This is a genomic window from Paenibacillus sp. LT-B23 (assembly GCF_059417685.1).
Genome location: NZ_JBSQBM010000020.1, coordinates 1 through 115,343, shown reverse-complemented (window position 1 = coordinate 115,343; position 115,343 = coordinate 1). Strand labels below are relative to the sequence as shown.

110 protein-coding genes and 4 pseudogenes (1 of these 114 running past the window's edge) are annotated in these 115,343 nt (G+C 42.8%); 96 read left to right on the top strand and 18 right to left on the bottom strand.

All coding sequences use genetic code 11. From position 1 onward, the window contains the following. A protein-coding gene (locus tag ACWXW9_RS22280; protein WP_494931219.1) for an MFS transporter crosses the window boundary here: on the bottom strand, positions 1-367 show its 5' portion. Its footprint begins 815 nt before the window's first position; 367 of the gene's 1,182 nt are visible here — the first part of the coding sequence; the start codon lies at positions 365-367; its stop codon lies off the left edge, out of view. Positions 368-705: 338 nt separating this feature from the next. Here ACWXW9_RS22280 and gdhA point away from each other — a divergent pair, with 338 nt between their 5' ends. The 5 genes and pseudogenes from gdhA to ACWXW9_RS22255 all read left to right on the top strand — a co-directional run bounded on the left by gdhA (position 706) and on the right by ACWXW9_RS22255 (position 4,132). Then, complete coding sequence (gene gdhA, locus ACWXW9_RS22275; protein WP_494931218.1) at positions 706-2,082, top strand: NADP-specific glutamate dehydrogenase; 1,377 nt, start codon at positions 706-708, stop codon at positions 2,080-2,082. A gap of 341 nt (positions 2,083-2,423) precedes the next feature. After that, the gene (locus tag ACWXW9_RS22270; RefSeq protein ID WP_494931234.1) at positions 2,424-2,816 is read left to right on the top strand and encodes a MarR family winged helix-turn-helix transcriptional regulator; all 393 of its coding nucleotides are present in this window, start codon (positions 2,424-2,426) and stop codon (positions 2,814-2,816) included. Positions 2,817-2,860: 44 nt separating this feature from the next. Beyond that, complete coding sequence (gene dmpI / locus ACWXW9_RS22265) at positions 2,861-3,043, top strand: 4-oxalocrotonate tautomerase DmpI (RefSeq protein ID WP_494931217.1); 183 nt, start codon at positions 2,861-2,863, stop codon at positions 3,041-3,043. Between the two features lie 6 nt (positions 3,044-3,049). Next, positions 3,050-3,226: pseudogene (locus tag ACWXW9_RS22260) on the top strand (transposase); the annotation flags it as partial. A gap of 252 nt (positions 3,227-3,478) precedes the next feature. Beyond that, positions 3,479-4,132 carry a nitroreductase family protein gene (locus ACWXW9_RS22255; RefSeq protein WP_494931216.1) on the top strand — a complete coding sequence of 218 codons (654 nt, stop codon included), beginning with the start codon at positions 3,479-3,481 and terminating at the stop codon, positions 4,130-4,132. Between the two features lie 133 nt (positions 4,133-4,265). Here ACWXW9_RS22255 and ACWXW9_RS22250 read toward each other — a convergent pair whose 3' ends face one another. The 3 genes from ACWXW9_RS22250 to ACWXW9_RS22240 form a co-directional block, all read right to left on the bottom strand. Beyond that, positions 4,266-5,408 carry a VanZ family protein gene (locus ACWXW9_RS22250; RefSeq protein ID WP_494931215.1) on the bottom strand — a complete coding sequence of 381 codons (1,143 nt, stop codon included), beginning with the start codon at positions 5,406-5,408 and terminating at the stop codon, positions 4,266-4,268. A 7-nt stretch (positions 5,409-5,415) separates the two neighbouring features. Further along, positions 5,416-6,759 carry an amino acid permease gene (locus tag ACWXW9_RS22245; protein WP_494931214.1) on the bottom strand — a complete coding sequence of 448 codons (1,344 nt, stop codon included), beginning with the start codon at positions 6,757-6,759 and terminating at the stop codon, positions 5,416-5,418. Between the two features lie 310 nt (positions 6,760-7,069). Next, positions 7,070-8,341: a VWA domain-containing protein gene (locus tag ACWXW9_RS22240; protein ID WP_494931213.1), complete on the bottom strand. Its 1,272-nt coding sequence runs from the start codon at positions 8,339-8,341 to the stop codon at positions 7,070-7,072. A 182-nt stretch (positions 8,342-8,523) separates the two neighbouring features. Between ACWXW9_RS22240 and ACWXW9_RS22235 the strand changes: the two genes are divergently transcribed. After that, on the top strand, positions 8,524-10,521 hold the full coding sequence (locus tag ACWXW9_RS22235) for an ABC transporter substrate-binding protein (protein WP_494931212.1): 1,998 nt from the start codon (positions 8,524-8,526) through the stop codon (positions 10,519-10,521). Between the two features lie 119 nt (positions 10,522-10,640). Here the strand turns inward: ACWXW9_RS22235 and ACWXW9_RS22230 are convergent, their stop codons facing one another. Then, positions 10,641-11,693: a 2,3-butanediol dehydrogenase gene (locus ACWXW9_RS22230; RefSeq protein WP_494931211.1), complete on the bottom strand. Its 1,053-nt coding sequence runs from the start codon at positions 11,691-11,693 to the stop codon at positions 10,641-10,643. Positions 11,694-12,033: 340 nt separating this feature from the next. Between ACWXW9_RS22230 and ACWXW9_RS22225 the strand changes: the two genes are divergently transcribed. Together ACWXW9_RS22225 and ACWXW9_RS22220 are read left to right on the top strand one after the other, a co-directional pair. Beyond that, a complete protein-coding gene (locus ACWXW9_RS22225) occupies positions 12,034-13,071 on the top strand; it encodes a LacI family DNA-binding transcriptional regulator (RefSeq protein WP_494931210.1) in 1,038 nt (345 codons plus the stop codon). A gap of 122 nt (positions 13,072-13,193) precedes the next feature. Then, the gene (locus tag ACWXW9_RS22220; protein WP_494931209.1) at positions 13,194-13,844 is read left to right on the top strand and encodes a hypothetical protein; all 651 of its coding nucleotides are present in this window, start codon (positions 13,194-13,196) and stop codon (positions 13,842-13,844) included. Between the two features lie 159 nt (positions 13,845-14,003). Here the strand turns inward: ACWXW9_RS22220 and ACWXW9_RS22215 are convergent, their stop codons facing one another. After that, entirely contained in the window at positions 14,004-14,933 is a 930-nt protein-coding gene (locus ACWXW9_RS22215; RefSeq protein WP_494931233.1) for an AraC family transcriptional regulator, read from the bottom strand. Positions 14,934-15,132: 199 nt separating this feature from the next. On the opposite strand from ACWXW9_RS22215, the gene ACWXW9_RS22210 reads away from it, so the two are divergent. The 4 genes from ACWXW9_RS22210 (at position 15,133) to ACWXW9_RS22195 (ending at position 17,932) form a co-directional block, all read left to right on the top strand. Then, on the top strand, positions 15,133-15,411 hold the full coding sequence (locus ACWXW9_RS22210) for an Atu4866 domain-containing protein (RefSeq protein ID WP_494931208.1): 279 nt from the start codon (positions 15,133-15,135) through the stop codon (positions 15,409-15,411). 39 nt (positions 15,412-15,450) lie between these two features. Beyond that, on the top strand, positions 15,451-16,188 hold the full coding sequence (locus ACWXW9_RS22205) for an SDR family oxidoreductase (protein WP_494931207.1): 738 nt from the start codon (positions 15,451-15,453) through the stop codon (positions 16,186-16,188). A gap of 222 nt (positions 16,189-16,410) precedes the next feature. Then, positions 16,411-16,689: an ArsR/SmtB family transcription factor gene (locus ACWXW9_RS22200; RefSeq protein WP_494931206.1), complete on the top strand. Its 279-nt coding sequence runs from the start codon at positions 16,411-16,413 to the stop codon at positions 16,687-16,689. A 70-nt stretch (positions 16,690-16,759) separates the two neighbouring features. Continuing rightward, positions 16,760-17,932 (top strand): MFS transporter, encoded by a 1,173-nt coding sequence (locus ACWXW9_RS22195; RefSeq protein ID WP_494931205.1) that lies wholly within the window; start codon positions 16,760-16,762, stop codon positions 17,930-17,932. A 331-nt stretch (positions 17,933-18,263) separates the two neighbouring features. Here the strand turns inward: ACWXW9_RS22195 and ACWXW9_RS22190 are convergent, their stop codons facing one another. Next, positions 18,264-18,443, bottom strand: a complete 180-nt coding sequence (locus ACWXW9_RS22190; protein WP_494931204.1) for a hypothetical protein — start codon at positions 18,441-18,443, stop codon at positions 18,264-18,266. Positions 18,444-18,558: 115 nt separating this feature from the next. On the opposite strand from ACWXW9_RS22190, the gene ACWXW9_RS22185 reads away from it, so the two are divergent. Both ACWXW9_RS22185 and ACWXW9_RS22180 read left to right on the top strand, forming a co-directional pair. Beyond that, positions 18,559-18,741, top strand: coding sequence for an SDR family oxidoreductase (locus tag ACWXW9_RS22185; RefSeq protein ID WP_494931203.1), 183 nt, complete (start codon positions 18,559-18,561; stop codon positions 18,739-18,741). A 45-nt stretch (positions 18,742-18,786) separates the two neighbouring features. Then, entirely contained in the window at positions 18,787-18,993 is a 207-nt protein-coding gene (locus ACWXW9_RS22180) for a hypothetical protein (protein WP_494931202.1), read from the top strand. A gap of 172 nt (positions 18,994-19,165) precedes the next feature. On the opposite strand, the gene ACWXW9_RS22175 is transcribed toward ACWXW9_RS22180, so the two are convergent. Beyond that, positions 19,166-19,750 (bottom strand): TetR/AcrR family transcriptional regulator, encoded by a 585-nt coding sequence (locus tag ACWXW9_RS22175; protein ID WP_494931201.1) that lies wholly within the window; start codon positions 19,748-19,750, stop codon positions 19,166-19,168. 530 nt (positions 19,751-20,280) lie between these two features. Here ACWXW9_RS22175 and ACWXW9_RS22170 point away from each other — a divergent pair. From ACWXW9_RS22170 to ACWXW9_RS22150, 5 genes are all read left to right on the top strand, one after another. Next, positions 20,281-21,027: a DUF169 domain-containing protein gene (locus ACWXW9_RS22170; RefSeq protein ID WP_494931200.1), complete on the top strand. Its 747-nt coding sequence runs from the start codon at positions 20,281-20,283 to the stop codon at positions 21,025-21,027. 283 nt (positions 21,028-21,310) lie between these two features. Further along, positions 21,311-22,078, top strand: a complete 768-nt coding sequence (locus ACWXW9_RS22165) for an isocitrate lyase/PEP mutase family protein (protein ID WP_494931199.1) — start codon at positions 21,311-21,313, stop codon at positions 22,076-22,078. Between the two features lie 32 nt (positions 22,079-22,110). Further along, positions 22,111-22,668 (top strand): bifunctional transcriptional activator/DNA repair enzyme AdaA, encoded by a 558-nt coding sequence (locus ACWXW9_RS22160; protein WP_494931198.1) that lies wholly within the window; start codon positions 22,111-22,113, stop codon positions 22,666-22,668. A 45-nt stretch (positions 22,669-22,713) separates the two neighbouring features. Then, complete coding sequence (locus ACWXW9_RS22155; RefSeq protein ID WP_494931197.1) at positions 22,714-23,232, top strand: methylated-DNA--[protein]-cysteine S-methyltransferase; 519 nt, start codon at positions 22,714-22,716, stop codon at positions 23,230-23,232. Positions 23,233-23,328: 96 nt separating this feature from the next. Then, positions 23,329-25,425: a stalk domain-containing protein gene (locus tag ACWXW9_RS22150; protein ID WP_494931196.1), complete on the top strand. Its 2,097-nt coding sequence runs from the start codon at positions 23,329-23,331 to the stop codon at positions 25,423-25,425. Between the two features lie 87 nt (positions 25,426-25,512). Here ACWXW9_RS22150 and ACWXW9_RS22145 read toward each other — a convergent pair whose 3' ends face one another. Continuing rightward, entirely contained in the window at positions 25,513-26,070 is a 558-nt protein-coding gene (locus ACWXW9_RS22145) for a YdhK family protein (RefSeq protein ID WP_494931195.1), read from the bottom strand. A 345-nt stretch (positions 26,071-26,415) separates the two neighbouring features. Here ACWXW9_RS22145 and ACWXW9_RS22140 point away from each other — a divergent pair, with 345 nt between their 5' ends. The 8 genes from ACWXW9_RS22140 (at position 26,416) to ACWXW9_RS22105 (ending at position 35,354) form a co-directional block, all read left to right on the top strand. Continuing rightward, entirely contained in the window at positions 26,416-27,255 is an 840-nt protein-coding gene (locus ACWXW9_RS22140) for a MetQ/NlpA family ABC transporter substrate-binding protein (protein ID WP_494931194.1), read from the top strand. A 70-nt stretch (positions 27,256-27,325) separates the two neighbouring features. Then, positions 27,326-28,501: an aminotransferase class I/II-fold pyridoxal phosphate-dependent enzyme gene (locus tag ACWXW9_RS22135; RefSeq protein WP_494931193.1), complete on the top strand. Its 1,176-nt coding sequence runs from the start codon at positions 27,326-27,328 to the stop codon at positions 28,499-28,501. 42 nt (positions 28,502-28,543) lie between these two features. Continuing rightward, on the top strand, positions 28,544-29,254 hold the full coding sequence (locus tag ACWXW9_RS22130) for a 5'-methylthioadenosine/adenosylhomocysteine nucleosidase (protein ID WP_494931192.1): 711 nt from the start codon (positions 28,544-28,546) through the stop codon (positions 29,252-29,254). A gap of 235 nt (positions 29,255-29,489) precedes the next feature. Next, a complete protein-coding gene (gene licT, locus ACWXW9_RS22125; RefSeq protein ID WP_494931191.1) occupies positions 29,490-30,326 on the top strand; it encodes a BglG family transcription antiterminator LicT in 837 nt (278 codons plus the stop codon). Positions 30,327-30,464: 138 nt separating this feature from the next. Next, positions 30,465-32,333 carry a beta-glucoside-specific PTS transporter subunit IIABC gene (locus ACWXW9_RS22120; protein ID WP_494931190.1) on the top strand — a complete coding sequence of 623 codons (1,869 nt, stop codon included), beginning with the start codon at positions 30,465-30,467 and terminating at the stop codon, positions 32,331-32,333. 16 nt (positions 32,334-32,349) lie between these two features. Further along, a complete protein-coding gene (locus ACWXW9_RS22115) occupies positions 32,350-33,768 on the top strand; it encodes a glycoside hydrolase family 1 protein (RefSeq protein WP_494931189.1) in 1,419 nt (472 codons plus the stop codon). After that, positions 33,765-34,412, top strand: a complete 648-nt coding sequence (locus ACWXW9_RS22110) for a YczE/YyaS/YitT family protein (RefSeq protein ID WP_494931188.1) — start codon at positions 33,765-33,767, stop codon at positions 34,410-34,412. The genes ACWXW9_RS22115 and ACWXW9_RS22110 overlap by 4 nt, the downstream gene beginning before the upstream one ends. A 144-nt stretch (positions 34,413-34,556) precedes the next feature. Continuing rightward, the gene (locus tag ACWXW9_RS22105; RefSeq protein WP_494931187.1) at positions 34,557-35,354 is read left to right on the top strand and encodes a hypothetical protein; all 798 of its coding nucleotides are present in this window, start codon (positions 34,557-34,559) and stop codon (positions 35,352-35,354) included. A gap of 29 nt (positions 35,355-35,383) precedes the next feature. Here the strand turns inward: ACWXW9_RS22105 and ACWXW9_RS22100 are convergent, their stop codons facing one another. Further along, entirely contained in the window at positions 35,384-35,806 is a 423-nt protein-coding gene (locus ACWXW9_RS22100; protein ID WP_494931186.1) for a hypothetical protein, read from the bottom strand. Positions 35,807-35,976: 170 nt separating this feature from the next. On the opposite strand from ACWXW9_RS22100, the gene ACWXW9_RS22095 reads away from it, so the two are divergent. The 23 genes from ACWXW9_RS22095 (at position 35,977) to ACWXW9_RS21985 (ending at position 61,502) form a co-directional block, all read left to right on the top strand. Continuing rightward, positions 35,977-36,765, top strand: coding sequence for a YwiC-like family protein (locus ACWXW9_RS22095; RefSeq protein WP_494931185.1), 789 nt, complete (start codon positions 35,977-35,979; stop codon positions 36,763-36,765). Positions 36,766-36,780: 15 nt separating this feature from the next. Beyond that, entirely contained in the window at positions 36,781-37,887 is a 1,107-nt protein-coding gene (locus tag ACWXW9_RS22090) for a TIGR04053 family radical SAM/SPASM domain-containing protein (protein ID WP_494931184.1), read from the top strand. Further along, positions 37,880-39,301, top strand: a complete 1,422-nt coding sequence (gene hemG, locus ACWXW9_RS22085; protein ID WP_494931183.1) for a protoporphyrinogen oxidase — start codon at positions 37,880-37,882, stop codon at positions 39,299-39,301. Before ACWXW9_RS22090 ends, hemG begins: the two co-directional genes overlap by 8 nt. Positions 39,302-39,410: 109 nt before the next feature. Then, positions 39,411-40,130, top strand: a complete 720-nt coding sequence (gene ric, locus ACWXW9_RS22080) for an iron-sulfur cluster repair di-iron protein (RefSeq protein ID WP_494931232.1) — start codon at positions 39,411-39,413, stop codon at positions 40,128-40,130. 30 nt (positions 40,131-40,160) lie between these two features. Then, complete coding sequence (gene modA, locus ACWXW9_RS22075) at positions 40,161-41,012, top strand: molybdate ABC transporter substrate-binding protein (RefSeq protein WP_494931182.1); 852 nt, start codon at positions 40,161-40,163, stop codon at positions 41,010-41,012. Next, a complete protein-coding gene (gene modB, locus ACWXW9_RS22070; RefSeq protein WP_494931181.1) occupies positions 41,009-41,686 on the top strand; it encodes a molybdate ABC transporter permease subunit in 678 nt (225 codons plus the stop codon). The genes modA and modB overlap by 4 nt, the downstream gene beginning before the upstream one ends. 198 nt (positions 41,687-41,884) lie before the next feature. Continuing rightward, positions 41,885-45,559: a nitrate reductase subunit alpha gene (locus ACWXW9_RS22065; RefSeq protein ID WP_494931180.1), complete on the top strand. Its 3,675-nt coding sequence runs from the start codon at positions 41,885-41,887 to the stop codon at positions 45,557-45,559. Beyond that, a complete protein-coding gene (gene narH / locus ACWXW9_RS22060) occupies positions 45,549-47,126 on the top strand; it encodes a nitrate reductase subunit beta (RefSeq protein ID WP_494931179.1) in 1,578 nt (525 codons plus the stop codon). The genes ACWXW9_RS22065 and narH overlap by 11 nt, the downstream gene beginning before the upstream one ends. Beyond that, on the top strand, positions 47,119-47,685 hold the full coding sequence (narJ, locus tag ACWXW9_RS22055; RefSeq protein ID WP_494931231.1) for a nitrate reductase molybdenum cofactor assembly chaperone: 567 nt from the start codon (positions 47,119-47,121) through the stop codon (positions 47,683-47,685). Before narH ends, narJ begins: the two co-directional genes overlap by 8 nt. Further along, the gene (gene narI, locus ACWXW9_RS22050) at positions 47,685-48,368 is read left to right on the top strand and encodes a respiratory nitrate reductase subunit gamma (RefSeq protein ID WP_082067264.1); all 684 of its coding nucleotides are present in this window, start codon (positions 47,685-47,687) and stop codon (positions 48,366-48,368) included. Before narJ ends, narI begins: the two co-directional genes overlap by 1 nt. Before the next feature lie 45 nt (positions 48,369-48,413). Further along, a complete protein-coding gene (locus ACWXW9_RS22045) occupies positions 48,414-48,866 on the top strand; it encodes a GAF domain-containing protein (protein WP_431087601.1) in 453 nt (150 codons plus the stop codon). Between the two features lies 1 nt (position 48,867). Beyond that, positions 48,868-49,932: a PAS domain-containing sensor histidine kinase gene (locus ACWXW9_RS22040; protein WP_494931178.1), complete on the top strand. Its 1,065-nt coding sequence runs from the start codon at positions 48,868-48,870 to the stop codon at positions 49,930-49,932. 7 nt (positions 49,933-49,939) lie between these two features. Beyond that, the gene (locus ACWXW9_RS22035) at positions 49,940-50,587 is read left to right on the top strand and encodes a response regulator transcription factor (protein ID WP_023989699.1); all 648 of its coding nucleotides are present in this window, start codon (positions 49,940-49,942) and stop codon (positions 50,585-50,587) included. A 22-nt stretch (positions 50,588-50,609) separates the two neighbouring features. Beyond that, positions 50,610-51,137 carry a hemerythrin domain-containing protein gene (locus ACWXW9_RS22030; protein WP_494931177.1) on the top strand — a complete coding sequence of 176 codons (528 nt, stop codon included), beginning with the start codon at positions 50,610-50,612 and terminating at the stop codon, positions 51,135-51,137. Positions 51,138-51,304: 167 nt separating this feature from the next. Beyond that, positions 51,305-52,459 (top strand): MFS transporter, encoded by a 1,155-nt coding sequence (locus ACWXW9_RS22025; RefSeq protein WP_494931176.1) that lies wholly within the window; start codon positions 51,305-51,307, stop codon positions 52,457-52,459. Beyond that, positions 52,452-53,471 (top strand): ThiF family adenylyltransferase, encoded by a 1,020-nt coding sequence (locus tag ACWXW9_RS22020; protein WP_494931175.1) that lies wholly within the window; start codon positions 52,452-52,454, stop codon positions 53,469-53,471. The genes ACWXW9_RS22025 and ACWXW9_RS22020 overlap by 8 nt, the downstream gene beginning before the upstream one ends. 85 nt (positions 53,472-53,556) lie before the next feature. Then, positions 53,557-54,000: a molybdenum cofactor biosynthesis protein MoaE gene (locus ACWXW9_RS22015; RefSeq protein ID WP_494931174.1), complete on the top strand. Its 444-nt coding sequence runs from the start codon at positions 53,557-53,559 to the stop codon at positions 53,998-54,000. Next, positions 53,993-54,226 carry a MoaD/ThiS family protein gene (locus tag ACWXW9_RS22010; protein WP_354453976.1) on the top strand — a complete coding sequence of 78 codons (234 nt, stop codon included), beginning with the start codon at positions 53,993-53,995 and terminating at the stop codon, positions 54,224-54,226. Before ACWXW9_RS22015 ends, ACWXW9_RS22010 begins: the two co-directional genes overlap by 8 nt. 39 nt (positions 54,227-54,265) lie before the next feature. Then, on the top strand, positions 54,266-55,282 hold the full coding sequence (gene moaA / locus ACWXW9_RS22005) for a GTP 3',8-cyclase MoaA (protein WP_494931173.1): 1,017 nt from the start codon (positions 54,266-54,268) through the stop codon (positions 55,280-55,282). Between the two features lie 582 nt (positions 55,283-55,864). Continuing rightward, positions 55,865-56,701: a BglG family transcription antiterminator LicT gene (gene licT / locus ACWXW9_RS22000; RefSeq protein WP_494931172.1), complete on the top strand. Its 837-nt coding sequence runs from the start codon at positions 55,865-55,867 to the stop codon at positions 56,699-56,701. 201 nt (positions 56,702-56,902) lie between these two features. Further along, positions 56,903-58,816: a beta-glucoside-specific PTS transporter subunit IIABC gene (locus ACWXW9_RS21995; RefSeq protein WP_494931171.1), complete on the top strand. Its 1,914-nt coding sequence runs from the start codon at positions 56,903-56,905 to the stop codon at positions 58,814-58,816. 114 nt (positions 58,817-58,930) lie between these two features. Next, positions 58,931-60,388 carry a glycoside hydrolase family 1 protein gene (locus tag ACWXW9_RS21990; protein ID WP_494931170.1) on the top strand — a complete coding sequence of 486 codons (1,458 nt, stop codon included), beginning with the start codon at positions 58,931-58,933 and terminating at the stop codon, positions 60,386-60,388. A 277-nt stretch (positions 60,389-60,665) separates the two neighbouring features. Then, the gene (locus ACWXW9_RS21985; protein WP_494931169.1) at positions 60,666-61,502 is read left to right on the top strand and encodes a methyl-accepting chemotaxis protein; all 837 of its coding nucleotides are present in this window, start codon (positions 60,666-60,668) and stop codon (positions 61,500-61,502) included. Positions 61,503-61,585: 83 nt separating this feature from the next. Here the strand turns inward: ACWXW9_RS21985 and ACWXW9_RS21980 are convergent, their stop codons facing one another. Then, complete coding sequence (locus ACWXW9_RS21980) at positions 61,586-62,083, bottom strand: nuclear transport factor 2 family protein (RefSeq protein WP_494931168.1); 498 nt, start codon at positions 62,081-62,083, stop codon at positions 61,586-61,588. Positions 62,084-62,303: 220 nt separating this feature from the next. Here ACWXW9_RS21980 and ACWXW9_RS21975 point away from each other — a divergent pair, with 220 nt between their 5' ends. From ACWXW9_RS21975 to ACWXW9_RS21890, 18 genes and pseudogenes are all read left to right on the top strand, one after another. Continuing rightward, positions 62,304-62,855 (top strand): TetR/AcrR family transcriptional regulator C-terminal domain-containing protein, encoded by a 552-nt coding sequence (locus ACWXW9_RS21975; protein ID WP_494931167.1) that lies wholly within the window; start codon positions 62,304-62,306, stop codon positions 62,853-62,855. Between the two features lie 42 nt (positions 62,856-62,897). Then, positions 62,898-63,116, top strand: coding sequence for a hypothetical protein (locus tag ACWXW9_RS21970; RefSeq protein WP_494931166.1), 219 nt, complete (start codon positions 62,898-62,900; stop codon positions 63,114-63,116). 222 nt (positions 63,117-63,338) lie between these two features. Further along, a pseudogene (locus tag ACWXW9_RS21965) lies at positions 63,339-63,932 on the top strand (alpha/beta fold hydrolase); the annotation flags it as partial. Between the two features lie 201 nt (positions 63,933-64,133). Continuing rightward, entirely contained in the window at positions 64,134-64,529 is a 396-nt protein-coding gene (locus ACWXW9_RS21960; protein WP_494931165.1) for a hypothetical protein, read from the top strand. Positions 64,530-64,879: 350 nt separating this feature from the next. Continuing rightward, on the top strand, positions 64,880-65,890 hold the full coding sequence (locus ACWXW9_RS21955) for an ABC transporter permease (protein WP_483873096.1): 1,011 nt from the start codon (positions 64,880-64,882) through the stop codon (positions 65,888-65,890). 35 nt (positions 65,891-65,925) lie between these two features. Then, positions 65,926-66,834: an ABC transporter permease gene (locus tag ACWXW9_RS21950; protein WP_494931164.1), complete on the top strand. Its 909-nt coding sequence runs from the start codon at positions 65,926-65,928 to the stop codon at positions 66,832-66,834. Between the two features lie 33 nt (positions 66,835-66,867). After that, positions 66,868-68,460, top strand: coding sequence for an ABC transporter substrate-binding protein (locus ACWXW9_RS21945; protein WP_494931163.1), 1,593 nt, complete (start codon positions 66,868-66,870; stop codon positions 68,458-68,460). A 105-nt stretch (positions 68,461-68,565) separates the two neighbouring features. After that, a complete protein-coding gene (locus tag ACWXW9_RS21940; protein ID WP_494931162.1) occupies positions 68,566-69,837 on the top strand; it encodes a M20 family metallopeptidase in 1,272 nt (423 codons plus the stop codon). Positions 69,838-69,851: 14 nt separating this feature from the next. Continuing rightward, complete coding sequence (locus tag ACWXW9_RS21935) at positions 69,852-70,787, top strand: DUF1177 domain-containing protein (protein ID WP_494931161.1); 936 nt, start codon at positions 69,852-69,854, stop codon at positions 70,785-70,787. A gap of 59 nt (positions 70,788-70,846) precedes the next feature. Further along, positions 70,847-71,836, top strand: a complete 990-nt coding sequence (locus tag ACWXW9_RS21930) for an ABC transporter ATP-binding protein (protein ID WP_494931160.1) — start codon at positions 70,847-70,849, stop codon at positions 71,834-71,836. Beyond that, positions 71,820-72,821 (top strand): ABC transporter ATP-binding protein, encoded by a 1,002-nt coding sequence (locus tag ACWXW9_RS21925; RefSeq protein ID WP_494931159.1) that lies wholly within the window; start codon positions 71,820-71,822, stop codon positions 72,819-72,821. Before ACWXW9_RS21930 ends, ACWXW9_RS21925 begins: the two co-directional genes overlap by 17 nt. Positions 72,822-73,089: 268 nt before the next feature. Next, a complete protein-coding gene (locus tag ACWXW9_RS21920) occupies positions 73,090-75,867 on the top strand; it encodes a family 78 glycoside hydrolase catalytic domain (RefSeq protein WP_494931158.1) in 2,778 nt (925 codons plus the stop codon). A gap of 28 nt (positions 75,868-75,895) precedes the next feature. Then, entirely contained in the window at positions 75,896-77,092 is a 1,197-nt protein-coding gene (locus ACWXW9_RS21915; RefSeq protein ID WP_494931230.1) for an MFS transporter, read from the top strand. An 86-nt stretch (positions 77,093-77,178) separates the two neighbouring features. Continuing rightward, positions 77,179-78,177 carry an AraC family transcriptional regulator gene (locus tag ACWXW9_RS21910; protein WP_494931157.1) on the top strand — a complete coding sequence of 333 codons (999 nt, stop codon included), beginning with the start codon at positions 77,179-77,181 and terminating at the stop codon, positions 78,175-78,177. Positions 78,178-78,345: 168 nt separating this feature from the next. Next, positions 78,346-79,353 carry a phosphotransferase gene (locus ACWXW9_RS21905; RefSeq protein ID WP_494931156.1) on the top strand — a complete coding sequence of 336 codons (1,008 nt, stop codon included), beginning with the start codon at positions 78,346-78,348 and terminating at the stop codon, positions 79,351-79,353. Between the two features lie 28 nt (positions 79,354-79,381). Next, positions 79,382-79,900 carry a hypothetical protein gene (locus ACWXW9_RS21900; protein WP_494931155.1) on the top strand — a complete coding sequence of 173 codons (519 nt, stop codon included), beginning with the start codon at positions 79,382-79,384 and terminating at the stop codon, positions 79,898-79,900. A gap of 34 nt (positions 79,901-79,934) precedes the next feature. Then, a complete protein-coding gene (locus ACWXW9_RS21895; RefSeq protein ID WP_494931229.1) occupies positions 79,935-80,594 on the top strand; it encodes a DUF2625 domain-containing protein in 660 nt (219 codons plus the stop codon). Between the two features lie 89 nt (positions 80,595-80,683). After that, a complete protein-coding gene (locus ACWXW9_RS21890; RefSeq protein ID WP_494931228.1) occupies positions 80,684-81,223 on the top strand; it encodes an SMI1/KNR4 family protein in 540 nt (179 codons plus the stop codon). A gap of 88 nt (positions 81,224-81,311) precedes the next feature. Here ACWXW9_RS21890 and ACWXW9_RS21885 read toward each other — a convergent pair whose 3' ends face one another. Both ACWXW9_RS21885 and ACWXW9_RS21880 read right to left on the bottom strand, forming a co-directional pair. Further along, positions 81,312-83,189, bottom strand: coding sequence for a helix-turn-helix domain-containing protein (locus ACWXW9_RS21885; RefSeq protein ID WP_494931154.1), 1,878 nt, complete (start codon positions 83,187-83,189; stop codon positions 81,312-81,314). A gap of 67 nt (positions 83,190-83,256) precedes the next feature. Beyond that, positions 83,257-83,733 (bottom strand): GyrI-like domain-containing protein, encoded by a 477-nt coding sequence (locus ACWXW9_RS21880; protein ID WP_494931153.1) that lies wholly within the window; start codon positions 83,731-83,733, stop codon positions 83,257-83,259. 275 nt (positions 83,734-84,008) lie between these two features. Here ACWXW9_RS21880 and ACWXW9_RS21875 point away from each other — a divergent pair, with 275 nt between their 5' ends. Then, a complete protein-coding gene (locus tag ACWXW9_RS21875; protein ID WP_494931152.1) occupies positions 84,009-86,402 on the top strand; it encodes a polyprenyl synthetase family protein in 2,394 nt (797 codons plus the stop codon). Between the two features lie 104 nt (positions 86,403-86,506). Here the strand turns inward: ACWXW9_RS21875 and ACWXW9_RS21870 are convergent. Beyond that, positions 86,507-86,975, bottom strand: a pseudogene (locus tag ACWXW9_RS21870) (RBBP9/YdeN family alpha/beta hydrolase). 428 nt (positions 86,976-87,403) lie between these two features. Here ACWXW9_RS21870 and ACWXW9_RS21865 point away from each other — a divergent pair. The 4 genes from ACWXW9_RS21865 (at position 87,404) to ACWXW9_RS21850 (ending at position 94,469) form a co-directional block, all read left to right on the top strand. Beyond that, complete coding sequence (locus ACWXW9_RS21865) at positions 87,404-89,149, top strand: methyl-accepting chemotaxis protein (protein ID WP_494931151.1); 1,746 nt, start codon at positions 87,404-87,406, stop codon at positions 89,147-89,149. Between the two features lie 162 nt (positions 89,150-89,311). Then, complete coding sequence (locus ACWXW9_RS21860) at positions 89,312-90,718, top strand: hypothetical protein (RefSeq protein ID WP_494931150.1); 1,407 nt, start codon at positions 89,312-89,314, stop codon at positions 90,716-90,718. An 84-nt stretch (positions 90,719-90,802) separates the two neighbouring features. Further along, a complete protein-coding gene (locus tag ACWXW9_RS21855; RefSeq protein WP_494931149.1) occupies positions 90,803-90,991 on the top strand; it encodes a hypothetical protein in 189 nt (62 codons plus the stop codon). Between the two features lie 76 nt (positions 90,992-91,067). Continuing rightward, positions 91,068-94,469, top strand: coding sequence for an nSTAND3 domain-containing NTPase (locus ACWXW9_RS21850; protein ID WP_494931148.1), 3,402 nt, complete (start codon positions 91,068-91,070; stop codon positions 94,467-94,469). A 170-nt stretch (positions 94,470-94,639) separates the two neighbouring features. Here the strand turns inward: ACWXW9_RS21850 and ACWXW9_RS21845 are convergent, their stop codons facing one another. Beyond that, on the bottom strand, positions 94,640-95,230 hold the full coding sequence (locus tag ACWXW9_RS21845; protein WP_494931147.1) for a DUF1697 domain-containing protein: 591 nt from the start codon (positions 95,228-95,230) through the stop codon (positions 94,640-94,642). Between the two features lie 31 nt (positions 95,231-95,261). Then, positions 95,262-95,657 carry a hypothetical protein gene (locus ACWXW9_RS21840; RefSeq protein ID WP_494931146.1) on the bottom strand — a complete coding sequence of 132 codons (396 nt, stop codon included), beginning with the start codon at positions 95,655-95,657 and terminating at the stop codon, positions 95,262-95,264. Between the two features lie 466 nt (positions 95,658-96,123). Between ACWXW9_RS21840 and ACWXW9_RS21835 the strand changes: the two genes are divergently transcribed. The 19 genes and pseudogenes from ACWXW9_RS21835 to ACWXW9_RS21745 all read left to right on the top strand — a co-directional run bounded on the left by ACWXW9_RS21835 (position 96,124) and on the right by ACWXW9_RS21745 (position 110,577). After that, positions 96,124-96,675 (top strand): hypothetical protein, encoded by a 552-nt coding sequence (locus ACWXW9_RS21835; RefSeq protein ID WP_494931145.1) that lies wholly within the window; start codon positions 96,124-96,126, stop codon positions 96,673-96,675. A gap of 123 nt (positions 96,676-96,798) precedes the next feature. After that, entirely contained in the window at positions 96,799-96,864 is a 66-nt protein-coding gene (locus tag ACWXW9_RS21830; protein WP_404580119.1) for a hypothetical protein, read from the top strand. Between the two features lie 120 nt (positions 96,865-96,984). Next, positions 96,985-97,530 carry a GNAT family N-acetyltransferase gene (locus ACWXW9_RS21825; RefSeq protein ID WP_494931144.1) on the top strand — a complete coding sequence of 182 codons (546 nt, stop codon included), beginning with the start codon at positions 96,985-96,987 and terminating at the stop codon, positions 97,528-97,530. Between the two features lie 146 nt (positions 97,531-97,676). Next, positions 97,677-98,216, top strand: a complete 540-nt coding sequence (locus ACWXW9_RS21820) for a CueP family metal-binding protein (protein WP_494931143.1) — start codon at positions 97,677-97,679, stop codon at positions 98,214-98,216. Positions 98,217-98,511: 295 nt separating this feature from the next. Then, a complete protein-coding gene (locus tag ACWXW9_RS21815) occupies positions 98,512-99,510 on the top strand; it encodes an ABC transporter substrate-binding protein (RefSeq protein ID WP_494931142.1) in 999 nt (332 codons plus the stop codon). Between the two features lie 340 nt (positions 99,511-99,850). Continuing rightward, the gene (locus tag ACWXW9_RS21810) at positions 99,851-101,914 is read left to right on the top strand and encodes a methyl-accepting chemotaxis protein (protein WP_494931141.1); all 2,064 of its coding nucleotides are present in this window, start codon (positions 99,851-99,853) and stop codon (positions 101,912-101,914) included. Between the two features lie 159 nt (positions 101,915-102,073). Next, positions 102,074-102,271: an immunity 22 family protein gene (locus ACWXW9_RS21805; RefSeq protein ID WP_494931140.1), complete on the top strand. Its 198-nt coding sequence runs from the start codon at positions 102,074-102,076 to the stop codon at positions 102,269-102,271. Beyond that, a complete protein-coding gene (locus ACWXW9_RS21800) occupies positions 102,271-102,471 on the top strand; it encodes a hypothetical protein (protein ID WP_494931139.1) in 201 nt (66 codons plus the stop codon). The genes ACWXW9_RS21805 and ACWXW9_RS21800 overlap by 1 nt, the downstream gene beginning before the upstream one ends. A gap of 309 nt (positions 102,472-102,780) precedes the next feature. Then, positions 102,781-103,919 (top strand): annotated as a pseudogene (locus ACWXW9_RS21795) (tyrosine-type recombinase/integrase). A gap of 141 nt (positions 103,920-104,060) precedes the next feature. After that, the gene (locus ACWXW9_RS21790; RefSeq protein WP_231124942.1) at positions 104,061-104,705 is read left to right on the top strand and encodes a hypothetical protein; all 645 of its coding nucleotides are present in this window, start codon (positions 104,061-104,063) and stop codon (positions 104,703-104,705) included. A gap of 236 nt (positions 104,706-104,941) precedes the next feature. Next, the gene (locus tag ACWXW9_RS21785) at positions 104,942-105,145 is read left to right on the top strand and encodes a hypothetical protein (protein WP_494931138.1); all 204 of its coding nucleotides are present in this window, start codon (positions 104,942-104,944) and stop codon (positions 105,143-105,145) included. Between the two features lie 190 nt (positions 105,146-105,335). Then, complete coding sequence (locus tag ACWXW9_RS21780) at positions 105,336-106,352, top strand: restriction endonuclease (RefSeq protein ID WP_494931137.1); 1,017 nt, start codon at positions 105,336-105,338, stop codon at positions 106,350-106,352. Positions 106,353-106,561: 209 nt separating this feature from the next. Further along, a complete protein-coding gene (locus tag ACWXW9_RS21775; RefSeq protein WP_494931136.1) occupies positions 106,562-106,822 on the top strand; it encodes a hypothetical protein in 261 nt (86 codons plus the stop codon). Positions 106,823-106,918: 96 nt separating this feature from the next. Next, on the top strand, positions 106,919-107,314 hold the full coding sequence (locus tag ACWXW9_RS21770) for a hypothetical protein (RefSeq protein ID WP_494931135.1): 396 nt from the start codon (positions 106,919-106,921) through the stop codon (positions 107,312-107,314). A gap of 139 nt (positions 107,315-107,453) precedes the next feature. After that, on the top strand, positions 107,454-108,347 hold the full coding sequence (locus ACWXW9_RS21765; RefSeq protein ID WP_494931134.1) for a P-loop NTPase family protein: 894 nt from the start codon (positions 107,454-107,456) through the stop codon (positions 108,345-108,347). A gap of 233 nt (positions 108,348-108,580) precedes the next feature. Continuing rightward, complete coding sequence (locus ACWXW9_RS21760) at positions 108,581-109,141, top strand: GNAT family N-acetyltransferase (protein WP_494931133.1); 561 nt, start codon at positions 108,581-108,583, stop codon at positions 109,139-109,141. Then, the gene (locus ACWXW9_RS21755) at positions 109,125-109,340 is read left to right on the top strand and encodes a hypothetical protein (RefSeq protein ID WP_494931132.1); all 216 of its coding nucleotides are present in this window, start codon (positions 109,125-109,127) and stop codon (positions 109,338-109,340) included. The genes ACWXW9_RS21760 and ACWXW9_RS21755 overlap by 17 nt, the downstream gene beginning before the upstream one ends. A gap of 27 nt (positions 109,341-109,367) precedes the next feature. Further along, positions 109,368-110,063, top strand: coding sequence for a GIY-YIG nuclease family protein (locus ACWXW9_RS21750; RefSeq protein ID WP_494931131.1), 696 nt, complete (start codon positions 109,368-109,370; stop codon positions 110,061-110,063). Between the two features lie 157 nt (positions 110,064-110,220). After that, on the top strand, positions 110,221-110,577 hold the full coding sequence (locus ACWXW9_RS21745; protein ID WP_494931130.1) for a hypothetical protein: 357 nt from the start codon (positions 110,221-110,223) through the stop codon (positions 110,575-110,577). Between the two features lie 353 nt (positions 110,578-110,930). On the opposite strand, the gene ACWXW9_RS21740 is transcribed toward ACWXW9_RS21745, so the two are convergent. Continuing rightward, the gene (locus tag ACWXW9_RS21740) at positions 110,931-111,356 is read right to left on the bottom strand and encodes an exosporium protein C (RefSeq protein WP_494931129.1); all 426 of its coding nucleotides are present in this window, start codon (positions 111,354-111,356) and stop codon (positions 110,931-110,933) included. 517 nt (positions 111,357-111,873) lie between these two features. On the opposite strand from ACWXW9_RS21740, the gene ACWXW9_RS21735 reads away from it, so the two are divergent. Continuing rightward, positions 111,874-112,422 carry a GNAT family N-acetyltransferase gene (locus tag ACWXW9_RS21735; protein WP_494931128.1) on the top strand — a complete coding sequence of 183 codons (549 nt, stop codon included), beginning with the start codon at positions 111,874-111,876 and terminating at the stop codon, positions 112,420-112,422. Positions 112,423-112,609: 187 nt separating this feature from the next. Here ACWXW9_RS21735 and ACWXW9_RS21730 read toward each other — a convergent pair whose 3' ends face one another. Further along, a complete protein-coding gene (locus ACWXW9_RS21730; protein ID WP_494931127.1) occupies positions 112,610-112,897 on the bottom strand; it encodes a hypothetical protein in 288 nt (95 codons plus the stop codon). Between the two features lie 171 nt (positions 112,898-113,068). On the opposite strand from ACWXW9_RS21730, the gene ACWXW9_RS21725 reads away from it, so the two are divergent. From ACWXW9_RS21725 to ACWXW9_RS21715, 3 genes are all read left to right on the top strand, one after another. Then, positions 113,069-113,272 carry a helix-turn-helix domain-containing protein gene (locus ACWXW9_RS21725; protein WP_010345194.1) on the top strand — a complete coding sequence of 68 codons (204 nt, stop codon included), beginning with the start codon at positions 113,069-113,071 and terminating at the stop codon, positions 113,270-113,272. A gap of 199 nt (positions 113,273-113,471) precedes the next feature. Then, complete coding sequence (locus ACWXW9_RS21720; protein WP_494931126.1) at positions 113,472-113,900, top strand: hypothetical protein; 429 nt, start codon at positions 113,472-113,474, stop codon at positions 113,898-113,900. A 302-nt stretch (positions 113,901-114,202) separates the two neighbouring features. Beyond that, a complete protein-coding gene (locus ACWXW9_RS21715) occupies positions 114,203-115,159 on the top strand; it encodes a hypothetical protein (RefSeq protein WP_494931125.1) in 957 nt (318 codons plus the stop codon). The last annotated feature ends 184 nt before the right edge of the window (positions 115,160-115,343 follow it).

Here is a 115,343-nt window from a genome sequence, read left to right as displayed (position 1 = left end):
CCGATTCGGCTACACGAAAGTTCAGGCTTTCGGTGAGAGGATCAATGGGCATCAGGAAGAAATACACCAGCATAGCCAGGCCGATCAACAGTGTAAAGCTGGTTGAGGCATACAGGAAATAACCGGAGATTCCCGCGCATATCATCAACAGAAGTAATACTTTGCGAATCGTTCTGGTTCGGTCACTGACCATGCCCCATAACGGCTGGGCGATGATGGTGATAAAGCCGCCGGTGCCCGTGATCATCCCGATTTGGGCAGGGTTTAATCCTTGCTCGTTCAGATAAACGGGGAGGAAGGGTACAAAAATCGCTAGCAGGGCAAAATATAAAAAATTGTATGTCCGTAAAGGGACGGAAGAATTCATAAACGGCGTGACCTCGCTCTGATTTGAGATATAATTTCATTTTGTTCACATTATTGTACCATGTAGGGTAAGGTATATATACTCTTATTTATCGTGAAAAAAGCCTGTAAATCAAGGGATTTTGGTTTAATAATATGACAAGGTATGATAGATTCATAGAGATATTTAATGAAGGGGCCAAAATTTTTTTATGAGCAAATTTGATGTATTTTTATAAAAAATCATGTATAGTTAACTAAATTTTATGAATACATAAAATCACACTCTCCAGAACACGGAATGAATCTGTTCCGTTCTCTCAATAGAGCAACCAAATATAAAAGGAGTGTTTTAGAAAAGTGACCATTATCCGTTCAGAGCAGAGTCAACAAGCAGCAGCCGAATATGTGCAGTCCGTTTTTGAGAAGGTTATCGCGCGCAATCCTCATGAGTATGAATTTCATCAGGCCGTCAAGGAAATATTGGATTCGCTGGTTCCGGTACTGGCTAAGCATCCCAAGTATATGCAGCAGGGGCTTTTGGAACGGCTTGTGGAGCCGGAACGGGTCATTACCTTCCGTGTGCCTTGGGTAGACGACGCAGGGAACGTACAGGTCAATCGTGGCTTCCGGGTGCAATTTAATAGTGCCATCGGTCCTTACAAAGGTGGAATCCGTTTTCATCCGTCTGTGTATCTGGGAATCGTCAAATTTTTGGGTTTTGAGCAAATTTTCAAAAACGCCCTCACAGGTCTTCCGATTGGCGGCGGCAAAGGCGGCTCCGATTTTGATCCTAAAGGGAAATCAGATAACGAAGTCATGCGCTTTACACAAAGCTTCATGACCGAGCTGTATAAATATATTGGCCCGGATACCGACGTTCCGGCAGGAGATATTGGTGTAGGCGGGCGTGAGATCGGTTACATGTTCGGGCAATACAAACGGATTCGCGGGGGACATGAAGGCGGCGTCCTCACAGGTAAAGGAATTCATTACGGGGGCAGTCTTACACGTACAGAAGCGACTGGATACGGTTGCGTGTATTTTGTAAATGAAATGCTGCATGCCCAGGACTCGTCCTTTGAGGGTAAACGTGTGGTCGTGTCGGGCTCGGGTAACGTATCCATTTATGCGATTGAAAAAGCACAGCAGCTCGGCGCTACAGTCGTTGCCTGTAGTGACTCGAATGGCTACATCTATGATCCGGACGGTATTGATCTGAATCTGGTGAAGCAGCTTAAAGAAGTGAATCGTCTGCGCATTAGCGAGTATACCAAAGAGCGTCCGGGCGCAATATATACGGAGGGCTGTTCCGGTATCTGGTCGATTCCATGTGATATCGCACTGCCATGCGCCACACAGAACGAAATTGACGAGCATGCAGCACAATTACTGGTGAGCAATGGCGTAAAAGCAGTGGGTGAAGGTGCGAATATGCCATCCACGCTACAGGCGATTGAAGTATTTTTGGGCAATGGGGTGCTGTTTGGGCCAGCCAAAGCGGCAAATGCAGGCGGGGTTGCGGTTTCCGCGCTCGAAATGTCACAGAACAGCATGCGCCTGTCATGGACCTTTGAGGAAGTGGATGCCAAGCTGCATGACATTATGAAGAACATCTATGCGAATAGCGTGGAGGCGGCTGAGGAATACGGCGTGCCTGGGAATCTGGTTGTAGGGGCGAACATCGCCGGATTTGTTCGTGTGGCAGACGCTATGCTGTCTCACGGCATCATTTAACGGGATAATACAACTACAGATGGAGAGAGCAAGAGAAGCTGAATAGCGTTGTCTGTATGGCTCTCCTGATCTGCTATCGTATGAGTGTAGTGTGTGAGTTATCACATAAGTAAGTTATACAAGAAGAAGCTGAGTGCCCCTTGCGGGGGTGCTCAGCTTTTATTTGATAAGAGTAACTTTATTTTTCACAGGGGCTTGATTTATATTCAAAGTGGATGTATATTACTTGATAGATCAATAATTGATGGATCAAAGGTTGGATCGTCATGCCCAGTGACATGCTTAAGGGAGGAGAGATTGCTATCACCCAGACATCACCCGAGGCTGACTATATTTTTGACATGCTGTTGCTGTTGAACAAGCAGATTAGCTCCAAGTTTGAGCGTTGTGCAGGAATCAGCGCATCCAGATTACAGTTGTTGTGCAAGTTGTATCAGGTGGATGAGATCAGCCAGACCTTGCTGCAAAAAGAGGTTGGCATCGACGGTGCAGCCGTAACCCGCCATTTGAAGCAGCTTGAAGCGATAGCGATGGTCACACGACGAACCAAGCCGGAGGACAACAGAGTTACGCTGGTTAGCCTGACCGATTATGGGCGTGAACGTATTGTTACTTTTAAACAGGAACGCTCACAGTTTGTGACCCGGTTGCTCCAAAGCTTCGACGAGACCCAGCGGCACCAGCTAGCCGATATGCTGCAAGTTATGAATGGTCATATGTCCGATATGGACTGACCCCAATTACATTATACCCATAGGGGAAACAAGGAGGAATTTACATGCCAGTAATTACTATTGAAGCAGGCAAATTAAGTAAAGAACAAAAAAGATCGTTGGTCACTGAACTTACCACATCAGCTTCAACCATAATGAATGTACCCGAGTCGGCTTTTATTGTTTTGATTAAGGAAAGCGAAAGAGAAAACATTGGTTTCGGAGGAAAATTATTATCTGATCGCTAATGTCAGAAGAAGATTATACGGCTGGCCGGACTGAATCTCAAAGAGAACAGCTCAGGGAAGAAAAAAGGAAAATCCAATATACCAAACGAGGACGCGCAAGGCTAAGAAGCGCTACTGTTTCGGGCCGTTATGCCCATGGTGGCGAAGAATGCGGAGTTTAAAGCACTGCACCAATACTTTACCATTCCCATAAGGGCAACGACCCCGCGTGACATGGGAGGGTAAGCCGTCAAGAGTCAGGAGTGGATATCCAAGGTGCGATCATAGAAGTCGATCCATAGATTGGGAAAAATGTCCCAACCTCTATTCCTGTCATCGGCTCTCCCAGAAATAATGACATCCTTATATGACTTTTCCAGTTCTCAATATGTCAATGGCTGAAAACCGAAGAAGGAAAACATGAGAAAATATTAATTTAAAGTGGGAGAGATTTGAATGAATAATACGAACACTTCCAATATTGTCAAAACAAATGATTTTAAAGAAATTGCACTGGGCCGCCGTTCTGTCAAAGTATACGATCCGTCCGTGAAAATTAGCCGCGAAGAAATGACAGAGATTCTGACTGAAGCGACACGTGCTCCATCGTCCATTAACCTGCAACCTTGGCGTTTTCTTGTGATTGACAGCCCGGAAGGTAAAGCAACCTTGGCACCGCTCGCCAGCTTTAATCAACGTCAAGTCGAGACATCTTCGGCAGTGATTGCCGTGTTTGGGGATTTGAACAACTTTGATAATTTCGAGCAAATTTTCGGAGAAGCTGTAGAATTGGGCTATATGCCAAAAGACATTAAAGAAATGCAACAGGAGAAAGTAGGGGCTCATTTTGCAGCGCTTGATCCTGTTATAAACAAAGAAACCGTTCTGATCGACGGTGGTCTGGTTTCCATGCAGTTGATGCTGGTGGCACGCGCTCACGGTTACGATACGAATGCAATCGGCGGATACGACAAGAGCAGAATCGCTGAAGCCTTTGGCCTTGAGAAAGATCGCTATGTACCTGTGATGCTCATTTCCATCGGTAAAGGAATTAACAATGGTCATCCATCGACTCGTTTGCCCATTGATCAAGTTGCACAGTGGAAATAAAAGTAACGAGTTATCATCTGTACGCAATATAAAAAAACAGGCGGACAAAGGAACAATCCTTTGCTTCGCCTGTTTTTGTGCTGCTTGGGTGCAATAAAATTTATTTTGGCCCTATGATCATCGAGTTCTCGTATTAACTTTCCGACACATCGGCAGGGTCAACAGTGTCAGGCAGAGGGCTACGAAGTCGCTTGGGCCATGTAATCCGGTGGGTAGTATGGCTAAGCTCCTCATAAAATAACAGGTCTTTCCTGAACAGGCGTATAACCAGATGGAAGAAGAACCACCCGTTAATGACCAACAGTATCAGGCTGATCAGAACGCTCGCCCATGGAGGGACTTGAGGCCAAAGCACGGGTCCACCCAGCACGTAATTCATCCCGAAATACAACCAGTACAAGAGGCTGTAGCGCTTCATGAGCTCCCACAGGGAAATACGGTTTCCTGTCCCCGCAAGATGTATACGCACCAGCCATTTTCCGGGAGTGCGCCCATTCGTCAGGTAAGGAATTAGCATGAAGTATACACCACTGGATACCCAGAAGGCGGCGGGCACTTGGAGGTATTCCAAAACACCGAGCAAACCTGTCCATATGATGGAATCCACGAAAAAGGCAATACCTCGTCTGGTATAGGACACCCGCTTGGTTGTGATGTCCAAATGCTTGTCCAGATGCTCCAGACGCGGGAGAAAACGCGAAAACCATTCGCCCAAAAGAAAGCCGAGCATGCCGCCCAATGTATTTGCCATCAGATCGTCCACATCAAACACACGATACGCATGGTCAAAAAATCCGTACAGTCCTGTTAGCTGCGTCATCTCAAAGAAGAGGGAAAGGCCAAAGGACAGGATCAGACACCGTCCCCACCGCGCACGGAAATAATAACGTAAGAACATACCGAAAGGCACAGTCATAAGAACGTTAAAAACGACCTGGAGAAAAGCGCGCTCCTTCAGCAAATGCAGATAGCTGGAGGGTTGGGAGGGAGAGACAGAAGTCTCCCTGATAATGTCATGAATGAACTGCAAGGGCATTAGCTGCAATGCGCCTCCGGTTAACGCCGTATTATGACGCGATGCCGGAAGAGGCAAAACCACCAGAAAGAAAGCATTCATTAAGTATAAAAGCAACAGGTAAAGCAGCAATGCTCTCGTTTTATGGATATAACCATGCCTGCGGTACTGTACGATCAGAAAAGGTAGCGTAAACAGCAACGCGGCAAAGGGAAAGGCGAGAAAGGCATAAGAAACAGGAAACAGATACGCTTGAATCATGAGCTGCTTACGCCTGCTTTCCCCGGAACTTCACCAAAGACCAGATGATCAGGAACGCCATGAACGCCACACATACGCTGATACTGATCCGATTTTGCGGATCAAGCAAGAACAGGAATGCAATTACCCACAGGCATCCGACGGTTATCGCTGTGATATAAGGAAATCCCCATATTTTGAAGCTTGGCTCCACCGGATAAGATTTGCGCAGCTTCAACTGGGACAGGCAAATACAGCTCCAGACGAGCAAAACGACAAAGCCCGGTACGGCCATCAGAATACGGAACAGTCCGTCCTGAGCGATATAAGCGACCATCGAACCGACAATCAGGATCACGGCGCACCATTTGAGACTACTCACCGGAACCCCATTCGAGGATACCCGGGCGAGTGATTTAGGACCTTCCCCATTCACTGCCAGCGAATGCAGCATACGTGTAGCCCCGTAAATCCCCGAATTGGCGGCAGACAGTACGGCGGTGATCAAGATAAAGTTCATGACATGGGCCGAGCCTTGGAGTCCTGCCGAAGACAGCACCTGTACGAATGGGCTGGTATTCGCATCCAGTTGGTTCCAGGGAATCAAGCCGCAAATGATGAGAATCGGCAGCGTATAGAACAACACGACGCGAAAAATAAAGCTTTTAACCACCTTCGGAAGTACCTTTTCCGGATTTTCTGTTTCTGTTAACGTCAGACCGATCAACTCAGAGCCTCCGTAGGAAAAGGTAACCACCAGCAGCGCTGAGAAAATAGCCAGCCAGCCATTGGGGAGAAATCCGCCATGCTGTACGTAATTGCTCAGATAAGGCGGAGTTTCAGTTGGGATAATGCCGAACAGGATACACCCACCCAATGCAATAAAGATGATGATCATGGCAATTTTAATACCCGCAAGCCAAAATTCCAGTTCCCCGAAACCGCCGACACTCAGCATGTTAACCACAATAATAAAGGCCGCACTCGCTAAACTGAGTACCCATAAGGGAACGTCTGGCAACCAGTATTGCAGGAAGCTTCCCGCTGCGATAACTTCAATGATACAGACGGCCAGCCACATGAAGCAATACAACCAGCCGATGATGAAGGAAAGCCGTTCTCCAAAAGCTTTGCGAATAAAATCCTTCATATTCATGTTGGGGTAGACGGTAGCCATCTCGGCAATCGCACCCATGACGACCAGGAGCAGAAGCCCCGCAAAGACATAGGATAGAATAACCCCAGGCCCCGCCAGGCTGATCGTTTCGGTACTTCCTTTAAAAATACCGGTCCCGATGACTCCACCCATAGCCATAAAGGTAATATGCCTAGGGAGCAGCTTTTTGTGCAAAGTGGCTTCATTTGATTTCAATCCGAAATCCTCCTTCATAAAGTCTATAGCTTCAGCATAGCCCAAACAGGGTTGCCTCAATTAGATTTATACTACATGAAAATATCCAATTAGGAAATGAAAGAAATAGGATTTGGCAAGGAGTTAACCATATATCATTCTACTATGACTAAAATGAAGGGGAATACCTGAAGAGAAATGCGTAGAAGAGCAGTTAAGAGGCAGAATGATGGCGCTGACGATTGCTCTATCTGCGGTCATTGTGCCTTTTATTGCTACTCTCAGCGGATATTTAAGTGATCATGTAGGGGTATCGCATTGTGGTGAAGGATTAGCTCCGCAATATTCCTTTGGCCCGCACTTGCTTAAGCCAACCAGGAAATTCGTTTAGCAGACGGTCGTACAATTCTGCGTCTGTCACGGAGTCGATGTCATCCAAGGCAAAAAAATCTGCATTATCCACTACGCGACCGCGCAGATCATCCAACTTTTGAAGGACTCCATAATCGGCATTACCGAGTCCGACGAATTGCCAGAAAATCGGAGATTTCGAGTACTTGATCAGCAACTTTGATATTTTTTTCGTTTCATACACGCCGCCATCACTGAAAAAGATAATGTAGGTTGGGATTGTTTCATTAGGTACTTCTTCTGTATATTTTAAAATGATATCCGTCATCACTTCAGGCTCATTGTTACCTATTCCTATTTTCCCATATCCAGGTTCTGGGAAAGTCCGTTTTACGTAATTCTCGTAATCTCGTTCCGTGACGCTTGGAGCGCGTTGGGCTTTGTCTGCAAAAAACCATACGTCCATTTCACCATCGTCATCCATACAGGCGGCTACAGCCAACACACGTTCGAAGGCTTTTTGCACGGTTCCCAGTGAGTACAGCTTCCCCATGGAACCAGAAGCGTCTAATACAACCGCTACTCGTGCTTTTTCATGGTCTATCTGTTTCTTTTTCAGTGAAATTTGCACACTCTGCTTAAGTAAATTGATTTTTCCGCTACCGGGAAAGGAAGCATTCGCCTCCGCTTTGGCATTCACAGTATTCGTCGGTGCTGCTGACGGCTCCTCTTCTTCCACGGTGACGCCATGAGCCTCGGCAAGCGGTTTCAGGCCTCCGTTGAAGCCACGCCCAACTGCGCGAAGCTTGAAGCCTGACGTATGGCGGTATATTTCAGCGAATACGAGTGACGTTTCTTTGGTGGCCTCGGTAATGCTATAGGCGATATGTACCTGCCTTCCCTGAACGGTCAATGTGCAGCCAATCACATCGGCAAAAGTACCTGGACCATCCAGAGTGGCGGCAAATACACATTTATCAACTCCAGTTCCTTGCAAAGCCGTTAAGGCTACAGTGAATTCAGCGGTTTTGTGATTGGGGCGCTCTAAACGTATATGGCTGTGCGGATCTGCTGGTTGATTGTAAAAAATGAAATAGTCATCCGAAGCGACTTTACCATCTTGGCCTACCATAAAACAGCTAACATCCAGCTCGGCTGGCGCATGCTCCCATGTAATTTTTACCCTCACTATTTCTTCTGAACCCAAAGGTGCATTAGCTCCTGTACTTAATACCATTTTTGAACCACTCATGCTGTCTACCCCCCTATGTATTTTAAAATCATTATATTTATACAAATTGTACCATGGAAATCGTTTATTCGCCTTATTTCGAGCAGGAATTTTTGTCTCATGGTAGACATAGTAGAAGATGATATATAATGAGGTTGGTTTGGAAAAATTGGATAGTATTTATGAAGCGGAGGCTTTGACAAGTGAAGCAGGATCGGAAAAAGCGGACAGGTTCCCAAACCGGGACGGGCAAGAAGCATGAGGCTGATGAGCTGAACAAGCTGCTTTCCGCATGGCTCCATTCGTCGATCTGTGTTATGGATGTCCGACATATTCGGCTGGAACCGGAAGAGTGGCTTCAACCGTATCGTCTTCCGGCGCAGGCTTTTGTGTTTGTATTACAGGGAAGTGTACGCTTGCCTACGGATGATCAGGATGATACAAGACATTCATGGTACGTGCTGCATGGCAGCAAAGGCCTGGAACTGAATATGACTCCCTCGGAACGAGGAATTGAATATGTTCTTGTACTATATAAAGTGGCTTCTCTATCGGGACATACGGTGTATAACCTTCCCCCTGTAGCTCATGGCTTTGTGCCACCGTATCCGGTTATGCTGTATCAAAAGCTGCAACTACTGGAGCAGGCATGGCATGATAAGGATATGTTGTCCAAGGTGCAGGCTCAGGGCAGGTTCTATGATTTTGCGTATGAATGTATGCGGCAATTGCAGGAGCAGAAGGTTCGAATGCCTTCCCGGGATATGGTGACACAGGCGATTCAATTTATGCAGACGCATTATGCAGAGTCCATTACGTTAGAACGGTTGGCCGGATTATTGGAATGCAGTCCAAGACACCTGACCCGATTATTTAAAAAACAAACGGATTGCAGCCCGATTATGTTTCTGATCCAGCTACGAATGGAAAAGGCGAAGGAGCTTCTGCGGAAGACAGATGCCACCTTACAGGATATCGCTGTCGGCGTGGGATACCCGGATGTCTATTTTTTTAGCCGGGCATTCAAAAAATATATCGGAGTATCCCCTGTTCATTATCGGGCCAGTTTACATCCTTCGCTCTTTTCGAGGGACAAAAGTCCAGATAATCCATTAGGCAGGTCTGGATGTTCCATTGATTCGATAAGTGGTGCACCGCATACTGTTACTGAGGATAATAATCATTATCAAAATTATGATGAAGGGATTTTACAAATGAATAGAAATACAAGACATTCCATGGCGTTTATTGTATTGCTTAGTTTTTCCCTGTTAGTCAGCGCGTGCTCAGGCACATCAAGTCCTGCGGCAACCGACGGCGCTTCTACAGGGACCAACAATACATCGGCAGAACAGACATCGCAGGAACGGGTGCTGAAGGATGCACTTGGGCATGAGGTGAAGGTTCCGGCTCATCCTCAGCGTGTGATTGCTTCTTATCTGGAGGATCATTTGGTTGCACTGGGTGTTAAGCCTGTTGCTCAATGGTCAGTAGGTAAAAATTCGGTTCAAGGCTACCTGCAAAAAGAATTGAAGGACATCCCTACGATCGCCTCTGACCTTCCATTTGAAGCGGTTCTGAACTTTAAGCCGGATTTAATCATTATGGACAGTGCGAGTATGGTAGAGGGTGATAAATATAACCAATACTCTAAAATCGCTCCCACCTACGTTGTAGGCAGTAATCTGAACAACGATTGGCGTCAAGAGCTGCTGACCATAGGTGAGGTGCTGAACAAGAGCAGCGAAGCGAAGCAGGCATTGAGCAATTATGACAAAAAAGCAGCAGAAGCTAAAGCCAAGCTGAGCCAGACTGTTGGACAAAAAACCGCAGCGTCATTGTGGGTAACGGACAAAAACGTGTATGTAGTGAACCAGAATTTGTCCAGCGGTGATGTATTATACAAAGACTTGGGATTCAAGGTTCCACAAGTCGTACAGGAGATTTCCAAAACAGCAAAGGCGAACTGGAGTAACTTATCCCTGGAGAAACTGGCGCAGTTGGATGCGGATTATATCTTTATCGTGAACAGCAAAGGCGTAAGCAAGGGTGAGATCATCAAAGATCCTGTATGGGAAGGGATTCCAGCGGTTAAAGAAGGCCATATATATGATTTTGGTAAAGATTCCAGTTGGCTTTATACAGGTACGATTGCTAACGGACAAATGATTGATGATGTTCTAAAAAGTGTAACTCCATAATTGAGATTGTAATTCAAAAGCGCTCACCCGTCGTTACGGCTTTATGCCGCAGTGATGGAGGAGCGCTTTTTTATGAAAAGATGCCTGCATAGGGCAGACATCTGAGTTTGCTTTTTAGATTAAGATTGCGGAGATACGAGAATTTTAACCTGATTTTTCTCTTTCAGCAGAGCTTCAAAACCGTGTTCAATCACTTCATCGAGCTTAATACGTTTGGTAACGAGCTTGTCCGCAGGGAAATACCCTTTTTCCATCAGGCTGATTACAGCCGGGAACACATCACGGTAACCGATAATGCCGGTCATATTGCGCTCTTTCATAACGATATTGTTAGGCTTGATTGGAGCTTCTTTTTCGAAAATGCTGACGATCATAATTTGTCCGCTGATTTTGGTGGACTCGATCGCTTGAGTCAGTACAGGAGGTACTCCAGTGACTTCATAGGCTACATCTACGCCGCCGTTAGTCCGTTTGTGCAGTTCTTGTACGACATCATAAGCTTTAGGATCAATAACGATAGCACCCAGCTCTTCGGCTTTGGCTTTACGTTCTTCGGAAAGCTCTACCGCGTAAATTTCAGATGCTCCAGAAGCTTTCAAGGCTTCAATAACCAGCAATCCGATAGGGCCAGCGCCGAATACTACAGCTTTGTCGCCGACTTTCAGTTGGCTTTGGCGAACAGCATACAGGGCAACGGCTGAAGGTTCTACCAAAGCGCCTTGCTCGAAAGACACGCTTTCGGGAATTTTGTGAACCATATGCTCGTCTGCTGCGACATATTCGGAAAATCCACCACCGCCGCCTGCCAGACCGAGGAAGCCCATTTTATCGCAAAGATTATATTTGCCTTGTTTACATGCATCACATTCTCCACATGCAAAAATCGGTTCTACGACCACACGGTCGCCAACCTGAATCTTGGTTACACCTTCGCCGATTTCGACCACTTGTCCAGAGAATTCATGTCCCATGACGACAGGAGCCTTTTCACCAGTTAATGGATGAGGAGCATCTTGGGGAATGAAGATCGGTCCTGCCACATATTCATGCAGATCACTTCCGCAAATGCCGCACCATTCTACTTTGATTTTTACTTTTCCTGCCAGAGCAGCGGGCTGCTCAATGTTTTCCAGACGTAAATCTTTTACTCCATGCCATCTCAATGCTTGCATGTCTGTCATCTCCTTGACGAATATATGATCATGTATTGTTATAAAAGCAAATGAATTAGGAAACGTTTCCGAAAAATAATATGTCACAATTTTTACACATTGTCAAACCAAATTCATACAAAAAGCACTTGATTTTTGTGTGAATATAATCACTTGTTACTACAGCGCTACATTTGGGCTATCGCTTTGATTAAAGAGATTTTATGAATTTTTTAAACGAAGCAGCGATGATGAAGAAACTACTTCAATTTTTAAATACTCATTCTATGGTATAATATCAATACAGAGATTTTATTGTTGAAAATCAGAAAACGATTCCGACCGTGAAAGGATTTTGGGTGTGCCAGATCAAAAAAAAGTAACCATAGAGGATGTAGCCAAGCGAGCAGGGGTCGGTATTGCGACTGTCTCCAGAGCTATTAACGATAGTGAGGGCATCAGCCCGAGAACGAAGGCATTGATTTTGCAAGTGATTGAAGAAATGGGTTTTACGCCCAATACCTCGGCTCAGAGCCTGAAGGTTCGCCAAACACGCCAAATTGCGTTGGCCGTGCCGGATATCCGTAACGCGATTATCCCCGAGATCGCTTGGTCCGTGGAGCAGGCTGCCAAGCAGCATGGTTACCGTGTCGTGCAAATTAATACTGCCGGAAATGCCAGAATGGAGCTTGAAACAGTGCGGGAGGTCAAGAAGTTACATGTGGACGGACTTATTATTATGCCACTGGCGTATCCCAAAATGCTGGTGGATCTGATCAATAAAGCCAGCGTTCCGGTGTCCATCATTAACTACGGCAAAAAGCTGGGCGAAGACGTCAAAGCCGATATTGTCAGTCTGGCCCGACAAGAGGGACGGCTTGTGATGGAGCATTTGCTTAAAATCGGTCGAACGAGAATTGCTTATGCAGGCGCTGCGAAGGACAAAATCGAGGAAAGATACTTCGCCTATGAGCAATTTCTCCCGCATGTGGATATTTCTCTTGTTTATTTTGGCGATGATTTCTCCTTTGAGACGGGATTGCGTGCAGCCGATTATTTTTATAGCTTGAAACACATGCCGGATGCCATTTATGCGGTTAACGATATGGTAGCGATAGGAATCGTGAATCGATTTAAGGATTTGGGTGTAAAAGTGCCGGAAGAGGTAGCGGTGGTCGGCATTGATAACAATTTATGGGCTACGGTAACAACGCCGCAGATCAGCTCTGTTTCCATTATGGGAGAAGAGGTGGCACGATTGGCTGCGGAGCTGCTGCTCAAGCGGATTCAGGATCAGACACCGGGCGATTACGAGCGAGTGCAATTCGAGCCTCGCTTAATCGTCAGGGAATCGAGCGTGTCTGTGATTCGCAAGCCTACGGTTGGACGTGACGCGTAGAAGTCTAGATGGAATCTTCCTATCGTTATAACGATGGATGAACGGTCGCAAGCGTAGTAGGATATGGGTGGATTTTGGGCAATCATAACTACCATTGCTTGTTCGGACAGGAGAGTGAATTCATGTCAAAAGGTAGCGTGTTCGTTTCTGTAGCTTGTACTGCACTATTGCTGGCTGTAACCGTAGGGTGTACAACCAATCCGGTGGAAAAGCATGCTGACGCTGCGCCGCCGTCTGGAGCAAGTGCCGGGAAGCCCAAGCCAAGTGCAGCCAATACGCAGCATACCCGGCAAAGCAAAGAGGAGCTGGTGCTGTCCTTTTATAAGGACTCATCCCTCAGTGATGAAGCAAAAGTACGTCACATGACGGACCATTTAGCAGGAATCCAATGGGGAAAGATGAACGAAATCAATGAACATCTAAGCCTGGAAATCATCGAATATCTGTATAGGCAGCGCGCTTTTATTCCATCGGAAAGTTTTCCAAATGTGATCCGAGCTTCTGAAGGATTGGATGGAGCTTTAAGCGAAAGCTATTCTGGTCTTATGGGAGATTTGTTTACAAGAGACAGAACTGCGATGACTCGAGCATTGGCAAATATGGACAAAACCAACCGCACACAAGGTATAGGAAGCATCGGGTATGCTCTCAGCTATAGAGAACCAAAGGAAGTCAAGAAAGAGATTCAACAATGGCAGGCAGGACAAAAGCTTACTACGGCAGAGAAGGATGTCATTCGAGCCTTGTTCGTCAAGCTGGATAATCCGTATTGATGCTCAAATAGTGATGACCACATGCATAGAGGAATATATTGAACAGCCGCGTCTCTACCGGAGGAGCGGCTGTTTTGTGCTGTTTTTTTACATTCTGCCATGTATGATCGGGATAAGGTTAGTAGAACCAGTGGTTTCAGATGTTCATCTAACAACGGGTTAAATGGTCGGGTGATCCTGATCCGAGCGCAAGCGTTTGATATCACTAATTGGAGGCAGGCCGAACAAGCGGGCGTATTCGCGGCTGAATTGTGAGGGACTCTCGTAACCTACCTGAAAACCGACATCTGCCGCATCCGCTGATTCGGATAACAACAGGCGGCGGGACTCTTGTAGACGTAATTGTTTTTGATATTGCATTGGGCTCATAGCCGTAACCTCTTTAAAATGACGATGTAGTGACGAAGGACTCATATTCGCTAGTTTGGACAATTCCTCAATACGCAACGGCTTATCATAATCCTGCTTAATCCGCTTTATGACTTCTGCGATTCGGTTGGAATGGCTGCCGGTCATGACCAGTTGTTTTAAGGATTCCCCCTGATTACCCTGTAAAATCCTATACAGTATCTCACGAATGACTAATGGAGCCAGCACCGGAACATCCTGCGGGTTTTCCAAAAGATGCACTAGCCTTACCACGGCATCCAGCAGTAGAGAGTTAGTTTGGCTTACATACAAGCCTCGTCTGGAATCAGGCATTGGGCTTGTGGGAAAAGCAGATTCCTTGATCAGGTCCAAAACCTGATGCGGATCAAAATTGAGCCGGAGGCACAAATAAGGAGCTTCTGCTGACGCTTGGATGACCTGCCCCGAAATCGGCAAATCCACCGACACAACAAGGTAGTCGGATGTGCCGTAATGGTAACTTTCCTCTGCGAGCATCACGACTTTTCTACCTTGTGCCACAATACATAAGGCGGGTTCATGGACTTGATGTATCGGAACGGTTGTATTTGAACTTCGGACGAAATGAAGCGAAGGTATGGCTGTAGTGAGAACTCCGTCCTGATTTGAAAATCGTTCTATAAGCCTTGCCAATTCGGCTTGTTTTCCCATGGTAGAACCCTCTATTTTGGTTGCCCCCATCATGACACATCCCTTCTTTGCAACGTAGCCCGTTTTCATTTTCAGTAGTTTATTACATATTAAGGGGCTTTGGAGGATTAGGCAATAATTTGCTCTGATTCTTCTACCGGGCTGATGGACATTCCTCTCATAATAAGATGCAGATACAACACCTAATGAGCAATTGAGAAAAAAATAGAAGTGCAAAGGAGTGGGAGTCATGGAGAGTAACAAAGCGGAAAAAAGTGTACACGCTTCGCAGCATCCCTATATAGGGATGTGGGTAACTGAAGACGGAAATATCCGTCACGAACTCTTGCCTAATGGCCGTTATGATGAAGCACGGGGTCAGAGACAAAGTGCCTATACAGGCAGCTATATCTTAGAAGATGACTATATCGAATATGTGGACGACACCGGATTTACGGCAGATGGTGTATTCAAAAATGGTGTTTTGTATCATGCAGGGATGGTTTTTTACAGGGAAGTAAGAAAGTAATCTGTTTCAGTGATATTTTTAACTAGAGGAGGAATAAGAATGTTGGATATTAAAGGGAAAGTTGTAGCTATTACGGGGGCAAGCAGTGGGATCGGTGAAGCTACTGCCCGTTTACTTGCTCACCATGGGGCTCATGTAATATTAGGGGCCAGACGCACAGAGCGACTGGAGGCTCTGACATCCGAGATTCGTTCTAAAGGTGGATCGGCTGATTATCAGCAGATGGATGTGACTAAGAGGGACCAGATGGAAGCGTTCATTAAGTACGCGGAAAAAACATTTGGACGCGTGGATGTAATTTTGAACAATGCGGGAGTGATGCCTCTTTCAAAATTAGAAGCCCTGAAGGTAGAGGAATGGGATCGCATGATTGATGTAAATATACGGGGCGTTCTGCATGGGATTGCGGCAGGGCTTCCGATTATGAAAAAGCAAGGATTTGGTCAGTTTATCAATATCGCCTCTATTGGCGCGTATAGTGTAACCCCGACTGCAGCGGTGTATTGCGCAACGAAGTATGCGGTTCGGGCGATTTCTGAAGGATTGCGTTTGGAGGTGGGGGGAGATATTCGTGTGACGCTGGTATCGCCGGGAGTAACCGAATCCGAGCTTGCTGACAGTATTTCAGATGAAGAGACCCGGCAAGGAATGAAAGAGTACCGTCGTATTTCGATTTCGCCTGATGCCATTGCCCGTTCTATTCTGTATGCCATGGAGCAGCCAGCGGATGTAGATGTTAATGAAATTATTGTCAGACCCACGGCAAGCCCGAATTAACGCCATGGCATCCATGGTTCTCTCTCTCTACTCAAATCATTTTTCCCTCCATCCTTTATGGATGGGGGGTTATTTATCGGATGAGAAAGAACATCATTCACACCACAGAGTGTAAAATAGCTGTACCTTTATAATAAACAGGTTTACTTTTACAAATGTTTGTGATAACTTTATTTCGACAAACATCGAAATTAAGACTGGAACAGAAGGGAGCCGAACAGGGTGAAAGATACAACAGAGATGCAGCAGGCTGTAAAAATATATAAAGCACTTGGAGAACCGACTCGTCTCAAGATAGCACTTCTGCTAAAAGAGGAAAGTGACCAATGCTGCTCTGTGCTGGGCGAGAAGCTGAACAGTGTAGCTATTTCAACGCTATCGCACCATCTGAAGCAAATGGCAGAGTCGGGGCTGCTCACATACCGCAAAGAGGGGACGTTTATTTATTACAGCTTGGATGTGGAAGCAGCGCAGAGATATGCCCCGTTCCTAATAACATAATTTTTTTAGTCTTAATTTCGATATTTGTAAAAATATAAAAATATAAAAAGAAAAGAGGCGTTATTTAAAAATGCAGAGCACGTGGAAAGTGTATATTTTGGCAATTGTTAGTTTTTTGGTAGGCACATCCGAATACATTATCTCAGGCATTTTGGATCAGATTGCGACAACCATGGGGATTACGGTGTCCGCAGCGGGCCAGCTGATTACAGTCTTTTCTCTTGCTTACGCGATTGGCACGCCGATTCTGATGGCAGTAACCGCTAAATGGGACAGACGCAAGCTGCTTTTGAGTTCGCTCGGATTATTTGCAGTAGCCAATGTCCTCTCCTTTGTTCTGCCGGGTTTTGGAATGTTTATCGCCGCACGTATTCTTATGGCCCTCGGGGCGGGGATGGTCGTGGTTACAGCACTGAGCATTGCTGCGAAAATTGCCCCAGCCGGCAAGCAGGCCAGTTCTATTGCTACGGTTACTATGGGTTTTACAGCCTCGCTGATTATCGGGGTGCCACTTGGGAGAATGATATCTTCTGCATATGGCTGGAAAACCGTATTTCTCGGTATCGCTTTGACAGGAATTATTGCCCTAATTGTTATTGCTATGACGATTCCCCGCTTGAAAGGAGATCGACCTGTCCCCTTACTACAACAGTTTGCTCTTCTGAAAAAGCCTGAAGTTGCTTTGGGATTAGGCATTACCTTCTTTTGGCTAGGAGGTTATTCACTCGCGTATACTTACATCTCACCGTATTTGCTGAATGTATCAGGTGTAGGAGAGGATATGCTAAGCTCAGTATTGCTCGCCTTCGGAATTGCCAGTCTAATCGGGTCAAAAATTGGTGGGTACAGTGCGGATAAAAAGGGTATACTCTTTACATTATTAGGGGGTATGGTGTTGCACGGTATTTCCTTACTCTTGCTTCCTTTTGCCGCTCATTCCCTGATCGCAGTATTTGCTTTATTGATCCTTTGGTCGTTCGCAGCCTGGACAACTGGACCTACTCAACAATATAATCTGGTCACACTTGTGCCTGAATCTTCCGGTGTGATGCTGAGTCTCAATCAATCTACAATGCAGCTTGCAATGGCAGCCGGAGCCGGAATTGGTGGCGTGGTTGTAGGTCAGGTTTCGCTGGAAGCTATCACCTGGTTTGGAGCAGCAGGGGTCGCTATCGCCATTGTGGCTACGTACTTGCTTTCGCGGAGATCCTCAGCTCAAACGCAAGTGAGTGTTATGGAGTAAGGTTTATTGGTAAGTAGAAAAGAGGGGACCCGGCCATGGAGGTGGTTTGGAGGCGATCTTAAACTTAGCAGCAATATCTCCTCTATATAAGCCGAACTGGAAAGTTACTATGGTGCCACTGCGCAGTCGGATGGTGCTTCCCATCGCCACCGCTTCGCTTGTACAGCACCATTCCGCCTACTTCGTTTTGATGTGAATTTTTCAAGTTAGGCTTATATAGTCGGACTATTACTCAAATTGAATGTTGGTAATTTTACCACCCTCGATAAATCCTTATAAACTTGATTGGATGAAGGCTGCAAACAGTTAGTGAGAAAGCTTGTTGAATCTATCAGGATTTGAACTTCTGCGCTATACGCTTCTTATTCTTTAGACGCCAAATCCATCTTTCGATAAAGTTTTTTTCTTTTCTTTCCTGAAGTGTTTCCTTCATTCCCTTGATGAGAAATTCGGATCTCCGCTTGTCATTTCTGCTAATTTCGCGCAGTTCCTCAATAAATTTAGTGTCCATGTCCGCATCTCCGTTAGTTCAGGATTATACAATGTGCTAAGCTAGATTATACAGAACATATGTTCCTTTTTCAAGTCTGTTACGTGTTTATGAAATTATAGAATGATTTTGTGAAATGGTAATCCCGGGCCCAAACCAATTCAATTATGGAGATGGAAAATGCGCGTTTATTTCGCGTGAAGACTGCGCCCAAACAGCCGTAGCACTGCTGTTGGGTAAGGGAGAAGACAATACGACCTATGATGTTACAGGTCCTGAGCTGCTTTCAGCCGATGATATTGTGCAGATCACGACCTAGATTACAGGCAGACCGCTTCGTTTTGTAAATAAAACGGATGAGGAAATGTATGCATTGTGGGATAGTCTGGGTGTACCGAGAAACACAGATCAAGGGATGAAAAATTCACCTATTCCTTGGTGTAGCGATGATATGGTAACGGGCGGCCGCGCTTTGCGTGAAGGTCTGATGGCGGTGCTCAGCGATGATGTGGAGAAATTGACGGGTCCAGAAGCGCAAAACCATCCGGGAAATGATACAACAAGCTTATGATCGCGGTGAACTGTAATTTATATCGTTAAAAGCCTGTGAATCAGACAGAGGCCCCTTCCGAAGCTCGGTTCAGTGAGGGGGACCTCTGTCGCCTCTTTGGGTTTCTTTGAAGCGTTAATATGTTTTTCCTCGGCGCAGACAAATCGATCCGGATGTCCAAGTGAGGGAGCTGTTACGCAATCCCCTGGCTGGGCGATGATAATTTAAGCATACCTTCCTCGATACCTAATGTTCGTTCCAACAAGGACTCGGCTATTTTTATTTTGATAGCAATGACTTCGGAAGGTTCTTGAAAAAGCACAGCTTCCCATACACAACTCAGCGTACTCCAGAAAAAAGCAGTGGTTTCTTTCGGGCTAGCTACATGCATGGTTTTCTCCTGATTTCCTTGTTGAATGATGTCAGTGATAAGAGGATTAAAGACATTTTCCGCTATAATTCTCCATAACTTATAGTATAAGTTAAGTTGTTCTTCATCACATAGTCTTTTAAAAAATAGATTAAGCTGATTAGGATGAAACAGTCGTGTAATAAATAATTGCAATTTGGACAAGGCGGTGAATTGGCGGCTTTCCAACTCGAAGGAAGTGGCTGTTTCAGTTGCCCAGCGGGTGCAAATGGCTTCCAGGATGGCTTCTTTGGAAGAAAAGTAGTGATAGAAGGTGCCTTTAGCGGCGCCGGTTTTTTTTACAATATCAATGATCATGGTTTTTTGGTAGCCGTTGGAGGTAAAAAGCTCCAAAGCCGCATCGATCAATTCCGCCCGTCTTACTTCGGCCTCTTTTATAGCTCTAGTTATAAGAAGCACCTCCTAATCGGTTTAATGACCGTCAAGGTTCTATCGCCAAGCGATAAAAGCTGTAAGCTTGGTCAATCGTAAGTATAAAAAGTTTGTACACATTGTCAAGAGAATTCTGTATTTCAGCTTTCTAATATTATGGTTTTCAGTAACTCCCGAAGTAGCAGTTTTACTGTATGAATCGCTGTTTCCAACTGTGCAGCTATTGTGTAATTTTTCCTTGACAATACATATGCTAATTTTTTACAATTAATATTGACCCGGGTCAATCCGTATGCTGTTTTAAGGTGAATCATGAAAAAAATCATTACGTCCGAAGTACACTGAGCTGTAATAGGTAGGAAAGAATTTTTTTTGCCCTATGATTGACCCGGGTCAATCTGTGTTCGCTATATCTATATGGTAAGGGGGATCGCGAACCTAGCAGCATTAGACAAGCAGTTAAGTTAATGAGAAGCGTTAACTCAAAAAAGGGAGGCAATCCGCATATGCAGAGTGAAATTGCGCAGAGACTAAAACTCAAGTATTCTCCTATTGCCATTCTATTTACCAATGAGAAACCTCAAGGAGCACTGGAGTTTGCTGAAGGACGCTGGGGATGCGTTGTAGCCATGTTAACAGCAGCAGCCAAGGGGCGGCGGGCCGTTTTCAGCCGTACTACGTTTGGCTGTGAGGGGGGCGGAATCGGACTAGGACTTATAAATCAGTATTCGGATGGTTTTGAGTACTTTATGTCTACAGGAAAAGAGGGATTACCCCCGATGGACGGAATACCCGAGCCGGAAGCTTTCAAAAAGACGCCAGAATTAGCCAAAGATTTTATGGAAACTATTCCTCTTATTAATATACCTGAACAATACGTAGTATTTACACCACTGACCGAGGTTGATGCTGCCCAAGAAGAACCGAAGGTTGTTGTATTCTATGCCAATCCCGACCAACTGTCTGCGCTCGTCGTATTGGCTAATTATGGTCGAACCGGCATTGATAATGTTATCGTCCCCTATGCGGCAGGTTGCCAAACGGTTTGTTTACTTCCTTGGCATGAGGCGGCCCGGGAACACCCGCGTGCTGTTATTGGGCTGATGGATATTTCGGCACGCCCTCGTATTGATGCCAATCTGCTGTCATTTAGTGTACCGTACGCCATGTTTAAAGAGATGGAAGACAATGTACCAGGCAGTTTTCTGGATAAGAGTGAGTGGAATAAAGTAGCTAGACGCATTACACAATAACTGAATCGTCTATAAGTCGAGTAATAAGGGGAAAGAATCTGCATTACATTAGGTGTCTGAAAATTGCGAAGCTCTATAGCGGCATATTTCCGCTGTGGAGCTTTTTGCAAAACTAATTTTATTTATGAATGGGTTTATCAAGCTTCCTTGTATGATGTATCCTTTTCTAGAATAGTTTCCTCAAAAGAAGGACAGCAGGGTAGACCATAAGGGCAAGAATGAGGACGAAACAAAAATATCCTCTTGATAGAATGAGATACATCACATATCAGGAGGCTATTACATGAACAAAATACAGCAATTTAATGCATTGCATACATCAGAGGAGCTACTATTTTTAGGGAACGCCTGGGACTTGCTATCTGCTGTCGCTCTTGAGAAAGCAGGCTTTCAGGCGATAGGTACGACGAGCTGGGGGATTGCGAATACGCTTGGATTGTCCGATGGGGAGCTTATTGATTTTGACCAGCATATAAGGATTATTCGGACGATTGCAGATCTTGTCCAGATTCCGGTGTCGGCAGATATTGAGGCAGGATATGGGGAGGACACAGAAACGATTGTCGAGCATGTTTTAAGGACAGCAGATGTGGGAGTCGCAGGGATTAATATTGAAGATTCATTAAAACAGCAAAAGGGACTTCGAGGAGTGGTTCTGCATAGTAGCCTTCTGTCCAAGATTAGAACAGCACTGGATGCTCATGGATTTAACGATTTTTTTATAAATGCAAGAACGGATACATATTTGCAAAAGGATACCCCGCTTTTGGAAACGATTGAACGAGCAAATGCGTATGTGGAGAGTGGAGCGAGCGGAATTTTTGTTCCGGGTTTGAAGGTTGACGAAGAGATCAGGGAAGTGGTACATCAGGTACATGCTCCGCTTAATCTTTTATCCTTGCCGGGTCTGACGAATGTCAGTAAGCTTCAGCAATTGGGAGTTAAACGGTTTAGCTTTGGTAACGCATTTTCTGATCATATAATAGTTGCTTTGCAAAAGAACGCTGAACAATTGATCAACCTTCAAGATACTTCGCATTTATATTCATGAGGATAAATGATAGAAAGGACAGAGCATCGATCATGGCTAACATCAAGCTTTCTTTTGAAGAAATGTGGGAGAAAATTATGGCGTGTGATCGTAAATATGACGGGTTGTTTTTTACCGCGGTGAAAACAACCCGAATATACTGCCGACCTTCCTGTCGATCCAAAAAGCCGAAAAAAATAAATGTTGAGTTTTATATTGATATCGACACAGTGGAAAAGGCGGGGTTTCGTGCCTGCAAAAGATGTCAACCTCATATTGATCATTCACCGTATATCAGGCTTGTCCAGACTGTGGTTACCTTCCTGGTCAATCACTATAAGGAAAGACTGGTACTGCAGGATATTGCGGATTATGCTGGAGTAAGTCCCTTTTATCTGGACCGAATCTTTAAACAGGAAACCTCAGAAACCCCGCGTACCTATCTGGAAAAAATAAGAGTGGATAAAGCAGCTTATCTGCTTAAAAGTACGGAGCGTACCAATCTTGAGATTTGCTATGAGACGGGTTTTCAAAGCTCTTCAAATTTCTATAAGGCATTTCGCTGTCTGAAACAGTGTTCCCCTAGTGAATACAGGAAGCTGAATAAGTGAATAGATGTTGTAGATCTAATAGACACAGGGGGTTGTTATCCTTTTATGAGTAGGCTATATTTATTGAATTATGCATCCCCGATTGGAGAGATAGAAATATGGGGCACAGATGAGGCCGTCCATTCTATCATGTTCTCTGATCGGGATACATCAACTACCACGATGCTGGACGAGACTTCACACCCCGTTTTAGAGGCGTGCGCTAGTCAGCTTGATGAGTATTTTAAAGGTACGCGCTATAAGTTTACGTTTCCTTATGCTTTTGAGGGTACAGACTTTCAAAAAAGTGTATGGAATGCTTTGGTGAAAGTAGGCTACGGTGAGACGGCGGCCTATAAAGACAGTGCCCTTTCGATTGGAAAAGAAAAAGCGATTAGGGCTGTAGGCAGCGCCAATGGGAAAAACAAGCTGAGTATCGTGATTCCATGCCACCGAACTATTGGTTCCAACCAGAAATTAACGGGTTATGCGGGGGGCTTATGGAGAAAGGAGTGGTTACTCCAGCATGAGCAACAGTTTCGGGAGCTACATAAGAACATTGAACAATGGCTTGAAAAAAAGTAAGGTTCCATATCCATAATTGTCATCAGATGGAATGAACTCCATCTAACCCTATGCTATGATTTATTAAAAAGAAAGATTCAAAAAGGGGAAATAAGGATGAAGTTCAGAAGGATTATATTTTTATTTATGTTTTCAACGATGCTCATGGGTTTGTTTATTGTGGGAACAGAACAAGCGCATGCAGACACGGATTCAGCATCAAGAAAGTGGAATGATCTCGTATTTATACTTGAGGATGGTAATGGTTCAAGGCGTGTTTTTCAATTTAATGGTGGTAATCCAATTCCATCGAATACCCCTGTTCGTCTATATCAAAATCTGATGGAGATTCCTTCTACGGATTATATCGTTGACTATGCCAACGCTGCAATCATCATTCCCGAAACAAAAAAAGCACCTGAGCCCGGGACAGAACTTCATATCGTAATTCCTATAAGTTCAGGCATGGAATGGACTCAAGGAAATATGGCTGGGGTAGCACTTGCGGAAGGGAATGGTGAGAATCGTACTTTTAAAATAACGACGAACCATACCATTAAGCAGGGGGCTAAAGTTAACTTAATCATTAACCAATCTGTTGGATATGAGACGAGTATTCCTGCTTCTAAATTGATGGTAGATTATGTGAATAAGACGGTAACGATTAAGGATAAGGCACAAGCCCCTTCTGATGGAGCGAAAATTTATTTTTATTATAATATATCTGATATCATCGAGACGACGCAGCCTGTAGAAGAGCCGAAGGTGGCTCAATCCACAGACGAACCTAAATTAACTCCAACGGTTAGTGAGCCAGAGGCTACTCCATCTGTTGATGAGCCGAAAGTAACGCAGCCCGTTATCGAGTCTAAAGAAGATCAAGCTGTAGATGAATCACCCGAGATTCCTTTGTCTATCCCATCTGGAGAAAATTTTCCGGGTACATTTGCAATCAACTCTTCTGGTACGTCGTTTACAGCTCGTTTGAAGATGAAAAATATTCAGCCCACGTACACTTCCTACGTTATGGTGAAAAATTCGGAAGAACAATTGGTTAAACGCATTCAGTTCGATCCGGAAACAACGTTTAGCTATTCTTTGAATAACCTGAACTTGTCTACAGGCGGCTACTACTTTTATATTAAAATGATGGATCAGTCTGGAAATTCGGCAGCGTCTGTCCCCCAGTTTATTCCCGTAAATAATAACAAGGCTCAGGTTTTGGTGTTTATTGATGGGAAGCAGCAACAATATGAGCAGCCTGCGACTTCGATTAGCGGAAGCATGCTGGTGCCGTTTCGTGCTGTTTTTGAGGCGCTTGGAGCAAAGGTGAAATGGGATGGTGCTACGAAGACCGTTACCGCAACCAAAGGGAATACAACGATCAAGTTAACCGTAGGCTCCAGAGATGCCTATATCAATGGTAAGTTAGTGCGTCTCAATGCGGCGCCTAGATTAATTAACGGCAAAGTGATGGTTCCTATTCGCTTTGTAAGTGAGGCCCTGGGAGCCAAGGTAAAGTGGAATATTGCCGCTCAGAGTGTTGTGATCTTTCTTGCCCAGCAGCAGGTTTTAACAACAAATGAAAGTGAACAATTAATGGATGAAGACGAGGCCAACACTGAGCCACAATCGAAGCCTGCCATATTGAACAATATATCCAGTACCATCACCAAATCTTCTGATATCGTATTCGTTATTGATGTTACGAGTAGTATGACAGGAACGCTGGATTATGTAAGACAGAAGGTTAAGGGTTTTGTTGATTCGGTTCCATCAGGCTCCCAATTTGCCGTTGTTGCATTTCGGGACATTAATTTAACAGCAGATAAAGATTTGGAGTATTTTGATTTTACAGCGGATAAGAGCAAGTTTAAAGGAAATTTGAATACATTACGTCCTTCTGCTGGCGGGGATCTGAAAGAATCTGGGCTGGAGGCCATCCAGCTGGCTGTAAGTAAATTTTCCAAAAGCTCTAATGCCAAAACCATCATATTCATTACAGATGCACCCGTACATGATAAAAATACAGTGCTGGGTAAAGCCCGTTTTTCAGTGGACGAAATAAACGAGCAATTACAGAAAAATGGCGTTACTTTTAATGCGATAGTTCCGGCAAGCGGACTGGCCAATAAACAAATGAAAAAGCTCGTAGATAGCAACAAAGGAACGTCGTATGATATTAAGGATGCTAAGCTGAATTTAGCGAAGTAGGTTTGTCCAAACCATAATAAAGCCGTATAAAGGGAGCTGATGTCAGGCTCCCTTTTGCTATCATAAGCAACCTGTGATGTAAGAGTTCTAAATGGCTGAAAGCTCACTCTCCGTCACCCATTTATGATTTTTGGCAGGCTCTCCTCCTGTAGTCGGCGTATAATCTACCATATATACGGTCGTTGGCTCAGCGGAATCAATGGTAGCCTCGGCCCCATCCATCCCCTTCATATGATCTGCTGCTAGGATAACTTCCGTGCCCGGTGCATAGGGCTCGCTGCCCGCATCTTTAATCTCTTCATGAATAACCCACTTAAGATTAGTCACTTTTTCCCCTCCAGTGGTTGGAGTATATGAAACCGTATAAGCAGTAGTCGTATAAACACCAACAATCGTGGCAGTAGCGCCGTTCATGCCTGCCATATGGTCAGCTCGGATGATCGCTTGGCTGCCAACTTTGAAGGCTGGATTTACAGCTTCTTTTAGTCCGGCAGGAAGCTCACTAGAAGTGGAATGGTTCATATCTGATGTGTCATGTTGTTGACTGCTGCTTGTCGTGTGCTCCTGGTCTGGAGTCTTAATGTTCCCGCACCCGCTCAAAATAATCATGACTGCACCAGCGAGCAAAGCCCATTGTTTTATCATATTTACAGCTCCTTTAGGGTTTTAATTCCACACTCAAACATACCCCTGTGGGGTATATTTGAAACGAATGTAAATGACCAATTTGTGAATTGTCTTGCTTAACTATGGGGGTAATTAAAATAGACAGGTGTGCCTGATATTATGGAGCTAGTGAAATATGAGATCAAAGGGGTCGCCGGATGCGGGCCTTTTTTTGTTATGGAGAAGATGTGATATCAAATGTTGTTGACAGTTATCAAAATATCATTGTAATATTTATAAACACATAAGATTACTCGGAATTTGATTGGGCTGCAACATTCTAGCTCAACAAAAAACAGATGATATCAGGGGGGAGAAATCGAAATGAAGAAAAAATGGGTTCCATTTATACTGTTGGTGGGAACAGTCGCCCTGTTTATCTCTGGCTGTGGCAGTAAGAATACGGTGGGAAATGGTGCGAGTGAAGAAAAGAAGACACTGCACATCAGTTTTAATCCGGGTCCATACAGTGATCAGTTCAAGAATGGAGTGGCTCCATATTTGGAGAAGAAGGGCTATAAGATTACATATAAAGAATTTACAGATGGCGTTCAGCCTAATGTAGCTGTGTCTAATGGCGATATTGATGCTAATGTGTTCCAGCATTCACTCTATCTGGCTTCTATGAATAAGCGGGAGAATATTGATCTGGTTGGAGCTGTGCAGGTTCCGACTCCACCGATGGGATTGTACTCCAGCAAGCATACCAGCCTTGACGAAGTCAGCGACGGTGCTCAAATCAACCTGCCGAACGAGCCAGTCAATATGCTGCGTGCGCTGAATATTTTAAAAGAAGTGGGCTGGATTACGTTAAAGGATAATATTGATCCACTGCAAACATCGGTGAACGACATCACTTCTAATCCGCATCATTTGCAATTTGTGGCTACTGACCCGGCCCAGGGACCACGCGCACTGGAGGATGTTGATTTTGCTGCTATTCAGGGGAACTTTGCCGTTTCGAATGGAATGAAGCTTACCTCGGCATTACAGCTTGAAAATATGACAGACCCGTTCACGAACGTGGTGGCTGTGGATAGCAAGAACAAGGACAAGCCATTCGTCAAAGACATCATTGAGGGGTATCATTCGGATGAATTCCAAAAGTACATCAAATCGAATCCGGTTTATGAAGGCTATAAGCTGCCAAGCTATTTTAAATAATATGGCGTTATTGTCTTCTGCAGGCTGACGCTGTCAGCCTGTATCTTATGGATAAAAGGTGGCAATGAACGTGATTTTTTCATCCTCTGATCTCGTCAAGGCGCTGCCTGACAACTATTTTAGCGCAATTGACGACAAAGTGAACCTGTACAAAAGCAAAGGAATAGATGTAATCAATTTGGCAGCAGGCAATCCGGATCAGCCGACACCGGCGCATATCATCAGCGCTTTGAAGGAAGCAGTTGATCAGCCGATCAATCAGAGATACCCGCCTTTTCACGGGAAAAAAAGCACACTGGAGGCAGTCGCCGCGTTCTATAAACGGGAGTATCAGGTGGAGCTTGATCCCGATCGGGAGGTTGCCGTATTCAACGGCTCCGCCATAGGCGTAATGGGGATTCCGCAGGCATTGCTAAATCCCGGTGACTGGTTGCTGACCACCGACCCGGCGTACCCGCAATATGTTTCCGCTGCTTCGCTGGCAAGAGCCCATATCCATATAATTCCGCTCCATGAAAATAATGGATTTTTGCCTGATTATACAACGGTGCCGGAAGAAATCGCCCAACAGGTCAAATTGCTCATTCTGAATTATCCTAACAATCCGACTGGGGCTGTAGCTACTACAGATTTTCTGACGAAGACGTTGGACTATGCCGCTGAGCACCGTTTTCCGGTTATGAACGATTTTGCTTACGGTGCCCTTGGGTTTGGGGGGCATAAGCCGCTCAGCCTATTGCAAATCCCCGGCGGCAAGGAATATGGTGTCGAGACGTATACGGCTTCCAAAACGTACAACATGGCTGGCTGGCGCTTCGGCTTTGCTGTTGGAAACGCGTCTGTTATCGGTGCGCTCAAGCATTATCATACACATGCTTACAGCACTGTTTTTGGAGCGGTGCAGGATGCGGGTGCTGTGGCATTACTGGGTTCGCAGGAGTCGGTGTGGGAGCTGGCGGCATTATATGAGCGGCGACGCGATGTTCTCATAGCGGCGTTGCGTGGTATTGGCTGGGATGTAGCCGCACCCAAAGAAACTTTTTTCGCCTGGTTCAAGGTGCCCGAGGGCTATACCTCCGCTTCTTTTGCGGACTTTTTATTAGACGAGGCCCATGTTGCAGTGGCTCCCGGCGAAGGTTTTGGTCGTACCGGAGCTTCCAATGTACGGGTGAGTCTGGTGAACAGTGAAGAACGGCTGCTGGAGGCGGTGCAGAGAATCGCCGCAACGGGCATTTTTAAAAAATAAACCAAAATGCAAGGAATGTATGGAGGGAGCGAGAAACGAACTTTGAGTATAGCCATTATCGGAGCCATGGAAGAAGAAATAGCAGGTTTGAAAGCACAGATCGAAGGGATAAGCATGACCCGGATTGCGAATGGAATTTTTTATACAGGCCGCCTTCAGGGCAAGGAAGTTGTTCTGCTGCAATCGGGAATTGGTAAAGCGAACGCGGCCTTGACTACGGCGCTGCTGATTGAGCGCTTTAACCCGGAGCTTATCATTAATATGGGGTCTGCTGGCGGGCTTGATCCGGCGCTCCGTGTTGGGGATGTCGTAGTGGCGACCGAGCTGACTTACAGCGATGTGGATGGAACGGCGTTCGGCTATACATACGGGCAGGTGCCGCAGATGCCTGCAAGTTATCCGGTGGAGCCAGCGCTGCTTGATTTTGCGACAGAAACACTGGTAGAGACCAGGATTGAGGGGCAGATCGTTACTGGCTTGATTACGACGGCAGACTCCTTTATTTACCAGGCTGAGCGGGCCCACTTTATTCGCAGCCAGTTTCCTGAAGCCAAGGTGACGGATATGGAAGGGACGGCGGTCGTCCAGACAGCGTATCAGTTTGGTATTCCGTTTCTGGCCGTTCGTTCTCTGTCTGATCTTGCCGGAGCAGAAGCGGCGGGTTCCTTTAATTCCAATCTTGACCTGGCTGCGGCCAACTCGGCAGCAGTGGTTGTGGCTCTTGTAGCTGCATACGATAGATCCGCATGGTAAGTTTGGTGTTTCTGCTAGAGTACAAAATTTGATTAAATTCAATGAATTCCTCACTCGGACAATGCGACGGTTACACATAGTGATATCTATTAAAGGTTGCTTATAATACACTAGACAAGAATTTAATACTCTGATAATATGTACAAAAGTATAATGGATTGTGACTGTGTAGGCAGGCAAAACCATCAACTGTTAGTTGTGCCTTTTTTCCTTTTATATTTATGGAGGCTTAAAATTGGAAAAAATACAGAAAATTCTAAATCACAATGCAGTTGTTTCGCATAATAGTCAAGGACAGGAAATCGTGGTTTTTGGAAAAGGAATTGCGTATGAAAAAAAACGTGGTGAGCGTTTTGACGTGGATTTGGTTGATAAAGTGTTTGTACTATCAGATCCGGAAGTCAGCAGCAAATTCCAACAGCTTGTAGCGAATATTCCTATGACTTATGCTTTAATTTCGGAGAGAATTATCAACTATGCAAAAATGAAGCTGGGGCGTGAACTGGATGATACGATTTATGTGTCATTGACGGATCACATGACCTCTGTTCTATGGAGAAATAAGGAAGGGCTTTCAATTCCAAATCCAATGCTTTCTGAAATTAGTAGATTCTATCCGCGTGAGTTGGAGATCGGGGAGAAAGCGTTAATTATTGTAAGAAATGAACTGAGTGTTCAGTTGCCTGAAGATGAAGCAGGTTTCATCGCTCTGCATTTTGTAAACGCTCAAAAAAATATGAGCAGTACAGACGTCAGGCATATTACAATGTTAATTAGTCAAATTTCCGGCATTGTGAAGAACTACTTTAATATTGAATTTGATGAAAAATCCCTGAACTATTATCGTTTTATTAATCATGCGAAGTTTTTCGCCCAGCGCGTACTTCAAAATAATGCATATCAAGATAATGATGCCGAGCTTTATGAAATCATCTCGGTGAAATATCCAGAAGCAAACAACTGTACTAATGAAATCGTCCGTTTTGTAAAAGAAGAATATCAGTTTCATTGTACCAATGAAGAGAAAGTGTATTTAATTATGCACATTGCAAGAATTATTCAGAACATTTAAATTGAATATTGAAATAGGTTTGTGATTATTTAGTTAAGCAAGGCCTAATGACAGTAGTAATATTGCTGTCATTAGGCCTTTTTTATTTGCTGGCCAGCATTTGTAGATTGAAAAATTGCTTAAAGGGGACATATAACTATGGCAAAGAATTATCAGGAAATAGCTGATAAAATTATTCAACTTGTCGGTGGGAAGAAAAATGTCAGGAAGCTTACACACTGCATGACCAGACTACGATTTGTTCTTCATGATCAAAAGCTGGTAAACGAAAAAGAATTAAATAAATTGACTCAAATTATTGGTATTCAAAGAGCCAGTGACCAATTCCAGGTCATCGTCGGAAACGATGTTGCCTTTGTCTATAATGAAATAATTTCAAATGGGGTTCCTAACCAAAGCGATAACGAGAGCGACAACGTTTCCAAACCCAAAAAGAATCTGATTATTCGAATTGTCGATACAATCTCTGGCTGCATGGCTCCATTCATTGTGGCCTTGTGCGCAGCCGGATTAGTCAAAGTATTGCTTATTCTTCTGCCTATGCTGGGTCTTATCTCCAAGGGAAGCCCGACTTTTGAAGTGTTAAACATTATCGGTGATGGTGCATTTTACTTCTTGCCCGTGCTGGTTGCGTACTCTTCAGCTATGATGTTCAAATCAAATCCATATATAGCAACAGTGGTTGCAGGGATTATGATTCATCCGAATTTTGTTGCACTTATGTCAAATGGAACTAACTCCAGTATTTTTGGGATTCCGATCCATAATGCTTCGTATGCATATTCGATTATTCCTGTTTTGTTAACTACTTTCGCGATGACATATATTGAAAGAATTGTCGATAGATACTTCCCGAAAATTACGAAGAACTTTCTAAACCCATTTGTAATTATGCTCATTACAGCGGTTCTTGCATTAACAGTTCTGGGACCTATTGGTTACATCGCGGGTAACGGATTGTCAGTAGCAATGCAGTGGTTAAGCTCAAACTTTGGTTGGCTTGCGGTTACGCTTTTAGCTGCTTTCACACCATTTATAGTGTTGACAGGGTTGCATCATGCATTGGGACCCATCGCTATTGCGAATGTAGCCTCTATGGGATATGACAGCCTTTGGATGGTAGCACAGCTATGCTCCAATCTTTCACAGGGTGGATCTTCTTTAGCCGTTGGTGTCAAATCCAAAAACAAAGCTCAAAAATCAATCGCTTATTCTGCTGCTATTTCAGCACTAGTTGGCGGAGTTACAGAACCCGCACTTTTCGGTGTCACACTTAAGCTAAAACGTCCATTGATCGCCTGTGTCATTTCAGGTGGGGTAGCTGGTTTATTTGGTTCCATTATGAATCTGAAGTGTTATGCCATTGCTAATCTGGCTTTAACAACATTGCCGATGTGGATGGCTGAAGATAATAGCAGAAATATTGTTATTGCTATTATTACAGCTTTAATCGCAATTGTGCTCTCATTTGTTCTAACGCTTATTCTTGGATTCGATAACAAGGAAACAAAAACAGAGGATACTCATGAAATGACGATTAACCCCGAAGTTAGTAATAAAAAATACATTTACAGCCCATTGCAGGGGGAAGTTAGACCTCTCGAAAGCGTAAATGATGATGCGTTTGCGGCAAAAATGATGGGGAACGGAATTGCGATATTTCCTGAAAAGGGTGAAGTTGTTGCACCGTTTGACGGAGAAGTCGTGACTCTTATCAAAACAAAACATGCGATTGCTTTACGATCCGATGCTGGAGCAGAGGTGCTAATTCATATCGGCTTGGATACGGTTAAGCTAAAAGGAAAATATTTTACAGTACATGTTGCTGAGGGTGACAGAGTGAATAAAGGAGACTTGCTGATTAGCTTCGACGCGGAGAAGATTTCAGACGAAGGCTATGACCTGATTACACCAGTCATTATCACCAATACAGCTGCCTATTTAGATGTAATTCCTGTACAAACAAAAATGGTTCAAACTCAAGATAAATTACTAACATTGTTATAAAAAGGAGAAGATATAATTGAAAAATTTCCCGGATCATTTTTATTGGGGAGGTTCGACAGCTGCCAATCAATATGAAGGTGGATGGAATCTGGGCGGAAAAGGTCCAAGTATCATGGATGCCTTTACGGGTGGAAATGTGAATACGGCGAGAAAAGTGATGCCATCGATGGACAGTAATTATTATTATCCGAACCATGAGGGAGTTGATTTCTATCATTATTATAAAGAGGATATCAAACTGTTTGCCGAATTAGGTTTTACGATGTACAGAATGTCCATTTCCTGGTCTAGAATATTTCCGCAAGGAGATGAGTTGGAACCCAATGAGGAAGGATTGGAGTTCTATGACAAGGTAATAGACGAGTTGCTAAGTTACGGGATTGAACCGATGATTACAATTTCACACTATGAAAGCCCGTTAGGACTATCCAAAAACTATGGGGGTTGGAGCAACCGCAAGCTTATTGACTTTTTCCTTCGTTATTGCGAAGTGATTATGAACAGATATAAGGGCAAAGTACGCTACTGGCTTACGTTTAATGAAATAAATTGCCTGACGATCCCGGAAGGTGCCTATCAAGGTGGTGGTTTGCTCGTTTCAGAGGAGGAAAATACCGAACAAATACGATATCAGGCTATGCACTATCAGCTTGTTGCCAGTGCAAAAGCCGTCCAACTGGGACATCAGATAGATCCAGAAAATAAAGTGGGCTGCATGATTGCCTATTTTGCCACCTATCCACTCTCTCCGAAACCGGAGGATGTCTTGCTCAATCAAAAATATGACCAGATTCATAACATGATTGCAGGTGATGTGCATGTACGAGGTTCGTATCCATCTTTTGCAGACGCGTTTTTTGAAGAAAACGATATAAAGCTGGACATCACAGAAGAAGATACAATCTCTCTAAAGAATGGAACAGTAGATTATTATACTTTGAGCTACTACACCTCAAATTGTATTTCTGCGGATGGGAACCAGGAGGAAGCCAAAGGCAACTTAATGAAAGGTGTCAAAAATCCTTATCTGCAAGCATCGGATTGGGGTTGGCAAATTGATGCTCAAGGTCTTAAGTATGTGTTGACTCATTTGTACGACAGGTACCAAATTCCGCTTATGCTAGTTGAGAATGGCTTGGGAGCGATAGATGAGGTTACAGCAGAAGGGGCCATTCACGACGATTACCGGATTGAATATTTAAAAGCACATATCGAGCAGATGAAAGCTGCGGTTCAAGAGGGCGTGGATCTGCAAGGCTATACTGCATGGGGATGTATTGATCTGGTTAGTGCCTCTACGGGCGAAATGAAAAAACGATATGGTTTTATTTATGTAGATAAGCATGATGACGGTTCCGGCACGATGGCCAGACTGAAAAAAGATTCTTTTTATTGGTATCAAAAATTAATTGAATCTAACGGCTCCATATTATGATCCAGCAACTCCTATTCAGAAGAACGTTGATGATGCTGCTTGGCATTGGAATGATGGGGGTGGGAGTATCTGCTTTCCGATTTGCCGACTTAGGAACTGATCCATTTTCTTGCATGAATATTGGTATCAGTAATGCTTTAGGTATTTCCTTTGGAACAGGGCAACTGATCGTAAATATTTTAATTTTTATCATTTTAATAATTGCTAATAAATCCCATTTCGGAACAGGCACGCTCATTAATATGATTTTTGTAGGATATGTTTCTGATTTTTTTCTGTCTATTCTGGGGCATTGGAGTTTTTTAACCGAATCTTTTGTCGGGCGATTAGCGATTGTCTTTATTGCACTTATTATAACGGCACTGGCCGCGAGCTTGTATATGTCAGCAGCTATGGGGGTAGCGCCTTATGATGCTGTTGCGATGGAGGCAGAGCACAAGTGGAAAATACCTTTTCGTATAGGTAGAATCACAACGGATTTGCTGTGTGTCATTATTGGGTTTCTGCTAGGTAGTACAGTTAATATTGGAACCATTGCTACGGTAATACTTATGGGGCCCTTGGTAGCTTATTTCCGCTCCTCATTCACGAACAGATTAGTAAATAAAGCCTCATTGAAAACTATAACTATCAAAACAACTTAGAAATAATATATCCCCTGAAAATTATCAGGGGATATATTATTGTAGTGCTAAACGCAGATGACAGCAACACATTGCTCCAAAAATGATTTAAATATAAAGATGAACTGAGTATTCCGAGTAGCCTAACATTGTAAGGAGGGCGTTATGGATAAAAAGGCAAAGAAAATACTAATGAACACTTTCTGGTCCTCCGGCGGCTGGAAACCGAATCGGGCTTTTTATTCCGGTGAGGATTTTGAATATGCAAAAAGCAAGGGTCTGATGTTCGATCCCGTTACGATTACACATGATGAGATCGTTAAACGGTTACAGAAGCTGCATCAGGGCGAGATTACAAAAGAGCGGGTGGCGGCAGCATTTTTGCACAGCCTTTCCACGAAAAAGGTTCATTTACGAAGTGCCTTGTCGAGCTGGGCTTTAACCTCCAGCCTTCTTTTGCACACCTATGGTGAGCGGCCTGTCGTCCTGCCCAATTACAGTAGCTGTGGGGACTGTAATTTTAATAAAATGGTGTCCGATAAGGAATACGTCAATGAAGATTTGAATGTACTGAATTTTGAACGAATCAAATGGGGCGGTATTCGTCTGAACCACCTTCTTTATTGCTGGATGGACCTTGAATTGTTCAGTCAAGAAGAGGATGTTCAGGTTTCTGATGAGGATCTAGCTATACTTCATAACATGCTCGAAGCTGTTCAGAACTGTGATGCTCAAAGCAGTGCGCGTCAATTGGAAAAGCGCTGGAAGGATGTGTTCCCTTCTAGCAAAAACGAACGGGATGTAGTTATGGAGGTATGGGGGTATGCCGGGCTGCTTGTCCCACAGGAAACACCTCGTAGACGTGGGAACGGGAATCATGATTTTAATTCAGTAGCAGCCTGGCAAGGAGATGACGGATACTCGCAGGAGGCGCTGGACCATTTCTTCGGCACGTTTTTATAGAGAAAGTGAATAATTACGCCACATCTTGATCATGACGTCTCCTCAAACAACAGACGTTCTTCTTCCCGGCTATGAATGGCATTGACAACCAGGAGCGCGTGGAACTGCTGAAGAACTTCAGGCGTAAGCCCTTCTTCACGGATCCCAGCTTTGAGCTCTTTTACAATGATTCGGAGCAGATCATGATCCCGTGTAAGTTTGACGACGGCTTCCTGCAGCTCCGGTTTTTTCTCGACCTTTTCCTGATAGAATCCTTCCTCTTCTGCATCAGCATGGCTGAGAATGCGAGTTTCCCAATATTCGATCAAGTGGTCGGCGGCCTGGCGCGCCACATTGAATTCTTTTGCTCTGAGTAATTCCTCTACTTCTCTCGTCTTATCTAGAGCGCCAGATAGCCCGCCTTGATGAATGGCATGATGAGCATGCAGTTGACGCAAAGATGGTCCTCCCATATCGATTCATCCTTTCTGTGTTCCCTTTTTTTAGTACAGTATAGCATAGGAAAAAAGCGTTGTTTTTCCGGTTAGGCTATTCCCCCCTATGAAAAAGGGAACTCCCTGATTGGTTCAATTTCATGTAATACTTAGAATGAAATTAGAAGACAAAATTCAATCTTGGGGGAATGGATGATGAGTCGATTAACCGAAATAACAAACATAAAAAAGATTGTGAAAAAAGGATCAAGGTTTTGAAGGGGATGAGCAGATACATACCCAATCAACATGGAGCTTGGGCAATGCTCATTCTTCCATTTTTATTCGGTCTAGCGGCTTCTCGAGGGGAGCTTATTCATATACCACTATTTGTGTGCTGGTTTTTTATCTACTTATTCAGTTTTCCTGTTCTCCAATGGATCAAAACAGGCAGCAGTGAAAGATACCGTAAACCCGCCGTTGTATACGGAGTGATATTACTTCCTTTTTTAATTTCTCTTGTATGGTTTGAGCCTGCTTTGATCTGGTATGGAGTTCTGCTACTGCTTTTTTTTATGGCTAATATTTATTTTGCAAAAACGAAAAATGAACGTGCTTTACTAAATGACATTGTTGCAATTCTGCTCTTTTGTTCTTTTATATACCCCGTTATTTATATGGGGGAAGGAAACAATTGGAAAGTAGCAACAGAGCTATTCTTGCTTTTGGTGTTTTACTTTATTGGAACTGCTTTGTATGTCAAAACGATCATTCGTGAACGAAAAAATATACGTTATTATTATGCTTCCATCATATATCATGTGGTGATTTTGTTGTTTGCTACTTGCTTAAAGTTACCTCTATTTGTTCCTTTTTTGATTTTTTTGATACGAGCCATTTGGCTTCCTAAATTCAGATTACAGGTAAAACAAGTTGGCATGGCGGAAATTGGATTTTCAATGATGCTCTATGTTTTTGTGTTGTTTTTATACTTCTAAAAAGGAGAGACATCAATGATATCTTTGAAAACGCCGCGTGATTATCATACAGACCCGTTTATAGTCATCTGGGAGGTGACACGAGCTTGTGCTTTAAAGTGCCTTCACTGTAGAGCGGAAGCTCAGTACAAACCTGATCCTCGCCAACTGACATTAGAAGAGGGTAAAAAACTGATGGATCAAATCGCTGAAATGAATCATCCGTTGGTTGTACTCACAGGCGGAGATCCTTTAATGCGTCCTGATCTATTTGAATTGGCTCAATATGCAATTGAAGAGAAAAAGCTGTCGGTTTCTATGACCCCCAGTGCCACCCCTAAAGTGACACGAGCAGCGGTAGAAAAAGCAAAGCAAGTCGGCTTATCACGGTGGGCGTTTAGTCTGGACGGTTCATGTGCAGACATTCACGATCATTTTCGAGGTACAGCGGGTTCTTACGATACGACCATGCGAGGAATTGGTTATTTAAAGGAACTGAGCATCCCTATTCAAGTGAACACTACAGTGTCTCGGTATAATCTTCATGATCTGGAGCAAATTGCAGAAAGGGTAAAGGAAATGCAGGCTGTGTTATGGAGCTTATTTTTCCTTGTTCCAACCGGGCGTGGCATGGAGAAAGATATGATTACTCCTGATGAGCATGAAGCCGTAATGAAATGGCTGTATCAAATACAGCAACAAATGCCGTACGGCGTAAAGGCTACAGAAGCTCCCCACTACCGAAGGGTTGTACTACAGGAAAAGCACAGAGCAGGTAAGAGTGGTGAGGTGGATAAACAAAAGAGGGCAGATGTTTTAGGACGTGCGCCTAAAGGAGTAAACGATGGGGATGGATTTGTTTTTATCAGTCATATTGGCGAAGTGTACCCAAGCGGTTTTCTGCCTCTTTCATGCGGAAATGTACGAAAAGATAACCTGGCTGATATCTATCGCAGCTCTCCGATCATGACCAATCTTAGAAATAAGTCTCTACTTAAAGGTAAATGCGGCGTCTGTGAATTCAAGACAGTCTGTGGGGGCTCCAGAGCAAGGGCTTTTGGAATAACAGGAGACTATTTGGAAAGTGATCCTTATTGTGCGTATGTACCTGGGATTGGGAAGGAAACGTGTTTTCATGAATAAAAATGCTAAAAGAGTTGTCATTCTGGGTGGAGGAATAAGCGGTTTAAGTGCTGCCTTTTATGTGAAAAAGCTGGCTGAGGATAGGCAGCTTGAAGTGGAGATTACACTGGTGGAGAAAAGTGAACGTCTGGGAGGAAAGCTACAAACCGTTCGCCAAAACGATTTTATGATCGAAAAAGGACCGGATGCTTTCTTGGCCAGAAAGACTGCTATATTGGATCTGACCATGGAGTTGGGGCTGGAAGCAGAGCTGGTATCGACAAACCCGAAGGCCAAATCTGCCTGCATTTTGCATAAGGGCAAACTTCATACGATGCCGATGGGCTTCATTCTGGGCATTCCAACAAAGCTCACTCCTTTCATTCGGACAGGACTTATTTCTCCGCTGGGAAAAGCACGAGCAGCTCTGGATTTAATCATTCCGGCGAAGAAAGGTGATGCGGACGAATCTCTAGGTGATTTTATCAAACGGCGTCTCGGCAAAGAAGTTCTGGACCAGATTACAGAACCTCTGCTGTCTGGAATTTACGCTGGGGATACACATTCTCTAAGCCTCATGTCAACCTTCCCTCAATTTAAGCAAATGGAACAAAAGCATGGAAGTCTGATTAAAGGTATGTCTAAAGGGGCGGGAAGAAAGTCGGCTGTACAAGAAAAACTGCCGGATATCGCTAAGAAAAGTATGTTTCTTTCTTATCGGCTAGGATTATCTACGATCGTGGAGCGGCTAAAGGAAAGGCTGGATACCGTACGTTTTGTTATGGGGCAAGGTGTAGTTGAAGTAAGGAAAGAAAGCGGTTATCAGGTCATTTTAGAACATGGACAAAAAATAGATGCTGATGCAGTGATATGCGCTGTTCCAGCCTTTGAGGCGGCTAAATTATTTTCCGGTGTTACAAGCGCTAGCTGGTTAAACAAGATTAACTATGTTTCCGTAGCCAATATTGCCCTTGCTTATAAAAATACAGATCTTAATCTTGCTTTTGAGGGAACAGGATTTCTGGTTCCCCGCAAAGAAGGCAAAATGATTACGGCATGTACATGGTCTTCGACAAAGTGGAGCCATACTGCTCCAGAAGGATATACACTCTTACGGACCTATATCGGACATGCAGGCGCACAGGAGTGGGTTCAGATGACAGACGATGAACTTGTGGATGCGGCGCGCAAAGACCTGAAAGATTTAATGGGGCTCGAAGCTGAACCAGAACTGACCGAAGTCAGTCGGTGCAATCAATCGATGCCGCAATATCCGATTGGACACAAAGAACATATGGCGAGGGTGAGACATGGCTTCTCACAGTACTTACCGAATGTATTTCTATGCGGTGCTGGTTATGGAGGCGTTGGGATTCCGGATTGTATCGCTCAAGGCAAAGAAGCGGCTGAACAGTTGCTTTCAGATTTTTTATAATAAGGCTATTTCCTTCTGTGAAAGAGGGAATGCCCTGATTGGTTCAGCTCTAAGGGAGACGTAGAATGAAAGTGGAGCATAAAACCGAAGTAAGATGGGGGAATGGATGATGAGCCAGTTAACGGAAGAAACTTGGGTAGAGGACATTGTGAAAGAAGTACCAAAAACAGGAGATTTGTTCCGTAAACTGCGGATTGACTTCTGCTGTGGCGGGAAAATATCGCTCCGTGAAGCAGCAGCCAATCGAGGCCTCCACGCTGGCGAACTGCTAACGCAGATACATGAAGTGGAAGAAAAGCAGGCACAGCAAAAACAAATGCAGCCTTCTTCACTCGAACCAAAAGAACTAATCGCCTATATCCAGGATGAGTATCATACAAAGCTTTGCGAAGAACTATCGGCGCTCACGCCGTATGTAACCAAACTAACGCGGGTTCACGGCGAACGTTATCCGCATCTAAAGCGAGTTAATGAACTGTTCACCTTGCTTAAACAGGAATTATCGGAACATATTCAAAATGAGGAAAACCTTGTGTTTCCGATGATTCAAGCGTTTTTACAGGAATCGACAGTTGAACGGGCAGACGCACTAAATCCGTATTTATCCAAGTTGCAAGACGAGCATCAAGCGGTGGTGGAATTACTGAAGGAACTGCGCTTGATCACAAACGGTTTTGAGCTGCTGCAGGAGGCTTGTGGTACGCACCGGCTCGTATTGAAGCGGTTAGAAAATCTGGAAGCGGACATTTTTAATCATATTCTTCTTGAAAATTGTACACTATTCGAACGTACGAGACAGGCACAGCTAATAGCGAAGCCCATTAATTGATAATGAACGAACATGAGGAGCCGAACCAAGATGCATAAATTAATTAAAAGTAGCACTGTTTTCGTTTTGGTTATTTCCATCATTTTATTATTTTCAGGATGCGGTACGAAACAACAACTAGATTCAAATGTTGGCAGCGCGGGTCAGAATGGATCTTCCATCCAGACATCTTCGAAAACGGCTGAAACTATTGAGCTTACCATATCCGCAGCAGCAAGTTTAACGGATGCGCTCAAAGAAATTCAACATTCATACGAATCAACCCATACAGGCATCAAATTGAATTTTAACTTCGGCGGCTCTGGTGCGCTGGAAAAACAAATTGAGCAAGGAGCGCCGTCGGATTTGTTTCTGTCCGCTTCGACCAAAAACATGAAGTCCCTTGTTGATCAGCAGTTAATAGATACGAAAAAACAAAAAACGTGGCTGACGAACGAATTGGTCGCGGTTATCCCTGCAGACGGGACGATGAACATCGCGAGTGTAACCGATTTAACAAAAAAAGAAGTGAAGAAAGTTGCGATCGGTATTCCTGAAAGTGTTCCTGCTGGCAGCTACGCACAGGAAGCACTGACGAGCGTGAAGCTTTGGGATACGTTGCAAGCCAAACTAGTTCAGAGTAAAGATGTCAGACAAGTGCTACAGTATGTGGAGACCGGAAACGTCGATGTCGGATTTGTGTACAAGACGGATGCTTTGACTTCACAAAAGGCAAAAATCGCCTTTGAGGTTGATCCCAAAACCTACTCACCTGTTGAATATCCAATCGGGATTGTTAAAGCTTCAAAACATAGCCAAGAAGCTGAAGACTTTTATGAGTACCTACAAACGCAAGAGTCTTTGGATATCATGGCTAAGTATGGATTTTCCATACCGAAGTGATCATGCAGGACCTGGATTGGAATGAATATTGGTCTCCTATCCAATTATCGTTACAGGTTGCGCTGTTATCGAGTGTGTTGGTTATCGTAGTAAGCTTGGTTGCGGCCTGGTGGATGTCGCGATTAGGAGCATTTAAAGGAAAAACGTTCGTTGAAACTGCTTTTATGCTGCCACTGGTACTCCCTCCGACAGTAGTTGGCTTTTTACTGTTAATGTTGCTCGGGCGAAAAAGTGAGTTCGGACGTTTCGTGGAACAATGGTTTGGTGAACCGATCGTATTTTCGTGGTGGGCTGCGGTAATCGCGTCGGTCGTTGTAGCCTTCCCTCTGGCCTATCGAACGATGACGGTGGGATTTGCTTCTGTTAATCGGGATTTGGAAGATGCGGGACGTTCCATAGGGGCGAGCGAATGGCAGGTGTTCCGGTACATAACCTTCCCTTTAATTTTTCCTTCTTTTAAAGCCGCTTTTGTACTCGGCTTTGCCCGCGGCCTGGGCGAATTTGGTGCTACGCTGATGATTGCCGGGAATATTCCGGGTAAAACACAAACGATTCCGACTGCCATTTATATTGCGGTGGATTCTGGTCATCTTCCTATGGCTTGGGCGTGGACATGCTCTATCATACTCATTTCTTTTATCATGCTCCTGTTAACGGGCCAAAAGAACAATTAATCACTTCATATAAGCTTCCCTTTAGCAGAGGGAGGCTTTTTTGTATCTTTTCATAGAACGAGGGATTTCCTGTAGCGCTATAGGACATTCCCTAATGGGAACAGAGATGAATGAATTACATAATGAAAGTAAGCGAATGAACCTTTCCATAGAACTTGCGTTGGGATGATTCATTCTAAAAAGGAGTGTTGGTCATCGATGAAAAAAAAATACAACCTCAACTTTTTTAAACCGATCGAAAGCTATTCGGGAAATTGGTCAATCCTTGAGGAAAAAAATAGAGAATGGGAAAACGTGTACCGTCAGCGTTGGTCTCACGACAAAGTGGTTCGGACGACTCACGGAGTGAACTGCACCGGTTCCTGTAGTTGGAAGGTTTTTGTGAAAAACGGCATCATTACCTGGGAAAATCAACAGATCGATTATCCTTCCTGCGGTGTAGATATGCCAGAATTTGAGCCGCGTGGATGCCCGCGTGGCGCTACATTTTCCTGGTATGAATACAGTCCATTACGCGTGAAATATCCTTATATGCGCGGCAAGCTGTTGCGGCTTTGGCAGGCAGCCATCCAGGAACATGCCAATCCGGTGGAAGCATGGGCAAGCATTGTGGAAGATCCGGAGAAAGCCAAGCTCTACAAAGCAGCTCGCGGAAAAGGCGGTCATGTCCGTGTCGCTTGGGACGATGTCCTACGTCTGATCTCGGCGCAACTCATCTATACCATTCGTAAGTATGGTCCCGACCGGATCGCGGGCTTTACGCCAATTCCGGCGATGTCAATGATAAGCTACGCTTCAGGAGCCCGATTCATTTCGCTTCTCGGTGGACAGATGTTGAGTTTTTATGACTGGTATGCCGACCTTCCGCCTTCATCTCCTCAAATTTGGGGTGAGCAGACGGATGTACCGGAATCTTCTGATTGGTACAATGCGGGTTACCTGATTATGTGGGGATCGAACGTACCGCTTACCCGGACGCCAGACGCTCATTTTATGACGGAAGTAAGATATAAGGGAACAAAAGTCGTATCAGTGGCTCCCGACTTGGCGGAGAATGTGAAGTTCGCTGACAACTGGCTTGCACCACATCCGGGTACAGATGCTGCCATAGCCCAGGCTATGACGCATGTTATTTTGGATGAGTTTTACAAAGATCGCCAAGAACCGATGTTCATTAACTATGCCAAACAATATACGGATATGCCGTTTATGATTCTGCTTGATCCACACGAAGGAGCCTGGAAAGGTGGACGTTTTCTACGGGCGAGTGACCTGGGCGATGTTTCGCCGCATGCGGACTGGAAGCCGGTCATATATGACGAAGCGGCGGGGGAAATGCTGGTCCCGAACGGTACGATGGGACAGCGCTGGGAGCAGGATAAGAAATGGAACCTGATTCTGGAACGGGAAGACGGAACAAAGGTTGAGCCCGCACTCACTGTGGAAGGTCATGGCGAGCAATGGGAAGAAGTCGTATTCCCTTACTTTGATAACGCTGGTAATGGAACGTTCAAACGTGTAATTCCGGCCAAAAAAGTACGCTTGGCAGATGGCTCGGAACGTTACGTAGCAACCGTGTACGATTTGATGATGAGCCAGTATGGTGTCGTACGCAATGACAGCCCTCATAACGCCAAAAATTATTACGACGAAGCTTCGCATTATACCCCTGCCTGGCAGGAGAAGATCACAGGCGTGAAGGCGTCTGTTGTGGTACAGATTGCTCGGGAATTTGCTCAAAATGCTATCGATACTAAAGGGCGCTCCATGATTATTATGGGTGCGGGTATCAACCACTGGTTCAATAGTGACACGATCTATCGGTCCATCTTGAATCTTGTCGTGTTGACTGCTTCCCAAGGTGTAAACGGTGGAGGCTGGGCGCATTATGTTGGTCAAGAAAAGCTTCGCCCAATCGAAGGCTGGTCAACGATTGCCTTTGCAAAAGACTGGCAAGGGGCGGCTCGACAGCAAAATGCTACATCGTTTTTCTACTTTGCAACAGAGCAGTGGCGTTACGAAGAAAGTGGAACAGACACCTTGAAGTCACCGATTGGCGGGGATGTCAGTTACACACATCCAGCAGACTACAACGTGCTCGCAGCGCGCCTGGGGTGGCTGCCTTCTTATCCACAGTTTAATAAAAACAGTCTACTGTTCGCCGAAGAGGCTGCGCAATTAGGCAAGAAGTCCAACGAGGACATCATTAATCATTCTGTGGAAGAGATTAAATCACGTAAGACACGCTTCGCTGTAGAAGATCCTGGGGCAGCCGAGAACTTCCCGCGCTCACTCTTTGTTTGGCGGTCAAATCTGATTTCCAGTTCGGCGAAGGGACAAGAGTATTTTATGAAACATTTACTCGGAGCATCTGATGCCCTGCTTGCCCGGCCGAACGAAGAACAGAAACCCGAGGAAATCGTCTGGCGGGAAGATGTGGAAGGAAAGCTTGATCTGATGGTTGCACTTGATTTCCGGATGACAACAACCCCACTATACGCGGATATCGTACTTCCGGCGGCAACCTGGTATGAAAAAACAGACTTGTCGTCAACAGACATGCATCCTTTCGTGCACCCGTTTAATCCGGCTGTTAATCCACTGTGGGAATCCCGCGCGGACTGGGATATTTACCGCCAGCTTTCCGAAGTCTTTTCGGATATGGCAAAAGAGTACCTGCCAGGAACATATAAAGACCTTGTGACTGCGCCGCTCGCACACGATAGTATAGGCGAAATTTCACAGCCGATGGGTCTTGTAAAGGATTGGACGAAGGGCGAGATTGAAGCGACTCCGGGTAAAACCATGCCGAATTTCAGCATCATCGAACGCGATTATACTAAAATTCACGATAAATTTATCTCACTCGGTCCTAATTTGACTACTGGAAAAGCAGGTGCGCATGGTGTCAGCTTCTCCGTAGCGGACGAATATGAGGAAATGAAAAAGTTGAACGGAGTTTATTACGATGAGTCCATTAAAGATGGGCTGCCCAAAATCCAGACAGCTCGCCAAGTGGCCAATGCAATTCTTCACCTTTCATCCGCGACTAATGGACGGGTGTCGCAAAAGGCTTATGAGCAGGCAGAAGAGCTTCACGGTGTGGAACTCAAAGACATCTCGGCCGATCGTGCAGCGGAAAGGATCACTTTCCAAAGTATCACGGCACAGCCGCGTGAAGTTATACCGACACCGGTATTCACTGGATCGAACAAGAAGGGACGCCGCTATTCACCATTTACAACGAATATTGAACGTCTCGTTCCGTTTCGTACTTTGACGGGAAGACAGCATTTCTATATTGATCATGAGATTTTCCAACAATTTGGGGAATCATTGCCGATCTACAAACCGACGCTGCCGCCGATGGTGTTCGGTCCTCGCGACCGGGAAATAAAAGGCGGGCAAGATTCACTTGTGCTTCGTTATCTGACACCGCACGGTAAATGGAATATTCACTCCACCTATCAGGACAACCAGCACATGCTGACACTGTTTCGCGGAGGTCCTACGGTGTGGATCAACAACGAAGACGCAGAGGCACATGGTCTTGCTGACAATGACTGGGTAGAGGTATACAACCGTAACGGCGTCGTAACCGCCCGGACCGTTGTCAGCCACCGGATGCCAAGAGGAACGATGTTCATGTACCATGCTCAGGATAAGCACATTCAAGTGCCAGGCTCCGAAATCACGGATACACGCGGCGGTAGTCATAACGCACCGACAAGAATTCATCTCAAACCAACCCAGATGGTCGGTGGATATGCTCAGCTTAGTTATGGATTCAACTATTATGGTCCGATCGGCAACCAGCGTGATGTGTACGTTGCGGTACGTAAAATGAAGGAGGTTAACTGGCTTGAAGATTAAAGCTCAAATTGCCATGGTCATGAACCTGGATAAATGTATTGGCTGTCATACGTGCAGCGTGACATGTAAAACAACCTGGACGAACCGCAAAGGTGCGGAATATATGTGGTTTAACAATGTGGAAACCAAACCGGGTATCGGTTATCCGAAGCGCTGGGAAGATCAGGAATTATATAAAGGGGGCTGGCAGCTCCGCAAAGGGAAACTGGAACTGAAGTCAGGCAACAAGCTGTCCAAGATAGCACTGGGTAAGATTTTTTACAATCCAGACATGCCGGAAATGAAAGATTATTATGAGCCCTGGACTTATAATTACGAGCAACTGACCAACGCTGGCGAACAGAAGCATTCACCTGTAGCACGCGCGCATTCTGCGGTAACGGGTGAAAAAATGGATTTGGAGTGGGGTCCAAACTGGGAAGATGACCTGGCGGGTGCGCATGTAACCGGTCCGCTTGATCCAAATATTCAGAAAATCGAAGAAGAGATTAAATTTAACTTTGAGAAGTCTTTCATGGTTTATCTCCCACGGCTTTGCGAACATTGCCTAAATCCAAGCTGTGTCGCGTCCTGTCCTTCGGGCGCCATGTACAAACGGGACGAGGACGGAATCGTGCTCGTGGATCAGGAAGCCTGCCGTGGCTGGCGGTATTGCATGACGGGCTGTCCATACAAAAAAGTGTACTTTAACTGGCAGACGAACAAAGCGGAAAAATGTACCTTCTGTTTCCCACGTGTGGAAGCTGGCCTGCCGACAGTCTGCTCCGAGACATGTACAGGACGAATTCGCTACCTCGGCGTTATGCTGTATGACGCGGATCGGGTGCTTGAGGCCGCTTCTACGCAGGATGAGAAAGAACTTTACAAAGCGCAGTGCGACCTGTTCATGGATCCAAGTGATCCGGCAGTGATTGCTCAAGCGAGAAAAGACGGTATCTCGGAGGACTGGATCGAAGCAGCGCAGAACTCGCCTGTCTACAAGCTTGCCATTGAGCACAAGCTGGCATTCCCGCTTCATCCAGAATACCGCACATTACCTATGGTGTGGTATGTGCCACCACTTAGTCCAATCATGAATTACTTTGAAGGGAAAGACTCGATTGAGAATCCCGATATGATCTTTCCGGCTATCGAAGAGATGCGCACCCCCATTCAGTACCTTGCCAATATGTTGACGGCGGGCGACACGCAAACCGTGAAGGAATCCTTGCAGCGAATGGCTATGATGCGCTCCTATATGCGTGCCCAGTCCACAGGACAATCTTTCGATGAAAGCCGTCTTGAGCGCATCGGCATGACACCGCGGCAGACCGAGCAGATGTATCGACTTCTGGCGATTGCCAAGTATGAGGATCGTTTCGTCATTCCGACATCGCATAAAGAAGGATATTCGAACCCGTACCGAGCTCAAGGATCTACTGGTTACGGTGATACCATGGGAAACATGGGTTCAGGCTCTGGATGTGACGGCTGTAGTATGGCAAGTTCAATGGGCATGGAAGAGCCTTTGAAAACTGGAAAAGAAATGTATGAAGAAAACTTCTACGGGGGTATTTGGCGTGATTAATGTAGCGAAGCTGTATGAATGCAAGCCATCATTCGGGTTTTTCGCCCAGCAACTCATGTACCCGGAAAAGCTGGATTTTCATCCGGCTTTTCTGGAAGCGTCGTTTGATCCAAACCATCCGGCATATACGTATGCGAACACCTACTGGTCCCTTATGCAAGAGTTCAGTATGGAAGAGATTCAGGAAATGTATACAGAAACCTTTGATTTTCAAAAAAATTGTGCACTATATATGACTTACTTTAAATTCGAAGATGCAAAAGAACGGGGACAAATGTTGGTCAAGTTAAAGGTGCTATATGAGATGTACGGTCTTGAAATGCCAGATGGAGAGCTGCCAGATTACCTTCCGCTCATGTGTGAATTTCTGTATGCCGCCGAATGGGCGCAAGATCCGAAGACGACAGAAAACTTCCGTATGCCAATCGCGATCCTGGAAGACGGCACATATCATTTGCTTAAAGCACTGGAAAAAATGGAAAGCCCGTATTTTCATCTGGTGAAGGGACTGCGCGAAACGATTAAAGCTTGCGTAGAACAGGAGGCAGCCGCGCAATGATGATGCTAGAGCAGTTTTTATGGGTTATTTTCCCTTATATGTGCGTGGTCGTCTTTATAGTAGGGCATATTTTCCGCTACAGAAACGACCAGTTCAATTGGACAGCGAAATCAAGTGAGTTTATTGAAAAAAAACAATTGATGATCGGAAGTCTCTTATTCCACCTGGGTATTATCCCGGTTATTATGGGTCATGTATCCGGTCTGGGCATACCAAAAACCTGGATGCATGCACTGGGTGTAAACGATCATCTGTATCATATTGGAGCAGTTTATGTTGGTGGAATATTTGGAGCGATGACGTTCCTCGGTATGTTGATTCTTACCTCTCGTCGTTTTACAATACGCAGTGTACGCCGTTTAAGTACAGCGTCTGATTTGATTGTAAACGTATTGCTATTGGCCATTGTATGCATGGGGATGTTCGCGACTCTCGTGACGAATGCGGTACAGCCGGAATTCGATTATCGGGAGACGATCTCGATCTGGTTCCGCGGTTTATTCATATTCCGTGTTGACCCGACACTGATGAGAGATGTACCGATGTCTTTCAGGCTTCATATACTTATGGGCTTTGCGATTTTTGCATTCTGGCCGTTTACCCGGCTTGTACATGTGTGGAGTGTTCCGTTGAATTATGTGCGCAGAAGTTATATCCTTTACAGAAGACATAAATCGAATTAGGAAAGCGGGCTCTGCCTTCTTTCCTAATTCTATTAGGAGAGAGCGATGAATAATAGGATGGATTATCAAAGGGAGCTTGAGCGAATACGCGAACATTTCGGTTATGATTTCATGGCGCTTGCTCTGGTTGAACCGGCCGAATATCAATACGTAATTAAATGGAAAAATGCAGCCGGTAATTTAAATGATCGCTTTAAGCGGATTGTGCTGCAATCCGGTAAGGGCATAGCAGGAATCGTGTTTAAAACCGGGAAATCCGTTTTCATTCCATCTGTTTATCAATATGTGGGGGCAGACAACCTGTTTAACTATCCGATCGTTCAATCCGAGAGGCTCAAGAGTCTCGGGGCTGTTCCCCTATGGAATGATGCTCGCGTCGCGGGCGTACTGCTTGGTGGATTTCGGGAAGAACAGCTGATGACCGAAGCCATGATGCGTGATTTGGAAGACTTGGCGCACAGGGGAATTGGAGAGTTGAACGGGAAGGAAGTGATGTGAATTGACATTGTCTGTAGGGACTGGCTCTTTGAGTGCGCTGATGGTGAAGTTGTTTGAGAACAGTACGGAAGCCATTTTCTTTTTTGATAGGCAAGGGAATACCCTAGCCATGAACCCGGCAGCTGAGGAGATTGTGGGCGATGACGTCCTCATTCAACTCTATGAAGGGAAGGAAAGAGCTTTATGTGGAACATGTAGGGGCTATACAAGCGAAATGGAGCCCCGTACCTGCCTTGATTGTTATTTCAATATGCCAGAATCCAAGGACTTCGCTTCTTTTCAGGTGTATCTGGAAACGAAGAGCAACGGAATGGTTCCCTATGCCGCTTCTTTTCACACCATTGATTCTGAACATGGAACACGGGTGTTGATGTTGAGAGACTTGACTCCGCAATTTCAGACGCAGGAAAAATTGTATCAAAACAAAATGATGAAGCATGTCATTGAAGCGCAGGAAAATGAGCGTAAACGGCTTTCCAGGGAACTGCACGACAGCGTCGCCCAGGAATTGATGAGCGCGGTAGTTGAACTACGGGTGTTAAAATACATGACGAATGATGAACAGCTCATCAAAAACATGAAGCAGACTGAAGCATCCATGACGCGATTGCTGGATGATATCCGCAACCTGTCTGTGGAACTACGCCCCGCTACACTTGATGATTTTGGGCTTGAAGCGGCATTTCGTTCCCACTTTAAGAGGGTTGAACAAAGCTTTGGTCTTGTCGTTGAATTTGTGTCGGATCTTCCCCAAAAGCGATATGGAAGTGAAAAGGAAACGGTCATTTATCGTGTCTGCCAGGAGGCTGTTCTCAATGCCTTGAAGTATGCCCAGGTAGACATGGTTAAAGTTTCTTTGACTGAGCACGATCATACGCTTCGTTTGACTGTAGAGGACGATGGAATTGGCTTTGAAAAGGGGAGCAAGCCTATTGGAACGGGATTAGGGTTATATGGTATGCAGGAGCGAGCAGAGCTGGTAGGCGGAAGTTTTGGCGTCCTTTCAAATGTTGGTCAGGGAACCAAAGTCTTTTTACAAATTCCGATTGGCCAAGAGGAGGAATAGAGACTTGATCAAAATTGTGTTAGCGGATGACCATGCGATTGTACGAAGCGGATTTTCCATGATTTTGAACTTCCAATCAGATATGGAGGTTGTCGGAACGGCTGCGGATGGCATTGAAGCGTATACGATGGTGGCTAAATATCGTCCGGATATTCTAATCATGGACCTCAGCATGCCCCCAGGCGAAAGTGGATTGATCGCCACAGGCAAGATTAAAGAGGACCATCCTGATACTAAAATTCTGATTCTGACCATGCATGACGATGAAGAATATCTTTTTCATATTTTAAAGAATGGTGCTTCAGGATACGTTTTGAAAAATGCTCCAGATGAGGAGCTATTGCTTGCTATACGAACCATTCATGGGGGTGGGACTTATATCCATCCTAAAATGGCCACCTCTCTCGTTCGTGAGTTCATCAAAAAAGATACGACGTCACAATCAGAAGATCCATATGAGATCCTGTCCAAGCGGGAACTGGAGATTCTGCCTCTGGTCGCAAAAGGTTACGGTAACAAGGAAGTTGCGGAAAAGCTGTTCATCTCTGTCAAGACGGTGGAAGCGAACAAAGCGAAAATCATGGAAAAATTGAATTTAAGAAGCCGGCCTGAACTGGTCCAATATGCGTTAAAGAAAAAAATGCTGGATTTTTAGCCGATGAATGGAGGAAATCCGCGTGCCGGAAAATGAGAAAATGCGCTTTTCCAAACCCGCCATGCGTATTCTTGAAAATGAGCATCGATATCTAACATATCTGATGGATGAATGGCATGCCATTGTACTGTGGTTTGAGCACAGAATGCTAGATATGGAAGAAGGCCGCAAGCAACTGGAAAAGCTGAGAATGCAGATTATCGATTTTATGATACCCCTCAAGAAGCATACCGAAAAGGAAGAAGAACACTTCTTTTCGCTGCTAGGAACCTACATTGGTTTTGAACAGGGGCCGCTCGTCGGTATACAGGAGGAGCACCGTGAAATAGAAGGCTATATCGGTCATTTTCTTTATCAGACGGAGGGCGATTTGAGTTTGCTCTCGCTTGATGAGATTCAGGAGGTGGCCAAGAACGCGGGAGAGGCCTTTGAAGTGCTGACTGTACATTTTATAAAAGAGGAAACTGTACTTTTTCCTATGGCAGAGCAACAGATCAATCGGAATGATCTGACCAAGTTATGTGACAAATTAAATACGCTTATATCTTGAACAGACCAAGCCGCTTCTTATGAAGGCGGCTTTTTTTATTTTCAGGGACTCCCCTGTAAGGGAAAGGGGAGTCCCCTATATTCGAAAAGAACGGCTAGCGGCTACAATGGGGACAGAAAATTCAAATAAATAATTCGACAGAAAAAACGTTGAAAAAGGTGAGTTGAATGATTAGAAAAATGCAGTTGCCGCTACAAACAATGAACTTGATTCTTGGATTCATGGTATGGGTTATCATTTCTTCCCTCATGCCGTTTATTACCGAAGATATTGCTATTCCACCCGGAAAATTGGCCATGGTCACGGCGATTCCGGTCGTGCTTGGATCGATTCTGCGCATTCCTTTGGGTTACTATGCCAACATCTTCGGAGCAAGAATCGTTTTTCTCGTTAGCTTTATTTTGCTTTTGTTTCCCGTCTACTATATCAGTGAAGCTTCTACGATGATGGATTTAATTATCGGGGGCTTGTTCCTTGGGATTGGAGGAGCTGTGTTCTCGGTTGGGGTGACTTCGCTGCCGAAGTATTATCCAAAGGAAAAGCATGGGTTTGTAAATGGAATGTATGGTATAGGAAATTTGGGAACAGCCGTCACTACCTTCTCGGCCCCTATTGTGGCTACCCAAATTGGCTGGGCCCCTACAGTGAAGCTGTATCTCATTCTGCTGCTTGTTTTTATCCTTTTGAATTTCTTCTTAGGGGACCGTCAAGAAGCTAAAGTAAAGACGCCCATTATGGAACAGATCAAAGGGGTTTACAAAAATGAAAAGCTTTGGTTTTTCTCGCTCTTTTATTTTATTACGTTTGGCTCATTTGTAGCGTTCACGGTGTACTTGCCGAATTTCCTGGTATCGAATTTTGAACTGACTAAAGTGGATGCAGGGATGCGCACAGCAGGCTTCATTGCGATTGCCACTTTCTTCCGCCCCATCGGTGGCTGGCTGGCGGATCGGTTTCAGCCCCTGTTCCTGCTGGTAGGTACGTTCTCTGTTTATACGGTCGCTGCGATTCTTTTGGCTTTTTCACCAGGGATCACCCTTTATACAGTAGGCTGCTTGGCGATCGCTGTATGTGCTGGAATGGGGAACGGCGTCATTTTCAAGCTAGTTCCATTTTATTTTAATAAACAGGCAGGCATAGTTAACGGAATTGTATCCATGATGGGCGGTCTCGGTGGCTTTTTCCCTCCGATCTTGTTGTCGACGATTCATGCCGCTACTGGCCAATATTCCATTGGATTCATGCTACTCTCCCAAGTGGCGCTGGCTAGCCTGATCCTCGTTATATGGCTGTATTATCAAGGGACACAATCTAATGAATGAACGTTATTCAAGACAGATCTTATTTAGACCCATCGGCGGCGAAGGGCAGCGTAATCTGTCCGCTGCTGTCGTCACCATTATCGGTTGCGGAGCATTGGGTTCCACCATTGCCGAAACACTGGTAAGAGCGGGCGTTGGAGAGCTTCACCTTGTCGACAGGGATTATGTGGAGCTGTCGAATCTGCAACGTCAGCAACTGTTCACAGAACAGGACGCCGCGGAAATGCTGCCCAAGGTTATGGCTGCCGAAAGAAGGTTGAAGGCCATACGAGAAAACGTACGGTTGTACACATATCTCGACAATCTGGATGCTGGGCTTGTACAAGAGCTTGCGGGCAAAAGTACATTAATTATGGATGCAACGGACAATTTCGAAACCCGCCTTCTCATAAATGATGCCGTATTGAAGGCTGGAATTCCATGGATTTACGGAGCCTGTGTTGGAAGCACAGGCGTCGTTTTTCCTTTCGTGCCGGGCAAGTCAGCCTGTTTTCGCTGCCTTCTGCCATCGCTGCCAGCGATCAATCAGACCTGCGATACGGCTGGAATCATCTCACCCGCAGTCCAGGTGACGGCCGCTCTCCAATGTACAGAAGCCATGAAATGGCTGAGCGGCAGACGTGATAAGATGCGCCGCAAGGTTCATCTATTTGATTTATGGGAAAACACGCAGATGGACATAGGGATTTCCCGCATCCGTAACCAAGATTGTCCAACCTGTGGAGAACATCCTACGTTTCCTGCACTGACAGCATCACGCCGCTCGGCGTATGCTGCCCTGTGTGGACGGGATGTGGTGCAGGTTCTTCCGGATCCCCATCGTCCGATTACGCTGGACGATGCAGAGAAAATGGGCAGTCTTATGGCGGGAAGTGTAAAAAGAACCCCTTACTTCGTTGAATTTTATGCCTTTAAGCATCGAATGATTCTATTTAAAAACGGAAGGCTTCTCATTCACGGTGTCCGGAGTGTTGCCAACGGTCAAAAACTATATCATCAGTTGTTCGGTTAAACGAGATGTAGATACAAAAAGCAGAAACATTTAAAAGAGTCTGTCACCGGAGAGTGGCTTGTCCGGTGGCTGGAAGGTGGAAAAGATGAGTGTATTTGAAATCGTAACGGAGCCCATTATCCCGCAGGCTTATGCGGATTATGTCTTAAGGCCAGAAGCGGGAGCGGTGACCGTGTTTACAGGGCACGTACGAGAGTGGACCCAAGGCGTGCGGACGTTATATCTCGCTTATGAGGCCTATGTACCCATGGCCAAGAAAAAGCTCGCGGAGATTGGCCACGAAATTGAACAGAAATGGGAAGGGACAAGAGTAGCGATTGGGCACCGGATTGGCGAGCTTCAAATCGGTGATATCGCCGTTGTTATCGCCGTTTCTTCACCGCATCGCTCAGAAGCCTATAAAGCCAACGAATATGCGATCGAACGAATTAAAGAGATGGTTCCGATCTGGAAACAAGAGATTTGGGATGACGGAACACAGTGGATTGGATACCAAAAGAAAAGGCCGGGGGAGATTAGTGATGATTAAATTGTACTATTTTGCGGGACTCCGTGAGGTGACGGGAATAGCTGAAGAAATGGCGGATTTGGTGGGTCGAACTGTTGGCGACTTATACGGTTGGATAGCAGAAAGATATCCAGATCTACCGATCAGTTCTGTACGAATTGCAGTAAACGAGGAATATGCGTTGCTTACGGATGTGCTGCAGGATGGAGACGTCGCAGCTTTTATTCCGCCCGTCAGCGGCGGTTAAAGATAACGATCCTAGACAACTAGAAAAGGAGGTGGCCACATGAGTTCACATCCACTGAAAGACCAATTGAGACGGCCGATTCGTGATTTACGTATATCCGTGACGGACCGCTGCAATTTTCGCTGTTCCTACTGCATGCCAAAAGAAATTTTCGGAGACGATTTTGCCTTTCTTCCCAAAAGTGAATGTCTGTCATTCGAAGAGATTCATCGGCTGGCGAAGCTCTTTGTAAGCGTAGGGGTAAAAAAAATCCGACTGACGGGCGGCGAACCATTAATGCGCCGGAACCTGCCCGACCTTGTCTCCAAAATCCTGTCCATTGACGGACTGGAAGATGTCGGTTTGACCACAAATGGTTTGCTACTAGGGCAACAGGCACAGCGCCTCTATGACGCGGGGTTACGACGGCTGAATGTCAGTGTGGACGCTCTGGATCCTGAACTGTTTGGGCGGTTGAATGGACGGGGCATTAAGCCTGCTTTTATTTTGAAGCAGATCGATTATGCACAAAAAATTGGCTTTGAAATCAAGGTCAATATGGTGGTACAAAAAGGTCTAAATGATTCCGAAATTTTGCCGATGGCTGCTTATTTTAAAGAACAGGGGATTACCCTTCGGTTTATTGAGTTTATGGATGCAGGGAACAGCATAGGGTGGAGCTTTAAAAAAGTTTTAACAAAAAAAGAAATTTATGAGCGTCTAAAAAATACTTACGAGCTGGAGCCAGTGGAGCGCAACTATTTTGGAGAAGTGGCAGAGCGCTATCGCTATAAAGACAGTGAGGCACAGGTTGGCTTTATTACCTCGGTTTCCGAATCGTTTTGTTCGTCCTGTACACGTGCACGCTTATCGTCTGATGGCAAGTTTTATACGTGCTTGTTTGCTTCAGCCGGTTTTGACCTACGTCATATGCTTCGCAACGGAGCGAGTGACGAAGAACTGCTCGCCGTGATTACTGAGGTATGGGAGCTACGTACTGACCGATATTCTGACGAACGCACTGAACAGACAGCAAAGAATAGAAAAAAAATCAACATGTCTTACATTGGTGGATGACATTTTATACCATAAAAATGTGCTGTATTTGTTGTGGCTGCCCCCAAAAAGAAAGCGCAAACATTTTTGTTGGCAAAACTTAAATTCGATGTTATTATGATCTTGGGATTGTTACTGAAAAGGCAAAACCCGGGACATGGAATTAGATTTCCATGTGTTGGGTTTTGCCTTTTCTTTTAGAATTCAAGCTTTTTATCCTGCAAGATATGAATATCTGGTCCAGCCATAACTCAGAAAGGTGAGTGATATAAAGCCTTACAAGTGCTGAACAACAAAGATGATGACGTCGACCAACGAATCGACATCCGAAAAATGATGTCATAGGACGTGGTTAACCGACTATATCCATTTTCAAAACGGAATATCAGATCGGTTTGGGAGCACTCAAGATCATTCAGGGAAAACGTAAGGCTTTTGTCTCTTAATATGAATGCGTTTTCATAACATGAAGTTGTAAATCAATACATTTAATTTGATTAACGACGAAGGTTTGATCGGCTATTACCGTCTTGTGACCTATCTGAAATTTCGCCCAGCATCTAAATCCTTTTTTAAATTTTATGGGATAAGGGGGGCAGTTAGATGATCATAACGAAGATATTTAATAACAACGCTATAATAGCCAAAGATTCAAAAAGAGATGAATTTGTTGTTATGGGGCGTGGTATTGCATTCAAAAAGAGTGCAGGGGAAAAAGTAGAAGAGCATTTAATTGAAAAGACCTTTGTGCTTAAACATAAAGATGCTTCAGAGAAATTTAAATTATTGTTAGAGGATGTTCCTTCAGAATATGTTTCGTTATGCTATGACATTATTGAATATGGAAAAAGCATATTAGAAGCACAATTGAGCGATTATATATATGTTTCTCTTACGGATCATATGAACAATGCATTTAAAATGTTCGATGAAGGGCTTAAAAATGCAAATCCGTTAATTTGGGAAATTAAAAAATTTTATCCCAAAGAATTTGGGGTTGGATTAAAAGCACTGGAGTTCATTGAAGACGAAACAGGCAAACGCTTGTCAGAAGATGAAGCAGGCAATATAGCCCTTCATTTAATAAATGCTCAAGTAAACAGCTCCTACAATAAGGTAGCAGATGTTGCACAGCAAACTCAAAAAATACAGGATATCTTAAATATTATTAAATACTCTTATAATAACACCATAGATGAACACTCAATCAGTTATGAGAGATTTATTACACATTTAAGATTCTTCTTTCAGCGATTAAATAAAAAAGAAAAAGTAGAACTGGAAGACGACTTTTTGTGGAGGCAAGTGAAAGCAAAGTACAAAAAGGCCTATGGCTGCATGCTGAAGATTGAGAAATACTTGAACACGGTATTGTCAGATGAGGAAAAGCTGTATATAACGATTCATATTCAGCGCGTAACCCAAAGACAAATTGAATAACTTCTTGGATTGTTACTGGTAATGCAGGCGAAACCAACCTAGATCGAATTCGATCTATTTGGTTTCGCCTTTTTTTATAAATACCATTATTTTGAATAGTTCAATTCCCTCGAAGGCACAATATATAGGCAGTCTATAATATTGCTGAAACGCTCTCGAGATGGATGCAAAATGCCAACTACAAATAAAGGGGAAGTTACGATGAAGTATGAGACATTAGCAAAAGACATTATCAAAAATGTCGGCGGCAAAGAAAATGTGAATAGTCTAACTCATTGTGTAACACGTTTGCGTTTCAAACTAAAAGATGAAAGCAAGGCCAATACAGAGGTTTTGAAAAACATGGATGGTGTTGTTACAGTAGTAAAAAGTGGTGGACAATACCAGGTTGTTATAGGTAACCATGTACCGGAGGTTTACGCTGAAGTTACTGCTGTAGGCGGTTTCCAGGAAGCCTCTTCAGAAGAAGCATCAGATGAAAAAGTGAGTTTGTTTAATAGATTCATTGATACCATTTCAGGTGTATTTACACCAACACTCGGTGTCCTGAGTGCCACAGGTATGATTAAGGGCTTCACTGCCTTATTTGTAGCTTTGGGCTGGCTGACCACTGCATCTGGTACCTATCAAATTCTCAATGCTTTAGGTGATTGTTTGTTTTATTTCTTTCCTGTTTTCCTGGGGTATACGTCAGCGAAAAAGTTCAATGCCAACATTTTTATAGGTATGGCTATAGGTGCATCGCTTGTGTACCCAACATTTAGCACGATAACAGCCTCGGGCAAACCACTGTACACTCTATTTAGCGGTACTATATTTGAGTCACCGGTATATATCACCTTCTTGGGTATTCCGGTCATTCTGATGAGCTATGCGTCAACCGTTCTTCCGATTATCATATCCACCTATGTAGGCTCAAAAATAGAAAACTTCTTTAAGAAGGTAATCCCTAGCGTAGTGAGAACATTTTTGGTTCCGTTTTTCACCTTGTTAGTTATTGTACCCTTAGCATTGATTGTGATTGGACCTCTCTCGACTTGGGCAGGTCAACTGCTTGGGGCAGCAACCCTCTTTGTGTATAACTTAAGTCCAATTATTGAAGGCATAATCATGGGCGCTTTCTGGCAAGTGTTTGTTATCTTTGGATTACACTGGGGACTTGTTCCTATCGCTATGAACAACTTGGCAGTACTTAAATTCGATCCGATTCTTGCGGCTACGCTGGGAGCTTCCTTTGCTCAGACGGGTGTCGTGCTGGCGATTTTGTTTAAAACCAAAAATGCAAAACTGAGATCACTTTCCATTCCAGCTGTCATCTCCGGGATTTTTGGTGTTACAGAACCAGCGATTTACGGGATTACATTGCCACGTAAGAAGCCATTTATTTTAAGTTGTATAGCGGCTGCAGTAGGTGGCGGTATTATAGGAATGATGGGCACTAAAGGTTATATCATTGGTGGACTGGGTATTTTCGCCATCCCGAGCTATATCAGTCCGGCAGGTATGGACAGCGGATTTTATGGAGCTATTATTGGAATCTTGGTAAGCTTTGTATTAGGATTCTTACTTATGTTCTTTAGCGGATTTAAAGATGATGAAGTGAAAGAAGCGAACAAGGAAGACAGCACAACAGGAGCAGCTAAAGGAGAAATTTTAGTCAAACAAGAGACTGTGATTAGTCCATTAAAAGGCGAAGTGAAGCCTTTATCTGAAGTCACGGACGAAGCCTTTTCGACAGGTGCCCTGGGTAAAGGGATTGCTATTGAACCTTCCGAAGGCAAGGTCGTTTCACCTGTAGATGGCGTATTAACATCATTATTTTCGTCAGGGCATGCGATCGGAATTACCAGTGATCATGGTGTTGAAGTCCTTATCCATGTAGGCAAGGATACGGTCAAATTAAAAGGCAAACATTTTTATCCTAAAGTAAAACAGGGGGATGCTGTTAAAAAAGGTCAGCTGCTCATGGAGTTTGATATGGAAGCGCTCAAAGAGGCTGGCTATGTTCTGACCACACCTGTAATCGTTGCCAATACTGCGAATTACCTGGATGTAATTGAAACGGAGAAGAAGTCGATTGAGTATCAAGAGGATTTATTGACGGTTGTAGTCTAATTCCGATAAATGGGAATTGGCATTCTGATAATGAGCTTAGGCTTCCGACGCGGTTTTTGTACGAAGCCATTGGAGGGAGCCTAAGCAGATAAAATGTTGAGGAGGAATTAAGCAATGAAAAACACAACTAATTTGGAGTTTCCGCAAGGATTTTTATGGGGAGGGGCTACGGCTGCTAACCAATTTGAAGGTGGATATAACGAAGACGGTAAGGGATTGAGCACAGCCGATGTAATTACAGCTGGGACACATACGACTTCCCGAAGAATTACACCTGTATTGGAAGCAGGAATGAACTATCCAAGTCACGAGGCTATTGATTTCTTCCATCACTATAAAGAGGATATCCGATTATTTGCAGAAATGGGTTTCAAGGTCTTTAGAATGTCCATTGCCTGGTCAAGAATATTTCCTAACGGAGATGATACAGAGCCGAATGAGCAAGGCTTACAGTTCTATGATCGTGTATTTGCAGAATTGAAAAAGTATAATATCGAGCCTTTGGTTACGATCTCACATTACGAAGCGCCGTTTAATCTAACTCAAAAATATAATGGCTGGTCTGACCGCAGAGTGGTAGACTTTTATGTGAGATATTGTGAAGTGCTTTTTAACAGATATCAAGATGTCGTAAAATACTGGCTGACCTTTAATGAAATCAATATTTTAACCTTGTCTTTTGGTGCGTTCATGGCTGGAGCCATGATGCCGGAGGGGAATGGAGAGCTTGCCCATGCTACAGTGAAGGATGAGCAGGTTCTGTATCAAGCTTTGCACCATCAGTTTATTGCGAGTGCAAAGGCAGTAAAACTGGGCCATGAAATCAACAAGGACTTTAAAATAGGCTGTATGATCGCTTATATGTGTTCATATCCACTTACATGTCATCCTGATGATATTCTGCTGGCCCAACAAAAGGATAACTTGAGCAATTTCCTGTGTTCAGATGTTCAAGTAAGAGGTGCATACCCTGGATTTGCCAAGCGATATTTTAAAGAAAATAGTATTGATATCGCCATGCAGGAACATGATGAGAATATCCTGAAAGAAGGCTGTGTGGATTTCTATACCTTCAGTTATTATTCATCTACTTGTGTCAGTGCCGATCCCAACCAGGAGAAGGTGGGAGGGAATTTATCCATGGGATTAAAGAATCCTCATTTGAAAGCAAGTGCTTGGGACTGGCAAATTGATCCACAGGGATTAAGATGGTCCCTCAATAACATTTATAACCGATATGAAATCCCGCTAATGGTTGTTGAAAATGGTCTTGGTGCCGTAGATACAGTAGAAGAAGACGGTTCAATTAACGATGATTATCGAATTGACTATCTGAAACAACACATTGAGCAAATGAAAGAAGCGATTGCTGATGGGGTAGACTTGATAGGCTATACTCCGTGGGGATGTATTGATCTGGTAAGTGCAGGAACCGGTGAAATGAAGAAGCGTTATGGGTTCATCTATGTGGATAAGGATAATGAAGGCAACGGGACATTTGCCAGATCCAGAAAGAAAAGCTTTTATTGGTATAAGAATGTGATCGAAACCAATGGAGAGCAGTTGGATTAAATCTTAGTACCTGTCTCAAAAAAAGTCATACATTCAGCGCGTGCCAATGTTCAATCGGTATGCGCTGTTTGAATTTATTATTAAATGAAAATAATACCTTAAATGGATCTATATTACAATAGAGAAAATGGATACCCTTCAGGAAATTACGATACATGTATACAGGTTAGGGTTCAACATCATCATTAGTATTTTTAAATTGACTAAAATATTTGGATGAAAATGTCGAAATATAGGATAGGGCATATATCAAAATATGAGGAAGTGGATACATATTATGAATCAAGTAGAAGCTGTTCTGGCCGCTATGCCGTTTATTAGGGAAGCTGCACGTCAAGATGTTTCAATTTCTGTAATGGATAGAGAAAAGTTTCTGTTCTTCCAATCAGGTAAAAGCTTAGTGTATGACTTCAAAGCAGGCGATCCTCTTCCTGACGTCCACAGAGACTTCAAAATGTTAGTGGGTGGTGAAAAGACCAGAGAGCGTTATGCTGCTGAAGTTTTTGGAATCGCTGCTGATTCATACTTTCACCCTATTAAGAATGTACAAAATGAGATTACGGCTGTGATGTGTATCACCTATAGTATGGATAATCAAGATCAATTGAAGAAGTTGATGACTCAAGCCGAGGAGGTTACAAGCAAGCTAGTTGAAGGGATTCAGCATGTGGCGGCCCATTCGGAGGAGCTTAGTGCGACGGCTGAAGAAATCCTGAGCAATACGAAAAAGGCGGTTGAAGATTCCGGTAACGTGACTGAAGTGGCCGGCTACATTAAGGAAATTTCAGAGCAGACCAACTTGCTTGGCTTAAATGCAGCAATTGAAGCTGCCCGGGTGGGTGAAGCTGGAGCGGGTTTTGGAGTCGTAGCTACAGAAATTCGCAAGATGTCCACGGGTACAAAAGAAGCAACCGGACGGATTGAACAGTCCCTGCAAGCCGTCAGACAATCGGTTTACAATATGGAGCAGGAGATCACGCAGATTGCGGTTTCCTCGCAAGAGCAAGCCAAACTTGTAACGGAATTTATGAATGTGATTGATCAACTAAATACCACCAACCACGGCTTGCGGAGCTTAGTGGAAAAAATGACTGATGATGCCGAAGCAGAATAAATAAATCGAAGCAGGGCAAATGAAAAATAACTCTAAACTTGATTACAAGTTTAGAGTTATTATCTGTGCTAATAGTGTCTTTTTTATGAGTATTGTTTATTTAGCAGTGCGGTATCATAGTATTCTTCGAAGGATTTTATTTTATTATTTTCAAATTTAAAGATCTGAACATATATTCCGTTGTATTTTATTTTTTTGTTTTCTCCCCATGCTCCATTTGCTGTGATATCAATATGGCTGCGTGTTTTCGTAACAATCGTGTCAGGGTTTTCACCTACCATGAACTCGTCAATGGTCCATTCGAAAGTCCCCTTCATATCATTGAAAATGGGATTAAAGAAACCTTTTACAGCTTCCCATCCTTCTTGAACAGCATCGTGCAAAACTGCCACATCATCAGTTGTAAATGGGGTAATTACAATCGGATTATCTTCAACCCACAGAGAATAAAATTTGTCTGTGTCCCCTAGGTATAGAGAAAAAAAGTCTATAATTACATCCATATTCTTTTTAGCAACTTCATTCTCGCTGCTGAATGACGCATTGACAGTTACATTTTTAATTTTTTTTGGATTCATCATGGTGCTCTCCTTCATGAAAAGATATCGAGTTGTTCCAGCAAAATCTACCAATTTATCTTGCCCGCTATTCACATAACCAGTATAAAGCATTGTTACTTGAATAATAATAGACTGATTCGTGGGAGTGTAAAAAAGTTTGACAGATTGATAGGAGTGTAAAAATTCTGGACAATATAAGAATAGAATTCAATGTAAAATGAAAATCTTGTGGAGGATTCATATGATACGAAAAACAACAGCTAAGGAACTACTTGCTGAATCCTTAATTAATTTGGCAAAAAAAAATCCGATACAATCGATCACCGTAACAGATATCACAGATAATTGTCAGGTAAGCAGACAAATGTTCTATTATCATTTCTCCAGTAAATATGATCTGATTTCATGGATTTACAATGATAAGGCCGATAAAATTATTCAGCAATATATAGAAAAAGAGCCGTGGGGACAGGTTGCCGGAAGAATTGTCGAGTTTATTAAAGAGGACTATATCTATTTTAAAAAAGCTTTTGATGATAAAACTCATTTGTCTTTTTATAATAATATTTTTAAGTACACTGTTGACTGTCACACCAAACATATTCTTAAGAAAACCAATAGTGATTCATTGCCTCCAGATATCCTTTTCGCTATAAAATTTAATGCATATGGTGGAGTTAACGTTACTAAGGACTGGCTTGAGAACGGTATGAAAGAATCTCCGGAAGAATTGGGTGAATTGATATTCTCAGCTATGCCCCTGCCTATAAAAAAACATTTTTATTTAGATTGATAAAGCAACTAAGATTTTGCAGTATGAGAGGATAGAATAAATATGGATTTTAAAGAGTTGGAGAACGAACGGATTTATTCGGAACTAGAGGATCAATGGGTGCGTGTATTTCTGGATTTGTTAAAAGATGAGGATCAGGAGGATTGGATGATTCCCTATTACAACACCTTCTTTTCTAACGGCAAGAAAATGATGGATATGAATCCTATTTTTTTCAGCGAAATCAAAATCCAGCCAAAAGTCCATCAAGATCATTCATGAAATAGCGGAAGAAGATGATGATGTTCGTTATTGGTTAGATACAAGTGAGAAAAATGAATTGGTTATTCTTTGTTCACCTTCGAAGCAACATGTCCCGAAGGTAAAGGAAATCGTAGAGAGCTGGATATATGAATGAGATTCTTTATCCATAAACACCCTTTGTCCGGTATAATAATGGGAAGAAGCTTGAGGATACATACGACCTCAGAGAGGTGATTTATAATGACAGTTGACGTAATGGTACGTAATAATATAAAAGTACTTGGCACAGGCGATCAAACGATTGTATTTGCTCATGGCTTCGGGTGCGATCAGGAGATGTGGCGTTATATCGTCCCTAGCTTTGTTAATAACTATCAAGTCGTGTTATTTGATTATGTAGGTTCTGGAGACTCTCAGATTAAGTATTATGACTCAGAAAAATATAGTGACTTGCAAGGGTATGCCCAGGATGTACTTGATGTTATGGAAGCGCTAAAATTGAGAGATACTATATTCGTTGGGCATTCCGTTAGCAGTATGATTGGAATGCTTGCTTCCATCCGTAATCCCCAATATTTTGAACGTATCGTGATGCTGGGCCCTTCTCCTCGTTATGTGAATGACCTCCCCTATTATTATGGAGGCTTTGATAAGAGTGATATTGATGAACTGCTCGATATGATGCAAATGAATTTTATCGGCTGGGCCAGCTATCTGGCACCTATCGTCATGCAGAATCCTGAACGGCAGGAATTAGCCGAAGAATTGGAGAAAACCTTTTGCTCCCGAGATCCCCATATTGCACGACAATTTGCGGAAGTTACTTTTTTCTCAGTTAACAACCACTCTTTATCAGGTAGATAAGTATACTCCCTTTGCTCTTATAGCGGTGCTGGTAGCTATAATGGGTGTCGTTGTGTTGGGGATAAGAAGAGGTAAAGGTGGTCAAGAGCCTGTAGCTCAGAAGGTATAGTCTGGCTATCTATTTATAATAGCTTTAAGAAAGTTCAAGAAAATCAGAAGGAAGTTGAAAAGATGGCTAAAAAAAGAGAGATTCCGACGATAGTTTACCGTAACAGCGGGCCTCGCTTGAATATAGGATATACTTTTGCACCGTTGGGTTATCAGGATGCGTACGAACCGGATATGGAGGAGATGGTCTTTATCTATGCGGATGACTTCGACTTGCTGTTGCCTGCATTAAAGTCAAAATATCCACTTACCGATCCTGATACAGGAGAAACGTATGAGTCCTTTGATCCCTGTTGGGATAATCCGATTTCGGAACCGGTGTGGCGTGAGATATTGTTGGAACTGGACGACTGGCCCGCCAGTGAGATGGAAATGCATGCTTTTATAGACTCTTTTACAGGCTGGGTGAGAGCGCAGTTGGAGCAGTCAGACGGCATAGTCGTGACCGGGAATTTGTAGAGTGGCAACCACATTTTAATTCAGAAGAGGTAAGTGAAGACTTGCTTCCCCAAAAAGATCCTTTGTCCTGTTGGATGAAGGATCTTTTTCAGTGTCGTAATAAATTGACATGGTAACGCGGTGTTGCTGCATCATAATAATGTTAGTTTTTTATATTACTTCCACTAAAAACGAACATTTATATAACATATAAAGTTACTTTAGTGCTTAAACGACAAAATTCGTCATTATTTTTAGTTATTCAGGACGTGGTTACTTCTCCTGTTCCTTAGTACAATTAATCAAAATAACAAGTGATGATAAAAAAGATGACAAATAAGCGAGGGATTACGGATAAGGGGGGACAGGCTGTGGCCGTTTACACACTACGCAGATTAATACAGATGATTCCGGCACTGCTTGGCATTGTCGTCATTACATTCATTATTTCGAGAGTGCTTCCGGGTGACCCTGCCGTGATGCTTGCGGGGGAACAGGCTACACCTGAGACGATTGAAAATATTCGCAGCAGCATGGGACTGGATCAACCGAAGTACATTCAATTCTTTCATTATGTAGGCGGGTTGTTCCAGGGTGATTTGGGTCAGGCTTACCACACCGGGCAATCGGTGGCGAGTGATTTTGCTACCCGCTTTCCGGCCACCATTGAGCTTGCACTGGCAAGCTTGATTATTGCGATTCTGGTTGCGATCCCGATCGGCATTCTGGCAGCCACTCGCAAAGAGTCGATTGTTGACCACATTTCACGTGTGTTTTCCCTGATTGGGGCGTGTATGCCCATCTTCTGGATCGGACTGTTGTTCATTTATATTTTCTACGCCAAATGGGGGATTGCTCCTGCACCAATGGGTCGAATCGGCGGTGACATCAATCCGCCAACACACATTACGGGACTTTATGTAATGGATAGTCTGATGACCGGTGATTTTGTAGCTTTAAAAAGCAGTCTATCCCATTTAGTTCTGCCTGCTCTATGCCTAAGCACAGGCACTATGGCGATTGTGGCGCGGATGATGCGCTCCAGCATGCTGGAGGTCATTGGTCAGGATTTTGTCAGGACAGCAAGAGCAAAGGGTCTGCGTGAGGGCGTTGTCATTTACAAGCACGCACTGATTAACGCCTTTATTCCCACACTTACTGTACTCGGCTTACAGGTCGGCTATCTGATTGGCGGGGCGGTTATTACGGAAACCATCTTTACCTGGCCGGGAGTCGGCAGTTATGTGACGGATTCCATTTTGGCCGCTGATTACGCACCCATTCAAGCTTTTACCTTAGTGAGTGCGCTAATTTACAGCTTCATCAACCTCGGCGTTGACTTGATCTACGGATTGATTGATCCGCGTATCCGGTACGAATAATGACACGAAGCACAAAAGTAGGGGGAGGTACTCGGATGAGCACTGCAAGTGATTTGGTGGCAAAAGCGGCTGTACCTCAGCCAAACGCAGCCGCTATACCGAAACGAAAGAGCTTTTGGCGATTGTTGTTTGGCAACAAACTGGCTTTAATCGGATTCATCTTCATTGTGGGATGGACGTTGATCGCAATCCTCTCATCATGGATCGTACCATATGATCCTTACGTAACCGATCCGGCTAACAAGCTGTTGCCACCAAGCGCAGAACATTGGTTTGGGACTGATAATTACGGACGTGACATTCTCAGCCGTGTCATCTACGGGGCAAGAATCAGCATATGGACAGGGATGATCGCCGTGGCGATCTCATTCATCATCGGCGTACCCCTTGGAGCCATCGCCGGCTTCTACGGCGGTCGAATGGGCAGCATTATTATGCGCTGTATGGATATCCTGCTTGCTTTTCCATCACTGGTACTCGCTATGGCGATTGCCGCAGCAATGGGGCCAGGGCTGATGAGTGCACTAATTGCCGTGGGCATTGTAGGTATTCCTGAATTCGCCAGACTGATTCACGGACAAACCATTTCTCTGCGGGAAAAAGAGTTTGTTGAGGCCAGCCGGGCCATTGGTGTAACCAACCGAACCATCTTGTTTCGCCACATTCTACCCAATGCGCTTGCTCCACTGCTAGTGAATGCAACGCTGGGGATGGGCTTTGCCATCCTGACATCAGCCAGTCTCAGCTTTTTGGGTCTTGGCGTCAAACCCCCGATTGCCGAGTGGGGCGCGATGATTTCAGAAGGGCGAGCATATATCATTTCCGGTGAGTGGTGGATTGTAACCTTCCCGGGCCTGGGCATTGCAACAGCTATTTTGGGCTTCAACTTGCTGGGAGACGGTTTGCGGGATGTTCTTGATCCCAGACTGCGTTCCAGCAAATAAAACAAATAGAACATCAAAGGGGAGAACGTAAGCATGTTGAAAAAAAGTCTTTCGGTAATTATCGTCTTGTCTACGCTGCTTTGGACGGCAGGCTGCGCAAGCAATGCCAATAGCCCGTCCGCTTCATCCGGAGAGAAAGGCACAGAAGCCTCATCCCCATCAAAGGCGATTACGCTTGCTTACTCAGAGGGAGGGTCAACGATGGACCCTGCTGAAGCAAGTGACCTTACATCCGATACGCTTGTGCTTGCGCTCTATGATCAGCTTGTGACCTACGGCAAGAAATCTACAAATAATGGCGAGGTTGCAGATACAGAAGCGATTAAACCGATGCTGGCTGAAAAATGGGAAGTATCAGCTGATAACCTGATCTACACGCTCCATCTGCGTAATGATGTTAAATTCCAAAGCGGCAACCCGCTAACAGCCAATTCTGTGCTGTATTCCCTGGAGCGGCTTAAAAATTCCGATTCCGGCAGCTTCCTTTACGGCATGAGCTCCATCAAAACGGCTACAGCCCCGGATGAGCATACGGTTGTCATTACATTGTCCCAACCCAACCATATGTTCCTGCAAATCCTGTCTTTGTACAACTTCTCCATCGTGGATGACAAGGTTGTCAAAGAAAATGGTGATGGTGATTATCTGAAAACACATGCGGCAGGTTCCGGGCCGTTCACACTTGAAAAATGGGACCCTGCATCAGAAGCTGTCTTCAATGCCAATGCGAGCTACTGGCAAGGTGCACCAAAATTAAGCAAAGTTACGATGAAGTTTACCAAAGAAGCTTCTAACCGTGTATTGCTGCTGGATAAAGGCGACGTCGACATGGCGATTGAAATTCCTGCAAAAGACGTCTCGAAGCTGGAAAGCAACACTGATCTGAAGGTTCAATCCAACGCAAGTAACCGGATTTTGTATTTTGCCATGAACAATAAAGTCAAACCTTTTAATGATCCAAAAGTACGTCAAGCGATCTCTTATGCTGTACCTTACGAGCAATTGATCGATGACGTAATGTACGGTCAAGCCAAACAAATGAAGAGTTCTGTGGCAAGTAACACACCTGGCTATAGTGATGCAGGTTACAGCTATAAGCACGACCTGACTAAAGCGAAACAACTCCTTACAGAAGCGGGTTATCCTAATGGGTTTAGCTTTGACCTGACCCTGGGCTCGGGCTTCCAGGATTGGGCGGATGACGCCGTATTAATCCAGGCTGAGCTTGCCAAAATCGGCGTAAAAATGAACGTTGTCAACGTTGCTCGTGCACAGTTCCTTGAACAACAGCGTGAAGGCAATCTGACAGCCTACATTTCCAAATGGACTTCCTTCGTTAACGACCCTGGTTACCATCTTGGGTTCCTGATGTACAGCGGCGGTTCCTCCAACTATATCCATTACGCCAACTCGGAAGTGGATAAGCTTTGGGAACAAGCAAGCAAAGAGCAAGATGAAAACAAACGCAAAGAGCTGTATGGCAAAGCGCAAGAGCTTATTAACCAGGATTCACCTTGGGCGTACTTGTATGAATACAACCGGATTGTAGGTATGGGCAAAGATATCACAGGATATGTTTACTATCCAGACGAAGTGATCCGCTTCTATTCATTGAATAAAGAATAAGTGTTGAAACTTACCTTGACGCCTTCGGTTTTTTACAGCCGAAGGCTGTCATTTTACACCTGATATGAGTGGAATCAACGAAAAATGCTAAGGAGCTGAATTTATATGACAGATTGGAAAACGTTAGTCCTCGATGAAATTGATAAACGGCAGGACGAATTACTGGAGCTTTGTTCGCGGTTAATTCAGTTCCCTTCTGAAAATCCTCCGGGTGATTCTCGTGAAATCAGTCAGTTCATTATCGACTACCTTAAAGAGGCGGGAATTGAAACGACTGTACATGAGTCCGGGCCCAATATGTGGAATCTTATTTCAGACTATGGAACTGAATCCGTAGATGGAAAAAAACTGATCTTCTGCGGACATACGGATGTTGTTCCGGCCGGGGATCGCACCCGCTGGGATTTTGATCCGTTTTGTGGCGAAATCCGTGACGGATATTTGCTGGGTCGCGGCGCTTCGGACATGAAGGCGGGCTTGGGTGGATTAATATTTACAATGGCGCTGTTATCCAAACTCGGTGTACCGCTGGAAGGCGCATTGTCACTGCTGGTTGTTCCAGACGAAGAAACCGGGGGCCATCTCGGAGTACCTTGGGTGCTGGAAAGAAAGCTGATTGAAGGAACGGCTGCTGTGATTGCAGAGCCTTCGGGCCCGCAAAACCCGACGATCGGTCAAAAAGGAAGCTGCTGGTTTGAGTTTACCGTTGAAGGTACGCCGGGTCATGGCAGTCTGCAACCGATCGCAGGTGAAAGTGCTATTTTGAAAGCGGCCAGAGGGATTGAAGCCCTGCAACAACTGTGGGACATCAAACCAGACATTCCGGAAGAAGTCAAAGAGATTATTGAAATTTCCAAGCGTTATGTAAGCGAACGGGAAAACCCGGCTTATGGACAAGCCTTTGACCATGTAACAGTGAACATCGGTACGATCCAGGGAGGCACCAAAGTCAATGTGGTTGCTGACCGTTGTACGGTACAAGTGGATTCTCGTGTTCCTTTTGGTGTAGACCATCGGGATGTACTGGCTAGAGCGAAAGAATTACTTGCTAGTGTAGACATTCACGTTGAACCCAAGCAGTTCGGGTTTTTCGGTAATGCCAACTGGACCCCACCAACCGAACCAATTGTGCATGATCTTGTGGATTCCATCGCTGAGGTTAGCGGTAAAGAAGCCTATGGCGTGTTGCAGTGGGCAACCAGTGATGCACGTGCATTCCGCAAATATAATATTCCGGTATTGCAATATGGACCTGCCGACCTGGGAACCATCCACAACTTCAACGAAAGAGCTCCAGTATGGCAGATCCTTCAATCCGCGAAAGTATACGCCTTGACGGCGCTTAAATATCTGAACACAACAAAAACAGAAGCTTAAGGGGAGCTAGACGTATGATGAAACAAGTTTACGAGGTATATGATCTTTTGGACAGCCCGTCCGCTAGCGGGGCGGAAGTAAAAGCTTATCTGGAACAACTGGGTCAAGCGGACATCAGCGTCACAACCGTTGAGGGTCAGAAAGGCTTTACGGATTTTATCAAAGTTGTTATTGCCGGAAAAAACGGTCGTATTCGCGGTGGCGATTGTCCAACCCTGGGTGTGATTGGTCGTCTTGGCGGACTTGGAGCACGTCCGGAAATGATCGGATTTGTATCTGATGGTGATGGCGCGGCAGCAGCGATTTCAGCAGCAGCCAAGCTTTTGTCTATGCAGTCCAAAGGTGATATGCTGGACGGCGACGTGATTATCTGTACGCACATTTGCCCAGATGCACCTACCCAACCGCATGATCCGGTTCCATTTATGGATTCGCCAGTAGATATTTTGACTATGAACCAGTATGAAGTGACTCCCGAGATGGAAGCTATTCTGTCGATTGATACTACAAAAGGGAATCGTGTCATCAATCATAAAGGGATTGCTATTTCCCCAACCGTACGTGAGGGCTACGTGTTGCGGATCAGTGAAGACCTTGTCGATATTGTGCAGACCGTAACTGGAGAACCGTGTGTTACTTTTGCTGTGACCACGCAGGATATTACACCTTACGGCAATGATCTGTATCATATCAACAGCATTTTGCAGCCAGCGGTGGCAACCTCGGCCCCGGTTGTGGGTATAGCGATTACCGCAGCCGCCCCCGTACCAGGCAGTGCAACGGGTGCAAGCCACGAAGGCGATATTTCGCTGGCTGCTAAAGTTGCTGTGGAAACAGCCAAGGCCTATGGACGCGGCCAATGCTCTTTTCATTCGGAAAAAGAATTTCAACATATCACCAAGCTGTACGGAGACATGAAGCATCTGCAAACGATGGGCAAGTCCGAATAGACTCGTCCTTTTAGATAAAAACGTGAAGATTCATGATGGACAAGGAGGGGGAAGAGGACATGGCACAATTGCTTGAAGTAACCAATCTCCGCACAGAGTTCAAGACTGCGGCGGGTACCATCCGGGCAGTGGACGGCGTCGATCTGTCGGTTGGCAAAGGGGAAACACTCGGGATTGTTGGGGAATCCGGGTGTGGCAAAAGCATCACTTCCCTTTCCATTATGCAGCTTCTCCCCAAAGGGCTTGGGAAAGTAGCTGCTGGTGAAGTGCGGTTTAACGGCGAAAACATACTGGATTACTCAGAGCGGAAAATGCGTTCGATTCGAGGTAATGAGATGGCTATGATTTTCCAGGAGCCTATGACCTCGCTGAATCCCGTGTTCAAAATCGGTAAACAAATTGCTGAATCTGCCCGATATCATCACGGTGTAAGTAAGCATAAAGCCAAGGACATGGCAGTGGAAATGCTGATTAAAGTTGGCATCCCGCGTCCGGAAAAAGTAGCCGTTTCTTATCCGCATGAGCTCTCGGGTGGTATGCGCCAGCGGGTTATGATTGCAATGGCAATGGTCTGCAATCCGAAGCTGCTGATTGCGGATGAGCCGACGACGGCACTTGACGTGACCATTCAGGCGCAAATTCTTGATTTGATGCGTGACCTGCAAAAGTCAGAAGGAACTTCCATTCTGATGATTACCCATGACCTTGGCGTTGTAGCTGAAATGTGTGATCGGGTGGTTATTATGTACGCCGGGCAGGTGGTGGAAGAAACGGATGTCAAAACGCTTTTTAAAGATCCCAAGCATCCATATACACAAAGTCTGTTAGCATCATTGCCGCAATTGAACAGTGATCAGGAGCGTCTGGCTTCCATTCCGGGCCAGGTTCCCAACCCGCTCGATATGCCAAAAGGCTGCCGTTTTGCACCACGTTGTCAGTTTGCCAAAGAAATTTGCCTTGCAGAGGCCCCGGAGCTTGTGGAAGTGGAACCTGGGCACAAAAGCCGCTGCTTGCTACAGCAGGAGGGATATCATGAGCACACTGCTTGAAATACGTAACCTGAAAAAACACTATCCGATCAAAAAGGGACTTTTTGCCAAAGAAGTGGGAGCAGTCAAAGCGGTGGATGGTATAACGCTGTCGGTACAGCAGGGCGAAACTCTGGCCATTGTGGGGGAATCCGGCTGTGGCAAATCTACAACAGGTCGGGCAATTCTCAGACTGATCGAGCCGACGGATGGAGAAATTCTGTTTAACGGTACGGATATACGGAAGCTGAATACCGAGCAGCTGCGCAAATTCAGAACGGATATGCAAATGGTGTTTCAGGACCCGTTTGCTTCACTTGATCCAAGATGGACGGTGCAGCAGGTGCTGGAAGAACCGCTAATCACTCATGAAAAGTTGAGCAAAACACAGCTCAAAGCTCGTGTGGAAAACCTGCTCGAAGTGGTTGGATTGTCCCCTTATCACGCCAATCGTTACCCGCACGAGTTTTCAGGGGGTCAACGTCAGCGGATCGGGATTGCAAGGGCACTGGCGCTCAATCCCAAATTTATCGTTTGTGACGAGCCGGTCTCAGCGCTCGATGTGTCCATTCAGGCGCAGGTGCTCAACCTGATGAAGGACCTGCAAAAACAGTACGACCTGACGTATATGTTCATTTCCCATGATCTGTCGGTCGTCAAATTTATTAGCGACCGTGTTGGTGTCATGTATCTGGGCAAGCTGGTGGAGCTCGCACCCACCCAAGAAATGTTCAAAGAGCCGCTGCATCCGTATACAAAAGCGTTGATGTCTGCGGTACCTGTAGCCGATCCGGAAGCGGAACGGGACCGGATCGTACTCAAAGGCGATGTGCCGAGCCCAGAAAATCCGCCCAGCGGCTGCGCGTTTCACAACCGCTGCCCGGCAGCCATGGACATTTGCAGCAAAGTACAGCCAATCTTTGCCGAAGCTGCACCGGGTCGGCAGGTCGCCTGCCACTTGTACCCGACCTCCACGCCGGAACAAGCGATAGCCGGACAGGCATAAGCTAGCTAAAAAAGAATAAATATACTTTATAGTAAAATTCAAGCCTGAATCCGCCCCAAACGGATTCAGGCTTTTTTAATGAGTGCTGCTTTGAAAACGTACATATTTTTCTAATAAATCCATTTTAAGATTCAATATATGAGGTGGAATTTCAACACCTGTAAATCAAGCATATAACATGCATGGATACAACATTGACGCATAATCGATGGAAGCGTTTTAATTTAAGTATAGAAATACAAAAGAAGACCTCAGGGAGGACATAAGAATGTTAAAAGTGAAAGCGCTTAGATGCGAGCATTTAAATAATCCGATTGGACTTGGTTGTAAAAAGCCGCGACTCAGTTGGCAGATTGAATCTGACAAAATGTATGTTTCACAAAAACGGTTCCAATTACAAGTATCCGTTAATCCCACTTTTGGATCGCTGATCTGGAATCATTTTGCCTATTCGGATCAATCCATTTTGTTTCCATATGAAGGGCCTCCACTGGAATCAGGACAAAGATATTATTATCGGGTAAAAGTGTGGGCTCAGGGAGCGGGTGACACAGAAGCAGAAGAATCGGAATGGAGTGAGTCCGGCTTTTGGGAGATGGCGTTGCTCCATGAGCATGACTGGAAAGCACAATGGATCACGGTGAAGGAGCGGAACATAAATGAAGAGTTTCAGACGCGCGCTCCTTTTGCCACTTCTAAGTGTTTTTCAGTTGAGGGAAAAGTGAAAAAAGCAGTCATTTATGCTACAAGCCTGGGTCTGTATGAACTGGAGTTAAATGGACAAAGAGTGGGCGATGCTTACTTTACCCCGGGATGGACGGATTATAACGATCGTGTCCAGGTGCAAGCGTATGACGTGACTTCTGCCATTCAAGAACAAAATAACCGAATCACAGCAACGGTGGGAGAAGGCTGGTATAGCGGTTATCTGGGCTGGCAGAAGCGCAAGGACACCTACGGGGACACGAATGCATTGCTACTTCAAATGGAGATTAGTTATGAAGATGGCCGTTCTGAACTCATTTGCTCTGATTCTTCCTGGGAGGAAACGAGCTGTGCCATTTTAATGTCGGATATTTATAACGGTGAAATCTATGATGCCAGACTTGAGCAGCGGGCACCCGAGCATAGCTCCTTGACCGAACGGAAAATGATGCAGGTCGTCCCGTTCCCATTAAGTCATCTGGTTGCTCAGGAGAATGAGCCTGTCCGTGTGATGAACCAGTTGAAGCCTGTTGAACTCATTCGAACCCCTAAAGGTGAGCTTGTGCTTAACTTGGGTCAAAATATGGTAGGCTGGCTCGAATTTAAAGTTGAAGCCCCCGAAGGGACAGTTTTGAATCTGGTACATGGTGAAGTGCTGGATCAGCAAGGGAACTTTTACAGGGATAATATTCGTGATGCAGCGCAGCAGATTACGTACATTTGCAGCGGGAAGGGGACGGAGATATTTAGGCCGCACTTCACTTTTCAAGGCTTTCAATATGTGAAGCTTGAGGGCTTTCCGGATGGCGTTGCAATTGAAGATTTTACGGGCGTTGTTCTGCATTCGGATATGGAAAATATCGGGGTGTTTGAGACATCCGATCCAAAGCTCAATCAACTCCAGCACAATATTGTGTGGGGGCAAAAGGGGAACTTCCTGGATGTGCCAACCGATTGTCCACAGCGTGATGAGCGACTAGGCTGGACCGGTGATGCACAGATTTTTGCCAGAACGGCCAGCTTCAATATGAATGCGGTTTCCTTTTTCCGAAAGTGGCTGAAGGATTTGGCTTATAACCAGTTGGAGAATGGGGCAGTGCCTTTTGTAGTGCCGGATGTCCTCAAAGGAACCTTTGCCGATAATATGGACAAAACGACAGCAGCATGGGGAGACGCGGCGGTTATATGTCCGTGGACCATGTATCAATGCTACGGGGATAAGCAAATTTTAGCTCAGCAGTATGACAGTATGAAAGCATGGGTGGATTACATCCGTGCCCAGGGGAACGAAGAATATCTTTGGGATACCGGCTTGCAGCTTGGAGACTGGCTGGCGCTGGACAGCGAGGAAGGAAGCTATTTTGGGGCGACCGACGGAACACTGGTGGCAACTGCTTACTTTGCGTATTCGACTCATATTTTGGCGCAGACGGCCAGACTGCTTAATCGTTATACCGATTACAACACATATAAAAGCTTACATGAGGGGATTAAAACCGCTTTTGCGAACCGCTACTTCGATGACGCTGGCCAACTGACCTCCAATACCCAGACTGCACAGATTGTTGCTCTGCACTTTGGATTGGTGCCGGACAAGTATAAAACACAAGTGATCCAGGAGCTTGTACGGCTTATAGAAAAAAATGATATGCATCTGGATACCGGCTTTGTGGGCACACCCTATCTATGTCTGGTTTTATCCGACAATGGCTATACGGATGTAGCTTATAAGATTTTATTTCAAAATGATTATCCTTCATGGCTCTATCAGGTTGAACGGGGGGCAACGACCATGTGGGAGCATTGGGACAGCATCAAAGTGGACGGCTCGTTCTGGAGTACAGATATGAACTCGTTCAATCACTATTCATACGGTTCAGTTGGAGACTTTATGTACCAAAATATTGCCGGAATCGATGTGCTTGAAGCGGGTTATAAAAAATCACGTTTAGCTCCTAAACCGCCTGCTAATCTTACTTCGGCCCACGGGAAACTGGAAACGCCATATGGTGCGCTGGAAGTCCATTGGGAAATCGTGAATGAAGAAATGCAGATGACGGTTTGCGTTCCGCATAATACGACGGCTGAGATTACACTTCCGGGAGTTATGGAGCCGGATGCATTACAGCAGACCATTGCCATGCAATATCCGTCGATTCAGAATCCGCCTGTTTATATACCACAGGAGCTGGCTGGGAGAATGGGGATTACAGGGGAGCAGGCGATTTTTCAAAGGAGCGAAGATCATGAAATTACGTTTACGGTCGGTTCAGGGCAGTATGTCTTCCAGTACAGATACTACCAGACTACCCAAGTTCCTGCCCATGCAACCAGAGGCTAAATAACATAGACTAGAGGTGAGTAACTTGATGAATATAAAAAACAAAGTATTGTTTAAAACGGCGTTGCTGTCCATTTCCTTAGTCCTGACATCAGCGAGTGCCATTTCGGCTATCATACCGATGATGCTGAACCAATTATCAGGGGTTTCTAGTTCCTTGATTGAAAGCGTAGTTACTATTCCATCCTTCACGATGATGCTGTTTGTGCTGTTGAGTGGTCCGATCTCTTCCCGATTGGGCAAAAAAAATACGGTCATGCTAGGACTTTTGCTCGTGGTCATCGGTGGAATCCTTCCTATGTTCACAACTAACATTACATGGATTCTCGCGTTGCGTCTGGTATTAGGTGCAGGTCTCGGGATGTTCAATTCGCTAGCCGTCAGCTTAATTAGTGATTTTTTTGAAGGGGACGAACGTGCCCAATTAGTAGGCTTTCAAAGCGCCGTTCAAGGGCTGGGAAGTAGCTTAGCTACTTTTGTGGCAGGACAGCTTGCCTTAATCGACTGGCAGTTTGCCTTTTTATGCTATGCTATCACCATTCCTATTGCGTTGTTATTCTTTCTTATTATTCCCGAACCAGAGCGTGTGGAGTCTACAGTGGAGCGTTCAACAGGAACGGGCCACAAGAGCGGCGGAGTATCCATACCTGTACTTGGATTAGGAGCTGCACTTTTCCTGTTTATGACCTTTATCATGATTGTGTATACCAAAACAGGTATTATGATTGCTGAAAAGAATATGCCTAATCCTGGTTTTTTAGGAACGGCGTTAACGCTGTTCTCCCTGGCAACTATGATTGCAGGCTTCTTGTTTGGTAAAATATATAAATGGTTTAGAAATTACGCTCCCTTTATCTCCAGTCTATTAACAGCAACAGGTTTTGTACTGCTGTGGTTTGCTCAGAATGTTACCATGGTTACTGTTGCCATGCTTATCATTGGCTTTAGCTTTGCACTGTTTATTCCTTATATTTTTACCATACTAACTAAAATCGTGCCTAAAGGCAGTGAGACGATTTCCATTTCAATTGCAATGGTAGGCTCCAATTTGGGAGCGTTTGCTTCGCCTTATGTTATCAAGTTAGTTGGCATGTTGTTTGGAAATGAAACCGCCTCATTTTCCTTCCTCGTTTCTGCGATTGTGTTTACGATTGCTGCACTCATCTGTCTGGGAATCGCTATTAGAGGAAAGGGCAGTAAGGCTCAGGCGGCAGTTCACAGTTAATGGGAGGCATCAGGTATAGGTAGTTTTTTCAACGGGCGGAGAACCGCCCGTTTTTCCATCATATAATGAAGGAGGAGCCAGTGTTTATGAACCTTCATGAGTTGGACCAATTGCTGAGAATCAAAACGAAAATTGAACTTTTACAACAACAAAACAACCAGGTTATTAATGATCTTTCCGAAGAAGCGGAGGACGAACGATACTATGATATAAATCAGAACATGTATCGTATGCCCGCTTTGTTTTTCTTCGGAGAACATGATATTTATATTAGCAAGCACAATAGATTTGCTCCGATGCTGGAGCACATGCATGAATTTATTGAATTAAACTATGTTTATTCAGGCAAGTGCAATCAAGTCATAGCAGGCAAAGAAATTCAGCTTTGTGAAGGCCAAGTGTGTGTCCTGGATAAGGATGTGCCGCACAGCATCGCTCCTTTGGGGGAAGACGATATCCTTATTAATATCTTGCTGCAGAGAGAAACGATTTCTTCCCTGTTCTTACAACGGTTATCCAAGAAAAAAAGTCTGATTGGTGAATTTCTCGCCAACTCTGTTCTCCAGCATCAGCACCATAATCACTTTATTATTTTTGAGTCGCAACATAATGAAAACCTTCAATATATATTGCGCAGAATCTTAATCGAATATTTTTCCAGTCAAGAGGATTCGATGGAATTGGTCAAGGCTTATTTGCAAATTGTTTTTGGAGAATTGGTTCGTGTATTGGAAAGCGAGCATAATATTCACTTAAACCAGCAGGAAAATAATATTACATCTATTCTGAATTACATGGAAGAGCATTATCAGCATTTAAGTTTGCAGCAATTATCTAATCATTTTAGTTACAATAGTACGTATTTAAGTAATAAGTTAAAAAAAGTAACTGGTCTTACTTATACTCAGCTTATTGCCAACATTAAACTCAATGCAGCTTATTCTCTGGTTGTAAATACCAACCTGCCGTTCGAAATGATATTTAAGCAAGTTGGATATAACAGCATGAGTTTTTTCTATAAAAAATTTAAAATGGCTTATGGCGCTACCCCGCAAAATATCCGAAACAAGCAGTTGAGGAAATGAAGGATATCCAAGGATCATGTAAACGCTATGACCATTATATGATGTAATAGACGTCCAATTTTAATTGGGCGTCTATGTGTTATAATATCTGCAAATTCATAAGTTCAAGGCTAATGAAATGATAGGTTGCTGGATACCTTTATCTCCGGCAAAAGGGAGGATACATCCTTGGAAGCGATACTAAGACGGCACTGGCCGGAGTGGAACGGAACGTTGCAGAAACGAACCGGGGGTTGGAATAATACGACGTATTTTGTTAAGGGTGGTATGCGAAGCGGGGTGCTGCGCGTCTACGATACACACAGAGATAGGGACAAAATTGAATTTGAGCATGCGGTTTTGCAGGCGCTAAGTATGCATTCACTATCATTCAGGGTGCCGATGCCAATTCGAACAGTGACGGGAGAGACACTCGCTCAGCTTGAGAAGGAAAGAGGCAAATATGTCTGTCTGTTCGATTACATAGAAGGCAAATCACCACTGGAGCAGGAATCATGCTTTGCCTATTCCTTTGGCGAGGTCACGGGTGAATTATCTGCTGTGCTTGCGACATTCAATCTTGATATGGCTCCAGTTTACCGACCGTATTACGCCTTGCAGCAATCCTACCCATTGTGTAACCAGGAGATAGTTCGAGAGATTTGCCTGCATCCGCCTGAGCCTCTAAAAACTTTGCATGACGAGCTGCGATGGATAGGAAAAGTATATGAAGAGATTACAGATTCGCTTCATGCATTGGAAGAGTTGCCGCATCAGCTTGTACATGGGGACTTGAACGCTTCCAATTTGTTGGTAAAGGATACCGATCATAGCCAAGTGACTGCACTGCTTGATTTTGAATTTTGTACGCTAGACGTTCGGGTCATGGAACCAGCGGTCATCTTATCAGGATTTTTGGGACAACCGGAGGAGACGCAAGCAGTTCGGGATTTTTGCCGGGGCTTCAGCCGCCAAGTTCATCTTTCCCATGCCGAGATTGATGCGGTGCCTGTATTGATGCTGCTTAGGAAGGTAGATGTATTTCTTCATTTCTTGAGTCGCTTTCTGGAAGGAACGGACCAGCCACATGTGTTACAAGAGCAGGTCAAGCAGATCGCTGCCGACTTGCTGCAACTGTCTACCCGGAGTAGCTGGATTCAGGAGGAGTTGATCCTCGCAGGAATGGCGTATGAATGAACTTTATCGCAAGATGAGGAGGAGGCACATGAAATATCTTAAAGATTGCCCGGAACCAGGCATGGGAACGTGGTATTTTGAAATAGATTCAGATGGTGTAGCGTATCGACAAATTGTAATCCAAGATGATGGCACTTATATCGCCTCTAATCGCAAGCACGAGCAATATCATTTCTTACTCGCCGAGAAATCGATTGATGACACGGAGCCCTATTATACTAAAATTACAAAAGAAGAGTTTGAAGAAGTCTGGTCCAATTATCTTCACACGATCAGTAAGGAATGGCATCAAGTCAAAACCGTAGTGCCCGTTGGGACTAAGGTAGAGGGTTATATTGAAGCATTTTTTCCGCAGGGCACGCTGATACATATTTTCCAGCATGATGCGGTCGGATTGGCAAACACTCGTTCATTTGGGGAAAAGACACCACCTGAGTGGATGTATCCAAAGCATGAGATCACAGCAATTGTAAAAGGATACGACGAGCTGAATCAGTGGGTGATTTTGGATCAAACACAGGTCTTAATGACTCAGCATGTGGATTGAAGGTTGAAATTAGGACAATGAGAGGGGAATGAACATGCATACTTTAACGGTTGATGAACTGCTGGATAAGGAAAACCATGCATGGGAAGAGGTTAGAAATATCCTGAAAGAAGGCCAAAATCCATATAGCATTGTATCGGCAGAATCGGAATCGGCTTTGGGGGATACGCTGTACCGTTTGCAGGTGAGTACGAAATCGTATTTGGGAACGGTTGCCTATGAGACAGGAGGGATCGTGTTTGATCACGGCTGGATCACCTTGCTGGGTGCAGGGGGTTCTGGAATTTATGGCAGTTTGACTTCGTGGAACGGACTTCAAGAGCCGGCAAGTGTGCCCGCGCTTTGGGGAATGCTGATTGTGGCCTACGATGCAGCAGGCGGATTTTTTGGACTGAATACAGGGCGTTTCGGTAATGACGGACAAATCTACTATTTTGCACCGGATACGCTTGCCTGGGAACCTACAGAAAAGGCCTATTCCGGTTTTTTTGGATGGCTGGCTGAGGGGGACTTGGAGCTTTTCTACCAGACGTTCCGTTGGAAAGGTTGGCAGGACCATGTTCGCAAGCTTCAACCCGGCCAGGTGTTTGCCTATTACCCACCGCTGTGGACAAAAGAAGGCAGTGGAGAAACCAGCCGCAAGGCACCTATAGCTGTGGCAGAAGCTTGGGAGGCGGCAAGGGACGAGGAGTAGAAGGGGGCAATAGCTGAAGTATGGAGAACAAGTATAATATCCTTTATAATTTAGGTTAAGAGACACTGATTGATTGGAGGTTGGCTATCATCTGGAATATTCATTTTGAACATCAATTTGTAAAATGTCCAAGTGTGACGAATGAACAACTATCCCGTTTTCTGAACACATGGAACATAAAGCTTTCGGAGCAAGAGATTTATGAAATAAAAGAAAGACAAGTGAACCCTTTTCCGAAGTCTTCTCCATATTACGATCAATACATACCTCTCAATCCTGTTGGCTGGAATTTTCCCCGGGATGAATTTCCGGACAGCTATATCCATTTTTTGAAATACTCTAACGGCGGGGAGTTTCAAAATGGAGAACGTTATTTTCAGTTTTTCGATACCGAAGATTTGAGAGAAATGAACTTTGCTTACGAGCTGCCGGAATATATGCCGAATGCTGTGTCGTTTGGGATGGATGGGAGAGGAAATCATTATTTATTTGATATGAGAGAAGAAAAAAGAAACAACGAATATCCTGTTCTTTTTTCTCATTCTGGTAGTTTGGGGTATGACGATTGCAGACATGCTGCAAATTCTTTCATTGAGCTGTGTACAGAAACATGGGAACTTTATGAATAGCAAATAGCGAGATGCCGATTTTTTTGGGCTTCTCGCTATTTTTAATCATTTTACCCCTGAAAAACCTCAATGAAGGTGCTGTATGTCCCTATGGCTGAATTTGAGATATTTGTTCAATCAACGAATCGACCGCCTCATCCACCAGATAGGGGCCATTGTTCCATTTATCACGGGAAACATTAATAATGTGATTATTTTTTACAGCGGGAATCGTTTGGTACACAGGCTCGCTGAATAGCTGCATGGTTTGCTTCAACTCTTGATCTGTCATTTGAGTAAAGAAATAGTCAGCCGGACGATGGACCAGAGCTTCCATGGAAAGAGCAGTTCCGCCATCGGCATAGGGTTTGAATTGCTCGGGCATTTGGAAACCGAAATCTTGGTAGATCAATTTTCCAAGCGTACCGCCCTCACCTCCAAGCAGTACCTCTCCCTTGTGAATAATGAAAGAGATTGCGGTAGTATCTGCTTTAATGGGGATGTGAGTTTGTTCCCGAATGCCCTGCAATTTTTTCTCGAACTTAGCAATCCAGGATTCTGCTTCTGTTTTCCGGTTCATAATGTCGCCAAATGTCCGTAGTGTATTCACCACATCTGGATCACCACCCCATGCTACTGCAATAGTTGGGGCAATTTTTTGGTACTGCTCAAAGGTTGCTTTGTCGTGAAAATCCGACAGTATAATCACATCCGGCTCCAATGCGGAAATGGCCTCGACACTACCTGTTCCTTTGCCTATGCTAGCGACATCAGCCATCTTCTCAGGATAAAGATCGAGTATCTCCTGATTGACACCTACCGGTTTTAAGCCTAATGGAAGCAAATAACCGCCGTATGTAATAACAACAGCCCTTTTGGGTTGAACAGGAATTTCTATTTGCCGTCCAAGTGCATCGGTATACGATCTTGTTTCAATTGGCTTTGCAACGTCACTCGCGCCACTGCAAGCTGCCAGCAGCAATGTTAAGCTGAACAAAAGGGTAACAGCAAAAGCAGGCTTAAAACTAACATTCATATCGTCCACTCTCCAAGCGTCATGTTGATAATGATTATCATTGTTACCAATATAACGTTGTCCTGATCCGGGAGCAATGAAGGATTTGAGTGTAAAATTTGTATTCGTTGAACTTTTTATAACAAGGCTATGCATTTTAAACTGTGTTGGGGTTTCGCCGGTTTGTTTTTTGAAAAGTCTACTAAAATAATAAAAATTGGTATAACCAACGTTTTCGGCAACTTCCCGAATGGAAGCGTCTGTTTCAGCTAACAAGGATTTGGCCCTGTTGATGCGGGTCTGAACGACATACTCGATAGGGCTGCATCCATATTTTCGTTTAAACACCTTTACGAGGTAGTGGGTACTGTAATGAAACCGTTTAGCCATCGTCTCCATAGCGATTGGTTTTTGAAAACGCTCTTGAATATATTGGGCTATTTGTGTAGCCAGATCCGGCTCGGATATTTTGATCTCCTTCATCTGTAATTGACGAAAGTGTTCATGCACGAATTGATAGAACAATCCATTCACTTGCAGTTTGTCCAGTTCATTTCTATTAGACCACTGGTGATTCATTTGTTCGACAAGCGATATCAGGGGGAGCGGATAGAGGGCCTGAAACGCATAGTTTTGTCTAAATAGAGCCATCCGATCTTCTCGTTCGAATGAGCTTTGACCCGCTCGCTCTTGAACGGGTTTATATAAAATGAGGTAGTATTCAAACGGCTGGTTTAAGCACCAGATATTCAAACTTGCTCCTTTTCCGCCGTGGAGAACCTGAAACTTGGCTGAAGAGGTTTCGATTTCATCAAGCATAAATCTCGCTTCTCCTTGGTTGGCGAATAGAAATCCGCTTGAAGGCAGGGAATAGGAACTCAATCTCTCTCCAGGCTTCATCGTAAAATGACGAATGTCCAGTACCTTAACCGGCGTTTGGTTCCATAATCTGATCGTTTCCAGCCACTCCATAAAAACACCTCGAAATAATATAAGTTAACACATGCGTAGCGGTGCATTCGGCCCTTGTTACATCGGCTTAAGCTTCCCAGGGCATATAAATATCTATCGTGCTATCCTCTTGTTCCAGAGAATGAATATCAGCCCAATACTCGAAATCAAAAGAGCGAGAAGCGCTGATCCCCCTATCACGGATTGAGTCATAGGTTCCATCTATTTGGGATTCAGGTCCCTGATGAGTGACCTTCACATATTTCCCAGCCGGTATCGTATGACGAACTAATCCCTTGGGAATATGTGCAAAATCCCTGACCTCTACCGCAACAATACTTACGAACGGAACATCTGGCGTCCATTCGCCGTCCGGGTAAACTTGGACTAAGTAAATCCCGTCATCATCTAATCGATTTGAAATTTCATGACGCTTGCCAAAGAGTTCTTCGTGCAACCTTGCAACAATGCTATTTTCTAAATCTTGATTTAACGACGCGGTTACAGAATATCCTACGAGCTTCGTCTCATAACGTTCCAGCGTAAGCACTTCTTCCATTGTCATTAAACACACAACCCCCTATTCATAACATTCATATTATAACTAGGTAGCCAGTCAACAGACGGTTTAAAATCGATTATACTATATAATTCGAACGGTATCAGACCAGTAAGTAAAGGTACATCTGCTTGATGAAGCCAATAAGTGTATTTCGGTAAGCAGCATAATAATTTCGTAACCTCACAGATTCTTTCCCGTATAAAGATAAAAACATGATCCGCCCCATTCCCGTCAGGGAAGAAATGCAACCATGTTTAACAAAAATAGAAGTTGAGGTAATGCATCGTATGAATGAGGAATTTATAAATCATGCCAATACAGGATATCGACGGGCTGAGCAGAAGGCGGTTCAGTATTTTGCATCACTTTATGCACAGGTCATAGACCAGACTTATGTGACTACCCTGACAGAAGATATTCAAATGTGGAAAAGGGATCATATTCATCATTCTTCATGGCTATCCTTCTTTTCGAGGGCAAAGAGAAAACCTGATACTCGGGATTATTATAGATATATTCAATGGTTGAATTATACAGGCAAATTGGATGATTACCTGGATCGAAGCGTCTCCTATATTTATATGAGGGATCTAGGCAAAGCTCTGAATTCTCCTGATACACAGACTCGGATCCAGCGTGTCATTGTCGATATCAAAAAACACTTGATTCAATCCACCAGTACAAACGGGGGAGACCAGCCGGAATTTATGAATTTGGCCGGGGTGTATCGGTGGGCCCAAAAGGAAGGCATAGAAACCGCCACAATTTGGGTGATCAACAAACTTAGGTCCGTATCCTCCCATATTCCAAAGGAAATGGATGCCGAGCAAGCCCAGCGCAAACTGATTAAGATCATTATCGGAGTTATTCTGCATGTGATGGAAGAGATGAACGATACAGTGTCACCTGCGGAACGTGCTCGCAGACTGGATGAAGCCATTAGACTTGGTTATTCCTATGGTCTAACCTATCCTTTCATTGACGATCTTCTCGATTCCCAGGTTTTGACCGCTCAAGAGAAAGAACAATATTCCCGTATGATACGTGCTGCGCTTCTCACTGGATCTGTGCCTGAGTTGGGCGATTGGACAGGAAATAATATGGAGTTAATTCAATACATACACTCAGAGCTCTCGGATGCTTTTGAGTATATTAAGGAACATCAGCGGCCGGATACACAGCAAACATTTTTCGAGCAGTCCTATGTCTTTTTTCATTCTCAGGATATCGACCGTGTCAAGGACCTAACGCGTGCTAATTACACCAATGAAGAGCTTTATATACCTGTCATTTTAAAATCTTCTTCGTCCCGATTGATTGTCCGTTCCGTGATTGGTGCTCCCGAGGATGAGGGCTTTGAGCAACGAACATTCTTTTATGGTATCTATAACCAGTTGGCTGATGATTTTGCAGATATGGTTGACGATATGAGAGATGGTGCGGTAACACCCTATACCTACTATTTAAAATATCATGATCAGCGTTCGGATCTTATCAACCCCTTTGAATTATACTGGGCAGTTATTTCCTATTTGATCCATAACGTGTATGATTCCGATGCCATGGCCCGGGAGGTGATACTGGATCGTGCCATGAATGGACTCAAACGTTATAAAGAACGTGTAGGCACTGAAAAGTATAATGAAATGATGGAGATTTTTGCATCTGGAAATCCGGAATTCAATCGTCTTATCCAAGAGATGGTGCGAAAAGCGGATGATGTAGATTTCTTCGATAAACTGCTTCGGGACCAGATGATTACCCATCTGAAAAACGATTCGAAGGAAAAGGAAGAATTTTTTAATACGTTCAAAACGATCCGCCATCAGATTAACAACCAATTGAAAATTACCAAACCTCACGGGATTCCGGTGATGAAAGAACAGCTTATCGATGCTGCAAATTACAGTCTTGAAGGAGATGGGAAGCGGATACGGCCTATATTGACTTGGGTGATGGGCGTGAACGAATATGGACTAGACGCATCGGCAATCGTGCCTCTTCTGAGATCATTGGAGTATATGCATACCGCATCCTTGATCTTCGATGATCTGCCTTCTCAGGATAATGCGTCTACCCGTAGAGGACGTCAGACCTTGCATCAGGTGCACAATAGCGCTACCGCAGAATTAACCGGTCTGTATCTGATCCAGAAGGCGATTGGGGAACAATCGTCACTTGACCAGTTCAATGCCGAAACCGTACTTGCTTTGATACAATACTCGGCCCAAAAGGCAGAAGATATATGTATGGGACAGGCGATGGATCTGGATTCCAAAGGAAAGCAATTGACACTGGAGCAGTTAAATATGGTGTGCTTTTTCAAAACCGGAGTGGCATTTGAGGCTTGTCTGGTGATGCCAGCCATGCTTGCACAGGTCAAGGAGTCGGAAATTGCTGCTTTGAAGAAATTCGCGTATCACGCGGGGATTGCCTTTCAGATTAAAGATGATTTGCTTGATGTGGAGGGAGATATGCTCTTACTCGGAAAACCTGTTGGCCAGGATTCTGAGAACAACAATTCGAATTTCGTATCCATCCTGGGTCAGGAAGGTGCCGGTAAAGAGATGTGGGAACACTACTGCCTTGCTATGGAAGCGTTGAAAGAGGTACCCCGCAACATCGCTTTTCTGAAGCATTTAATGAATTATATGGTAACCCGGGACCGTTAAAAAGGGGCGTACCCCATTGCTTAATATAAGCGATGGGGTATTTTGCGAATTTAAGTGCTACCTTTTACGCTCACTCCATGGAATCCATTCGGGCCCGAAGCTTTTCAGCTCTTCATCATATCCATTAAAACTTGATATGCAATGGGTAAGGAAGTAAAGCCGTCACGCTCTAAAAAGTGTCCTCCGTGCTCTACTTCGTGGAAATCAGCTTGGATATCTTTCGCTAGTTTCTTACTGAGTGCAAAGGGGATGATCGTGTCATCCTTTGAAGCAATAACTGTACGCATCTTTACTGAGTCCATGATTTGCTCATAATCCAACTTATCAGTTGTAAACTCATCTAAAGACGGCAGGGTTGGCACTGGATCTTGATAATAAATGTTGGGTCCACTCATGAAGCTGGGGAGCTTGTGAGTTGGGCATATCCAATATATCTACAGAAACGCCAGCTTCCTGTAGCTTGTCTTGTAGCCAAGGAAACCAATGATCAGACGGTGAAGCAGTGTATCCATGGATGATATACACTTGTTTTTTGTTTTGTAGGTTTGTCACAATAGGTTCTCTCCTATTCATCCTGAGTTTGTTCTTGATTAGTTGATGATATATGTCCCAGTTTGGTATAAAGACTACTGTTTTAGTTTAGCAAATTCTCCAATCTCGTGAGCAGCTAAAATAATAGTCATATTTGAGGATTTTGCAAAAATCCAATAAGCGACTTCCCATGGATAATATATAGATCGAAATGGTCTAGTTCGTCTATATATTGCACTTCGGAGCGACTGGAATCGAATTTTGCGAAATCCTGATTTGTCTGTCCCAAGCTCACTTTCACAGGATAAATATTCTTTATTTTAGCAGCACTGTTATTTTTGTTACAATATTAAGCGCTTTCTTCCGATATATATATCATCACGGTGTAATCTCTTAATTCTTATGGTTTGGGGGATAGTATCCATGGGAGCAACGTGATCTATTATACATAGACGACTGGAGGGGTTTTGATGAGAACAAAACTATCAGACAGCACTAGAAAAGTAAAAGGATTTAGAGATTTAAAGGTAACGACAACGATGGTCTCCATGATCATGATCAGCTTGGTGGGTTTGCTCATTGTATCGTTGGTAGGGGTTCTCGGCATGTATCAAGCTAAAGAGGGACAAGGTATTTTGTATATGGATCGCTTTCAACACCAAACGAATATTCTGGAAGTGAAAAGTGATTTTTATAACATGCGGGCCAACTACACCAAAGTACTCGATAATGAGGAGTACACAGATAAACAATATAAGCAGGTACAGAAGGGAAAAGACAGCGTTACATCAGGGTTAAGTAAATTCTCGCAAAAGAATCTGGACCCGAAGGAACAGAAATTGTACGAGGAACTAAGAGGCAGCATAGACACATATTATCAGAATATTGAGCAGATCATGGCAATCAAAAAAAATACCGGAACATATGACAAGGAAGAGAGAGGCCGGATTAATACATCCAGTACGGCAATTGTTAAGATACTGACCGGTATTTCTGATTACAACAATGAACAATCGGCCAACTTATATCAAAATACGCAAAATGAGATAAAAATGCGCACAATTGTTTTGATCGTGATTCTGGCTCTAGTGCTGGCTGTCCTTAGTATGATCTCCTTTTCGGCCATTCGGAATATCCGTTCTCGGATGAGCACCATTACGAAATACTGTGAAGAGATTACCCAAGGCAATTTAACGGCAGCACTTGATCCGACCCTGCTCAAGGGAAATAACGAAATCGCTGTCATTGCACGTGCCATTCAACAAATGACAGATGCAACCTCAATGGTTATTACGGGAGTTATCAATGAATCTCGCCAAATTAATCAGCTAAGTGATCAGACGAATCATAATATGACAGATCTCAATGAGCGGATTAGAGACGTATCGGCTACGGTCGAACAATTGTCCGCAGCGATGGAGGAGACTTCGGCATATACAGAAAACATGAATCATTCTGCGGATGAAATGCAGCGGGCGGCAGAGTACATTTCGGTCAAAACTCAAGAAAAAGCCCAGTCTGCCTATGATACAGGCCTAAAGGCCGAAGCGTTGAAGCATGAAGCTAGTGAGTCCAATAAAGCGTCCAAAGAGATTTACCGGAAGACCAGTGAAAAGATGACGGAAGCGCTAGAACAAGCCAAGGCAGTAGACCAAATTCGCATACTCTCCCAGTCTATTCTGGAAATTACGGCGCAAACCAATTTGCTGGCTCTAAATGCATCCATCGAAGCGGCTCGTGCCGGTGAGTCAGGTCGGGGATTTGCGGTTGTGGCTAACGAGATTCGAAAGTTGGCAGATGGGTCCAAGCAGGCGGTAGACCAAATTCAGAGTGTTACTCAAGAGGTTGTACAATCTGTAGCCAATCTGACGACTAATGCCGAAGAATTGCTGCACTTCCTGCAAGCTCAGGTGGGCAAGGATTATCAGCTGCTTGAGGATACGGCAGCACAATATTACAATGATGTAGTTGAGCATACGAATACAGTTAATGATTTGAACGCCACCTCTAAGCAGGTGAATGCAACGATCCAAACCATGGTGAGAGCTATCCATGAGATTGCAACAGCCAGCGAACAGTCCGCCGTATCTACCCAGCACATTGCTGAGAACATGGTTTCATCGACGGAAAAGTCTCTTGAAGTGGCACAACAGTCTGATCAGGTAAAGGAAAGCGCTGCCCGATTGAATGAACTGGTCGACGGTTTTACAATTTGACGAAGCTAGTCCGGGTGAGCGGTATTTCATATGAAGGGTGTCTTTAACAGCACATTCAAAAGAACGCAGTTAGGGGAGCCAGAAGCAGGCTCCCTTCTGGATTTACTAAGCTAGCCTCCTGATTTTCTCCATACGATAATTTTAATTAAAAGGAGTTACAGTATGGCAACTAATTTTGAAGAGATAAGTGTGTTATCGGCAGTTATAAAGAGCTACATTATTTTTGAGGATGAAGAGGAAGGTATAGGTTATGAGATTGAAATCGTGGATAGCTTAAAACATCCACTTTCTGATTTCAAAGATAGGGTATTAAATACTAGTAAAAAATGGAAAGGTAAAGAGTCTGGCCCAACAATATTTTTAAATATTGGACACAGAGAGAATATAAAACTATGTGATGAAGTCTGGAAAAGAAATATAAAATCAGTTTTTCAGGAAGCTACGGAAACCGAAGATTTCTTAGATTCACTCAATAAGGAAATAAAAGAGCCGCATACTGTAATATCTCAGGATCTATTCTTTCTTCTTTACGTGAATGAGCTTTTTAACGGCAAGGTTTTAAAGGCACCTTACGGAGGAATACGAGAATTAGAAAAAGACGACTTATTAATTTCATTTTTTTATGGGATTGAGGGATATGAAAATTATGAATCGGACTTTGTAAATGAAATAATTAATTTGTGGTTAGTAAAAGAAAAACCTTTTTTAAAAGGCTACCAATGTTTTACCCGATCATTTGTTGTGGGAGAAAGTATCAAAGGAAGAAGGATCACAAAAATGATTGGGACTCCAGAGTCTGATGATGTATGCCTTCTAGTTGAAGGAGGACTACTTAGCCTTCTCAATGAAGATGGTTACAAAAACTTATCTTATATAGATAGTCAATATATTAACCAATGGACGGTTAGAGATGTAGAAATGATTATTAAAAATCCTATTTATACTTATGGAGTGCATTTCGAACCAGCAGATTTATTTTATGAGTGGCAGTATGTTTTATTATACGGGTTGGCAACATTACCAATTAAAAAATATCCTATTCAGAATCTAGAAATGGTGTACGAAAGTTTTATGAAGAAAATGAAACAAAACATATGTTACTTTTTTGAAGTCGAAGTGATTTTACTGGAAAAAGCAAAATTCTTTAAAATAGTTCAAAAAGGAATAGACGAGCTAAGATCCTATCTGACTGGTAAAGAAGAGGAGGGAATTTCAAAAAATATTATTTTTCTTATGAAGAATAGATACGCCTTTTTACCAAGTATTTATAATTTTTTAAAATCATTTTTTTGGAATGAAGTAAATGACCGATTTGAAGACTTAGAATTTAACATCAAAGAGTTTGGAGCTTTATTAAATGAAGCTAAATGTTTAAAGGGCGGTTATGAGAAAGGTTTGCTATTTGAAGAAGTAGCAAAGTATTTTCTGCGCAGTGTTTATGGCTTGAAATTTATGGGTCACCGTATTAAGGAGGAGCGAGAAGAGGTTTACCTGTATTTTTGTAATGTATCTCTTGATCCATTTCTTTGGGATCTAGGTGCTCTTATCTCTGTTGAATGTAAAAATTGAAAAGAGAAAATTAAAGTTTCAGATGTTAGAAATTTGGTTCCTATAATGGATTCTAAAGGAATTAAAACGTGTGTTATTTTTAGCATGGCAGGTTTTACGCAGATTTCATTAAAAGAGATAGAGTATCAGTTTGTAAATGGAAGAAATATAATACCTCTTAGTATAGAAGATCTTGAAAAAGTATCAGATAATTTCCCTTCATATAAACTTATCAAAGAAAAAATGGAGGATCTATTCAAAACGACCGAGAATGATCATAGATTGTTATATTAATTTAAATGCGAGAATACAAACAATTACACAATTCCAAAGGTGATAATTATAGCGGGTTATTAGGGGGCGGGGGATTATGAAAGAATATGATTTTCACGCATTATTAGATGATGTTGAATTTGAGGCTTTGGCAATAGATATTGTTCGAGTTCGGGAAAATTTAGAACCTAATGTAATACGTAGATACCCAAAAGGTAGGGACGGCGGTATTGATGGGTATAAGTATACGGATGGCACCGTTATTCAAGCAAAATGTTATAAGAATGATTATAACGTTTTGTACAACAGTTTAAAGAAAGAAGTAATAAAGGTGCGAAAGTTGCAGCCACCCCGATATATCTTAGTAACATCAGTTAAATTGAGTAGAGAAAATCAGGAAGAAATAATGGATTTATTTAAGGAATATATTCATTCTGTTGAAGATATAATTGGAAAATCAGAGCTAAACGATTATCTCAACGATCCTAAGTATTTTGATATTGAATTTAAATATCAAAATTTATGGAGGCCTAGTACAGCTGTTTTTGTACGTATATTAGAAAATATTATTTTGCGTGGACCCCATAATTTTAATCAATTTCATCTAAATGAAATGAAAAATAATGTGGAGTACTACATAAAAACGAAGGCTTATTATGAATCGCTTGAAATTATTGATACAAATAATTGTCTATTAGTATACGGTGAACCGGGAATTGGTAAAACGATGCTTGGATTTAACATTGTATTTCATTATTTGATGCAAAATAAGGAGATAGATCTATTTTTTACAGATACAATTGAAGATGTGTATAAATTTTATCGCTCAGATAAAAAACAATTATTTGTAGTAGATGACTTTTTAGGTGTAAATTACGTCAATAATCAAGTCAAAAATGGTGAATCTAAAATATATCGAATGCTTAAAAGCATTATTAATGGGCATAACCACAAAATTATATTAATTTCAAGGAAAAATATTCTTTTCGAAGGTATGAAATTGCTACCAGAATTAAAGGAAATAATGCAAAATATGAGTGTTGAATTATCTTCAAATAGCTTGAAAAACGCAGATAAAACGAGAATATTATGGAGTATTTTAAAAAAGTTAAACTTAAAACATAACTGTTTGTACAGTATTGTAATCGTTTCTGACAGAATCATTGATCATGAAAATTATAACCCCAGGCTTATTCATGATGCAATTCATTATATTTTTAAAATGGAGTGTGATGGTGTCCTAGCGATAAAAATACTGTTAGAAGCATTGAAAAACCCTAATGAAATTTATAAGAGAATGTATAACCACCTTCAAGAAATTTCTGAAAGTGCAGTTTATCTTGGTTTATGTATGACGATATTTGCGAGTCCAGTAGAGCTGAATATTTTAAGAAAATGCTATGGGAAATTACAAGAAAGCCTCCCCTGGAAAAAGTGGAAGAGCTTTGATGATGCTCTGGATCAGTTCTCCTCTTCCTTTTGTTTTGTAAGAGATTTGACTTTTAAAAAAACTTTAAATTATGTGGAATTTGAAGTCAAAAAAACAATTGCAGGGTTTAACAATCATAGCATGCTGGGATATTGGAGAACCTTAATATCAAAAAACCTTTCGCTTTATGGGCCGAATATTATTAAGCATATTGATTTAATGAACTCGATTTTATTTTTTTCACACGAATTACCTTTACTCAATTTAATAGATGAACATAACAACATGGAGTTTGAGCAAACAATCATTCCTGGGATTATTGATAAAATAGATGAAGATTATGCGATATTAGATTTTGTTTACTTAAATGGATTAGAGTATGATTGTGATGATGATAGATTTACGGACTTTTATCTCTCCTCAGATTATACAGATAGTTACAATCTAAAGCTTAAACAAGTTTTAAATTTGAATGAGCAATACAATTCTGAAAAATTAAGGGCCGTGATAGAGAAATTAAAGACTTTTTTTATTAAAGGTTTGTTGAAAGATGACTTCCATGCACTTTCCCATGAAGAGAAGTATGCTGTTCCCAAGATTGTCGATAAATTAATAAAACAAGGGTTTGAAATCCCTGATATGAAAGAAATATTGGATAGCTATCGCTCAAAAATAAATTTTTTAAAATTTTACATCGTTTTTTATGAATTCAGAGATATATATGGTGAAGAAGACTTTGACTCCTACTTCCAGGAAAACTACAATGAAATTTCTGACAGTATAATTCGGCTTATTCATGATGATTATGATTTTTATGCTTCAGATGGGATGGAATTTGAGATTGAACAATTGCTATTCGGGGATGTTCCCAAAGCGTTTGAATTATATTGCTTTAAGGTTAAAAAAGAATTGCTCAAGGCCATGAGGGCATTGGAGAAAACTCTAAATAGAGATGGATACGCCGTAAAATGGAATAGAAGTCATTCTAACTTTGAAGAAATCACAAATAATAAACCTGGCATAAGTCAACCCGAATTCCTTGAAGAAGATAACTTTTTAGAAGAAACAAGTGAAAAAAAATTCATGGAAGAGTTACTCCCCTATAGATATTGGGATGATCCATATAATTGGGATTCACTAATTAATCTTGTGGGGATAGTAGACTGTGGAAATGCGATCCTTGATCAAGTCTATAAAGATTTTTTCAAGGGAGAATCCAAATGGAAAGGGGGATATTATTCTATTATTCCTCTCTTCCTTGCAAAAATTATTGATGAATATAAACGTGGTAATAGAATAGAAAATCAAATCTATAAATTTTTTGATAATATGTTTGATTCAATTGAAACGACCGAATATGAGATTCTTACTAGAATTGCAATGGCAGCAAAGGAACATAATGAAACGTATTTTAATCAAGGTAATTTAAAACAATGGCTCAATATTTCAAATGATGAATGGAATTTGATTAAAAAAAGCACCTACTTGGGGCATAATAACGGCTGGTTTTATTTTATAGCAACTGAGATTCAAGTATATCTACTATGTAAGAATATTAATGACCATTCATATGAAAAAGATAAGATTCAAGATCTTATTAACTGGATCATAGACGATTCCGAACTTCACTTTTATATTTATAACGTATTTGGTATTCTCATTGAGTTTTTTGAGGATGAAAGTAAATATTATTTGTATAGAAGCATTAGTCCTTTTATTGAGCGTATGAAGGAACTAAATGGAACTGAACAATTAGCATTTGGTCTATTTTCCGTGTATTCACACCAAGAAATGAATAATGAAAAAGAAGTAACAAGTACAATTAATGATTGGATTTTACTTAGGTTTTTAGAAATGTTAGAAGTAGAGTTTATTGAAGTGGCTACTGATTTGTCTTACGATGTATTTCAAAAGATTGCCACAAGTAAGTCTGAAACAGAATGCACAATTGATTATGAATACTGCTTAACACACTCAGTAAAGTTAACTGCATTGCTTAACGATTCAGTTGAACAAATTATAAAGGATGATCTGACAAAGATTGATAATTTTATTGAACAGTATTTTTGATGAGTTCTGGCTAGGACCTATTTTCAGTATTATAAATTTATAAGATGATAATTGGAAACTATAGAATCCTAACATCCTAATATTCTTTTTAAACAGCCAACATCTTTGCTACAAGATGTTGGCTGTGTTGTCACTTTACATATGAGTTTTTATGTTGCTATCCTATTTTTTTATAATTCTTTTTCTCTTATTTGTCTGTTCAGATTTCTCAACTCTTCCTGTTCAGCCGTTTGCATCAGCTTATAAATCTGCCGGGTCGTGTTCACATTCCGCACCGTCATATGCTGGTACAGACTGGAGCCGACCAGTTTCGTTATCCCGCTTTTTGTGACATGCTCTCTGCTGACAGAAAACAGAATAGCCCCGGGCGTATACACTACATTGCCGATTCCCGGCTTCAAAGGAAGCTTGTCCAGAACGGAGATATCGTTAATTTCATCCCACAGAAAAAACACATCACTTTTCATCTGTGTATCATTAGACCATTCTTCCGGCAATGTCTCCATAATAGTTTGTATTTCCCTTATATTGCGGACGATGACCCGGATAGGCAAGCTAAAATCCTCCAGAATCGCCTGCTCCAGTTGGAGCGACAGCTCCTCGTTGGATTGAACTTCACTGGAAAAAATGATGTTTCCGGAGTTGATGTAAGTCGTCACATAGCTCATGCCTGCCTTTTCAAACGTTTCCTTGAGCTTTTTCATATTAATCTTGTTGTTGCCGCCCACATTAATGCCCCGCAGCAATGCGATATAGATCATATAAGGACCACCTCTCTTGTACAAAAGGATTTTATTCACAAAGGGATAGGTATTCAAATAAATAAGCGGTTTGATTTTCGCCAAGCAAATGATGCAACAACGGTTCTACGTGCTCGATAAATTCATTTTTGGTTTCGTATGTGTCTTCGTTTTTTAGCTCTCCCTTAAAGGTACGAGCATTCCCGATTTCAACGGCCGCATCTTTCAATTTGTGTGTTCCTACTGCCATGGCATCGACCATTTCATAATAGCTATATAGATACTCAAGCTCAGGGGATACAGGAATCCGACTGTCCCAGCAATCTATTAATTTCTCCGTTCGGGGGCGGATGTCGTGGTCGTGGAACAGCCCGTAGGCTTTATTATCAAGTTTTGTTGTTGTACAAAACGGGCCAGAGCTTCGCTTAATTGTTTCATGTGTGTTCATTCCTCTCTGCTTGCAGGAGACTTAAATACGCATTTTTTCAGAACCCTCTTACATATTATCCGTTTCTAAGATATCATAATATAGAAGTAAAGAACATATGTTTCTATATTTAAGCAGTACCATTAATTCATTATGCCGCCTTGTTGATCCATCCAGATTAATATTACAATATAGGTTGAAATGGATAGATTATTTAAAGAAGGGATGGCAACATGTAACTTTAGGAAAAAGCCTTACCTATGCAAGGAGGAAAAATGTCATTTTCTAAAATATACGACTATAAACTAAGAGCTTATTTCAACGAACGCATTTCTGAATTTAATCATGAATATAAACGATAAAGATGATATTTCGCTGGTGCGCTGGCATGATTTATTTAATGGGCCATCATTTGCGCCAATAGACCATGATTTTCTAAATGAAGCCGACGCTGAGCGTCTGATTAGATTGCTATCATTAGCTTTTAATGTTTTCGATATCTTATTATCAACATCAAGTTTCGCATCTTAGAGATGAATCCTATGGATTTGAGATTGCCCAAGACAGGGTGTTTTTTCTTCATCATCTTTTATTTGAATTGGGTTTAGGTGATGATATCTATGAACGTCTAACGATTGAAAATAATAAAATTATGTTCAAAATGGAAAACTCACAAAAATGTGATTTGCACATGCTTATTGATGTTTTGCATGAACATATTCACAAAAGTAAGATGGACATGGATATACAAGCAGCACTGGAAAAGATTAAATGCTTACAAGGCCAATTAGTCAATTTTATTATGGGCAGTCATGATTTATATGATTTTCAATACGATGATTTCAATAAGCCTTTCGTAGATACAAAGATATTTATGAGGACCTATAGCTCTGATAAAAATAGGATTTTCCAGGTTCTTCTCGACTGTGTGAATGAGTATCAATCTCCAACAGAACAGTTAATTTCCCATTTGATACTAATGAATTATTCCTATTTTGTACTCAAAAGAAAGAAATCCGGGCGAGATTACATACTTTAAGGCATTGTGTAAGAAAAGGCCGGGATTCTTTATGAAAGTATTAGCTGCATTGCTTGAAATCAGATTTTTTATCGATCAAGCAAGCTTTGCAAACGAACAGTATATCCTGAAATACCGCCAAAGGTGTGTTATAAGATAACAGAGTATGGAGAATCTTTTAGTTCTGTTTTCGAGGTGATTGAAAAGTGAAGGAAAGAACGTCAACGACGTTAAATCCTTGGTTGGGAAGAGGAATTAAGTGACATTTGTTGCGACACTACATCAGGCCAAATGCAAAAAAAAAGACTAATGACCAGGAGTTTTGACATCATGAAAAAACAGTTCAGCATTCAACTCGCTGTTCCTTCGGATCTGGAGGCGGCGGATATTGTTTTTGAAAGTTCCATATCTGCGGCATTTGAACAGGAGGGTCTGGAAGCTTTAATCGACGACATACAGCAGGAGATTAAACATAAAAAACAGTTGCTGCGTGCATCTTTGTCAGCTTTGAATCCAGACTTGTTTTTCCTGACGGCCAAACATAACCATAACGTTGTTGGAACGATCTCTTATGGCCCTTGTGGAGAAGAAATCAGGAAGTGCACTAACGACGAGCTCCAGCATGTGGGGACTTTGGGGAGTTTGTATGTGCTGCCCAGTTATCAGGGACAGGGAGTAGGCTCGGCGTTAATTCGAGCTTTGATGACCAGACTGAAGGAAATGGAAGTTGCGCAATTTTGCCTGGATAGCGGCTTCAAAATAGCCCAGACCAAATGGCTGCGAAAATTCGGCACCCCTTACACCGTTGCAAAGGATTATTGGGGCAAGGATGGAGATCACATGGTGTGGCTATGTGAAGTACAGGATTTTTTATAAGAAATGGAGTGAAAACCGTCTGTTGCTCAATTCTTGACCTGTATAGCAGATGAATGTGAGCATATGGTGACATAAAGAGTTCATCCTGCCATCATGATGCGCTCTCCTTTATAATAATAAAAAAAGGACAAGGAGATGAACTCAAGATGAAAAAATTAACCTTGATAGCTACTGGGTTAATGGCTGTCACATTAGGGACATACCTGATTGCAGGGAATGCCCAGCGAGAAGAAGCAGATAACCAAGGAGCGTCAAATATCAAGCAATTGGTGCATGATTTCAGTACAAGAAAGGCAACAGCCCAGTCCGCTTCCATCACTTCCAGTCAGTTGAGCATAACAGAGGATGGTACCACAACAAAGGCCTACGCTTTGCCTGATAACGAGTTTTTCCTTTCGATAGCCCCATATATGGAACAGACTCACCCTTGTGCAACCCATAGCCTGACCGGTTGTCAAGGTGAAATGAAGGATGAAGAGTTCAGTGTAACGATTCACGATTCTGATGGAAATTCAGTCATGAATAAAACCTCAATAAAATCCCAGCCCAATGGATTTATTGATCTATGGCTGCCGCGTGACAAAACCTATAGCGTTACGGTGGAGCATGAGGGGAAAACTGCAAAATCCAAAATCTCTACGTTTGAAAACGACGATACCTGTATTACCACGATGCAATTGGGTTAACGCAATAAATTCAAATCTATATCCGGATTCCTGTGTGCAGGAAAGGGACTGGGAATGCTTACAAAGCTCTTAATATTCGGAAAATATAACGACACCAGGCACCAACTACCCCGTGGAAGGAGTGCCTGGGTCAGCGCTGCGCTGAACCGGAAAGCAAAGCATGTCAGTGTTCCCGTTGACCATTCGACACTGTCTTTTATCATTGACAAAATTGTATTTCTCCGTCATAATTCAAAAAAAATGATAATGATTATCATTATCTATAAAATGTACATACACGAGGAGAATATGTTCTATGAAGAAGGGTTTGAGCGGGATTTTAGTGTTGCTGGTTTTTGCGCTTGTTCTGGCAGGCTGCGGAGCGGCAGGCAATATATCGGATACAAGTAAAGCGCCAACTTCCGGCAGCACACCAGCCGAAGCAGCGGGACCTGTGAAAGTAAAGCATAATCGTGGCGAGGTCACACTCGACCGGCCAGCACAACGTGTTGTTGTGCTGGAATGGACATTTACGGAGGATATGATTGCGCTGGGTGTTCAGCCCGTTGGTAATGCGGATAATGCTGGATACAAGCAATATGTAACTCCAGAGGCGGCTCTGGACAGTAGCGTGACCGATGTGGGAACACGCAACGAGCCCAATCTGGAGGCGATTGCTGCATTGAAGCCGGATCTGATCATTTCCAATGCTGATGGAAATGAAGCTATCTATGATCAACTGAGAGCCATTGCACCGACAGTCGAATATAGTCTGAATAGCGGTAACGGCTACGATCATGACAAAATGGTAGAGATTTTCAACAACATCGCGGTCGCTCTTGGAAAAGAAGACAAAGCGAAGCAGGTGCTGAAGGAGTTGGATCAGCATTATGCGGAAGCCAAAGAAAAGCTCGCCACTGCCGGTAAAGCGGATTTCCACTACATTCTGACACAGGCGTTCACTTATCAAAATGCGGCCAGCCTGCGCATGTTTTCGGATAACTCGGTGGTCGCCGGGACACTGGCGAAGAGCGGGCTGATTAACGATTGGAAGCCGGACAAGCTTGAACAGTATGGTTTTTCAACCGTTGGCATTGAAGCGTTGTCTGCCGTTCAGGACAGCAACTTCATCTATATTGTGCAGCCGAACGATGATGTTTTCGGAGCAGCGCTGAAAAATAATTCGGTCTGGAACGGCCTGAATTTTGTCAAAGAAAAACGCATTTATGCATTGGACAGCAAGACATGGACGTTTGGCGGTCCCATCTCATCGAAAGCGCTGGTTGATCAGGTTGTTTCGGCGATTACGAAATGAGCTAGGTCCCAGTATTCCGTCCGGTTTAGAATCGGCATAGTCTCTAAAACCGCAGCACAAAAAGCCCACGTCTCCCGCGGGCTTTTCGCTGTATCCTCTTACTCACTCCTCGCCAGCTAAACCCGTCGCTCCAGCTCCCTGGGTAGCACCTTACATTACTAAACTCAGCTTCATTCATGGCCAATAGATTAGGACAGGTGGATGCGCCTGGAGCAATGGCAGTAAGACCAAGATAGCAAAACTTTAAATTGTGTATACTAAAAACCTATTAAAACAACTGCAAACTTCCGACATATTATCTAAGAGCTTTTCGCTCAATACTCCTCGGGGGGATGGCAGCATGTCACAAAATATTAAAAAGCGCGTATTCAGATCATCCAGCATTGCGAACACATTAGCCATTGTGTTGTTAGTCATTATCGTTGTCGTCTTTGCAACCTTGGGGACGTTCATGTTTGCAAGCACGCAAAACATACTTATCAAGCAGCAAGAGGCCATGCTTCAGACCAAGACGCAGGCCATCGTCAGTCAATTCGATGCGTTGTTTAAGGAAAAGGGATCGCTTGTCAAACAAATGTCAACGAACAACCTTTTTCAGCAATACATAGAAACAACCCAATCGTCAGAAATGGTGAAAACTTCTCCATATGCTGCGGAAACAGAAGCGACTCTGGCAGCCATTGTAAAGGCAGAGCCATCTTTTGCCGACGCCTGGATTGCAGGAATATCTGGCAAAGGCTTCTTTCTTCAGAATGATGGTGCTGCTTCCAAACCGGATTACGATATCCAAAAACGTCCGTTCTTCAAGCCAGCTGTTGAAGCAAACGGTTTATACTACTCGGATCCCTATATTGACGTCGCTACGGGTAGTGTGCTCATGGGTATTTTCTATCCGATCAAAGATAACAGTAACCAATTAATTGGATTTGCAGCAGCTGATATTGCCTTCAAAGATATCCCTGCCCTTATGCAAAGCTATTCGCTTGGAAGCACTGGTTATTCGATTCTTGCATCCAAAACAGGTGATATTTTGTATCACCCCGATCAGACTAAAGTGTTGAAAGAAAAGATTAACGAAAGCACAGGTGATCTTGGGGAGATCGGAAAGAAAATGATTGCCGGCGAGTCCGGAGTACAGCTGATTAATGACAATGGAGAACGTTGTTATATCGGGTATGCAACCAGTAAAGATACCGGGTGGTCCGTAGGCTTAACCATTTCTCAAGAAGAAGTGCTCACAGAATTAAAAGCCTTTACCTGGCTTACCATTGGCGGTTTTGCCGCAGCCACCATCCTGCTGGTTGTGATTTGTTATATAACGCTCCGTTATCTCTTGAGATCGATACCGAAGTTGCTCGCAAAAATCAAGCTGATTGAAAATGGAGATTTAACCGTTCAGTTTGATACGCATTCCAACAACGAAATCGGGCAAATTTCTCAAGGAATTTACAATATGGTTCAAAAAATTCAAGGCATGCTCCAAATGGTGGGTGGCTCAGCTCAAGTCTTGAATCAGTCTTCTCACGATCTGCAATCCATATCTTCCAGAACCGCGGTCACGATGAACGATACTGCAACAGCAATCAATGAAATTGCCAATGCGACGAACTACCAGTCCATCGAAACGGATAACATTTTACAAAAAACCGGAGCATTATCCGGCCAAATTGACGAAATTGCCAATGATGCCAAAGCCATCGAAACGATGGTACAAATCTCTGCCGAGCAAAGCGGACAGGGGCTTGCTGTAGTAGATCAGTTATCCAGATGGGCTGAAGAAAATCACAATTCCACACAAGCGATGTCGTCTATTATTCAGGATATTGATCTGAGCCGTCATGAGATTTCGAGCATCGTGGATACAGTCAATCAAATTGCAACGCAGACCAACCTATTGGCGCTCAATGCTTCCATTGAAGCTGCACGTGCAGGAGAACAGGGCAAAGGGTTTGCCGTTGTTGCCGGGGAGGTTCGCAAGCTGGCTGAGCAGACTGCACTGGCGACACAGGAAATCTACAAGAAGGTACGTGTGATTGAAGAAAAAACCAGCGTATCAGTTGAGCATACGGTTCACGGTCTGAAAATTGCAGAAGAAAATGCCAGATCGGTGGAGAACACCAAGCAAGTATTCTTTAGCATTAACAAGGATTTGGAAGATTTGAAATTGCGAATGATCCAGATTAGCAACAACACCTCCAAAGTCCACAAGCACAAAGATGAGATTTTGCAGACGCTGGAGATCATCTCTTCCACCACAGAAGAAAACTCAGCTTCAACCGAAGAGGTTAGCGCCAGCACACAGGAACAATTGGATAGCATCGAGCAGGTTGCTGAACTATCCAAACAATTAAGTCAATTGTCCAATAAGCTTCAAGACGAATTAAAACAGTTCAAGGTTGAGTAACAAGTCTATTAGGCATGATTTTGACTAAATATTCAGCAAAGCCCGCGATCAGCGCGGGCTTTTTAGCTTCAACAGCTGTTTGTGGGGTAGAGGGCATGGTAGCTGGTGCGGGATACAGATAGATTAAACGTATAAACTGAAATTTAGCGGGGTGAAGATATGAATTGCTTTGAAAAAAATATGGTGTCCGTCTGGTACGGTCACTTTGCCTCTGATGATGAGTTATTTGAATATGTTGAGATTAAATACCCGGAAGATGAGAATGAGGATGTTTTTAGCGATTTTTTAAATGACCATGAAATAGATGATTTTGACGAAGATTTTGCTGAAGGAGTCTTTCTGATGGAGTCTTTCTGATGGATGGGGCAGATAATGGTATAAAAGATGTTTCCTTTGTTGATTCTTTTTTATCTCCACTATTACATGATTTGAGTAAAATAGATGGCAAATATAATTCGTTGTTCTTTATATATGATTGTAATACAAGCGGTCTATCTGAAAAAAATGGCGACAAAATGCGCTTTTTAACGGCTTATCCTTATTGTATTAACAAATGAGAAACAAATAATCAGGCTCATCTTTTGTTTATGTGGGGAGTAGAGCGAGTTCCAATTGGATAGCTACTGAACCTGAAGCTGGAGTATCTGTTGGAGAAGGTGGCGGCAGTGCTATGGGATGATGTGACGGAGGAACTAGACAAATAAAGGTAAGACATTTTATGATAATGTAAATTGGACTTAATGGATCAATAATTTACTCTGAAAGAATCAGGGACTTAAGATGAATATCCATCTTAAGTCCCTTTTTTTGTGCAAAATTAGATTTCCAATTTTTTGAACGGCTGATATACTAAGGAGGCAAGTGAGATGAAGATAAACCTACTTTATCGGGATGAAAAAACGATCAGCGTACGCTTGGAGCGATACGGAGTCAAGGAGCGGGAAGGGATTCGATCCATACCAGGCAGGAAATGGGTTCCAGACGAAAAAATCTGGGCGATTCCGTACAGTATCTCGGCTGTAGAAAGCCTGTTGGAAGCGTATCGGAGTTGTAAGTTCGAGTACGACGAGCGCTTGAATAAAGAACTACCGTACATCCGGGAATGGCTGGATCGACGGGACACGCTGGCTAATGCGGTTCCCTCTTCTTCGGAACGAGGTGAATGGAATCCGGATCAGCGGCAAGAATTGCGCGATGCATTGGTAGCAAGGGGGTACAGCAGCAAGACGATAAAAGCATACATATCGCAAACGGAACGCTTTTTTGCCGGATTGCAAGGGACCGAAGTAAGCATAAATGATGCGGTGGTGCAAAAATATGCGCTGGTGCTGCTCGAAAAAGGTCTTTCGCACGCTTATGTTAACCAAGCGATCAGTGCGTTGAAATTTTATTTTCGCCATGTGCTAAAGCAGCCCAAATCCTCCGCCTATGTTCGTCCGAAAAAAGAGAGTAAACTACCGGATGTGCTGTCCCTGAATGAGGTCATGCGTCTGTTGAAAGTAGTGAAAAATCCAAAGCATAAGGCTATTCTGTACCTGACGTATACATCCGGGCTACGGGTAAGCGAAGTGGTGAGGTTGCGTCCTGAAGACTGCGACCATGAACGGAAAGTGCTGAAAGTCCGTCAGGAAAGGGCAGGAAGGATCGGCAAACGCTGCTCTCCGAAGCGGCTTTTGCGGTGGTCGAGCAGTACATAGGGGTGGAGCGGCCAGAAGACTGGCTGTTTCCAGGGCAGAGGGAAGGCCGCCACCTGACGGAACGTTCAGCGCAGAAAGTGTTTGAAAAAGCGCTGGCTGAAGCGGACATTCGCAAACAGGTGAGTATCCATTCGCTAAGGCATTCCTTTGCGACCCACTTGCTGGAGAATGGGATTGATCTTCGCTATATTCAGGAACTGCTAGGGCATCAGAGTGTGCGAACGACGGAGCGGTATACACATGTGAGCAGACGGGACATTGGGCGGATTCAAAGTCCGTTGGATCGGATGGGCGGGCTGGAGGATTGAAGCGCAGAGAGTGCGGGAATAAGGAGCAAAGTGCAGGATTCACGAAGTTCGTGAATATGACGAAGAGAGCATTCTTTCGGAAGTTCGTAAATAAGACGTTAGGCGAAACCTCGTAGTAGATAGTAAATAAAGGGGACTACAATGATGGAATATGCTCTTATCCGCATGAACGAGGTTTTTCCAAGTGATAATGCTGTTGCTAAGTGGGTAGTTGGATTGGCAATCATACATAACGATTTTATCTTTCTAAAGAAAAAATTATTCAAAAGTTCAGACGAGCTTTCGGACTTGATTTCAGAAGCACCATCTATTCTTAAAATTCTCACTGCCTCCCTAAGAGAAGCTATTTTCTATTTAGAAGAGTCTGAGAAATTAGAAGAAGTAAGAATATATATTGATTCTTTACCCGAGCATATAATCCAGATATATAAGACTCTTAAACTACTATTTAGAAATGGCGAAAAAGCAGATTTGTTGCAAAAATTATCAAACACAAGAAACATAACTTATCACTACTCTAAACCTCAAAGGAATGAACTTTCAGAAGCTTTAGAAGAGGTGAGTAATGAAATTGTATTTTATGAAGAAAAAGATCAAAGGTTTTTGTTTGCAGAGCACGTAAGAAATACAATTTTATTAAGGTCATTATTTTCTTCTAATGAACTCAAGTTAGAACAAGAGTTGCCTGTAGCAGAGTTAATAATAAGTATTAAAGAATCTATAGGGACACTGATCGATTTTTCTAGCAAGGTAAGTAAATATTATTTGAAAGATTTTTGTAAGTAATTCATTGAGGCATCGCCTAACATAATATTCACGCTGCGGGCATACGCCCTTGGTCCGGCATTCGCCGGACACCCTACATACGTCGGGTCGTGAATACAGGAACGTTAGATGAAATCGCAAAAACTTACAAACAAAGGTCTTAAATGCAAAGTTGAATATTAGAGTGTGTATGTAAACTTTAAGAATAGAATCAAACCTTTTAAATTAATGATACGAGATAACCATACGATTGACCGATGAGAAATGGAATTCGATTGATTTTTTTACCACTTTCCCAAAAAACAAAAGAAGGAAAACTTCCTTCAAAATTGGAGACACGATTGAAAGCGGTGATTTGTATTACATGTATGGGGCCGCTTGGCGGGATTTGCTGGACTATTATGGGGATTGGTCGTCGGATTACAGCTTTTTTTGGTGTCTGCAGAAATTTAGAATCTTAGAGAATATCCTAGAGCATGTGGCGATTGAACCCAATTTTGCAGCATGGCATATTTACGTTATACTTGGTTCATTCATGAATATAAAGTGGCTGGTATAGCACACCTTCTTAGTAGATTGTATAATGATTGAGATTTTGGTAAAGATCTTGAAAGATATAATTTCAGCAGATCAAGGAGATGGGTAATTGTAATGGCTATTAGTGTGAGTCGTAAAGAAGTAATAACAAGAACAGGAGAGCTTATAGGCTATAAGTCGGGCTTAGGCTTGAATAAGGAAGAGTTTGATGATATTATTCCGACAGAATATCATCAAATTTGGTTTGGTCCAGCAGAAGGTTATCTGCGATTGTATCCAGAAGAATTTGAAGGACTGATTGAGGAATTATTACAGTGCCTTGGTAATATCGAGTCGACAAGTCCTGGATTGTTTACATTGCATTTACGTCATAAGTATAGATACAACGCAAAAAAAACAAAATTACTCGATGACGTATTTCCGTTTTTTCTTAAAATGATGGAGAATTTCAATATTGCAGCTCAACAAGGTGAAGATCCAAATAAGGCAATGGTGCCACCTTTAATTGAAGCGACATTGAAGTATGGTAAAGAAGGCTCTGATCTCATAATGGAGCTCGTAGATGGATTAAATGGTCACCTTCATAAAAGTCCTTGGACTAGCATTCGGGAAACTGAATGGAAGGATGTAGCTAAACTGAATGATTTGTTTGTTAGTGAGAATTTAAAAACACAACATGGGACTTTTATGGATCAACGGTATATTGATTATCTAAGAGCAAATTTCGATGATAAGATAGGAAGTATTCACTGGCGAAAATTCGAAGGTTTAACAGCTGAATTTTTTGAAAGACAAGGCTACTTTGTTGAAATTGGTCCTGGACGAGCAGATGGTGGTATTGATGTTAGGGTTTGGACAGAAGACCCTAAGCTTGCTGGCCCACCAACAATTCTTATTCAGTGTAAAAGACAAAAGAGTGTGATCGAACAAACTATTGTAAAAGCCTTATATGCTGATGTGCTACATGAACAAGCAAAAGAAGGATTGATTGTTACATCGAGTAGCTTTTCGCCTGGATCGAAAACATTGTGTTTGACACGAGAATATCCAGTCGCCGAAGCCAATCGTGAGACTCTTCGAAGCTGGGTTAAGGCGATGCGTAAACCAGGTACTGGCATCTGGGACTTGTAAAAAGGAATGCGTCATTCATTATTTTTATATCTATGAATGAAACAATTGATAATGAAGAAACCATCTCAATTAATTGAGAGCGGTTTTTTATTTTGTGAAAAATTGTGTGCATCAACCTCTAATCTGCATACAAATTTCAAGAACGCAACCTAATTTATCAAATAAAAAATATGAGACAATGATATGATTTAATTGAGAAGGAATGAAATATGATGAATTTTTCTTATTACCTGTTCAAAAGCTCAAGGAGAATTCCTATTAAAAGATCAAATACAACAATTCAATACGGTTCGCTTGATAACGGGGCAGCTTGGCACGATCTGCTAGACTACTATTATCTCTGGTTTACGGCTTACAGATTTTTATATAAAGAAAATATAGATATATTTTTTGGAACGGAAAGACCAAATATACTGGAAGGCCTATTAAAAAAATTGAAGGTTAATCAAGAAGTAAGCGACATCATCTAACATAATATTCGCGCTGCGGACATTCGTCCTGGGTCCGGCATTCGCCGGACACCTCAGCATACGCTAAGGTCGTGAATACAGGAACGTTAGCTGAAATTGACTGAAAGGCAGGAGAAAAAAATAAAGAATCCCAAACCAATAATCAGCTTGATAGGATTAATACTTTGCGTGATAACAATGGCCGTACATTTATCTTATAAAATAATAAGAATAACAGATGTAGGAATAGGGATGCTACTGTCTCTTACTAATGCCTTATTATTAGTGTTCACATTACTATGGGGCATAATGGGAATACTTGAATTCAGAATACTATTAAAGGCGTACAAAAAAGCAAAGAAAAAGCTATATGATGAAGAAATAAATACAGATAACTATGGAAAAGAATTAAGAAGATATAAATATAGAATTTTGGTAAACATTAGCTATTTGACCATAATAATGATCCAGTTGGTTTATGTGATTTATAACTGGGATGAAGTAAATATATAACAAGAGGAAATTAGGAAGAATGCTCGAAGAAGCAATCAACATCAGCTAACATAATATTCACGCTACGGGCATACGCCCTCGGTCCGGCAGAGCCGGACACATCCGACTTTGTCGGACGTCGTGAATACGAGAACGTTATATGAAAGGGATGCAAGACAATAAAAAGATAATAAAAGGAGACAATCACTTGAATCATGCAAGATTAATTCTAGTCGAAGGTATACCAGGATCAGGTAAAACAACCACAGCTCAATATATTAAAGATCTGTTAGATATAAACGGTATATTCAGCCAATTGTTTCTGGAAGGTGATTTAAATCATCCAGCAGACTACGAATCCGTTGCTTGTATGGATTTAGATGAGTATGAAGCCCTAAAAGACAGGTACCCTGAATTAATTCATGTGATAGATCAATTTACTCAGGTAGTAAAGCAATATAAATTAATTTACTACGGTAAGTTACAACAACAAATATCTATGGAAACACATAAGAATTTAATAGATGAGTTAGCCAGATTTGATGTATACAATGTAACTTTAGATAGATATCAAGAGCTAATAGTTGAGAGATGGCTGGAATTCGTCAGACAAGCTCAACAGACTCACGGAACAGTAATATTAGAATGTTGTTTTATACAGAATCCGCTTACTTTGATGTTTGGACGGTTCAATCTGTCCAAACGGACGCTGACTGATTTTATCAAGAGATTAGAAAAAATAATTCAGCCTTTGAACCCTAAAATAATTTACTTTTACCAAGATGAGATAAGATCGACAATTGATAGAGTTATTCAAGAGCGGACTGATGATTGGCTTAGCCATATTATTTGGTATTACACTGAGCAAGGATACGGCAAAGCAAAGGGATATCAAGGTCTAGATGGACTTTGTGAAGTGTTGAAAGAACGAAAAGAATATGAATTAGACATAATAAATCAATTGAAAATCGATAAATTGACGATTAATAATACTGAATCTAATTGGAATGCTGCATTACAGGAGATAAGAGATTTCTTGAAAGTAACTCAATGAAGGCATCCCTATCATATAACACCGTTTTCCTGCTGCGTCGCTATGCTCCTTGGTCTGCCCGAGGCAATTCGAGGAAGTGGAATCAGGCAGACAACCCTGCGAGGATAAGTGGCGGAGCCACCCGGTCGCATTTGCTCCCTTAATCCTCTCGTGTTCAGGAACACAACAACGTTATCGGAAATCAACGAGAAGAATAAAAATCATATTAGTATAACTAAAGGAGTGTGTATTTGTTGAATCCAATACTATTAGATTTTCCTAGTCAAATAAATACGGATAGACTATTAATAAGAATACCAATGCCAGGAGATGGGAAAGTAGTTTACGAAGCAATAATAAATTCTATTGATGAATTGAAGAAGTGGCTACCATTTGCTCAGAAAGAGCAATCAGAAGAAAATACTGAAGTAGATATGAGAGAAGCTCACCTGAGATTTTTGAAGCGAGAGGACCTGAGACTTCTTATTTTCCTCAAAGACACCAATCAATTTATTGGTTCTTCAGGTCTGCATAATCCCAATTGGGATGTTCCTAAGTTTGAAATTGGATATTGGATAGATGCGCGTTATAGTGGAAATGGATACATGACCGAAGCAGTTCAAGGAATTTGCGAGTATGCTTTTCAGGAATTAAAGGCTCGGAGATTAGAAATTCGATGTGACACATTAAACAATAAGAGTAAGGCGATTCCAGAAAGATTAGGTTTTTTATTAGAAGGAACTCTAAGATTCGAGGATATCTCCGTAGATGGCAAAGAACTAACAGATACTTATATATATGCAAAGACAAATTAATGATTTTGAACGTAATTCGAAGATGACGTTGACATCCGATAACAAAACATTCCTGCTGCGTCGCTATCGCTCCTTGGTCGCCAAGAGGGATATCGAAGAAGTTTATTCCAGCGACACATCCAACCGGCTAAGTCTATCGACCCGTTCCCTTCGGTCACTTAAGCCGCTTGAACGTCAGGAATGCGCGAACGTTATGTGAAATCTCAGGAGAGAGTGGGTGTAATACATGTCTAATGGGTATGTTTACATACTTATAAACGAAAGTTTCAAGGGATTAATTAAAATTGGAAAGACTTCATTAAGCTCTAGCGAAAGGGCAAAGCAACTATCTAGTAACACTGGAATACCTACCCCTTTTAAAGTTGCTTATGAAGTTTTTTCTACTGACTGTGATAGATTAGAAAAAGCTGTACATAATGAATTAAACGATTTTAGAGTAAATGCTAATAGAGAGTTTTTTAGTTTTCCACTTCATAAGGCGATTGAATTAATTCAAAAGTTCTCCGAGAGTAAAGTGGAATATGATGAATTCGATAGTTTTGAGGCAATAGAAATTTTACCTAAGATAAAAGAGTTATTTAAAGAGTATATAAATCCTTCTATTTCTTCGGTCAGGATCTACCAAACTAGCGATAGAGTTTATTTAGAAGTTACACAAGATCACTATATAGCTGGCTATTTAAAGGATCAATTAATTAGAAGAACTGACTTAGGTTTTATAACTGACGAACCGTATGAAGATGATAAATCATTCAAGCCGGAAAGATCGATTAATGATAATGTTGAAGTCTTTCTATCTTCAGGTTTTACTACAATGGCCGTATCCAGTGATGATTTATTTACAGCAGAAGGAATAAATAAAATGTATAACAATGAACCAAAAGAGCGAAATAATATTTTTAAGGAATTCGGCGAAGGCTGATACATCACATAACATAATATTCATGCTGCGGGCATACGCCCTGGGTCCGGCAGCTGCCAGACACTCAGCATACGCTGAGTCGTGAATACAGGAACGTTATAGGAAATCAACAGAGATACAAGGATTATGGAAGCATATCTAATTATAAGGAGAGTATATGAAAATCACTATTGAAATGAGTGAAGTGGCTTATGAAATAGCAAAGGAGGTATACTCAGGGAAACTCACAAGAACTGAAGGGAAGATAGAAATTAATAAAATTACAGGAATGAATGAAGGATCAGCAAAAGCATTTATCACCATATTTCTAGCTATGATGAACGGAGAAGTGTATAAAAGGGCATTTAACAATGAAACCAATAGATTATTGTTTGAAAGTATAAAAAGAGATTTTGGAAACGAGTATTATATAAAAGCTTTAGATGCAGCGCAACAGCATGTGAATTATTATTCAACACTAGACAAAGGAAATCTTGTAGGTCTTCAAAGTATAATAAATGAGATGAGATCTTAAGTATTAAGCACTTGCAAAGAAGCCGTTGACATCCTATAACATAATATTCATGCTTCAGCTCCTTTGGAGCCTTGGTCTGCTGGAAGGATTTCGTGGAGGCATTTCGGCAGACAACCCCTCCGGGGTTCATGAATACGGGAACGTTATAGGAAATCAGCGCAAGAAATTAGTTGATGAATTAAACTGACAGGCAGTTATGCTTAGTGGAAATGAGCAAAAGCAGCCCATCCTCTGACGAGGAACGAGCTGCTTATTACTTTCCTATCTCTTTTTCCATCTTGGAGGACCTATCCCCTCAAAATTGAGGTTTTTACAGGGCTATCATTCAAGTGCTGAAAATTGCAAATATGGTATTAGGTTCTCGTTTTAACGGCTAACCCACTAAACGATACAGGCCCAACAACATCGGCTCTTGTATTTGCAGTAAGGTTTTCTGCTGTGACTGTGTAAACATGGGCACCGGCTTTTACATTTCTATCTTCCGCCTGGAACGTAACTGCATAATTTTGTTCAGAACCAACAGATTCGATACCTTGTTGGGTGTTGAAAATCTCTCTTCCATCGCGGAAGATTCTAAAGAGTATTTGTGCAATGCCAGTGACACCTCGAACACCCACAGTTGCTACTAAATCTACCCGATTAGGTTGAGAATTGACTGGAATCTGTAAAGTGATTGTTGCCAGGAGAGATCTTGCTGGTGAACGTCGGATAATAAATGAGTTTGCTAAGTTGAATCTACGGCGCGGCTGTACAGCAGCTTTATCGAGAATACGTACCAAAATATCAACTCCTCTTGTTTGATATCTCCAAGATATGTTGGACACAAAGAGAATGATTGGACAATTATGTAAGATGCTTTGATTTGAATCAAATACACTATGAACAATGGTAAAGAGCAAATTACAGGTGGTGGTGAATAATTGTAAGGGGACGTACAAGAAACCCTAACCTACTACGTATTTCATAACTGTAATGTTACTAAATAATTATTATCCACCAGGAGCGCCTCAGCAGACATAGAATGACGTTAACGGGAAACGATAGTTAAAAAAATGATTTTGTATTTCGAAGAAGGCGCTGACATCCTATAACATAATATTCGCGCTGTGGCCGTTGGTCCTTGATCTGCCAGGAGTTTTTTCGAAGAAGAGGAGTCAGGCAGATACATCCATTCCCCTAAGATAGGAACTATCTAAGGGAAATGGACGTCGCGAATACGAGAACGTTAGGCGTAATTCCTAAAAAAATAATTAATGAACTGACTATAAGATCATTTCAATTAGGGGAAGATTCGTAATGATTATTAAACCAAATGACTTTAATGTGAAAGAACTAAAATATCGTATTAGATCTATAGCAGTTGAAGATGCAAAAAGCTTGTCTGAACTACGATTACAAATTGATAGCGAGACAGAAAATATGGACAGAGAAAGTGGAGAAGAATTTATTGACGCCTCCGGATTTGAGGAGATAATTAAAACAGATCAAGAGAGTCCAAGGAACCTATTCTTAGTTGCTGAAATTGAAAATCGCATTGTTGGTTTTTCGCGGTGCGAAGGAACAAATTTAAAGCGACTATTGCATAAAGTGGAATTTGGAATATGCGTACTAAAAGAATTTTGGGGATATGGAATTGGAAAGAATCTATTAAGAGAGTCTATAATATGGGCTGATTCAGTTGGTATACAAAAAATGGTATTGAACGTGTTAGAGACAAATGAGAACGCAATAGAATTATATAAAAAACAAGGATTTGAAATTGAAGGAGTATTAAAACATGATAAGTTGCTTACTGATGGTAGACTATACAGCAGCATTGTAATGGGTAGATTTAAAGAAAAATAAAACAAATGTTAGCAATTCATAGTAGTCAGGAACTACGCATAACATAATATTCAAGCTGTGGCTCTTATGGAGCCTTGGTCTGCGAGATGGATTTCGGGGAGAGATTTCAGCAGACAACTCCTGACGGGGTTCATGAATACAGAAACGTTATGCGACAGAATCAAAATGAAAAAGAGCCAGAAGGCTCTCAGTCTAAAGATATATGTAATTCGTTATGCAGGTGAAGAGCGTCCTTAAAACCTTGCAAATAAATTTCACGTTCTAAAATAGCTTGAACAGAAAGCTCAGCATCGTCGTAAAGGAATAGGGTCTTCTGTATATTCTCCGGTACTCCTTCATGTAACTGCTTGAAGTAGAGATTCCGTTCGGATGAGAACTGGTTGTAGCTGGAGTTGTTTTTGATAAACTCGCCATATAAAGATTCAATTCGAGTATGAATCAGTGAATCAAGTAAGAGTTCTAAAGAATTATGCATTTTGAACACCATCCAATGTATTTGATCTTATGAACAAAATTTTAACTTATTAAATATAATTTTATTATGTCAAACAATCAAGTCAATACATGTTGAAGATGTTTTTGATAAAGAAAATATACTTTCATATAATTAAAGAAAAATTCACTTGATGTATGAAAGGAATATTAGATGATAAGTTATAAACCTTTTCAAAAATTATTGATCGACAGGGAGATTAAGAAGCAGGATTTATTGAAAATGACAGGTATCTCGTCTGCTACAATGGCGAAACTCAATACGAACGAATATGTGTCATTAGAAGTGATTGATAAATTATGTGCGGCTTTAGGTTGTCAGCCAGGAGATTTATTGGAACATATAGCAGAACAATGACAGATTAGAATCAAGAATGAATGTTGGTTAATTGAAGAAGTGATTCCGTCATATAACATAGTATTCAAGCAGCGGCTCCTTTCGGAGCCTTGGTCTGCGAGAAGGATTTCAGGGAAGCATTTCAGCAGACAACCCTTCGGGGTTCATGAATACAGAAACGTTATGTGAAATCAACGAAATTATTTAAGAGGTAAACATAATGAAGATAATAAGGAATAAAGAAGAACTTGAAGGCACTTGTTATATTGAAATTTTGCCAGGTAGATACCTTGGTCAATGTTGGAGTGATACTTCAATTTTTTTGACCGAAGAACTATTTGGTTTTATAGAGAAATCAGTTGAAAGTGAACATAGTACATATGATCACTATGCTTTTAATGAGATTCAAAAGGAAACTTGGTGGAGTATCCTGAAGAGATTAGAAAGAGTAATAAACCTTCTTGAAGAACAACCCAAAATGAATACTCTTAAAGAGCACATTGGTTTTTTCTTTGGATACAGTGAAAATGAGTTTATAAAAGATTATGAAAATAATATTGAAAAACTGAGAAAAATGATTAAAGAATTTCAAACATGGATTAATGAGCAATTGAAATCCCAAGATTGCATTTCAATATTAGGCATCTAGTTAATTCGAGGAAGTTGTTGACATCACATAACATAGTATTCAAGCAGCGGCTCCTTCGAGCCTGGGGCTGCGAGAAGAATTTCGGAGAGGAATTTCAGCAGACAACCCCATCGGGGTTCGTGAATACAGAAACGTTATGCGTAATTACCGTAGATCTGTTAGAGATCATTATTAAAGAGCGGACACATTAGTAATATATCCAAAACTACAAGACTCGTATGAAAGCACTAACTCTAGAAGATATTTAAGTAGTTATAACCAAAGTCAACGAATACAAGAAAAGGGGTTAAATAGTGCGGTTAATGCGTAAAACTTTTTTCCGTGAGACACAAAACGTATTAGACGAAATAACTAAACAATTTGACTTTGTTTGGCCATCACTTGCAGGGATATCTTTTTTGCAAAAAGAAGTGAAGAAGTTTCGAGGAAATAATTTACATGCTACAGAAGACGACTATGAATCACAATTTATTGATGATAAATATTTTGCGCGAATCAGTTTTACTAATATATTTCCAAATAAATCAATGGAAGAGTTTAAGAGTGAGCAGGCAAAAGCTTTGTTATATAGTCTGTTTTCAATATATGAGGGATGGTTGATATTACTAAAAAATAATAGTTTGATTACTGACAATCAACTTACAGCCTTGCAGTTTTATAATAATACAGGTACTCATACAGTCCTGAATAGTCTTTCAGTTTTCGAATCGGACATGCTGAAAAGTGCTTTCTACTCGCACCTTACAAACAGTGCAAAATATTCATCGCGATGTTTCAATAAGCAACTTCTTTGCTACCGTTTATTTAAAGAGGTCAGAAATGCTTTTATTCATAATGCTGGATATTGTGGGTCACAATTAAACAGTATTTTTCGTTTGTATACTACTCAAATTACAAATGCAAATGATATTAATGCTAGAGAGCTTCCCAGAATGACGCCTTTATCGGTAGGGGATAAGATTGAGCTTGATATTTATGATGTTATTGGCCTTTCAGACATAATCATTCAAATGATTAGAACTATCGATGCCGAACTATCTAAAGCACAAATATCTGAAGCATACTTTATTAGTGAGTTAATTAACGGTGATACTCGCTGTTACCCGATAAATAATACAATTAAGCTTTCTAAAAAAATGAAAATGACAAGGAAATTTATTAGAAGTCTAGGTTTTCCGAGGTTAGATAATTGGGATAAGATCTTTGAAAGGATCACAGACGATAGGGGGCACTTCCTGAAACAAGACGAGATACGTTGAGAGAGAGGTTCCAACTGAAGGATGATAAATAGAAAATTTTATACAACTAATTTAAGACCATAAGATGTAGGGGACGTCTTTGGAGATGTTTTATAGTGGTCACTCGACTTAGTAACCACTATAAACAAAATCAAAATGAAATATTCATTTGCAGAAGCTATTCAAGATGATATGTTTTTAAAAC

What these genes read in the sequence shown, in the direction of transcription:
- ACWXW9_RS21865 (WP_494931151.1), top strand. Translation starts at nt 87,404, where the DNA reads ATGAGAACAAAACTATCAGACAGCACTAGAAAAGTAAAAGGATTTAGA.
- ACWXW9_RS22100 (WP_494931186.1), bottom strand. Translation starts at nt 35,806, where the DNA reads ATGGGAGGACCATCTTTGCGTCAACTGCATGCTCATCATGCCATTCAT.
- ACWXW9_RS22165 (WP_494931199.1), top strand. Translation starts at nt 21,311, where the DNA reads ATGAACAAAATACAGCAATTTAATGCATTGCATACATCAGAGGAGCTA.
- ACWXW9_RS21850 (WP_494931148.1), top strand. Translation starts at nt 91,068, where the DNA reads ATGAAAGAATATGATTTTCACGCATTATTAGATGATGTTGAATTTGAG.
- ACWXW9_RS22240 (WP_494931213.1), bottom strand. Translation starts at nt 8,341, where the DNA reads ATGAGTGGTTCAAAAATGGTATTAAGTACAGGAGCTAATGCACCTTTG.
- ACWXW9_RS21845 (WP_494931147.1), bottom strand. Translation starts at nt 95,230, where the DNA reads ATGATCTATATCGCATTGCTGCGGGGCATTAATGTGGGCGGCAACAAC.
- ACWXW9_RS22145 (WP_494931195.1), bottom strand. Translation starts at nt 26,070, where the DNA reads ATGATAAAACAATGGGCTTTGCTCGCTGGTGCAGTCATGATTATTTTG.
- ACWXW9_RS21745 (WP_494931130.1), top strand. Translation starts at nt 110,221, where the DNA reads ATGAAAATCACTATTGAAATGAGTGAAGTGGCTTATGAAATAGCAAAG.
- ACWXW9_RS21820 (WP_494931143.1), top strand. Translation starts at nt 97,677, where the DNA reads ATGAAAAAATTAACCTTGATAGCTACTGGGTTAATGGCTGTCACATTA.
- ACWXW9_RS21825 (WP_494931144.1), top strand. Translation starts at nt 96,985, where the DNA reads ATGAAAAAACAGTTCAGCATTCAACTCGCTGTTCCTTCGGATCTGGAG.
- ACWXW9_RS22205 (WP_494931207.1), top strand. Translation starts at nt 15,451, where the DNA reads ATGTTGGATATTAAAGGGAAAGTTGTAGCTATTACGGGGGCAAGCAGT.
- ACWXW9_RS21915 (WP_494931230.1), top strand. Translation starts at nt 75,896, where the DNA reads ATGAATATAAAAAACAAAGTATTGTTTAAAACGGCGTTGCTGTCCATT.
- hemG (WP_494931183.1), top strand. Translation starts at nt 37,880, where the DNA reads ATGAATAAAAATGCTAAAAGAGTTGTCATTCTGGGTGGAGGAATAAGC.
- ACWXW9_RS22255 (WP_494931216.1), top strand. Translation starts at nt 3,479, where the DNA reads ATGAATAATACGAACACTTCCAATATTGTCAAAACAAATGATTTTAAA.
- ACWXW9_RS22190 (WP_494931204.1), bottom strand. Translation starts at nt 18,443, where the DNA reads ATGGACACTAAATTTATTGAGGAACTGCGCGAAATTAGCAGAAATGAC.
- ACWXW9_RS22110 (WP_494931188.1), top strand. Translation starts at nt 33,765, where the DNA reads ATGATCCAGCAACTCCTATTCAGAAGAACGTTGATGATGCTGCTTGGC.
- ACWXW9_RS21800 (WP_494931139.1), top strand. Translation starts at nt 102,271, where the DNA reads ATGGATGGGGCAGATAATGGTATAAAAGATGTTTCCTTTGTTGATTCT.
- ACWXW9_RS21715 (WP_494931125.1), top strand. Translation starts at nt 114,203, where the DNA reads ATGCGTAAAACTTTTTTCCGTGAGACACAAAACGTATTAGACGAAATA.
- ACWXW9_RS22230 (WP_494931211.1), bottom strand. Translation starts at nt 11,693, where the DNA reads ATGCAAGCATTGAGATGGCATGGAGTAAAAGATTTACGTCTGGAAAAC.
- ACWXW9_RS21945 (WP_494931163.1), top strand. Translation starts at nt 66,868, where the DNA reads ATGTTGAAAAAAAGTCTTTCGGTAATTATCGTCTTGTCTACGCTGCTT.
- ACWXW9_RS21725 (WP_010345194.1), top strand. Translation starts at nt 113,069, where the DNA reads ATGATAAGTTATAAACCTTTTCAAAAATTATTGATCGACAGGGAGATT.
- ACWXW9_RS21775 (WP_494931136.1), top strand. Translation starts at nt 106,562, where the DNA reads ATGATGAATTTTTCTTATTACCTGTTCAAAAGCTCAAGGAGAATTCCT.
- ACWXW9_RS21990 (WP_494931170.1), top strand. Translation starts at nt 58,931, where the DNA reads ATGAAAAACACAACTAATTTGGAGTTTCCGCAAGGATTTTTATGGGGA.
- ACWXW9_RS21855 (WP_494931149.1), top strand. Translation starts at nt 90,803, where the DNA reads ATGGCAGGTTTTACGCAGATTTCATTAAAAGAGATAGAGTATCAGTTT.
- ACWXW9_RS22170 (WP_494931200.1), top strand. Translation starts at nt 20,281, where the DNA reads ATGCAGAGTGAAATTGCGCAGAGACTAAAACTCAAGTATTCTCCTATT.
- ACWXW9_RS21940 (WP_494931162.1), top strand. Translation starts at nt 68,566, where the DNA reads ATGACAGATTGGAAAACGTTAGTCCTCGATGAAATTGATAAACGGCAG.
- ACWXW9_RS21995 (WP_494931171.1), top strand. Translation starts at nt 56,903, where the DNA reads ATGAAGTATGAGACATTAGCAAAAGACATTATCAAAAATGTCGGCGGC.
- ACWXW9_RS21810 (WP_494931141.1), top strand. Translation starts at nt 99,851, where the DNA reads ATGTCACAAAATATTAAAAAGCGCGTATTCAGATCATCCAGCATTGCG.
- ACWXW9_RS21840 (WP_494931146.1), bottom strand. Translation starts at nt 95,657, where the DNA reads ATGAACACACATGAAACAATTAAGCGAAGCTCTGGCCCGTTTTGTACA.
- ACWXW9_RS21985 (WP_494931169.1), top strand. Translation starts at nt 60,666, where the DNA reads ATGAATCAAGTAGAAGCTGTTCTGGCCGCTATGCCGTTTATTAGGGAA.
- ACWXW9_RS22140 (WP_494931194.1), top strand. Translation starts at nt 26,416, where the DNA reads ATGAAGAAAAAATGGGTTCCATTTATACTGTTGGTGGGAACAGTCGCC.
- ACWXW9_RS21930 (WP_494931160.1), top strand. Translation starts at nt 70,847, where the DNA reads ATGGCACAATTGCTTGAAGTAACCAATCTCCGCACAGAGTTCAAGACT.
- ACWXW9_RS22065 (WP_494931180.1), top strand. Translation starts at nt 41,885, where the DNA reads ATGAAAAAAAAATACAACCTCAACTTTTTTAAACCGATCGAAAGCTAT.
- ACWXW9_RS22210 (WP_494931208.1), top strand. Translation starts at nt 15,133, where the DNA reads ATGGAGAGTAACAAAGCGGAAAAAAGTGTACACGCTTCGCAGCATCCC.
- ACWXW9_RS22250 (WP_494931215.1), bottom strand. Translation starts at nt 5,408, where the DNA reads ATGATTCAAGCGTATCTGTTTCCTGTTTCTTATGCCTTTCTCGCCTTT.
- ric (WP_494931232.1), top strand. Translation starts at nt 39,411, where the DNA reads ATGAGCCAGTTAACGGAAGAAACTTGGGTAGAGGACATTGTGAAAGAA.
- ACWXW9_RS21895 (WP_494931229.1), top strand. Translation starts at nt 79,935, where the DNA reads ATGCATACTTTAACGGTTGATGAACTGCTGGATAAGGAAAACCATGCA.
- ACWXW9_RS22020 (WP_494931175.1), top strand. Translation starts at nt 52,452, where the DNA reads ATGAATGAACGTTATTCAAGACAGATCTTATTTAGACCCATCGGCGGC.
- ACWXW9_RS22120 (WP_494931190.1), top strand. Translation starts at nt 30,465, where the DNA reads ATGGCAAAGAATTATCAGGAAATAGCTGATAAAATTATTCAACTTGTC.
- ACWXW9_RS21910 (WP_494931157.1), top strand. Translation starts at nt 77,179, where the DNA reads ATGAACCTTCATGAGTTGGACCAATTGCTGAGAATCAAAACGAAAATT.
- ACWXW9_RS21750 (WP_494931131.1), top strand. Translation starts at nt 109,368, where the DNA reads ATGTCTAATGGGTATGTTTACATACTTATAAACGAAAGTTTCAAGGGA.
- ACWXW9_RS22220 (WP_494931209.1), top strand. Translation starts at nt 13,194, where the DNA reads ATGTCAAAAGGTAGCGTGTTCGTTTCTGTAGCTTGTACTGCACTATTG.
- ACWXW9_RS22185 (WP_494931203.1), top strand. Translation starts at nt 18,559, where the DNA reads ATGGTAATCCCGGGCCCAAACCAATTCAATTATGGAGATGGAAAATGC.
- ACWXW9_RS21860 (WP_494931150.1), top strand. Translation starts at nt 89,312, where the DNA reads ATGGCAACTAATTTTGAAGAGATAAGTGTGTTATCGGCAGTTATAAAG.
- ACWXW9_RS22150 (WP_494931196.1), top strand. Translation starts at nt 23,329, where the DNA reads ATGAAGTTCAGAAGGATTATATTTTTATTTATGTTTTCAACGATGCTC.
- ACWXW9_RS22155 (WP_494931197.1), top strand. Translation starts at nt 22,714, where the DNA reads ATGAGTAGGCTATATTTATTGAATTATGCATCCCCGATTGGAGAGATA.
- moaA (WP_494931173.1), top strand. Translation starts at nt 54,266, where the DNA reads ATGAGTTCACATCCACTGAAAGACCAATTGAGACGGCCGATTCGTGAT.
- ACWXW9_RS22095 (WP_494931185.1), top strand. Translation starts at nt 35,977, where the DNA reads ATGGATGATGAGTCGATTAACCGAAATAACAAACATAAAAAAGATTGT.
- ACWXW9_RS21730 (WP_494931127.1), bottom strand. Translation starts at nt 112,897, where the DNA reads ATGCATAATTCTTTAGAACTCTTACTTGATTCACTGATTCATACTCGA.
- ACWXW9_RS21935 (WP_494931161.1), top strand. Translation starts at nt 69,852, where the DNA reads ATGATGAAACAAGTTTACGAGGTATATGATCTTTTGGACAGCCCGTCC.
- ACWXW9_RS22195 (WP_494931205.1), top strand. Translation starts at nt 16,760, where the DNA reads ATGCAGAGCACGTGGAAAGTGTATATTTTGGCAATTGTTAGTTTTTTG.
- ACWXW9_RS22215 (WP_494931233.1), bottom strand. Translation starts at nt 14,933, where the DNA reads ATGGGGGCAACCAAAATAGAGGGTTCTACCATGGGAAAACAAGCCGAA.
- ACWXW9_RS22160 (WP_494931198.1), top strand. Translation starts at nt 22,111, where the DNA reads ATGGCTAACATCAAGCTTTCTTTTGAAGAAATGTGGGAGAAAATTATG.
- ACWXW9_RS21780 (WP_494931137.1), top strand. Translation starts at nt 105,336, where the DNA reads ATGGCTATTAGTGTGAGTCGTAAAGAAGTAATAACAAGAACAGGAGAG.
- narI (WP_082067264.1), top strand. Translation starts at nt 47,685, where the DNA reads ATGATGCTAGAGCAGTTTTTATGGGTTATTTTCCCTTATATGTGCGTG.
- ACWXW9_RS21950 (WP_494931164.1), top strand. Translation starts at nt 65,926, where the DNA reads ATGAGCACTGCAAGTGATTTGGTGGCAAAAGCGGCTGTACCTCAGCCA.
- ACWXW9_RS21960 (WP_494931165.1), top strand. Translation starts at nt 64,134, where the DNA reads ATGGCTAAAAAAAGAGAGATTCCGACGATAGTTTACCGTAACAGCGGG.
- ACWXW9_RS22015 (WP_494931174.1), top strand. Translation starts at nt 53,557, where the DNA reads ATGAGTGTATTTGAAATCGTAACGGAGCCCATTATCCCGCAGGCTTAT.
- ACWXW9_RS21805 (WP_494931140.1), top strand. Translation starts at nt 102,074, where the DNA reads ATGAATTGCTTTGAAAAAAATATGGTGTCCGTCTGGTACGGTCACTTT.
- dmpI (WP_494931217.1), top strand. Translation starts at nt 2,861, where the DNA reads ATGCCAGTAATTACTATTGAAGCAGGCAAATTAAGTAAAGAACAAAAA.
- ACWXW9_RS21880 (WP_494931153.1), bottom strand. Translation starts at nt 83,733, where the DNA reads ATGACAATGGAAGAAGTGCTTACGCTGGAACGTTATGAGACGAAGCTC.
- ACWXW9_RS21875 (WP_494931152.1), top strand. Translation starts at nt 84,009, where the DNA reads ATGCATCGTATGAATGAGGAATTTATAAATCATGCCAATACAGGATAT.
- licT (WP_494931172.1), top strand. Translation starts at nt 55,865, where the DNA reads ATGATCATAACGAAGATATTTAATAACAACGCTATAATAGCCAAAGAT.
- ACWXW9_RS21765 (WP_494931134.1), top strand. Translation starts at nt 107,454, where the DNA reads ATGAAAGGGATGCAAGACAATAAAAAGATAATAAAAGGAGACAATCAC.
- ACWXW9_RS21970 (WP_494931166.1), top strand. Translation starts at nt 62,898, where the DNA reads ATGGATTTTAAAGAGTTGGAGAACGAACGGATTTATTCGGAACTAGAG.
- ACWXW9_RS21835 (WP_494931145.1), top strand. Translation starts at nt 96,124, where the DNA reads ATGTTTTCGATATCTTATTATCAACATCAAGTTTCGCATCTTAGAGAT.
- ACWXW9_RS22180 (WP_494931202.1), top strand. Translation starts at nt 18,787, where the DNA reads ATGTATGCATTGTGGGATAGTCTGGGTGTACCGAGAAACACAGATCAA.
- ACWXW9_RS21720 (WP_494931126.1), top strand. Translation starts at nt 113,472, where the DNA reads ATGAAGATAATAAGGAATAAAGAAGAACTTGAAGGCACTTGTTATATT.
- modA (WP_494931182.1), top strand. Translation starts at nt 40,161, where the DNA reads ATGCATAAATTAATTAAAAGTAGCACTGTTTTCGTTTTGGTTATTTCC.
- ACWXW9_RS21980 (WP_494931168.1), bottom strand. Translation starts at nt 62,083, where the DNA reads ATGATGAATCCAAAAAAAATTAAAAATGTAACTGTCAATGCGTCATTC.
- ACWXW9_RS22025 (WP_494931176.1), top strand. Translation starts at nt 51,305, where the DNA reads ATGATTAGAAAAATGCAGTTGCCGCTACAAACAATGAACTTGATTCTT.
- ACWXW9_RS21885 (WP_494931154.1), bottom strand. Translation starts at nt 83,189, where the DNA reads ATGGAGTGGCTGGAAACGATCAGATTATGGAACCAAACGCCGGTTAAG.
- ACWXW9_RS21785 (WP_494931138.1), top strand. Translation starts at nt 104,942, where the DNA reads ATGAGAAATGGAATTCGATTGATTTTTTTACCACTTTCCCAAAAAACA.
- ACWXW9_RS21900 (WP_494931155.1), top strand. Translation starts at nt 79,382, where the DNA reads ATGAAATATCTTAAAGATTGCCCGGAACCAGGCATGGGAACGTGGTAT.
- ACWXW9_RS22045 (WP_431087601.1), top strand. Translation starts at nt 48,414, where the DNA reads ATGAATAATAGGATGGATTATCAAAGGGAGCTTGAGCGAATACGCGAA.
- ACWXW9_RS22270 (WP_494931234.1), top strand. Translation starts at nt 2,424, where the DNA reads ATGCTGTTGCTGTTGAACAAGCAGATTAGCTCCAAGTTTGAGCGTTGT.
- ACWXW9_RS21755 (WP_494931132.1), top strand. Translation starts at nt 109,125, where the DNA reads ATGCAAAGACAAATTAATGATTTTGAACGTAATTCGAAGATGACGTTG.
- ACWXW9_RS22105 (WP_494931187.1), top strand. Translation starts at nt 34,557, where the DNA reads ATGGATAAAAAGGCAAAGAAAATACTAATGAACACTTTCTGGTCCTCC.
- ACWXW9_RS22010 (WP_354453976.1), top strand. Translation starts at nt 53,993, where the DNA reads ATGATTAAATTGTACTATTTTGCGGGACTCCGTGAGGTGACGGGAATA.
- ACWXW9_RS21925 (WP_494931159.1), top strand. Translation starts at nt 71,820, where the DNA reads ATGAGCACACTGCTTGAAATACGTAACCTGAAAAAACACTATCCGATC.
- ACWXW9_RS22090 (WP_494931184.1), top strand. Translation starts at nt 36,781, where the DNA reads ATGATATCTTTGAAAACGCCGCGTGATTATCATACAGACCCGTTTATA.
- ACWXW9_RS21975 (WP_494931167.1), top strand. Translation starts at nt 62,304, where the DNA reads ATGATACGAAAAACAACAGCTAAGGAACTACTTGCTGAATCCTTAATT.
- ACWXW9_RS21735 (WP_494931128.1), top strand. Translation starts at nt 111,874, where the DNA reads ATGATTATTAAACCAAATGACTTTAATGTGAAAGAACTAAAATATCGT.
- ACWXW9_RS21790 (WP_231124942.1), top strand. Translation starts at nt 104,061, where the DNA reads ATGATGGAATATGCTCTTATCCGCATGAACGAGGTTTTTCCAAGTGAT.
- ACWXW9_RS21815 (WP_494931142.1), top strand. Translation starts at nt 98,512, where the DNA reads ATGAAGAAGGGTTTGAGCGGGATTTTAGTGTTGCTGGTTTTTGCGCTT.
- ACWXW9_RS21920 (WP_494931158.1), top strand. Translation starts at nt 73,090, where the DNA reads ATGTTAAAAGTGAAAGCGCTTAGATGCGAGCATTTAAATAATCCGATT.